The organism is Bacillus sp. RC252 (assembly GCF_044909215.1).
In the GTDB taxonomy this organism is placed as follows: Bacteria; Bacillota; Bacilli; order Bacillales; family Bacillaceae_G; genus Bacillus_A; species Bacillus_A mycoides.
In genome coordinates, this window is record NZ_JBIYDV010000007.1 from 115344 (window position 1) to 230686 (window position 115343).

A 115343-nucleotide genomic window follows, 5' to 3' on the forward strand; every position below is an offset into this window, starting at 1 on the left:
GCATTAAAGCTGTAGCACTTTCTCATTTCGCGCGCTACGGCTACGAAGGAACTTCATTAGCAAATATTGCTCAAGAAGTTGGGATTAAAAAACCATCGATTTACGCACACTTTAAAGGAAAAGAAGAGCTATATTTTACATGCTTAGAATCCGCTCTTCAAAAAGATTTACAAAGCTTCACTGACGATATCGAAAATTTTTCAAAATCGTCTACTGAAGAATTGCTAGTAAATCTGTTAAAAGGCTATGCAAAACGATTTGGTGAAAGTGAAGAATCAATGTTTTGGTTACGAACTTCTTATTTTCCGCCGGATGCATTTCGCGAACAAATTATTGATAAAGCGAATGTACACATTGAAAATGTCGGAAAACTTTTATTCCCTGTGTTTAAAAGAGCAAGCGAACAAGATGAACTGCATAACATTGAAGTAAAAGACGCTTTGGAGGCTTTTTTATGCTTACTTGACGGCCTTATGGTTGAACTACTATACGCAGGTTTAAATCGTTTTGAGACACGTTTAGAAGCTTCTTGGAAAGTATTTTGGCGCGGACTTTCAAACTGACGGATTGCTCCTTTGCAATGCGTCGTTTTTAAGCCCTTTACCTAACGACTGGTAGGAAGGAGAAATGACATATGGCATGGATTTATGTAATCATAGCTGGTATTATTGAAATCTTTTGGGTTATTGGACTTAAAAAAGCGGAGGCACCACTTGAGTGGGCTGGTGTTGCTCTATTAATTACAATTAGTTTCGTCTTATTATTTAGAGCATATAAAGATTTACCTGTCGGCACTGTATACGCAGTCTTTACAGGAATTGGAGCTGGTGGAATCGTTCTTACAGAGATTTTCATCTTCGGAGAACCTTTCTCTATCGTAAAAGTATTATTAATCGGTTTAATCTTCTTCGGAGTAATTGGTTTAAAACGAGTAACAGAAGAAAAAGAAGCGAAGGAGGCCGCATAAAATGGCTTGGGTATTTTTAATTCTAGCTGGTATTTGTGAAATTGTTGGTGTACTCTTTATGAAAGTAGCCACTGAAAAGAAAGGCTGGGCACCAAAAGTAATTTTAATCGCTAACTTTGGCGTAAGCTTCTTCTTCTTATCTCTTGCAATGAACACATTACCGATGGGAACTGCTTACGCAATTTGGACTGGAATCGGAACTGCCGGAAGTGCACTTCTCGGTATTCTTATTTTCCGTGAATCAGCGGATTGGCGCCGCCTTGCCTTCTTAAGCTGCATTCTGTGCGGCGCTGTTGGCTTAAAATTATTAGGCTAACGTGAGGTGAATGTCATGTGGAAAGAAAAAGGAAAACAAATGTTAGCATGGATTACACTCGGGATCGTCATTCTATTACAAATAAGTTTTCATATAATAGACTGGTTGTTTCATAGAGTAATATCCATTCTTACATTCCTTCCTAACATGGCACTTGAAATTGCATCTATCGTTTGGTCAATTATTGCCTCCATTGCAATCATCATTATATGGAGTATTACCAAACTATGGAATAAGTTATTTAAAAAGGACAGTTCTTCTGACAAGAAGTAACTGTCCTTTTTTATATTCATTCATATTTTCTATAGAAATTTGATACGATAAGACAAAGCAGACCAACTATGACAACACTCATACCAATCCCTTTATGCAAACTAGGGAATAGCGGTGGTATATCCGAATAAAAATTTGCTAATATGAGACCAATTGAGCATAAAAGTACCCCTATTCTATACAACCATTTTCTTTTTTTCATCATTCTCCCTCCTAAAATTTTCATACCCTCCTTTCTTTTGGACATACTACCTAAAAAAGGAGTGGATCCTATGCAAAATTCTATACATAAGCAGATCCTATTTTTATTTTTTCTCTTTCTCATTCTCATCATCGTTTTCAGCTTTATATTACATACTCCGAAAGATTTGCCGAATAGCGTTTCTGTTTATAAACTGCTGCTTTCATATTGTCATTATTGAAGAAGGTGCCTTTCATGAGGCACCTTTTAAAATTCTCTTTTTTCATATACTTTTACTGAAACGAAGACAGATGCTATGAACATGCATATTGAACCCCCGAATAATAAGCTATTATATAATTGAATTTGTTCCAGGTTGATTTGAAAGAACGTCTCTAAAATAACAATCGGTGCTATAAATATGAATATCGTAATAAAAACAGTTTTTTTATACCCTAGCCAAAATGATATCGGTAAAACAAAGCTTAAATATACTAAAATAAAGCTAATACTAGCAACCACTGTCGTTTCAATAAATTCAAATACATTAGCTCCATTCTTCATTCCCATCGTGAAACAACCAATCGTTACGCTTATGAAAAGAATAATAATTGCTACTATATACTTTGCAAATACAATTTCTTTTTTCAATATTGGTAAACTATTTAATATAACTTCACTCTCATTTTTACTATCCTCATTAAATGTTTTAACGGTTGCCATAACTGTAAAAATGACTGACATAATTATGAATAAATTTTTCGTATCGGTTAAAGCCATATAAAAGAAAATAGGATACAGTATGTACCAAATTAAAAATTTCCATTGGACGATGAAATCTTTTAAAATTAGTTGTTTCAAAGCTATTCTTCCCCCTCACAAATCACGCTCATTATACAAATTAATTGAGAGTAACATAGACATGATATATAAAAGAAGCAGCCCTGCTATAAAACAAATATTTATGAATATACTAGTGTTCCAAGCATTTTCTACACCTAACCATACGTTACTTACAATCAGTCCACTTAAATACCCAAATGCAATTCCGATAAAAGGAGCAATTTGTTTGGCACTGCTATACCCTACTGAAAATTCAATCGGAAGTACGATTATGCTATAAACAAAGCCACCTGTTATTCCTCCAAGAATCGCTCCCCATAGCATAAATACAGTTGTATTTTCGTTTTGCAACTGTATTAAACTAACAGTAAATGGGAAAACTCCACCTAAAGCAACTAAAATACTTACAAATATGTATTTTGCTATGACAATTTCTTTACGCTGAAACGGTAAACTATTTATTATCATTTCACTTTTATTTTTATCCTCATAACTCATTGACAGCATCATGCCAAGAATAGGTATAAACATGCTAAATGTCATCAGAAAACTATCACTACGAAAATCAACAATGACAAGGAAAAGCAAACATATTAGGTAAACAAACCCTAACTTTCTTTGCAACATCATATCTTTTAAGACTAGTTGCTTGATCATTTATTACAACTCCCTAGACTCATCCCATAACATCACTTATTAGTTTTTATATTAGACAAGTTATAAGTATTAAAGCTCCTTCTTTTTAAAACTTACAATCGATAAAAACATTGAGGCGAAATAACTTAAACACGCTCCTAGACTTAAAATACTAATAACTAATAGCACATCTGAAGATCGGAAAAACATTAGCATAAGCCTTTCCTCAGCAAATATATTGCACATAAATCCTAACAAACCTATTATAGGAAAAAGCATAATCGCTCCAAGAATAGTAACCGTTTGTTTATCCACACTATATTTTATGGGAAGAATCATAACAGCATAAAGAACAGAAAAGAAAATAGCTATAAATAGTGCATACCACGGAATGTTTGTATTTTCTCTTAATACAGATACAGGTAGCACAAAGAAAACAAATGTAACGATTAGACTAACTCCAATAAAAAATACTGTCGATATGTATTTCGCAATGACAATATCTTTCCTAGTAAAAGGTAGACTTACTAATATTTTTTCCGTACTATTTTTCTCTTCATTTGATAAAGAGATTGAAATCATCAAAAGACAGATAGCAAAACAAACAAACGCCAACTGAAATGGTTCTATAGACTGTTGTAACACCCCATAAATAGGCAGGATTAAATAGATGGGAAATATTTTTCTTTGCAAGAAAAACTCCTTCAAAATCAACTGTTGCATATGAATTCTCCTCTCTATAAATCACGTGCTCCGTAAATTTTAATTGTAAGAAACATAGAGGCGATATATATACTAGCTAGTGTAATTAATCCAACTATAAATATGCCAAGATGTAATGGATTCATAATCCACTCAATGAATGAAGGTGCTGTTTCATTCAGCCCATCACTAATAAATATCCAAAGTATTCCCCCCACTCCTATTGATGCTGCTGATACTATACTTCTTACTACCTTCGATTTTGTACCATAATAACTAGGGAAAAAGGTGACAACCAAAAATACGGCGTAAACAACCCCATTTACTACTCCATACCATGGAACTTCAATGTATAGATTAGGATGATATGCACCGATATCACCAATAACAGCGATACCTCTTATAAGAAAAGCAGCCAACATAGTGGAGAACATACCACCTACAATAAATATTGCACTGGAAATATATCTAGCAATTATGATATCCTTTTTACTTAACGGTAAACTATTAATAATAATGTCACTTGTATTTCGTTCATCTATTACGACTAATATCGTAACTGAGGAAAGAGTTATAAATAAACAACTCATAGGAAACAGCATTCCATCACCATGTTCAAATAAAAAGAATATAAAAGGTATAGTAAGATACACTAACCATATCCCCCGAAAAAAGAACAAATCTTTATATACGAGCTGACGCATTGGCACCTCTCCCTTTCGCAGTGTAAACGATGATATCATCCAAGGTCGGTTTTTCTAATATTACTTCTTGCCCAAACCAATCGATAATTGCTTGTTTATCCTCTGCTAAACCTTCAAAGCCAAATTTATTTTTTCGTAATCCAACAAATAGTTCTTTTCCTTCTCGATCTAATAAATCATTGTTTCCCTTTACGATTACGTAATTCTCCATTAATTCATCTTTCTCACCAGTAAATATAATTTCTCCATCGTTGATGAACGTAATATAATCCGCGATGCGCTCTAAGTCTGTTGTAATGTGTGTGGAAAATAATACAGATACTTCATCTTCCATTACAATCTCTTGCAGCATATCAAGTAATTCACTTCGAACAACTGGGTCTAATCCTGCTGTCGGTTCATCCATAATGATAAACTCCGCGTGATGTGAAAGTGCAATGGCAATCGCAAATTTCATTTTCATCCCTTTGGATAACTCTTTAATCTTTTTATACGTTGGAACTTGTAATCTCTGCATATACGATTGATACTGCTTTTCGTCCCACTTTTTATATAACGGTGCAATAATACGCTTCATTTGTTCACACGTTAAATCTTCGTAATAATGATTTTCATCATATACAAAACCGATATTTTGTTTTATTTCCTTTTCGGCTTTCTTATTGTCCTTGCCAAAAACTTTTATATCGCCGCTATCTTTTCTAATTAAATTCATAATCATTTTGATTGTCGTACTTTTCCCGGCTCCATTTGGTCCAACAAATCCCATAATATATCCTCGTGGTAATGTAAAACTTACATTTTTCACTGAGAAATCTTGATAACTTTTACAAACGTTTTTTAGCTCTAACATCCCTTATTCCCCCTCATATAAACACGCAATCATCTGCTGTAAATCTTCAAGTGAAAGCTGCAACGCTTTACTTTCATTCACAATCTCTTCCGCTTTACTTTCCAATAAACGAAGCCTTTGTTCTTTTAGTAGTTCATTATTTTTACGTGAAACATAAGTCCCTTTCCCAGCAACAGTTTCTATATATCCTTCTTTTTCAAGCTCCTCGTACGCACGCTTCGTTGTAATTACACTAATCTGTAATTCCTTCGCTAAGCTACGAATAGACGGTAATTGGTCTCCACCCTTTAAACCACCATTTAAAATAAGCTGGCTTAATTGTTTTCTTATTTGCACATAAATAGGGTCTTGGGAAGAATTCGAAATAATAATATTCATGTTTTCCTCCAGTGTGTGTATATACTGTATATACCTTGTATACACAGTATATACACAACATCCTATTTTTGGCAAGAAAAAAAGACCAACATTTTCCTGTTGGTCTTTCGTATATGTATCACTTTTCAAAGCGATCTAACATTTCGTCTCTCATTCCGAAACTAACAACCGCAATTCCTACATACATAAAAAGAAGGAATGCTGGATGAACTGTATTGTACCAGCTGCTATCAACAATTAAATAAATCGTTAACGCCACAACAAGAACAAACGCTAAAATAAACATATAAAAGTGTCGTGTATTACCCATGATAAACTCCTCTCTTCTCTCTTCACCATTCAACAGTATATTGTATCGAATAATTCGATATGACTCAAGGTTAACTTTCTGTTATGTAATCAAGTTCTACCTTTACAATGTCCTCACACGCTATTGAAATGATTGTTCCTTGTTTATCAATCGCTGTCACTTCTCTATTATCCATTACACGGTGCGCTACTCTTTCTAACACTTTCCCTTGGTCTCGGTAACAAAATTCTTTTACATCTTTAATTGTTTCTCCATTTTCTAAATGGTATACCATTCTATAACATCGATATCCCACACTTCCACCCCCCTCTTGCTCGTTTTTTCACATATACATAAAAATGAGTAATTTCTACCTCATCACATCTTCTTAATTTCAATAAAATTCTAACAAAAATAAATACTTTTATCAAACCGACTTTTTCAACAAAAACACCTATAAAACCGCATCTTTACAGCAATATGAAACAAAAAATATAAATTTTCAACATTTTTTCATTCTAGCCACACCAATTTTGCAAAAAAAAGAACCCGCATGTAGCGAGTTCTTTTTTTTCCAATCACACTTGTACAGGTGCTAGCTTTTCATAACGTAACACTGGTTTACGAGCAGCCAATGTTTCATCCAAACGTTTTATTACCGTTGTATGTGGTGCTTCTTGTACAACTTCTGGATTTTCTTCTACCTCTTTAGCAATTTGAATCATCTTATCAATGAAACCATCTAATGTTTCTTTTGATTCTGTTTCTGTTGGCTCAATCATAATACATTCTTCCACATTTAATGGGAAGTAAATTGTTGGTGGATGGTAACCGAAATCAAGCAGACGTTTTGCAATATCTAATGTACGTACACCAAGTTTCTTTTGACGACGACCAGATAATACAAATTCATGCTTGCAATGTCTATCGAACGGAAGATCATAGAATGGTGCTAATCTTCTCATCATATAGTTCGCATTTAATACAGCATACTCAGTTACTGCACGCAAGCCATCTGGGCCCATAGAACGAATATATGTGTATGCACGAACGTTAATTCCGAAGTTACCATAGAATGGTTTTACGCGCCCAATTGCTTCTGGACGATCATAGTTAAAGTGATAGCCATTTTCCGTTTTCTCTAAAATTGGTTTTGGTAAGTACGGAATTAAATCAGCTTTCACACCTACTGGACCAGAACCTGGGCCACCGCCGCCATGCGGACCTGTGAATGTTTTATGAAGGTTTAAATGCACAACGTCAAATCCCATATCTCCTGGGCGTGCTTGGCTTAATACCGCATTTAAGTTTGCACCATCATAGTATAATTTACCGCCTGCGTTATGGACGATTTCTGCCATTTCTAAAATATTTTCTTCGAATAGGCCTAATGTATTTGGATTTGTTAACATAAGTGCTGCTGTTTCTTCGTTTACAACACGTTTTAAATCATCTAAGTCAACAAGACCATGTTCATTTGATTTCACCGTAATTGTTTCAAAACCAGCTACTGTTGCAGACGCCGGGTTTGTTCCGTGAGCAGAGTCAGGAACAATTACTTTCGTACGGTTAAAGTCACCGTTCGCTTCATGATATGCACGAATCAACATTAATCCTGTCCATTCTCCGTGTGCACCAGCTGCTGGTTGTAACGTAACAGTATCCATACCTGTAATTTCAATTAAATGTTCTTGTAAGTCATACATTAATTCCATTGCACCTTGCACTGTTTTTTCATCTTGAAGTGGATGAATATTTGCAAAGCCTGCGAAACGAGCTACGTTTTCATTAATTTTCGGATTATATTTCATCGTACAAGACCCAAGTGGATAGAATCCAGAATCCACACCGTGGTTACGGTTTGAAAGCGCTGTGTAATGGCGCATAATATCAAGTTCAGATACTTCTGGAAGCTCTGCATCTTCTACTCGAATATAATCACTCTCAAACACATCTTCTAATTTTACTTCTTCTACATCTAATTTGGGTAAGCTATATCCTACGCGTCCTTCTTTAGTCACTTCAAAAATAAGTGCTTGGTCTTGGTTCTTCATTGGATAGCCCCCATTTCGTTTACAAGTGTGTCAATTTCCTCTTTTGTACGAAGCTCTGTTACCGCTACAAGCATATGGTTTTCATGCTCTTTATAATCACGGCCTAGGTCGTAACCACCGATAATATTCTTTTGTATTAATACATCATTTATTTCTTTAACTGGACGTTTACAATCTACAACAAATTCATTAAAGAATGGTCCAGCGAACGTTACTGTGAAACCTTTCGCTTCAAATTGACGTTTTGCATATTGTGCTTTAGAAATGTTTTGACGTGCCATTTCTTTTACACCTTGTTTGCCAAGTGCCGTCATTGCAACAGAAGCTGCTAATGCATTTAACGCTTGGTTTGAACAAATGTTAGACGTCGCTTTATCACGACGAATATGCTGTTCACGTGCTTGTAACGTTAATACAAATCCACGTTTACCATCTGAATCTACAGTTTGTCCGACAAGACGTCCTGGAATTTTACGCATAAATGCTTTCGTTGTTGCAAAGTAACCACAGTGCGGTCCACCAAACTGCGTTGGGATACCGAATGGTTGTGCATCACCGATTACAACATCAGCACCGAATTTTCCTGGCGGTGTTAATGCGCCTAATGATAATGGATTTGAAGAAACGATAAATAATGATTTTTGTTGATGAATGATTTTTTCGATATCAGCTAACTTTTCCACTTGTCCGAAGAAGTTTGGATATTGAACGATTACACAAGCAACTGTATCATCTACTTCACTTTGTAGTACTTCTAAATCTGTTACACCGTTTTTATGATCAATTTCAACAACTTCAAGATTTTGACCTTTTGCATATGTTTCAAGTACCGCTCTTGATTCTGGATGAACTGCCGCTGAAACAAGAATTTTCTTTTTGCGAGTATGACCAGCTGCTAGCATTGCCGCTTCAGCTAAAGCTGTACCTCCGTCATACATAGAAGAGTTTGCTACATCCATTCCTGTTAATTCACAAATCATTGTTTGGAATTCAAAAATTGCTTGTAATTCCCCTTGTGAAATTTCTGGTTGGTATGGTGTGTAAGCTGTATAAAACTCTGAACGAGAAATAACATGATCAACAATTACTGGAGCGTAATGATCGTATACACCTGCTCCTAAGAAAGAAGCATATTCTTTTAAATTAGCATTTTTACTAGCCATTTGAGATAACTCTTTTAACAGCTCTGGCTCTGATTTTGCTTCTTTAATTTTTAAATCCCCTTTAAAACGAACACTCTCTGGAATATCAGAGAATAATTCGTCGATCGTTTGAACGCCGATCGTTTGTAACATTTCTTTTTTGTCTTCTTCTGTCATTGGAAGATAACGATGCAACATGAAATCTACCCCTCTCCCCGTTACTTTGAACGTTTATAAAATGGTGTTGGAACAACTACTGCTTTGACGCGTTTATTACGAATTTCAATTTCTACTTCTGTATCAACTGCTGCGTATTTTACATCAATTAGTGCTAAACCAATGCTTTTCTTTAACGTTGGAGATTGTGTACCACTCGTTACTTCCCCGATTTTTTCTTCTCCTATAAATACAGGGTAATGCGTACGAGGAATACCGCGTTCGATTACTTCGATGCCGACTAATTTACGAGATGCACCGTTTTCTTTTTGCTCTTTTAACGTTTCTTTTCCAAAGAAATCTGCTTCTTTATTTGGTTTTACCGCAAAGCCAATTCCCGCTTCAATCGGTGTAATATCTTTTGATAACTCTTGTCCGTATAACGGAAGTGTTGCTTCGAAGCGAAGTGTATCACGAGCACCTAAGCCACATGGTTTTAAGCCCTCTTCTGCTCCCACTTCAAGAAGTTTCTCCCAAAGTTTTGCTGCATCTTCACTCTTACAGTAAATTTCGAATCCATCTTCACCTGTGTAACCTGTACGAGATACAAGTGCAGGAATTCCATCTACAAGAATATTATTTTTAAATTTAAAGAACTTAATTTCTTTCAAATCTTCTGACACAACTTTTTGTAAAATGCCTTCTGCTTTTGGTCCTTGAATTGCAAGCTGCGCAACTTCACTAGAAACATTGACTACTTTCGCATCGCCAATTACATGGCTAGCTAACCATTCGTAATCTTTCTCGATATTTGATGCATTGATTACTAATAAATAGTCTTCTTCACCACGTTTGTAGATTAATAAGTCATCTACTGTGCCACCATTTTCATAGCACATAGCTGTATATTGTGCGCCCCCTACCTTTAAGGTAGATACGTCATTTGTAACAACACGTTGTAAAAATGCTAAACTATCTACACCTTTTACCTCTACTTCTCCCATATGAGATACATCGAACAAACCTGCTCCTGTACGTACAGCTTCATGTTCCACTTTAATGCTTGAAAATTGAACTGGTAATTCCCAACCACCGAAGTCGACTGTTTTCCCACCATACTTCGCGTATACATCAAATAACGGTGTACGTTGTAATGTAATCATGCTCTTTCCCCCTTATGCTCTGACAAATCAATAAAAGTTGCTTCCCATATCTAAACATTTTCATTCTGAAAAGATAAGGTTATACGGAATCTCAGTATATTTTTTTATGAAAGCGTAAATAAAAAGTTACTTTCTTGGATAAAATACGAAAGATTCCACACATTTCACACCATTATCCTAACATTATTCGCTATATTTCATCAATATTCTAGCATAAAAAATAATTTAGAATTTTTCATTCTTAATCTTATTAAATACAAATTTTGAAATTTAGCCCTTTATCATTGCCTATTCTTTAACTTTTAGTAATTGTGATAGCGCCTTATTACAAGGCTTATAATAAAGATTTTTTTAATAATCACTTTAGTTTATAAAAGGTAGGAGAGTCTTAATGAATGTCGATATTTCCGTAGATCGAACGTGGCAAAATAATTTTTTAAAAAGAATTGATGAAGATGGCCCTTGGACAAATTGGGATTTATATCATTTAGCTTATAAAACAGAGAAATCGTTACTCGTCCCTACTTTTGATGGATTGCAAGCACCGAAACATTTATCACATTTCACGCCGCTTCCACATCAATTAGAGGTTGCTCAAAATGTCATTGAACAAATGAATGGTAAAGCGATTCTAGCAGACGAAGTCGGACTTGGAAAAACGATTGAAGCTGGACTTATTTTAAAAGAATATATGGTTCGAGGACTTGTAAAAAAGGTACTCATTCTCGTTCCAGCTTCTCTCGTATCTCAATGGGCGTATGAACTAAACACAAAATTTTTTATTCCTGCGGTCGCTCAAAAGAAAAGTTATTCTTGGGAACAAGCTGATGTCATCGTTTCATCAATCGATACTGCGAAACGTTCACCGCATCGCGATATCGTTTTAAACCTAGAGTATGACCTTATTATTATCGATGAAGCACATAAACTAAAAAATAATAAAACAAAAAACTATGAATTTGCACAGCGATTAAAAAAGAAGTTTTGTTTATTACTAACTGCAACTCCTGTTCAAAATAAAATCGATGAAATCTTCAACCTCGTTTCTTTATTAAAACCAGGTCATTTAGGCAATCAATCTAATTTTGAAGAATATTACGCTTCTAAAAATCGTTCCACTGAATCCGATGAAGATTTAAAAGCTCTTATCAATAAAGTAATGGTTCGAAATAGACGCAATAACACTGGCATTGATTGGCCGAAGAGGCATGTACGAACAATCTTCGTTGAATTCAATGAAGAAGAACAAGCTTTGTATAATGAAATTGAAAATTGGCGTGGACAAGATGCCGTCACATCTGCTTTCTCATCCTTAACTTTAAAACGGGAAGCATGTAGTAGTCGTGAAGCTGTTTACTATTCATTAAAAAAACATGTAGAAAAAAGACAGAAAGAAAATGAGCACTACATAAAGGACCCACATATTGATGTGCTGATGGACAAAATTAATCATATTCCGTTCAACTCCAAAGCAAATAAAGCACTAGAGCTTATAAAAGAAGTTGACGATAAAGTCATTATCTTCACTGAATATAGAGCTTCACAAATGTATTTACAATGGTTCTTACAACAACATGGCATTTCCTCTGTTCCATTTCGCGGTGGATTTAAGCGCGGGAAGAAAGATTGGATGAAGGAGCTTTTCCAAAATCATGCCCAAGTATTAATTGCGACCGAAGCTGGTGGTGAAGGAATTAACTTACAATTTTGTAGCCATATGATTAATTACGACTTACCGTGGAATCCAATGCGACTCGAGCAAAGGATTGGACGTATTCACCGTCTTGGACAAAAAAATGATGTTCATATTTATAACTTAGCAACAAAGCATACTGTTGAAGAGCACATTTTAAAACTACTATATGAAAAAATTAATTTATTTGAACGTGTAATCGGTGAACTCGATGAAATTTTAACGAGAATCAACATGAAAAATATTGATGCGCATATTCAAGAAATTTTCGCTCAGTCAAAAAGCGAAGGTGAAATTCGAATCAAGATGGAAAATTTAACATCTATTATCGATTTTGCGAAGCGCAATGAAGCAGAGGTGCAAGACTATGCAGCAAAATGAAATTCATAATTACTTATATAACTTTTTTGAGGCGAATAACTGCGAAATTTTAGAACGTTCCCCTCACCTATTAGACGTGCAGTTAACAATTGAAATGGATAAATTATTAATGAACCGCCCTTTCTATTGGCACTATCTTGAAAAAACAGGAGGCGTTCCGAACCCGATGCGCCTTACTCTTATTACAAATCCGGAAAACGAAGAAAACGACGGTGAACTTATTCATTACGGTTCACCACGTTTGCATCAAATATTTGAAACAACAAAAGAACTAGGTTCATACATACGTTTATATGAGGAAGTGAAACATAGCGGGGCAACTCATACGCCCCTTCATCCTTGGCTTGGTGTAAATATAAAAGTATCTTATCAATGCGACCGAAAAAAAGACATACTTCATTCCATCGGTATTCATCTTATTTCCGGGACAATGATTGCAAACTTTCATGACACTTTAGCAGAGATCAAACTCACACCGAAAATACCTGACTTTTGTTTTACCCTCTCACCTATCATTAAGCCACAAAGTGGCTTACAACGTATAGAGGATGCTTTAAAAAGTATAATCGCTGAAGATGACCACACGTGGGCAAAAGAAGCGAGAGTGCGTTGGAATCACGATTTAGACCTTTTAAATCGATTTTACGAAGATAGCGATGAACTTCCAGAAAGCTATGAAATTGAAAAGCAAGCATTACAAGAACAATACGAACCACGCATTACAATACAAATTATAAACGGTGGTCTCTTTTATGTTACCGCAAATCATTTTCTATCTTAAAGAAAGCTCCTTCAGATTGAAGGAGCTTCTTTTAAAATATGTTCCCAGCCTATTCTCTATCTTCATTGCGCTCTTGCTGTTTTTTCTCTGTCATACGTTTCTGATATGCACGATCCTTTGCACTTACATGGTTTGCATCAGTTGGAAGATTCTCTTTTGAACGACCAATTCCATTACTCATCTTTTTCGCCTCCTTTTTGCATGTTTCAAAATGCATCTTTATTTTCAGCTAGAGGCACAATCCTTATACAAAAAAATAAGAGCAGCCAGTAGCTGCTCTTACTCATTCACGTATTTTTGAAACATATCATGGATGCCTTGATTTACGAGGTTCGAGATCTGTTCGTCAGATTTATTCGGATAACGATCACGTAATCTGATAGATGCCTTCACCATTAAATTTTCTAATACAGAACGGCCACCTTCTCCATAAATAATTTCAGCATACTTAACAAGTCTTCCATCCTCTAATGTTGCTGGATTATGATTGAAGAAAAATTTACTCATTGTCTCCACCTCTCTCTTTGATAACGTTTACATTTATATAGATTATTTATGTTATTTATTTCACAATATTGTATGCATGTATATTTAATTAGTTTCATTATAAAGCAACATATCAATAGTAAATATGTGATTTTCCGTCCATTTTGTGAACAAACCAGAAATGAAAGCGTTTCCTTTATTATATACTAAAAAAACTTACTACGCTAGGGGCAATTTTTTAATCTACTAATCATCTACTTTTCTTTTTTTCATTAACCTTATACAATTTTCAGAAATTATATTATAAAATATATGTATGACTTAAGGAGGCCATGTATGAATCAAAATAAAAAAGCTATATTAGATCTTGTCTTTTATCTCGTATTCCCATTCCTCATTTGGAAATTTGCAAAACCTTATATCGATCCTTATTACGCAATGTTAATTTCCTCTGTTCCGGGGATTATTTATACACTGTATACCTTTAAAAAAGAAAAACAGCTTAACGTTACAGGGTTCTTTATTTTAATTACACTTATTTCTAATACAGCGGTAGACTTAATATCTGGGTCGGCTGAACGAATGCTATGGAATGATGCATATTATCATATCGTACTTGGCTGCATCGTTATATGTACAATCTTTATAAAAAAACCACTCATGTTATATTTCGCAGCTGATATCGCAGCACTGCAAGGTCATGATCGTGATAAAAGCCGTGAGCTTTATCGTGATAGTCGTATATATCCAGCACTGCAATATTTAACACTATTTTTCGGCCTTCAATTTATATTAAAAAGCTTCTTGAAAATCTATTTCATCTCTGTTTTCGGTGTAGATGGATATGGTGAAATGAGAGCTATTATGACCGCTGTTGGCTGGGGGATTTCTATTTGTATCGGAATTGGATTTGTATGGGTAAACAATAAAATACATGCGGTTACTGAGGAAAAAGAGTCTGTGTAATAAACAAAAATCCCCTAGCATCTTGTTATACTAGGGGATTTTTGTTTTGCTAAACATATTACGAAAAAGTTAGCTTGATTTTTTTCTTTTATTTTTTACATTTCGATAAAACAAAGCAGCGCTCAGTGGCATAACACCAAACCATTTATTTAAGAATGGCTCTTTCTCCGCACGACGTTGTTGTTTCTGTTGTTTTCGATCCTCTTTTGGAGCATCCATATATGACACAAATTGCTGTGTCACAAAGCGTACATAATCATTAGTAGACATATTATCATCACCTCTACTTGATTAGTATGTCCACTTTTTTATTCATTAATCTTTTGCTTTAATTCATTCATAATTTGCTTTACCGACTTATTTGTCGTATCGATATGAATATCAGCCTCTTCATAATACGCTCGGCGCGATTCAAATTTCGTTATAAATGCATCTATATCTTTCTTCTGAAATAGTGGACGTGTCGTATCTTCACGAAGCCTTTCTGCAATTACATGTGGATCGCAATATAAATACACAACAGTTCCATTTTCCTTCATCCACTTTCGATTTTCCTCTCGTTCAATAATCCCTCCACCAGTTGTCATAATTACATTCTGAACCGGTAGTGAACGTAACATTTCACTTTCATATTCACGAAAAGCCATTTCGCCTTCTTCTGCAAAAATATACCGAATCGCCTTCTCTTTCTGCTCTTCGATTTTTTGATCTGTATCTACAACTTCCATATGGAGTTCTTTACTTAACGCTTTTCCAATTGTTGTTTTCCCGACTCCCATATAGCCGGTTATGTATATAGATTTCATTTTCGTTCCTCTCAATCATCCGTTATTATTTGTTATTATAACGAAAGATGTTACTTTATTTAATAAAAAACGTTTTGTTCTTCTTATGCTATGAAGAACAAAACGTAACATACTCACTATTTTCTCGTAATCAAACAAGCTGGCTCACTTTTACTTATAAGTACCTCTTCTCACCCACTGCGTTGCAATCCATTTCTCGCCCTTCGTAACAGGTGCCCCTCCATGTAACGTAAGCTCATTTAGTGATTGATCTTGATAAAAGTACTCAAAGTATACTGCCATTCCCTTTCTAGGGTGTACAGAAAGATTTAATTTCGGAAAGAATGTTTCTCCGCCTTCTTCTACATCATTTAAGTACATCACAAGAGTACTTATACGATTATTAGCAGCTGATCTACTATGTTCCGCAAAATAATCATAGTGCGCTTTATATTCTTGATCTACTTCATAATTTAAAATGTGCAATCCTTCTCCATGCGCTACAGGAACATTCGTGATAGATGAAATTCGTTTTTCAATCTTCGAAGTTAGTTCATTCTCTTCCAAAAATGCACCACTACTTGTTCGAATATCATTTACATCACGTGATGAACCAACTTTAGAACGTTCCATCTTACTTTTAGACAATTCAATTAATTCATCGCACTCTTCATCACTTAATACATTTGCTAATACGACAATAAGAGGTTCTTCGAATTTTGAAATAATTTGTATTTCCCTATCCTCTGTCATAATCGTATTTCCTTTATGATCAAAAATAGTTTGTTCCTTATTTTCACCTATTTGATTGTTATTTGTCATTTCCTTATCTCCCTAGAAAAAAATGATTGGATAGCATGAATATATCATATTCTTTCTACCTTTCTCTTTTTTGAGAAAATTTAAACTTTTGACCATCGTTTTATCCCTTCCCTCACAGAAATTAACTAACTCCACAATAGGAATTAGTGGTTCTCTCCCACGTATTTTACACACTATCCTTCTACCCAATCAAATATTTTATTATCCTTTTTCCTATAGTGAAAGCTCACTGTATAGAAAACTCTCTGTTTTGTAACACATTGCAACGAAATGATAATAACATCATTTTCAAAGACGTACTTTCCACTCACTTCTCCTCTTTCATACTGAAATAAAAAAACATCCTCTTTTTCTTTTTGCTGTAACTCTCTTTTTATATCTGAAATAGCGCGATCAACAAGTTCCTCCATGAAAAAACTTTGTTCTATTTCAGAATAAAATTTTTTATCCGAAAGTAACATATTCGTTTCGTACATCAAAAAAGAAATGAATAAAATAAGAAAAATAATTGTTCCTGGCATTGCAAATCCATCTTGTTTTCTCATGTTTCTATCTCAATTTCACTATAGCGCACAGCCACGCCTTCATATATTTCACCACTTATATCTTTCACATATATATATAACAAATGAGGTGTTAATTTATACGAAATCGCTTCAATCCTTTGTAATATAAATTCCCTTCCGTGCATATTTACTTTTCTTATTAAATTACTATTCGACTTTTCATACGTCACCTGATCACCATTACGAAGTTGGAGGCGTAAAATATTCCCACCGTTTTCTAGCTCTATCTTCCTCCCACTTGATACTTCACGAAACTCTAATTGCATTTGTCCTAAAAATACATCCCACTCCCAGTCATTTAATCCTTTTGAATGTGTATTTTCTATCCCCATAATATGAAGACGCGGTAAAAGTAAAAAGAACATTGATAAAAGCAACAAACATGCAATCATTTCTATTAATGTAAATCCCGCTTCTTTTTTATTTTTCCTTTGCATAAAGGCATTGCTCCATCGCTTTTCCTCTCATATCTTTCCACATCGTACAAACTTCATCTCCTCTCCAATATGTGTAATATACAATTCCTTTTATGACTTGCTCTTTTACTCGCTTTTCCTCATTCTCATACTTAAATAAGGCCGCTTCTTTTTTTAATAATATTAATGCTTTATAGCTCATTTTTATATTTTTTCTTTCTTGCATAATTAATAATGTTTGCGGGAGCAATAACGATGCCGCCATCATTATTAAACTTAACGCTACAACCATTTCAACCATTACTGATCCTTTTTGACACTTCACGATACGTAAATCTCCCTCTTCCAAGCTGAAATACAATCTCATATTTATACCCTCGATAGGAAAGTAAAATGGTACCACCCCTATTAATATTCCCGCTCGGATTATATGTCATTGGATTTGGAAAGGTATGCAAATCCATTTGGACATCTTTATCATATTCTCTCTTAACAATTAAAAGGTCTGTCTCCGATTCCGAAATATAATACATCTGTTTCCCTTTAAACCAGCGTAACGTATAATGCTGTTGACGCTTAATCGCCAACTGCTGCATATACAAAATATCATTTGAAAACTGTTTCAAAAACTGCTCAACTTTTTGTTTTTCATGTAATGAAGTAACGTTAAAATGCGTAACAACACTCAGTACAGAAATAGCAAATAAGACAAGTAGCATTTCTAAAAGAGTAAAACCTTTTTGCTTCACGATTTCCCAGCTGATACCGTACCATCATCGGAAATATGGATTGGTTCACCTTTCGGGCAAGTTTTTGAAGTAATATACTTTCCTGTTTCAAGTTCCTCTATTGATGGAATCTTATTATGTTGCAAGTGATATGCTTGTATTTGTGCTTCTATAGATTTCACATAGGCTGCACATCCTTTTCCTTGGACGGATGAGCGCTGTGTAACTACATTTGGAATAATTAATAGTAATAATACAGTTATGACAACCATAACTAATAACATTTCTAAAAGAGTAAAACCCTCCTCATTCTGCATGTAAATGCCCCCTATATAGAATTCATCATTTGAAACATCGGCATAATCATCGCTAAGTACATCAAAATGACTATAACCCCAAGACATGTAAATAAAATGGGTTGAATCACAAATAACATACGTTTAATTTTTTGTTCTACCTTTTCAATAATGAGCTCACTGTAATCACCAAGCTCATTTGCTAAATTACCGTTTGCTTGTCCATGCGTAATGATATAAGAAAGTTCTTTCTCGTAATAACCGCTTTTATCAATAATAGATTGTAACGGTTCTCCTGCAATTAATTGCCGCTCAATTCGGTCTGCTTCATACTGAAAGAACGGATGATACTTTTGCTTCATCATTATTGTTAATGCTTCGTGTACCGACAATCCACCGTGTAATAAACCACTTAATTGAGTGGAAAAATAATGCGAATGATTTAAAATAAGAAATGTTTTCATAAGGGGAATACGGATCATAATCTTTACCTTTTGAGTAGGCGGAAGTTTTCGGAAATAAAATATATATAAACTAAATCCCGTTATAACGATAAGAACAATCATATAAATGAAGTAGGGTAATAATTTAATTGCAACTAAAATTTGCTCCGTAAGTGGTGGTGCTGTAGAACGTAAAGAACTATACATCATTTCAAACTGAGGCAATAAAATGAGGTTAAAAACAGAAAGCATAATCATTAAAAAAAATGATAAAAACATAGGATATCGCATTACTTTCATCATATCTTTCCTATATTTATCTTTCTTGTAAAGAAGTACGCTCCCTTGTTGCAAAGCAAAAGAAATGTCACCATGTCGCTCTGCATAAAACAAATAACTTAACATCTCAGAGTGAAACATTAATTGGTGAAAAGAAGCGTGCAAACTTTGTCCATTTTTCAATCCCTCGATCATACGCTGTAACTGTAATTTCTTCCCTAATGGTAGTTGCAACTGCAAAAATTCTAACGCCTGCAAAAGTGAGTAACCTTTCTCTAATAAATCACTTAATCTTTTACATAATAATGCTTGATCACTTAAACTCCATTTTCTCTTAAACATATACATCTTCTTCTAAAAAGCCTAAAGCATACCCTTTTCGAACCGATGATTCCAACGTTTTATAGTGATACGTAACATGTTCTCCACTTGCTTCTTTAATCGCTTGTTTTAATTCATATCCATATAACAGTTCATAAATGCTTGCCTGTCTCACTTTCCTCATTGATTTACATAAAGTTGCACACTTCCCTCTGCAAAATGGACATTTTAATTCGACGAGCCGCTGAGCAGCTACTGCTAATAATGATTGTTCAATTTCTTGCCTTGTAATACCATAATCCATAAATCGTAGTATCGCTCCTTTCGCATCATTTGTATGCAAGGTTGTCATTACTAAATGTCCCGTCAAACTGGCCCTTACAGCTACTTTTGCTGTTTCTTCATCACGAATTTCGCCAACTAAAATAATATCTGGATCATGACGCAAAATAGCCTTTAATCCTGTTTTATATGTGATACCAGCTTTTTCATTTATTTGAATTTGTAATAAACCGTCTTTTCTTTGCTCAACTGGATCTTCTAGTGTAATGATGCGACGTGTTTGCCATTTTCTAGCTACTTCTAATAACGCATACATTGTTGTTGTTTTTCCAGAACCAGTTTGTTTAGTTTTTGGGGACAATTCTCTAAAGATAATATCCAAAGCCCTATTTCATGCCAAATATGCACTAACTTTTATTAAACTTGGCTATAGATTATAAAAAAACAGCCGTACAAGTACCCGGCTGTTAGAAATTTTAAAAATCAGTTTATATTTAAGCCCAAAGTGTTTTAGTAATAACGGCTTTACACACATAATTATTAAGAACTGCAAGTACTAGTAGAATAATATAGGGATTCCACACAGTGCTAACCTCTTGTGATAAAAGACTTAAACCTGATAGTAAAGTTGAACAATAAATAAGTATGTAATGAACAAAAGCAAGATGATTCTCAAATTTCTTTTTCTTATTATCTTCTTTTATACAGTAGTAAATTGCTAAAAATATTCCACTAAGAATCATATTCATACCAAGAATTGTTAACAATCCAAAGATTGATGTTTGCAAATTTTTATTAACAATCACTGTGAGAAATATACTCATACATATAGAGTATAAAAATGCTGTACCAAATAAAGAAAACAGATATATCATAGCTTTTCTCATTATTTTATCTACTCTCTTTGTAAATATATCAACCACAAATAAAACATTTAGAACTAAAAGTATAGCAAGTGGGTACTCATGAGGTATTTCTATAAATAAAAAACGAATCGGTCCCCTTTTTTCTTCTGTGAGGTAGTTTGCATAGGCAAGAGTCCCCAAAGAACAGCATAGTATAATTATAATCTTTTTAATAAAATTGAATACTTTCATTTTACCCTCCAATAACGTTATCAATGGTAATAGTTTACTAAAAATGCATTTTCTCCGCTACACTTTGGATAAAAAAAGGACTCTAAGCAGAGTTGCCTAAAGTCCTTAAAATTTTTGCTGTATTTACTATCGCTTCTTTAGATGGTTCGTTTAAAACCTGTACGATTATCTTAACTGGTTTCTTTTTCTTAACTGTCACTTTCTCCATTTTCATAAGTACCTCACTGAATTTGTCTTGTCAGTTAGGTACTTGCAAATACGGAATGAAATAGGACATTGATTTTAAAAATAAATTTTAAAAACTCACTTTAATCACCTGTTACACCCCGAAACAAATATCTAAAGAGTTAGGTATACCTCATTGGATGGTTATGGAATACTTTAAAGCGGAGGGACTAATTTAACTGTCTTTCCATTTTTCTTATTATTTATCTTCCTTCCCAGCGATTCCCTCAACGATCTCTTTTGCACTTCTTCTATTTTTGTATATTTCAATGATTTCACTTGCTTCTTTACGTACATCAGCAAAGCCTTGTTCGAATGTAGCTTGCAATCCCTTAAAACTACCTTCCAAACTATCCATTTTCCCCTCTAAGCTATCCATTTTACCGTCCAACCCATCTAACCTACCATCTAATTTATCTAACCTATTATCCATTGATACTACTTTCTCATATATCTGTTGAATCAATTTCTTCTCATTTTCTGTCACGGCAGCTAGACCCCCTAAAATGTTTCTGATTCCATTGCGAAAATTTATTTTTAGGAATCGGTCATTCAATTATAGCAAAAACCTTAACCACCCCCATTCCATATAACGCTGTACAAGGTAAGTAGTAAGGGGCTTTTCCCATGAAGGGAAAGTTATCGAGTCAGGATTGCGAATCTCGGTGACTTATTAGCCCCAAAAAACATTTCAAAATTTCAGCGTATATTTAGCGGAGACCAGACGCCCCCTATATACACCCCCTGCCCCCTATGGTGGGGGTATCTATATATAAAAATATAGTAGGCGTCGCCAATCCTCTACACGGTTCGTTCCTCCTATTTATCCCACTGATCTTACTGTTGTCATTCGTGTTTGTTTGTTCTTCATTCGTTTTTCGTTCTTTCCTTGCTGTTGTTCTCGCCTCATGGTGTGTGCCCTTCCCTCGTGCCTCACTGTTGTCCTCGCTATCCTGTCATTACCTTGCTGTATGCCACACCATGCACCTCAGCCCTACTGTATGTGGTAGCAGTATAGCCTTCCTATCGGCACAGCACCACCTAGTAGTGTCATTAGACCTCCCTATATAGCCATGTCCTAGTAGAGACGCCCTTTTGATAGAGATTTATGATGGAGGGCTATCCCTTGTCTTTGCGTTGCTGAGTAGTCCACTCCGAAAGTGTTGATTTTCGATTGAGGTAAATAATATGTACGATTAAAAATCCATTTTAGGATTTATATTTAACACACAGGTATATATCTTCTCACTGATTCCAAATAAAATATCCAACACCTTCAAATACAAGATGTTGGATATTTGTGTTAAATATTAAAGGAAATCGAACCCACCTTCAAAGACTCAAATACTTCGGCCTCTATGCGTGTAGTTTTCCTATTCGCAATTCATACGGCACTATGCCACCACAGGTGTCCTGTATTCTAACATGGAAAACGCTTACAGCGACTCATTATAGTTAAAGTGTATTACATTTAATACTGACATATAAATAGCAAGACATTTTTTTGACATCTACAATAAGTCCCTTGTCTAAAGTTAAGAGAAGTCTATATTAAGCTGGGCTAAAAGTTTTCCCATAATTGAATGGGTTTTGTCGCAATTTCTTTAGGTTCCCCCAGTCAAGTACTTCACTAGAAATCTTCTTTGATTCTTGTTTAACTTTTACCTTTTTTGTGTTTTTTCCGTAAACAGCATCTACTATAGCTGAGTGTATCATGAACTCTAAAAAGATCGCTATACCTGAAGACATTTTAAAAGTAGCTAAAGTAAGAAGTAATTTTGCTTCTTTTTTTTGTCCTTCTCTATAAAACTGATAGGCCATTTTCAAATGAATGACACTAACGCTAATGGGAATAATCAAAAAGAAAATTACATTACGAAAAGTAAATCTCACCTTTAGATTCTTCTCCCGAATTTCTCTATATGCCGAATATGATGTAGTAAGGTATGCTAATAACATTATAAATAGCAATAAACCTACATAATCCATCTTCATTCCTCCATTTGGGTTATTTCTTTGGCTTCTTCTTGCTTCTCTTTTCACTTTCTAATGCAAGCCTTTTGAGTCCTTCCTTCTTATTAGCTTCATTTCTCTTCATACGTGCTTCAGCGGATTCAGCCTTAGATTCTTCAATATATTCGCTAGTATGTTGTTTCATGCCCTGCGTAAATGGACTTCTTCGATTATAATTATTATAATCAATAAAAGCCAAAATTACTACTATTGCCCCTGCCCCCATACAAACAAACTTTAACCAAGTATCCGTGTTGCTAGCCCAATAACTTACTTCACCATTGACAATCCCAATTATTAGAACTCCTACGATTGCTATGCTTGGTATTAACATACCCAATTTACGTAAACGTATCTCCCATTTATCTTCATGTTGACGCGGATAATAATCCAAAATAAAAGGAGTAAATAACAATAATGTAGTAATAAAAAATTGAACATAATCTATATCTTTCTTTATAGCATAGTAATATCCAAATAATAGTAAAACAGTCACTCCTGCACGTATAAAAAAGTACATTGACATATCCCGTACTGTTCCAACCTTAACATCCACCACTGGTTCTGAAATTGTTGTCATCCTTCTAATCCACCCCAAAGCTTTATTCATCCTAAACATAAACCCACAATAAATAATAATAATAATAATAATAATAACACAAAAACAAGAAATAATTAACATTTTTAAACAAATCAAAACCAGGGGCATAACTTAATAGTATTGACACCGAAAATTCATTGCTGTATTATCAAGGTATCAAACAGTGTCATAACTTAGTGTCACAAACGAACCATAGAACGGGGAATAATACATAATGAAATACGGATACGCAAGAGTAAGTACGGTGTCACAAGAATTAGAGGTACAATTAACAGCATTAGAAAATGAGGGCTGTGACAAGATTTATTCTGAGAAGTTTACAGGAACTAAATCAGACAGACCCCAATTAAAAGAAGTTCTTTCAATCCTAAAAGAAGGTGATACATTAGTCGTCACTAAACTAGATAGACTAGCAAGAAACACTGTTGAGGGAATCGAGATCGTAAAAGGATTATTTTCTAAAGGTGTAAGAGTGCACGTTTTAAATGTGGGACTATTAGAAGATACGACAATGGGTAGATTCTTCTTAACTACATTACTAGCAGTGGCAGAAATGGAGAGAAACTTAATTGTAGAACGTACTCAGGAAGGCAAAGCCATTGCTAAACAGCGTGACGACTTTAGAGAAGGACGTCCAAATAAATACAGTAAAAAACAGATAGAACATGCTTTAAAACTATTAGAATCCGAGTCTTACAAAGAAGTAGAAAATAAGACGGGCATTAGTAAAAGTACCTTAATACGTGCAAAACGAAAGGCTAACAGCTAATGCTGGTGGTCTTCTTTTATTTTGGCTGTTCAATTGTGCAGGAAAAACATTTCTGAGTCGGCTGTATAAAGAGGGCATGGAAGCGGAAAAACGTGAGGAATTGCACAAAAATGAACAAGCTAAATATGTCATAAACGTTGCTATCATGCGGATTCCCAGCAAAGACTCGTTGTGCACGGTTCAAATAATGAACGTTAATACCTTCTTTACTTTACTTCATTTTTTAACAGTTTTCTTTTCTTCTTTTAATAGTATTCTTTTAGAGAGTATATTTAAGTTTGATTATATAAGTTTGTTTAAAGTAAGTATGTATAACGTTCATAATCCGAACTATCTCAAGTACAATTATTGAACTACTGAGGTTCATTATTTGAACTACTTAATCCCTATTCTTGTGACTTTGAGGTACTTAATTTGTACTACTTTCTTTTCAACAATTCTACTTTCCTAAGCATTTCAATTTCCTCAGGTGAAAAGTCATTATATTCAGTATCAGTAGATTCATTATTCACTCGTTGTTCCACAGTAGGGATAACTTGCCTTGCTTGAATTTGCTGTTCTTGTTGTTCTCTCATTTGCTTGCCTTGTAGGTGCTGTTGAAAACGTTCCTTATCATAATCTGATATTTTCACTAGCTTACTTTCAAACTCTTTAAATTGTTTAACCTTATCAGGAACACATTTATATAATTCTGCCTTGCTTAATGGCTTGTAGACCACGTAAGTATTATTTCCCCAGCTTGCCTTACCTTTCTGAATTAGCCCAACTTCCCCTAGCCTTTTAAGGCTGTTGTGAACAGTCGCTTTCCCTTTTATACGAGTTTCAATCATTAGCCGTTCAATAGTTGGGAAAGCATAACCATAGTCAGGATTATATAATTGAAGTAACTTCACATAAACGACTAGATCAGTATGAGTAATCAATCCTAACTGAATATAATCGAATAATTCCATTGGTACTTGTTCAAAGTTACCATTTAGATTTCCTTTACAAGTATTTTCCGTTCCTTTGATTGTTGTTACGCCGTTTGTCATTTTAAATCATTCCTTTTCTACAAGTTTCAGTGGTTCAATTTCTGAACCTTACAATTACCTACTTGCAAAATGAGAATGATTTAGGACATGGAAAAGTAAAAAAGAATAACCATTACTGATTATTCCTCGTTGTAAATTATAGTTAATGTTGGTGATTCTGCATCCTTCTTAAAAGACCATAATATCCCACTAATTAAGCCATGTAACAGACGGTTCACCTGTTCATCAGAGTACCCTTCACCGTCCAACAACTCCCACTTATCTACCAGCTTTTCAATTGACTTTATCTGTTCCTGCAAAGTTTCTATCTTAGCAGATTTATCTTCTCTTTCTAATGCCGTCATTTGTTCTTCAATCAATTTGATTTCTTCTTGCCTTTTAGCTTTTCTTTCCCTGTAAGTAATAATATCTATCTCATCTTCTTCAAACAGGATATTGATTTTATTTAAAGCCCTCGTGGACTTATTCAATTGACTTAATAGCTTCTCTTTTCTATATTGAGTATCGTCCTCATGTTTATCTTCTTCAAGTATTTCTAGTGCTTTTAGAATATTTTCTTTATATCCTAATACTTCTCCTTTAATCATGGCTAATACAGGATTATAATAGAAGCTTCTGTTACCGCACTTACAATGTTTAATATAAATCTTATTAAGACGTTTATGATTATTACATCCTTGTATTTTCCCGCAGTTCGCACAGTATATAAGATTACTTGTAGGATATATTCTGTTTTTACTTCTCGGTGCTTTAAATGAATACTCATTAACGATTTTATTGGCTGAACCCCATGTAGCTTCGTCAACTATGGCTGGATGTACATTATGAACCATTACCCATTCTTCCTTAGGTCTAAGCTTATACTGACCAATAGTTTTGTTACTTGCTATGGTTCCTTTATAAGCTTCATTATTTACTATCCGTACAATGCTATTGTATTTAAAATCGTAACCCTGTCTTGTTTTTATTCCCATCTTATTTAATTGTCTAATAAGTGAGGGTATGGTTGTACCTTTAATAATTTCAGAAAAGATAAACTGAATATCATTAGCACGTTCATTAGGAACAAGCTTTTTAGTTTTTGTATCTTTAGTATAACCTAACGGTGCTATCCCATTAGTCCAATGTCCTTGTTTTTGGGCGTATTCTTTCCCTCTTCTCATACGTTTTAATATTTGCTTATATTCTCCACTAGCAATAAGGTTAGTTATCCCTAATAATAAACTGTCATCATCTCTAGTAAGATCATACATCCGATACGGTGTGACTATATAAGTTTCTGTTTCCAAAAGTATTCTCTTTATTAGACTAGCGTCAAACTCGTTTCTCGAGAGTCTATCAACGTCCATTATAACTACAGCATCATAATAATTCTGTTCCACTCGGTCTAAAAGTTTAACCATTTGTTCTCGATTTATAATAGTGCTACTTGAAGCCACTTCTTCAAATAACTCATATGACCATTTATTTTTATTACATAAGCTAATCAATGTTTGACGGTGGTTAGCTAGTACTTGTTCAATTCCTTGATTTTCTTCATCACGACTTAATCGCAAATATACTGCGACATGTTTTATATTCTCGTTGCTATATAGCATATAATCACCTTCCTAAAGGCAATTATATAATGTTGTCCCTAAGCACTCAACCAGTCGGCCCAGTAAATAAGAGTAACCCATGCGAATGCTTTAAAAAAGAGAGTAATTTTTCCGCTGAACTTGGAAATAACGAAAGGTGAGACAACGGCTGTACAGATGCTTGTAAATGGAGGCGAATAACGAGACTTTCTTGATATACTGTTGGAAGTGTTGAAAGGCGTAAATACACTTCTTGTCCATCAATTTGTAAGTACAACGAACCATTTTGAGGTTTTCTCCTCTCTCCTATATCCATTGATGCTAAAAATTTAAAGTGCGAAACAAGCTTTTCTCCAAACCCCTTTTCAATACACCGTTTCGTAATTAAATCTTTTCCAATACGTAATTGAATCGCCACATCCTTCTGCCTGGGCACAATATGTAAGTCCGATGCTTGCACCCCACAAGCTTCTTTCATAATCATATTTGCAAAAAGCTCGACACTATTCATCAAGTTTCCCTCCTCACTATGTATATATCATGAAAAAATGCACAAGAAAAATTAGAGATTTTGTATTTTCACTAGGAGAAAAAGGGAAAATATGTTTGTGAAAATATGAACAATTTCTGAACTATTGTCTGAAATTACCTATATGGAAGTTTATCTGTATTATAATGTTAATATCTTGGATAAAGTGATAAAGGTGGAGATCCTAATGGAACAAGCTTTAAAAATTACAGGTGTGTTATCTGACCCTACTCGTTATTACATTTATAAATATATTTCGCAAAAGCATAATTACGTAACTGTACAAGAAATTGCAGATGAGTTTAATATTCATCCAAACGTAGCGCGTTTACATTTATCTAAATTAGAAGATGTTAATATGCTCAAATCAGAAACAAAAAAAACTGGGAAAGGCGGAAGACCAAGCAGACTATACGTCTTGTCTCAAGATGTCATCCAGTTACAATTCCCATTTCGCGATTATCAATTATTAGCGCAGATAGCATTTAATTCACTGCTAAGCTTAGGTAGTGCTGGTGAAAAAGCGCTATATGAAACAGGGAAACAATTCGGCAAAGAATTAATGCAACAACATATGCATCGCTTAAATGTAAGTGCAGAAGCATTGACGATAGAACAAAAAATGCTAATCGCAAAAGAAGCATTCTCAACAGCTGGCTTATCTCCTGCTTTTGAATTAAGTACAGATGGCACAAAAATTTTCTATGATGTACACAATTGTCCATTTAAAGAAGTTGCTGCGCATCATCCGACTGAAATTTGTAATATGCACGGAGATATGATGAAGGGGATTTTTGAAATCCTATTCCCGAACGTGGAATTAACACGAAACGATAGTCTACTAGATGGATGCAAATCTTGTAACTATAAAGTGAAACTTTAATCAGTGGGGGGTGTTCTTCCCCCACTGATTATTAGCTTTCACCAATCGGGCTTTTACGGGCAGTTATCTCCCACCTAACTTCTTTGCTCAAGCCGAATTTTGAGGTGGGAGTTTTACTGCCCGTTAATGCGGGATAAAGTTCAAATTTAGTTTTTCAACTAAGAAGAAGTCAATATTATAATTGGCTTCTTTTTTATATGAATGAATATTTACAATAGTTAGAAAAATAAACTATAATGAAAAGAGGTTTTACTTTTTTTAGAAAAGGAGGGAGATGGCATGGAGCGCATGTTTCGCGTTCTCGGCTTTTGGACTGGAATTTTCTCGGTTATGTTTTACGTAGGGGATATGCATTCGACCGCACTACTATTTTTAGGACAAACAGGATTCTTCGTACTTTTAAGTTATTTAAAATTAACAGAGCGTATGTATATATACGTATTCGGGGCATATTTAACCGTTTTCTTCATCGGATTTACATGGTACACAACATTTTTACTTGTCCCTGGAGCTGGGCATTAAGAGATGGCAAATTGCCATCTTTTTTTTAATCCCGCAATTCCCTAGTTGACTTATAGGTTTTATTACCTTATATTCTATATAACACATTGGAATTAGGGGGAATTAATATGAATACACTGCTTGTCGGAATTAACATCACAGTCATGCTCATTTTAGTTGGCGTATTGTATTATATGCAACGTAAGCATGTATCTTTTAATAAACGTGTATTTACTGCTTTAGGAGTCGGAATTATCTTTGGTCTTATATTACAATTTATTTATGAACCTACTTCTAAAGTAATTATCGAATCAAATACCTGGTTTAGTTTAATTGGTAACGGTTATGTGAAATTACTTCAAATGATCGTTATGCCACTTATTTTAGTATCTATTATTTCAGCATTTACAAAATTACAATTAACGAAAAACCTTGGTAAAATCAGTGGTCTTATTATCGGAATTTTAATTCTTACTACAGGAATTGCCGCAGCTGTCGGTATAGCTGCAAGCGCAGGATTTGATGTATCAGCAACAGGATTACAACAAGGTGATGCAGAATCTGCTCGTCTGAAATTAGTAGAAGAAAGATTTACTTCTATTGAAAAGACAACAATTCCAGACAAATTGTTAGAACTGTTGCCTACGAATCCTTTTCTTGATTTAACAGGTGCTCGTCCAACATCAACAATTTCTGTTGTAATATTCGCAGCCTTTATCGGGATTGCCTTTATAGGTGTAAAACGAAAATATCCAGAACAAGCAGAGCTATTTAAGAAAATGCTTGATGCTGTATATGCAATCGTAATGCGTATGGTAACATTAATTTTACGTCTTACTCCATACGGCGTATTAGCTCTTATGGCAAAGACAGTTGCTGGTAGCGATATTAACGCTATTTTAAAACTTGGTAACTTCGTGTTAGCATCTTACGTAGCTCTTATCGTAATGTTTATCATTCACTTATTATTAATCGCATTATCTGGTTTAAATCCAATTCAATATTTGAAAAAAGTGTTCCCTGTATTAACATTTGCATTCACATCTCGCTCTAGTGCTGGTGCAATGCCATTAAATATTGAAGCTCAAAAAGAAAAGCTTGGTATTTCTGAAGGAATCGCTAACTTCGCTGCATCCTTTGGAGTATCTATCGGTCAAAACGGTTGCGCAGGTATTTATCCAGCAATGCTTGCTATGATGGTCGCTCCAACTGTAGGAATTGATCCATTACAACCACAATTCATTTTAACTTTAATCGCTGTCGTTGCTATTAGCTCATTCGGTGTTGCCGGTGTTGGTGGCGGTGCAACATTCGCAGCGTTAATCGTACTATCTACAATGAACTTACCAATCGGTATTGTCGCTCTTGTTATCTCAGTTGAACCATTAATCGATATGGGTCGTACAGCTCTTAACGTAAGTGGTTCTATGACAGCTGGTCTTATTTCTAGTAAATGGCTTGGTGAATTAGATCAGGATACGTACAATCAAGATGATGTAAAAACTGGTGAGATTGCTTCATAATAAAAAAGGACGCTAACAATTTATACTGTTAGCGTCTTTTTTATTATGTTCCATCTCTATACATCTTCTCTTGAAAGTTATCACTCCAAGTATTCTTCTAGTTGCTCTTTTAACTCTTCCTCAATCTCATAACAAGATTCATCAACAAGTTCCCCTACTTTCTTACTCCCCCAAACTCTCGACTGAGTTGGCATCCCTAAAAAAGTATTTTCGCATCTCCAAATTGGAATAACGTAAAATTCAATCATCTCTCCTTCTTCATCTAATATCGCTATAGAAACTGATGAATAATATCCTATTTCAAAGGGATTTTCTTTTTCTCTTTCAACTCCAATGTAAACTCTTGTTCTTTATACTTCATTTCCGTATCCCCACACATAGAAAAAGAGAATATAATAACATATTCTCTTTTCTCAAATATATTTCATTATCTCACAGCCCGTCCCTTTCACAAATAACCATTTTGCTCGCACCATGTATGAAATTGTCCTACATCTACTCCAACTAACACGATATCCTTTAGCTCTACAGCAATACTTTGTTCCCCAATTACAATAGCAAAATGGGATTCTAATTGTTTTTCATTTTTCTTTACAGTTCCAATTCGGTTCCGATGCGGCCCATCTTTTATATATGCTTTTTGTCCTACAATATCAAAGTTCAAGATTCTCACCTCTTTTACTGCGCTCAAATTGGAAATACAATCTCCACCTCGGAAAATTTCCTTTCATTGCACTATTTCTCTATATATATGACGAAACAATAAAAGAGTCCTTCCTTCTTTACAATTATTTTTTCTTTGTTTCATTTTTATGATTGAAACGTAAAGTTTATAATAAAATACACTTGGAAGCGCTTTCTACGTAATTTTTTATGTTATAATATAAAAGTAGAACTTCGTAAAGAGGGTTAAAAAATGAATACAAACATGATTAACAAAGTAATTGAAGCATTAAAAGTATATGGCTTTCAGGATGTATCATTCTGTGAAGAAACGAAGCAATTTTTATTTCATAACGAAACCGATATTATGAGCGGCTATGCAGAAATAACATATAGTAGTCAATTCGAAAAATTTAACGTACAAATTCATCCAATTGAAACGCATCACCAAGCAGAGTTACAAGAGGTTGAAAGACATATACAAGCTTGCATACGAAAAGTAGAGTATTTAAATGCACTTCTTACTGGACAAACAAAGCTAGATGATAAAATTATTATTATGTAAAAAAAAAGAACGTGAAGCTATCACGTTCTTTTTCATTATACGTTCATTTTCCCCTTCAGCTGTAATCCTGTAACAGATTCTAATACATCCATCGCTTCTTCAAACGTCATATCAAAAATTGTCTTCTCTTCTATATAGGGAAACTGTCTAAAGCGCTTTTCTAACATTTTCACTGCATCCGATGTGAAGTTTGCGCTATCAATGCCAAATTCTGTTTCAAGAAGCACAATCCAATCTAACACATGAAAACCTAATCCATCTACGAATGAAATAAGTTTTTCTTCTGGCTGTGGAGATAAGAATACATTTCGCTCCAGCTCACTGAAAAGTTCTTCTCCTAAAATTCCTGCTAACTCATCATCATGTTCGCGTTCAATAATCTCTTCATAACCGTAATCATCAACAAGCTCTTCTACTTCTTCACTATCCGCAAAAAGCAATTGACTAAGAATTGCATCTTTCTTAAATTCACTGTTTTGTACAACCTCTAAAATACTTGTTTCCCATCCATTTTCTAATTTCATATTTATAACTCCTTTATATGCTTTACTTATAATAACTGTGCCCAAAATAGCCTAATGGTAACCTTCACTCTTTTTTTGCAAAAAATATTTCTCGCTGCATTCCCACGTCTAACATTCCACCTTATTCAATATATATGAGACAAGTCCCTCAATTTCTCCTTTGAAAATATCAACTTCTCGTAAATGGTAGAATGTAGTTTGCAACTCATTGCCCCTGTGATATATATAAATTTTCTTTTCTAAAGCAATTGCCATCCCTAATTCTGTATGACTTCCATTCCCACCCTCTAGTATGAGTAAGAAAACATCAGCTTCTCGTATCGCTTCTTGTTCTTCTTCACCAATCTTTTGCAATTGTTCTCTATTGGTTGCTCTTTCATTTTTCGTCCAATCATATGTATGCTGCCATCCCACTTCTTTCAACTGGCTTGATACGAAACGAACAAGATGTTTATTTTGAAATCCTGAAGCAATATAAAATTTCATTTATATTCACTCCTTAAATATGTATGGGGAAACTCCTTTTTTAGCGTTAATGGGATTTTTTCAAAAAAATCCCCATCCTTAGAACTTATTTGCGTTTCAATGATGGGGTGCCTCATGATCTTCTTTTATTTTTTGTTTTTTATAACTTTCATCAGCTAACATTTCTAGTTCAGCTGTTATTTCTGATTTTTCAAGCTCTCGTTCTTGTGAAAATTTCCGTGAAATATAAACAATAACACTACCAACGTACAACACAAAGCATATAATAAGTGCAGTATTTTCATAGAGACTTAGCTCCAACACAGTCACTCCTAATCCATTCGTATTTTCACGCTTAATCAATTGGAATTTCCCTATTAACCATTTGTTACCCCGCATTAACGGGCAGTAAGACCCCCACCTCAAAATTCAGCGAAAACAAAGAAGTTAGGTATGGGATTAACTGCCCGTAAAAGCCCGATTGGTGAGGGCTAATAATCAGTGGGGATGACCCCCCCACTGATTAAAGTTTCACTTTATTGTAACATAAAAATATCAATTCTTGGAATCTTTCATCCTACTAAAAAAGACATGATTGTTTAATCATGCCTCTGAAATATGTTGAATGATAGTTTTAATCGCTTCTTTCCCATTATATTTTTTTAATGCTGTTTTATACGTCTCATTATTATGAGATAGCTCTTCTATATGCTTTATAAGTGAGTTCACCGTTACATCCTCTTCATATAATACCGATGCATACCCTTGTCTTTTAAAGGATTCAGCATTTAAAATTTGATCTCCACGGCTTGCAAATTTCGATAACGGAATTAACACCATCGGCTTTTGCATTGTTAAAAATTCAAAAATCGCGTTGGATCCCGCACGTGAAATAACAAAATCTGTTGCTGCTAATATATCCGGCAACTCTTCATGTACATATTCAAATTGTCTATATCCTTCTTTATTTTGTAAGGATTCATCAAGATTTCCTTTTCCGCAAAGATGCACAATTTGATAATTTTTCAGAAGATCTGGAAGTGCCGATCGAACCGTTTCATTAATTTTCTTTGCGCCTAAACTTCCTCCCATAACAGTAATAACTGATTTCTTCCGGGAAAACCCTAGAAACTTTAAACCTTTTTCAAGATTCCCTCTTAGTACGTCTTCACGTACAGGCGATCCTGTATATATTACTTTTTCTTTCGGTAAATGTTTCGCTGCTTCTTCAAATGTAACAAATATTTTCGAGGCAAAACGGAGCGCAATTTTATTTGCTAGTCCAGGTGTCATATCAGATTCATGTAATAAAACTGGCACCCTATTTAGCCACCCTCCTATTACGACTGGTACGGATACGAAACCACCTTTTGAAAAAATAACATCCGGTTTTAGTTTACGAATTGTTACGTACGCATCCATAACACCCTTCATCACGAGAAAAGGATCTTTTATATTTTTCAAATCAAAATAACGACGTAGCTTCCCGCTTGCAATACTATGGTATGGGATTCCTTCTTTTTCTATAATCGTTTTCTCAATACCTTGATAAGAACCAATATAAGAGATATCCCAGTTCTGCTTTTGTAAATGTGGAATAATTGCTAAATTAGGTGTTACATGCCCGGCCGAACCGCCACCTGTAAAGACTATTTTTTTCATACGTCTCCCCCTTCTACACTATAGTACACTAAAATACCTTGCCTCAGGGTGAGAAAATACCATAGCCGTTACAGACGCTTCTGGCTCCATCATAAATCCTTCTGTTAATGAAATACCTATTTCTTCTGGATGAATTAAGCGAAATAATTTTTCTTGATCAGCAAGTTCTGGGCATGCTGGATAACCAAATGATACGCGTATTCCTCTATATTTCGTACGGAATCTCTCTTCCATCGTCAGTTCAGGTGAATCTGGAATTCCCCAACGATCACGAATGAGCATATGTGTTTTTTCAGCAAGTCCTTCTGCTAATTCAAGTGCTAACGACTGAATCGCATGACTGCGTAAATAATCTCCCTTCGCCTTCCATTCCTCTGCAATATCTCGAACCCCTTCTCCAACGGTAACAGATAAGAAAGCGACATAATCCATCTCATCTCCAATCGGGCGTATATAATCTCCTAAAGTACGGTATGGTGCTTTTCCTTGTCTCGGAAATTCAAATCGCTCTATAATACGTGTGTGATCTTCCGGATCGTATATAATTATATTTTGTCCATCACTTTGCGCCGGGAAAAATTGATACACCGCTTTTGGGCGTAACCAAGATTGTCCTTCTTGTAATAATTCATCAATTAAATAATTTAGCTCATGTGCTCTTTTATCCCCTTCTTGCAAGAGTTTTTTTACGTTTCCTTTTAACCCAAGATGGTGTCCAATTAACATTTGTCTATTTAAAAACGGTGCAAGATGAAGGGCAGGAATATCCCGTAATACAACTCGTTTCGTCGAATCTGGCACTATAACAGGTGCTTTTGGCAACGGCTCAATAACTGCGGGAATTTCTATTTTTTTCTCCTCTTGTTTCACAATATGAAGATGGCGTTCCTTTTTATCTCGCTTCATCTTTTCACGTTCTTCTTCCTTTTGTAATTTGTTAATAATATCAAGACCTGTCATTGCATCACTTGCATAACATACGAGCCCTTTATAAGATGGAGAAATACGATTATCTGTAAATTTCCTCGTTAGTGCTGCACCACCTACAACAATTGGAATATCAATATTCGCTGCTTTTAAATCTTCAGCAGTCGTTACCATTTGTTGCGCTGATTTTACTAACAAACCAGAAAGGCCAATAATATCAGGTTTCTTTTCTTGTACTTCTTGAACAATTCGATCCGAACGAACATTAATTCCTAAATTAATAATTTCATATCCGTTATTTGATAAAATAATTTCAACAAGGTTTTTCCCAATATCATGTACGTCTCCTTTAACAGTCGCTAATAATACTTTCCCTTTTTTTGCACTCTCACTAGATTCCATATGTGGCTCTAAATAACTTACGGCAGCTTTCATACTTTCAGCACTTTGCAATACTTCAGCAACGATAAGCTCATTACCATTAAATAATCGTCCCACCTCATCCATTCCTGTCATAAGCGGCCCGTTAATAATATCCAGAGGTTTTCGTCCTTCTGTAAGCGCGAGACTTAGATCTTCTTGTAGTCCTTGCTTCGTACCTTCCACAATATAATTTGCCAGTCGTTCATCAAGCGTTAGCGTTTCTTGTGTAGCGACTTCTTTCTTTTTGGCAACACGGTAAAAGTTTGTGAATTTTTCTAACGTCTCTTTCGTCGTTTCAAATAATAATGCATCCGCAAGACGTTTTTCTTCCTCTGGAATTAACGCATAGCGTTCTAATTTTTCCGTATTAACAATCGCATAATCTAATCCTGCTTTCGTTGCATGATATAGAAAGACAGAGTTTAATACTTCACGTCCAGCTGGTGGTAAACCAAAAGATATATTACTCACACCTAGAATCGTTAAACATTCTGGTAACGCTTCTTTAATAAGACGAATTCCTTCTATAGTCGCTGCCGCTGAACCTATATATTCTTCATCACCTGTTCCTACAGGAAACACAAGCGCATCAAAAATAATATCAGATGGGCGTATACCATACTTTTTCGTTAGTAATTCATAGCTTCTTTTAGCAATCTCTATCTTTCTTTCTGCACTAACTGCCATACCATCTTCATCAATTGTCCCTACAACTATCGCAGCACCGTATTTCCGAAGAAGGGGTGTCACTTTTTCAAAACGTTCTTCTCCATCCTCTAAATTAATAGAATTGATAACACCTTTTCCTTGAATATAAGTAAGAGCTTTCGCCATAACATTTTCATCTGTTGAATCAATCATAATCGGTACTTTTAACACTTTCGTAACTTCTGCCAAGAATCTTTCCATATCTTCTATTTCATCACGATCAGGGTCTGCCATACAAATATCAATAATATGAGCATTTTTCTTCACTTGCGCTCTTGCCACTTCAGCAGCCTCTTCAAATTTCCCTTCTGCTACTAATCTTTTAAACTTACGCGATCCAATTACATTCGTCCTTTCTCCAACAAATAAAGGCCTCATAGAATCATCATATTGCAACGCTTCTAGTCCACTAATTCCATGTCCAACCCTTTCATGATGCTCACGAGGATTAATCGAGGCAAGCGCCGATTTCATTACACGTATATGTTCTGGTGTTGTGCCACAACAACCACCAATAATATTAATCCATCCTTCTTCAGCAAAACGTTTTACTTTTTCAGCAAGTGACGCTGGAGATTCGTGATAATGCCCATCTTCATCAGGAAGACCAGCGTTTGGATAACACGAAATATAACACTCCGATAAATCAGATAGGGAACGTATATGTTCCCTCATAAATTCTGGACCAGTAGCACAGTTTAATCCAACCGATAATGGCTTCATATGCTCTACCGATAAATAAAAGGCTTCGATCGTTTGACCCGCTAAAGTCGTTCCCATCGGTTCAATTGTTCCAGAAATCATAATAGGTACTATTTTGTTTAGTTCTTCAAACGCCGATTGAATTCCAATGTACGCAGCTTTCACATTACGCATATCTTGACTCGTTTCAACGAGTAATACATCAACTTCTCCTCTTAATAGTCCTCTCGCTTGCCTTGTATAGGCTTCAATTAACTCTTCAAAAGTCACACCACCTGTAACACTAATCGCTTTCGTCGTTGGTCCCATCGCTCCCGCAACATACACTTCTTTCCCACTTTCTTTAACCGCTTGCTTCGCCAAAAGCGCTGCCCTTTCGTTTAACTCTTCATCTAAATGAGACAATGCATAATCACTTAATACAATATTTGTTGCACCAAACGTATTCGTTTCAATAATATCTGCTCCAGCTTCAATGTAGACTTTATGAATATTTAAAATAACATCCGGTCTTATTTTTACTAAATATTCATTACAACCTTCGTATTCTTCTCCTCCAAAATCTTCCGCTGTTAAGTCTTCTTGCTGGATCATCGTTCCCATTGCACCATCTAATATTAAAATTTCATGTTGTAATCTCTCTTCTATTCGTTTCATCAATTAATACCTTCTTTCACTTCTTGCTTTTCTCTCACATATTTCACGAGATGTTCTGTAATTTCATATTTTAAAAACGGTGTAATAAGATAAATACCGTTAAAGTATTTCATCGCCGCATCGATCAACTCTTGTGAAATACGAATCCCTTCCTCTATGGCTGCCTCTTTCGTTTCATGTCCATCCATTCTTTGTCTTATCTCTTCAGGGAGAGTAATACCCGGCACTTCAAAATGAAGAAAATCTGCGTTCCGCTTACTTACTAACGGCATAATTCCAATAAAGATAGGTTGTTCCAAATGCTTTGTCGCTTCATATACTTCTTCTATTAAAGCAACATCATATATCGGCTGCGTTAAGAAATATTCAGCACCAGCATCAATTTTTCGTTCCATTCGCTTGACCGCTGCTTTTAAATGCCTTACATGAGGATTGAATGCACCTCCAACAGAAAATCTTGTTGCCGGACCAATTGATTTCCCTAAAATAGAGCGACCGTCGTTCATCTCTTTAATCATTTTAATGAGCTCTATCGATGACAAATCATATACAGAAGTTGCACCTGGGAAATCACCAACACGCGCTGGATCACCAGTTAAAGCTAGCACTTCCTCCATACCTAATGCTGATAATCCAAGTAAGTGAGACTGTAGTCCAATGACGTTATGGTCTCTACACGTTAAATGCGTCAATACTGGAATATCATGCTTCGTTAATAATGCACCCATAGCCATATTCGAAACACGAGGAGATGCTAATGAATTATCTGCTAGAGTAATAGCATCCGCTCCAGCCCTTTTCAGTGCTCTTGCCCCTTCAAAAAAACGCTGCGTGTCTAACGTTTTCGGTGGATCTAATTCCACTACAACTGTCGTTTGTTTCTTTGCCTTTTCTGCTAGAGTAACATGAGCTCTCGAACGCTTCTCATGTGTATGGACCACTTTAGGCCTTTGAATCGTCTCCTTTGCTATTACAGGTGCAACATTTGCAATAGCACGTTTCATTCCTTCAATATGTTCCGGGGTAGTACCACAACAACCACCTAATAAACGAATACCTTGTTCAATAAATTTCGGTGTCATTTCTTCAAAATACGCTGGACTTCCCTCATATACGTAACGCCCTTCCACATAATTCGGGAGACCTGCATTCGGATATGCTGATAAATAGCCATTTTGAGGAATCGATATCATTTTGAAAGCTTCCGTCATGTGAAGCGGGCCTAGTTGACAGTTCAACCCAACAACATTGGCACCGTAATCCAAAAGCTGTTTTAATATTTCATTGACATCATTCCCATTTTGAGTCGTACCTGCCTCATGTAACGCTAACTGAGCAACAATCGGAATATTCGTTTGTTTACGCAATACTTTAACGGCATGCAATAATTCAAATTCATCATAAAAAGTTTCTAATAGTAATCCATCAACCTGTTCTTCTAGTAAAGCACCTGCCTGCTCAAGTAACATAAATTCTCGCTCTATATCAGTCGTTGTAACAGCACCAATATGTTTCATACCTCCAATTGTCCCTAAAATTGCATTCCGATCTGTTACTGATGCTTTCGCAATATTCACTGCCGCTTTATTAATTTGGACAACTTGATTTTCTAGACCATACATGCGGAGTTTCGCTTCATTCGCACCATACGTATTCGTTTGAATAACATCCGCTCCAGCAGCTACATATTGTTTATGGATCGATATAATTAAGTCCGGATCAGACAAATTCAATTCTTCAAAACTACTTTGTAAACCATGCGAATGTAATAACGTTCCAACCGCACCATCACCTATTACAATTCCTTTTGATAATAAATCTAGTAATTTCACGAATCTCCCTCATTTCTATCAATATAAAAAACCCCCTCTTCGCTTTGAAGAGGGGGACATAATTGTTCCTCCTCTTATCATGCAAAACACACGTTTTGCAGGTTTTAGCACCGTTTCAAACATTTAGTTTGAAGGTTGCCGGGTTTCACAGGGCCTTTCCCTCCACCGCTCTCAATAAGAGTTTGTCTTTATTATTTTATTTATGTAGCTAAAAGGAAATACGTTCCCCTTTTAACAATGTTTGTTAATTTTTTTATAAATTTAGCACGCACTAAAATAAAAGTCAATGACACTTGCGGAAAAATAAAAATTATTTAAAATAGAGTTGCAATTCAATTATCTTTTGTTGTAAAGTTAAAACCATAATAAAATTTCATACGAACATTCTTATCTAGAGAGGTAGAGGGACTGGCCCTTTGACGCCTCAGCAACCATTAACATTCATTCGTTAATAAGGTGCTAATTCCAGCAAATTGTGAAAGATTTGACAGATGAGAAGAAGACTCTATTCAATCCGAAAGCCTTCTTCTTAGAAGGCTTTTTTTATTTTCACTTAGTCGTTCACTTTAAAAAGGGGGAATTTTCACATGTCAACAATCGAAACAAAACTAGCACAAATCGGGAACCGTAGCGAAGCTACAACAGGAACTGTTAATCCACCTGTTTATTTCTCAACTGCTTATCGTCACGAAGGAATTGGTAAATCTACTGGTTTTGACTATTCAAGAACTGGAAATCCGACTCGCGGTCTTTTAGAACAGGCAATTGCAGACTTAGAAAGCGGTGAGCAAGGTTATGCCTGTAGTTCAGGAATGGCGGCTGTTCTCCTTGTCCTTTCACTATTCCGTTCCGGAGATGAGCTTATCGTATCTGAAGACTTATACGGGGGAACATATCGTCTATTTTCCGAACATGAAGACAAGTGGAATATTCGATGTAGATACGTAGATACACAATCTATTAAACAAATTGAGCAAGCAATCACATCTCAAACGAAGGCTATTTTCATAGAAACACCGACTAATCCATTAATGCAAGTAACTGATATCGTAAGTGTAGCAAGTGTAGCGAAAAGGCACGGACTACTTCTTATTGTAGATAACACGTTCTATACACCTTATATACAGCAACCATTAACAGAAGGTGCAAACATCGTCCTTCATAGCGCAACTAAATATTTAGGCGGTCATAACGATGTACTAAGCGGACTTGTCGTTGCGAAAGGGAAATCTCTTTGCCAGGAGCTTGCTCATTACCATAATGCCTCTGGTGCTGTCTTAAGCCCGTTTGATTCATGGCTATTAATTCGAGGGATGAAGACTTTAGCACTTCGCATGAAGCAGCATGAAGAAAACGCTCATGCAATTGTTGCTTATTTAAATGATGAAGATGGTGTGACAGATGTATTTTATCCAGGAAGAGGTGGTATGATTTCATTTCGCCTTCAAGATGAAACTTGGATTAATCCTTTCTTACAATCTTTATCCTTAATTACATTTGCTGAAAGTCTTGGCGGCGTCGAAAGTTTAATGACTTATCCAGCAACGCAAACTCATGCCGACATTCCAGAAGATGTTCGAACAGCACGTGGTGTGTGTAATCGTCTTCTCCGTTTTTCAGTCGGCATCGAAAATAGCAACGACTTAATTCAAGACTTAAAGCAAGCAATTAAACTTGTAAAAGAAGGTGTAAGAATATGAGTTATTCCATAGATACGCTTTTACTGCATAATCAATACAAGCATGACTCACACACAGGAGCTGTTAACGTTCCCATCTATAACACATCAACATTCCATCAGTTTGATGTAGATGCTTTCGGAAAGTATGACTATAGTAGATCTGGAAATCCAACACGTGAAGCTCTTGAAGATATCATTGCTTTATTAGAAGGCGGGACAAAAGGATTTGCCTTTGCATCAGGCATTGCAGCCATTTCTACTGCATTTCTCCTTCTTTCACAAGGTGACCATGTTCTTATTTCAGAAGATGTATATGGAGGCACTTATCGAATTGTTACTGAAGTTCTCTCCCGTTATGGTGTTTCACATACATTTGTGGATATGACCAATGTGGAAGAAGTAAAAGAAAACATTAAACCAAATACGAAGCTCTTTTATGTAGAAACACCTTCTAACCCACTTTTAAAAGTGACAGATATTCGTGCTGTTTCTAATCTTGCAAAATCTATTGGTGCTCTTACTTTTGTTGATAATACATTTTTGACACCACTATTTCAAAAACCGCTTGATCTTGGCGCAGATGTCGTTCTTCATAGTGCTACAAAATTCATTGCCGGTCATAGTGATGTTACTGCCGGATTAGCAGTTGTAAAAGATGCCGAACTCGCTCAAAAACTTGGATTTTTACAAAATGCATTCGGCGCTATTTTAGGTCCTCAAGATTGTTCTCTCGTACTTCGCGGCCTAAAAACATTGCATGTACGTCTTGAGCATTCAGCTGCAAACGCCAATAAAATTGCACACTATTTACAAGAGCACACTAAAGTTCAAAATGTCTATTATCCTGGCTTACAAACACATCTTGGATTTGACATTCAACAATCTCAAGCTACATCAGCCGGAGCTGTCCTATCTTTCACTTTACAATCAGAAGACGCACTCCGCCAATTTTTATCAAAAGTAAAATTACCTGTCTTCGCAGTTAGTTTAGGAGCTGTCGAATCGATTCTTTCCTACCCAGCTAAAATGTCACATGCAGCACTGTCGCAAGAAGCTCGTGATGAAAGAGGTATTTCTAATTCATTACTTCGGTTATCCGTTGGCCTTGAAAATGTTGACGATTTAATATCCGATTTTGAAAATGCCCTTTCTTATGTAGAAGAACCTGTAAATGCATAGGACGAACAGAAGATATGAAATTAAGTTTTCATATCTTCTGTTTTATGCCGTTAAGTATATTTTTTACTTTTCGTATAGTTCATAAAAAAACGAAAGAGCACCATCTATTTCCAAGTAATGAATTAATTGATATATTAAAAAGTAAAAAAGGGGCAAAAATAATGGATACTTGTGCAGATGTTTTAATCGTTATCGATTTACAAAATGGGGTATGTTATAGCGGAGAGCATTTATTTGATTTACAAAACTTGCTTACAAAAGTAAATAAAAGAATTTCTTCCTATAGAAAATCAAATAAACCAATCATTTTTGTTCAACATTGTGATGATGATTTAGTACCCGAAAAAGAACTTTGGGCTATTCATACCGATCTAGATGTTCAAGAACAAGATTTTTTTGTAAGAAAAACACATGCAAATTCATTTTATAAAACGAACTTAAAAGAGATTTTAGACCAATTATCTGTACATCATATTGAATTTTGTGGTGCCCAAACAGAGTACTGTATGGATGCTACGATTAAATTTGCCCATGGACTGGGATACGAAAACTTCATGGTACAGAAAACAACCTCTACGTTAAATAATCCATTTATGTCCGCAAAAGAGACAATTAATTTTTATGAGAATATATGGAATCACAGATTTTTAAAATTGATACAAGATGAACTCTAGAATAAATGACTAATGACTTAATTATTCTAAGATTTATCAGTTACATCCAAACATTTCATTATCATCATAATGAAGCTGATCATAATCAGCTTCTTTTCTTTTAACCTGTTATATATTCTATATATAACATTATAATTCCTTTGTCATATTATTTTAAAAATTTTGTATATTCATTTGAAAGAATAAGAAAATCATGATAAAATTGTGTTACGAATATATCTATATCTTTCAATTTTTGAAACGCATCAAAATTTTCACTCAAAAATGTCATTTTACAAAACTGTGCAAATTTATCTATTTTATTTACATCAGGGTCTCTTTTCTTACAATTTCTTTACTTTAGGACTTTTTTTCTGCAACAACTGTTTTCTTTTCTTTGATTTTTTGGTATGTATAGTATGGTATAACAGCTCACACGGAGGTGGAAAAGAACATGTTAGAAACCTTTCAAAAAGAAATAGAACTATATGAAAGCAATGCAGAATTATTGAAAGTGCTTGCTCATCCTGTTCGCTTATGTATTGTAAAGGGATTAATTGAACGTGGCCCAAGCAACGTTTCTACAATGTACACAGGCTTAAACATGCCACAATCTACAATTTCACAGCATTTAGCAAAGTTAAAAAGTGCTAAAATCGTTTCTAGTGAAAGAAAAGGATTGGAAATTTACTACAAAGTAGAAAACGAAACAATTATTCAACTCGTTCGTGTATTATTAGGTTAGGGACCTATAGACAGAGAAAAAGAGTGTATTCTATATTTTTCATCTCATATCTTTAATATAAATATATATCATGAGAGAAAATATATAATGCTACATAATTAAAAGTCGTATTAAAAAACAAGACACAGAAAATACTGTGTCTTGTTTTTTTCATATCGTTAAATATTGATTCAAAAGTAAATTCTTCATATCTTTTGTGTGTATAACAACATCGAAAGCATTACCTAATCCTCCGTTCAAAATCATAGAGCGAATAGCTCTATTTAGTTTTTGAGTTTCAGAAAAAGGGTTGGTATCTTGATGGCTAGCAAGCTGATCTAATATTCCTGCTGCTAACAAAAACTCTGATTGCTTCCTATGCCATATCGTATTAATTCCGTGCAGCTCAAAATTCATCTTCAACTCATCCCAATGAACATGCGTAGTAAGGTCCATTTCTCCTGGATATGCAAGAGGATTACGAATTAGCTTGTGCTTATAATATCCTCTTAAACTTCCTTCACGATGTGCAGGATGCATCCATTCTTCTTTTGTATATCCATAATCAACTGTAATACATATACCTTTCTGAAACCATTTCGCAATCTCTTCTATATACTCTTCCATTGCAATAGGCACTTCAAAGCGCTGTCCCTCAGCAATATGAATGTTATATTTCAATAAGTAACGACCGACTCTTTTCTCTATCGGTCTAAATACTTCTGTAAGGTTTCCCTCATCTGTATACGTGATACGTACTTCATACAAAATTCCATTTCTTTTCTCAACTATCTCAACAGGAAACGCATCAAATAATTCATTCGAAAAAATAATTCCTTCGAAAGACTCTCCCATTTCAATATAAGATGTATAATACGACACATTATCAAATAAGCAAAGCCTCTCCTGTTGTAGCCTTCTATGAAAAGGGCTCACTTCAATAATTGAATAGTTTAAATTGATAAAGGTTTCCGGAGATAATTGTTTCCATTCTTGTAAAACATCATAGGCAAACTTTCCTGTTCCCCCACCAATCTCACAAATATTTGGAGAAACTTCTCCCTTTTCAACAAGCCGAATAAAAAACTTAGCAAAAGTCTTCGCAAATACAGAAGATACATTGCTACTCGTAAAAAAATCTCCCTGTCTTCCGATTTTTTCACGTTCTCTCATATAATACCCATGTTCCTCTGCATATAATACGAGGTTCATATACGTACTATATGAAATCGAATGATCCTTTTCTTTTCCCATCCATTCTCTTAAATTGAGCTCCATCCCCATAATGACTCCTTATTGTAAAAATGGATTATTTTCTTTTTCAAAACCAATGCTTGTTTCTGGACCGTGTCCACATAGCACCGCTGTTTCATCTGGTAATACAAATAATTTCTCTTCAATACTTCCAATTAATTCAGCAAAACTTCCACCAGGTAAATCCGTTCTTCCAATACTCATTTGGAACAATACATCTCCAGAAAATACAGCATTCGCTTCTTTACTGTAATAAGAAATACTTCCTGGAGAATGTCCTGGTGTCTCAAAAATTTCAAAACTAAAAGAACCGATCGTTAATGTACCCTCTTCGTCAATAATATGGTCTGCTGGTTTTGCTGTAATACTGCGGTTCATCATAAAAATTTGCGAGCCATTCACAGTTGCATCTCCTAACCAATCCGCTTCTTCTTTATGTACGTATACAGGAATATGAAAAGCGTCTCTCACGGCATCAACAGCACCAATATGATCAAAGTGAGCATGTGTTAATAAAACCGCAAGTGGCTTTAACTGCGCTTCCTGTAAATATGTAACAAGTTTCTCTCCTTCATGACCAGGATCAAAAATAATACACTCATTTTGATCATTCGTTAAAATATAAGCATTTGTTTGTAATGGGCCTAAAGGCATTTGTATCCATTTCATATGAAAATCTCCTCCAGTTATTTAATTTACTTTTAATGATACAACATTTCTTTCTCTTAGGAAAAGAAGGCGTGTTATCTCGACAATCATTTTTAAAACATGTACAATATAAAAGAGTAAATATTCTAAAAACTCATCATAAGGAATGAGTAGACAGAGGAGGATATTGTATGGGCCTTGTTATTATTTTTACGCTAGTCACTCTGTTAGCTGTATTTGCTACGCTTAGAACACTTCGCGAAAAAAACTTATTCGCGGGCGGCTTCGCTATTGCAACCGTACTTGTTTTCGGATGGTTTACAATCATGACTGTTCTATATAATGGGTACCCACCAGCTTAATCCATTTACATTTTTATTCTCCAACAAGATCTTGCATAAAAAGAGGAAGGGGGCCCCTTCCTCTTTTCATTATTCACAACTTATATTATCTTCCCCTCGTATTTGTGCTTTTTTACAAGCCACGCTCCTCCAATTACACCTGCATCATTACCAAGTATTGCAATTGCTAACTTTGTGCTCTTTACAGCACGAGAGAAAGCATATTGCTCGAAATAACGTTGAATTGGCTCTAATAGTGCGTCTCCAGCTTTAGATACGCCACCACCAATTACGATTTTCTCTGGGTTCAACGTACTAGCAAGGTTCGCTACAGCTAATCCTAAATAAGAAGCTACTTTTTCCACTACTTCACCTGCTAGTTCGTCACCTTGTCCAAGCGCTTCAAACACATCTTTTGATGTAATAAGCCCTTCTTCTGCTAACATGGAACGTAAAACACTTTCTTTATCTGTCTCTTGTATTTGTTGCATAGCAACACGTACAATACCTGTTGCAGAGGCTACCGTTTCTAAACAACCCGACTTCCCGCAATTACATGGAAAAGCGTTCTCTGTAACAACTGTAATATGTCCAATCTCACCAGCAGCACCGCTTATACCATGTACAATCTCACCATTGGCGATAACACCACCACCAACACCAGTGCCAAGTGTCATACAAATTAAATCTTTTGCTCCTTCACCAGCACCTTTCCACATTTCACCAAGCGCCGCTAAGTTTGCATCATTATCAATAACAACAGGTAATCCCGTTTCTACTTCTAGTAAATCTTTTAACGGATAGTTTTTCCATCCTAAATTAACCGCTTCATAAATCATTCCAGTTGCCACATGTACAGGACCAGGAGCTCCCATACCAATACCAATTAGCTTACTTTTTAATTCACCTAATTCTTCTAACTTTTTATCAATAGCTTTCGCTACATCAAGTGTAATATGTTTTCCTTGTTCATTTGTATTCGTAGGGATTTCCCACTTATGTAAAATTTCACCGTACACATTAATAAATGCTAATTTAATCGTTGTACCACCAAGGTCAACACCAACTAACCATTTCTCTTCCATGTTACGTACCTACCTTTATCTAATTCTTATTTAGCTCTTTTTGAATTTCTTGCTTCAATAAAAATAAAGCTGTTTGATAGTCTTGTGGATCGATTAGCTGTGATTGATTTAATTCACGCAATTCATCTTGCATTAATTGTAAATCTGCAATTCGATCACCCGTATAAATAATCGTACCAAATTTCTTTAGCAATTGCTGAATATCATAAATGGATATCATTTCATCACCCTTTATGCTCACTTACTATAAAAAAATTATAATAAGAAAACGTTCACATATTTTATTATAATCAAGAAGAAAAAGTCTCGTCAATTTTTATTTGTCTATACAAGCCCATTTATAACCATTGTTCCTTTTTCTGTAATAATTTTTTCTACATTTTCATCAAATGGCTCTACTGGAATATGTTCTACCATTTGAAAACTATAAGCTAATGATAACGCTTTCCCTTTATAATGTACGAGATAACGATCATAATAGCCACCGCCATATCCAATCCGTTCTCCTCGCTCTGTATAAGCTACGCCTGGCACGATTTGAAGATCAATTTCATCTGCATTCACTTCTTCCGTAAGCGCTGGAATTGGTTCACGTAAATTCATATACACTGTTTCTAATTGATCAAAATTACTAATTTTCCGGAAAGACATCGTTCGTGTTCCTTTATTACACTTCGGAACAACAACTTTCTTTCCTTCTTCCCAAGCTTTTTCGATAATAGGATATGTATTCACTTCATTTTCCATTGAGAGGGTGATTCCAATTGTTTTAGCTTCAATCCACTCTTTTTGCGCATACAACGAAGCTGCAATTTTCTCTGATAAAGTTGTATACCGTTCTTCTGATAAAGAATTCATGTGTTCTATTATTTGTTTACGTAAACGTAGTTTCTCTTCTCTCACACATTTTCCCCCTCACAGTGACACTTTGCTCTACGATGATAGTGTATCACTTTTAACAGAGGAACCGAATAAAAAAAGAAACAGTAGGAAAATATTCCTACTGCTTACTTTGTTTCACGGTGTAACGTAGACTTCTTGTCACGCTTGCAATACTTTTTAAGCTCGATACGCTCAGCGTTGTTACGTTTGTTTTTCTTTGAGATATAGTTACGATCTCCGCATTCTGTACATGCTAGAGTAATATTCACACGCATTCTTATTTCCCTCCAGTACTAATAACTTAAATCAGACTATACTATAATACCACTTTTAAAATAAAAATTCTACACCTTTTGATATTGTCTAATTTTTTCTATAAGATTTTTCATGTTTTCCCTTGCTATTACTGGGTTTCTAGCATGCGAATACACTAAAAATTTCGGTTGTTTTGTGTCAGAAACGATATAAGACCACTCTTTTTCGGTATATTTGAACTGTACTCCTTCAAATATACCTTCTTCCTTTCTTTCCATATCAGCCAATAATTTCCTCATTACTTTCCCTTTTTCATTCCATGAACATACAACTTCATCACAAAGTAGATAGAGCGGAGGTGATTGCTCTACTATGCTGAGAAATGTTTTTCCCTGCAATGCTATTAGCTCGAATAATTTTCCAATTCGATATAAAATATCTCGCTTCCATCTCGCTTGAAACGACTTTTTTTCATCCTGCGTATAAAATAGAAGGTAACATTCTCCTAATTTCAAAGACATCGGGTAAATATTTCCTGCCGATTCAAGTAATAAATCTGGAATATCTACCTCTTCAAAATCTGTTCCCTGGTAAATATTACTATGATTATCATATAACTCGAAATAATTTCCTTGCTCTGAAAACATAAGTGCCATATTTGCTTTACTTGATTTCATCAAGGCTTTCACATGATGCTTTTGTTCGCCCGCATAAATCCATGTAACTGTGCATCCGAGCCTTTGCAAAAAAATCATAAGTAAATGTTGTAACATATCATTTCTCTTATTAATAAGAAGATGAAACTTCTGTTTTTGTATCGTTTCAATATCAATATGCTCTAACACAGCTTCTACATAATTATTTACAGAAACGTGAACTAGCTTATTTCGTCCCATTTCTTTCTCACAAGCGTAATAAAACGACTCAGACATATATACTTGTTCTATCGCTTTTTGCTGCTTATACGTTAAAAATGAGCCCTCCTTACCATACAATTGTATAACAATCCCTCTTTCGCTTTCCACTTGAACGAAAACTCCACCTGCACATTGCAAATTATGAATGGCATACTGAAAAAGCGACTCATTCATTTCTTTACATTCCATCGTATGAATCCCGCTGCCATGAATGGCATGGAGGAATAAATTTTTAAAGGAAGTTGTTTCTATATTTTCCTGACTTCCAATCAATATACTCTCTCCTTTAGCAAAAAGAGATCCATAAGCCATTGCAACTTTCACAATAAATTGAGGAGTAATTTCAACATTACCCCTTCCTACAATCCGGCTTTTTTGTAACCACCCTGCACTCTTTTCACTCTCTTTAACACCGGCAGAACCTACTATCGAATGACTATCTATCTCCTTATATGGCCATATTTTTCCTTTTTGCTTAATTACTGTACTTTTCCCTATATGACAATGGTCCGCTACAATACTTTTTTGAAAAAGTGTAACATCATCTTCGACCATTGTATAATCTCCTATTGTTGTTTCTAACAACTCACAATTTTTTCCTATATGAGAATTTGCAAAAATGATGCTTTTTTGAAGATGAGAATAACTTGAAACGATACTATTTTTCCCGATAATAGAGTACGGTTCAATTACAGCCCCTGCACCAATCATTGCTCCTTCTCCAATAAAAGAAGGGCCATGAATTTTCGTCCCTTTTCCTATCGTTACACCTTCTCCCATCCACACCATCGGTAATACTTCTGTATATGGAATAGGCACCTTCAATTTTTTCGTCAACAAATCGAATTGAGCTTGCCGATATTGATCAAATGTACCAATATCTAGCCAATAGTCTTCTGATAAATATGCAAATAAAGCATTTTTATTTGCCAATAAAGGAAACACATCATGACTGAAATCCGAAAATTCCATGGATGGTATGTAAGAAAAGATTTCTGGCTCCATTATATAAATACCTGTATTCACAATATTAGAAACTACCTCATTCCAGCTCGGCTTTTCTATATATCGTATAATTTCTTGTTCTTTATTCATTACAACTAAGCCAAATGAGAGTGGGTTTTCTACTTCTTTCACAAACATCGTTACCATTCTCTTCTTCTGTTCATGAAATGCAATTCCTTCTGATAATTGAAAGTCAGTTAGTGCATCCCCACTAATAACAACAAATGTTTCATCTAAAAAACTTTCCGCTTGCTTAATACTCCCTGCTGTTCCAAGCGGAGGAGAATCTTCAAAATAATACAAGTTAACTCCCCACTTACTACCATCACCAAAGTATTGCTTAATGGCAGTACTCATATATTGAACTGTAATTGCAATTTCACGAATACCATGCTGACGTAATAATTCAATATTATATTCAAGAACTGGTTTTTCTAACAATGGTAACATCGGTTTTGGAGTATTACATGTTAATGGTCTAAGGCGTCTCCCTTTTCCTCCAGCTAAAATAACCCCCTTCATATACTTCAGCCTCCACTTATATAATGTTCAAGAACTCCGTATATCATTTACCCCACATTAACTGCAGTAAAAGTCCGGTTTGGTATGATCTAACAATTAGCGAGAGACAGCCCCACTAATTAAAGCCTCACTTTATAAATAAATGTACCTTTTAACTCCCACCAAAAAGAAAGCGCTTACCATTAACTTGGTAAAATAATTAATAAGACGTAACTAACATATATGTACTTATTTTTCCATTAATTATGATACATCTTATCATCATAGACTAAAGGAAACAACGAGCTTTTTTTGTCATGTTTTGACTAAAAAAAGCAGGTGATTTCTCATCACCTACTTTTCCCCCTACTCATTCAATAAATAATGCTTTCCTTTTACTACATAAAATACATTCTCGGCAATATTTGTAACATGGTCTGCTACACGCTCAATATATCTAGCAACAAAGGATAGTTGTGTAATTTGTGTAATCGCTTCTGGTTGTCCAGGGATAGATGAAATAAATTCACGAATCGCCTTCCCATAAATTTCATCAACTGAATCATCCATTTCAGCAATTTGTTTAGCAAAAGTTAAATTTTCTTGCTCATATGCTTCTAATGCTAAATTTAACATCTTATGAGCAATCTCAAACATTTCCTCAAGATTATGTAAACTAACAACCACTTCTTTTTCACCAAGACGAATTGTTGATTTCGCAATATTAACAGCATGGTCTGCAATACGTTCTAAATCTGTCGCTGTTTTAATTGAAATGAAAATTCTTCTTAAATCACTTGCTACAGGCTGCTGCTTTGTAATAAGCATAAGCGCAAGGTCATTTATTTCCTCTTCTAAATTATCCATGCGATAATCCCCATCAATGACTTCTAACGCTTTCTCTACATCCCTGTTGTGAAGACCTTCCATAGCAATCAATAAAGCTCCACTTGCTAACTCACCAAGCTCGATCACCTTTTGCTGTAACGTTTTTAAATCACATTGAAACTGTTCTCTTACCATCATTTCTTCCCCCTCAATATTATGTGCCATTTTATATAAAGTGAAACTTTAATCAGTGTGGGGGTTTTTCATCCCCCACTGATTATTAGCCTTCATCAATCGGGCGTTTACGGGCAGCCCGACTCCCACCTAACTTCTTTGCTCCATCCGAGTTTTGAGTTGGGAGTTTTACTGCCCGGCAAATAGCGGGATAAATCCCCTACCCAGCCTCTTGTATGTTTATTAAGCCTTAAGAAAAGAGAAATATTACTCCCCTATTTAAAATGAGGTGAAAATGAGAAATGCCCTCTGTTAAGAGGGCATTTACTCTTAGCCTTGCTAGCGATATCAACCAAATCGTCCTGTAATGTAGTCTTCTGTACGCTTATCTGCAGGTGTTGTAAATAATTTGTTTGTATCTGTATATTCCACAACTTCTCCACTTAAGAAGAAAGCAGTTTTATCTGAAATTCGTGCTGCTTGTTGCATGTTGTGCGTTACGATAACAATACTAAAATCTTTCTTTAACTCCTGAATTAATTCTTCTACTTTTGATGTTGAAATTGGATCTAGCGCCGATGTTGGCTCATCCATTAAAATTACGTCTGGCTCAATCGCTAAGCAGCGTGCAATGCATAGACGTTGTTGCTGACCACCAGATAAACCGTATGCATTATCATGCAAACGATCTTTTAACTCATCCCAAATAGCTGCGCCGCGCAAGCTATTTTCAACAATTTCATCAAGTGTTTTTTTGTCACGAACACCATGGATTTTCGGACCATATGCTACATTTTCATAAATAGATTTTGGGAATGGATTTGGCTTTTGGAACACCATACCCACATGCGTACGTAATTCTTCAACCGGATATGATTTATCAAATATGTTTCGTTCTCTATATTCGATAACGCCCGTAGTTCGAACGATAGGCACTAACTCTACCATACGATTTAGCGTTTTTAAGTATGTTGATTTCCCACAACCACTTGGACCGATAATCGCTGTTACTTCATTCTCATGAATACTTAAGTTGATATCTTTTAAAGCATGGTCTTCTCCGTACCATAAATTTAAATTTTTCGTATCAAATACTATTTTTTTTGGTGCTGTCTCAATCTTTTTCTCATTTTTCACCTGTACATTTACTACTGTTGCTACCATTTGAATTCCCCTTTCATCCACTTCCAACTTATTTTCGATTTCGTAACCATAAGACAAATATATTTATAAAGAGCAACAATCCTAGCAAAACAATCATCCCAGCTGCTGCTACATACTGAAATTCTTCTTGTGGTCTACTCATCCAATTAAAAATTTGAATTGGTAAAACCGTAAATCTATCAAACATACTGAACGGAACATAATTTGCAAAGGCAAGGGCCCCAATAACTAATAATGGTGCTGCCTCACCAATTGCTCTCGATACCGCTAACGTACATCCCGTTACAATCCCTGGCAAAGCGACTGGCAATACAATTTGATACATCGTTTGCCATTTCGTAGCACCTAATCCGTAAGAAGCCTCTAGTAATGAGCTCGGCACAGTTCTAATCGCTTCTTGACTAGCTACAACAACAGTTGGTAAGACGAGTAAACTCATCGTCAGTGCCGCTGCCATTATGCTCTCTCCCAAATGGAGAGCGTATACGAAAATAGTTAACCCGAGTAAACCAAACACAACGGAAGGTACCCCTGCTAATGTTTGATTATTTAATTCAATTAACTTTTTAAAAACGGACTCCTTCGCATAATGCTCTAAATAAAGAGCTGTTCCGACTCCAAATATAAAAGAGACTGGTATAACAATGCTCATAAATAGTATTGTTCCTGACAAAGCAGCGACAATCCCAGCTTCTCTCGGATTACGTGAGGCGAAGTTTGTAAAGAAATCTATTGAAAGATAACTTATACCTTTTTCAAAAATTTGAAAAAGCAATATAAAAAGTATTACTACTGAAAACAAAATTGCTATATAAAACAAACACTTGTAAATCCGATCCTTTAAAAAACGCGATGCCATATTTTCTTGTATGTTCTTATGGTTTAACATTCGCATATTATGTCAACCTCCTAAAACGGCGCATAATATATTGCGAAATGAAATTCATAATAAAAGTAAACATAAATAACGTTGCACCTACAGCATACATGCTGTAATAAGTAATCGTTCCGTGCGGAGCATCACCTAAACTCACTTGTACAATATAGGCTGTTAATGTTTGAATAGAATGAGTCGGATCTATCGATACATTAGGTGTTGATCCAGCTGCAATAACAACAATCATCGTTTCACCAATTGCCCTGGAAGCTGCTAATATAATCGCTGCCATTATGCCCGTAAAAGCCGATGGAAACACCACTTGTTTTACCATCTCAAAACGAGTTGCTCCTAGCGCTAATGAGGCTTCTTTAATTCCTTTCGCTACAGCTCTCATCGCATCTTCAGAGAGAGATGCAATCGTCGGTATCATCATAAACCCTATAACAATACCTGGACTAATAGCATTAAAAAACTGCAAATCTGGTATAACCCGTTGTAAAAGTGGTGTGACAACTGTTAACGCGAAAAAACCATATACAATTGTCGGGATGCCTGCTAGTAGCTCTAACAACGGTTTTAATATTTTCCGAGCACCATTCGAAGCGTATTCGCTTAAAAACACGGCACAACCTAAACCAATAGGAATTGCTACGAACATGGCAATTGCTGTTACAAGGATTGTTCCACATATAAGTGGTAATATACCGAATTTTGGATCTTCAAAAAAAGGTAACCATTCCTTCTCTGTCAAAAAAGAATACAATGATATCTTTTGAAAAAACATGATTGTTTCATTTGCCAACGTAATAATAATTCCAAGTGTCGTTACAATGGACACGCTAGCAATGGCTTTTAGTATTAACGGAACAATTCGATTGATTCGCTGCGTTTTTTTTCTTCTATTTGTATTTCTCTCAATCAAATGTTGTACAGAAAATGTAATTTGACTTTTGTCATTATGAGCCAAAGATGAAAACCCCTTTCCACCCTGACATTACCTTTTTATTTCTGTTAACATTCGCAGCTGTTCATTATATTTTTCTTTTGGTAATTTTACATATCCGACCTCTTCAGCAAGGCTTCCAACATGCTTAATCATAAACTCAACATAATTTGCTACATTAATTTTATTTCTGATAGATGCATGATTCACATACGTAAATAGCGGCCTAGATAATGGCTTATACGTACCCGACTGAATGGTCTCTTTCGTTGGAAATACACCATCCACCTGTATTGCTTTTACCTTATCTCGATTGGCCATATAATAAGCATATCCTACAAAAGCAATGGCATTTTTATCATTCATTACCCCTTGCATAATAACTTGATCGTCTTCAGACAAAGAAACCGTTTTTACAAGGCGATTATTTTGTAGGACAACATTTTGGAAATAATCATAAGTACCAGAGTCTACGCCTGGCGCATAAAATTCAACTTGTTCACGAGGCCATGATGAATGAATTTGTGACCATCGTTTCAATCTTCCATTTTCACTCCATAATAGACGTAACTCGTCTATCGTCATATTGTTTACCCACGTATTTTGACGATTCACAACAATCGTTAGACCGTCATAAGCAACCTCAAATGGTGTAAATTGAATGAATTTTTTCTGCATTGCTTTTTCTTCTACCGGTTTCATCAATCTCGAAGCATTGTTTATATCTACTTCTCCTTTACTGAAACGATTAAATCCTCCCCCTGTCCCAGAAATACTAATAGAAATTTTCACGTTTGGATGGGCCTTTGTATATTCCTCTGCTACTGCCTCTATAATGGGGAAAACCGTTGAGGATCCATCAACTCTCACTTCTCCCATTTCATTTGTAGCGAATGCAGTAGACATATTAAAACAAAGGAAACATGTTGATAATGTCAAAACTTTAATCGATGTGCTCATCCATTTCACGTGTTCTTCCTCCTAGAAGTAACCGGAAATAACAGGATTACAGATATAAGAATACTGCTAAACTATTAATTCGGTTTTAATTATTTGTAAAAGTTTTGTAAAGTCCCACAAAAACAACTGTATACACAAACTTTATTTTCACTTTTGTACTTTAGATGCAGGAAATTTTCTAATCATCCATAAAGCGAAACTTTAATTAGTGGGGGTTTTGTTCATCCCCCCACTGATTATTAGCCCTCAAATGCGGGATAAAACTGCTATCTCCTATCACACACAACAAACTTAGAGCGTATGCACTAATCTTGTTGTGTTCATCGTTTTTGAAACTACATGTTTTTTCAATATTTTATGCTTGTCCACATTTACTAAACCATATGCGTAAGGCATAAAAAAAAGCACACTATCTTTTCAGATAGTGTGCTTTTTTTACAACTTTTTTATTCATCATCTTGATTTTTATTTTTTTTCGCTTTTTCATCTTGCGGAGCTTCACCAGTTAATGCTTGGTTTTTCAAATCAAAGTAAGCATCCATAATTTCACGACTAATATATCCATTAATACCAGTCTTATCATCATGTACCCACGGAACAACAACAGAAAATGCTACTTCTGGATCTTCAAGTGGCGCATAACCTACTAATGTTAAGTTATATGTTTCAACACGCTCACCCTTTGCATTTCTACCAATCTCTTTATCTCCGCCATATACAGTTTGAGCTGTACCTGTTTTCCCAGCGGCTTTATACGGTGCACCTGCAAAGTATTTTGTAGCTGTACCACCTGTATCGTTAAACACTTGTCTAAATCCTTCTTGAACACGTTTAATTTGCGATTCAGGCATATCAATGCGATTTAATACTTTCGGTTCCATGGATTGAACAACTTTTCCAACTTCCTCTGGCTTCGCCGATGGCTGACGTATTTCCTTTACAACTTGCGGTTGCATACGATATCCACCATTCGCAATCGTCGAAATATATTGTGCTAATTGAAGTGGTGTATACGTATCATACTGCCCGATTGATAAATCTAATAAGAAACCTGGTTGATTTCCTTTACCTATTTGACCAGCAGTTTCATTTGGCAAATCAATTCCTGTTTTCACACCAAGTCCAAACTGACCAAAATAGTAACGCATAGTATCGAACGCACTTTTCGGAATATCTAACGTACCGCCTCGTACATATGGAACCCCAGCGATATTCATCGCTGTTTTAAACATATAAACGTTTGAAGACTGTTTTAACGCTGTAAGGTCATTAATATACCCCATCTGTTTCCAAGATGACTTCGTAGGTGTCCCTTTTAATTTAATTGGTTCATCTAACTGTACAGATCCAGGCTGAATCGCACCAGTTTGATACCCCGTAAGTACTGTCGCACCTTTTACAGTTGAACCCATCGGATAAGAACTTGTCATCGTTCCTAATGCAAAATCTTCTACTTTCGTTTCGCCGTCTTTATCCACTAATTGTTTCCCCGCCATAGATAAAACTTCACCATTTTTCGGGTTCATCATTACAACGAATGCACGGTCTAAAAGAGGCTCGCTCCCTTTAAATCTCATTAAGTTTTTTGTAAGAATTTCTTCTACGCGCTTTTGTAATTTCATATCGATCGTTAAATTTAGATCGTTACCTCGTTGTCCTTGTGACACATTAATAGTTTCTAAAATATTACCCTCTTTATCTGTAACATTTCTTACTTCAGCTTTTGTGCCGTGTAAACTATCTTCGTATTGTTGCTCAAGGTAACTTTTTCCTACGCGATCATTACGATTATAATCACGAACAAGATAGTAATCTAGCCTTTCTCTCGGTAACCCTTCATCAGAAGAAGTTACACCACCAAGTACACTTCGGAACATATCGTCATACTTATATTTTCGCTCCCAGTCAACATTTGTATCTACGCCTGGTAATTTCGCTAAATTTTCACTAATAATCGCGTATTCTTCTTCTGTTGCACCTTTTTTAACGATTTGCGGCGTCATTGCATATCCGCTTTCCATCTTGCTTTTGATCGCCAATATTTCTAAATCTTTTGCTGACAATTGATTAATCTCTTCTTCTGTTACACGATTTCGTTGACGTTCATCTAGTTCTTTATCTTCAATTTTATTCGCTTTAAAATCTTCACGATCTTTTTTTGTGATTTTTGCTTCTGCTTCTTCTTTATGTAAAGCAAGCCAATAATCTTTCTTATCGCGATCTGTTAACTTATCTGTTGGGACTTCAATTAAATCTGCTAACTTTTTCGCCGTTTCTAAGCGATCTGCTGCAGTTGATCCCTTCATTTTTGTAAATGTAATTGTACGAATAGGCTCATTATCTACGACCGCTTCTCCATTACGATCAAATATTTTCCCGCGTGGTACAGGATTGCTTATCGTTGAATTTTCTTTTTTCTCAACTTCATTTTTATATTCCTCACCACGAACAATTTGTACGTATCCAAGCCTTACAATAACCGCGGAGAACATTAAAAACACGCAAAAAAACAACACGTTTAACCGAAAGGGAACGTGGGTTTTTTTCTTTGTCTGGTTCTTTTTCTGCTTCTTGCTCATACAAACCCCCTCTACCAACAGCTATGTAATGTGAAAGGGACACCTTCATACAGGTGCCCTCACTGCTGTCTTACATCTTTTTCTATTCTAGCATAAAACACGCGATAAGTTAACCTTCTGGTTCAGTTTGATTCTGTGTGCTCCCTTGCGCTACAACACTGGTTTTGTTCACATTCCCCTCATCATATTTGACATTTTTAACTGCAAAATAAATAAGGAAATGTCCAGCTCCTAAAATACATAGTAAGAAAGGTAAACTTTTTTCAGGCGGAAAAAATATGACAGCACATAAAAAACTTAAAATGGAACAAATTCTTCCAGCATTTAACCATAATTCCCTGACCACTATATATTCTACACGCCATTCTCTCGCCTGTTTTGCTCTACCAATTACATCGTATGTCATGGAGCCGTACGGAACGAGTAAAATAGGATATGCAACCGCAATACATGCTGCATAAATAAGTAATTTCGTATATGTAACATTAAAAATAACTAAAAATACAACCGCGTATAAAATAATACCGCCAAGTAAAATTGCTTTTTTTCGCCATTCTTTCTTTAACATACGAGCAACTAAATAATAGCATACAAATGATACTGCAGAATTCACTAAACTATATTTCCCTAGTGCTAACTCGCTACCAGATGCTAAATAGACATATACCGAAATAACGAAAATAAACGTTCCCTCTCTCAAACCTTGGAAGAAATGAGCGCGCGTAATTCTTCCCCAGTTTTCATCAACTTGCCGCTCTTTCAATACTTGCACAATTTCATAGCGTCCTTCACATTCCCTCTTCGATAAAAAAAAGCTTAGAACGACTGCAACCGCAAATAGCATTAACGAGAGGAAGAAAACGACAGTATAACCACTCCATTTTTCCATACGTGAAATTGTATATCCTGCTGCTATCGGTCCAATCATTCCAGAGAACGATGTAAGAAGTCCTAGAAAACCGTTAAAAAAATCTCTTGTTTCTGGTTCTGTAATCTCAAATGTTAACAAGTTAAAAGCGAGCCAATAAAAACCATAACCAACTCCTAAAAGGGCTCCCATTAATAAAATATAGTGAGATGCACTTTTTCCCGCTACTAAAACGACGATAAAAAAAACAGCTAACGTGCCTACACCGATTCTCAATAAAATCGAGCGATCAATACGTTTCGCTAATTTCCCGCCCACAAGAAATGTTAGAGGCTGCAATACAACGCTGGCCAAATTATACAAGCCCAGATTCACATAATTTTGTGTTTGCTTCCATAAATAAATGTTTACAAACGTATTCGATAAAGAAATTGCGAGCGTGTATAAACCTCCTATAACGAGCAATAATACTAAATCCCGATTCACTTCAACATCACCGATTACATGTTTCCACTTCATACACAACTCTCCTTTACTTCATGTTCTAGTCTTCCAAAAACAAGCTCAATTATGTAAAAGGAGAACATAGAAAAAAGCTAGGAGAAAACCCCCTAGCTTTTTTCTAGCTGTATTAACTTTAATTATTTTGCTTCTTGGTAAAGTTTTTCAGCAACGTTCCAATCTACAACGTTCCAGAATGCACCGATGTAGTCAGGACGACGGTTTTGGTAATTTAAGTAGTAAGCATGCTCCCAAACATCTAAACCGATAACTGGAGTTTTACCTTCAGTTAGAGGAGAATCTTGGTTTGGAGTGCTTGTTACTTCTAACTCACCATTGTTTACTACTAACCAAGCCCAACCAGAACCGAAGCGAGTTGCGCCAGCTTTTGCGAATTCTGCTTTGAATGCATCGAAGCTACCGAATTTCGCTTCAATCGCAGTTGCAAGTTCGCCTACTGGTTGTCCCCCGCCGTTTGGAGATAGGATTGTCCAGAAGAATGTATGGTTAGCATGTCCGCCACCATTGTTACGTACTGCTGCACGGATTGCTTCAGGTACTTCGTTTAAGTTTGCAACTAATTCTTCAACGCTTTTGTCAGCTAATTCTGCATGACCTTCTAAAGCAGCGTTTAAGTTTGTAATATACGTGTTGTGATGTTTTGTATGATGGATGTTCATTGTTTCTTTATCAAAGTGAGGTTCTAAAGCATCATACGCATAAGGTAAATTTGGTAATTCGTGTTTTGCCATTGTTATATTCCTCCCGGTTTATGTATTGTCACTACATATGTGACCTACAACTTCATTCTACCCTAATTGCCATAGGGTGCAAACAAATAAATCGCTTTGTCTTGCTATCATTAAAGTAGCAAAATTCCCACTTCTTTTCAATTAAAATGCTCATATATTCCGAAAAAAAGCTTCCTTCTACAAGGAAGCTTCCTGCTGACATAATAAACATATGAAATGGATATGGACCCTGTAGGACTCGAACCTACGACCGGACGGTTATGAGCCGTCTGCTCTAACCAACTGAGCTAAGGGTCCACGATTATGTATGTACCATTAAAAACAACTAAATTCCAATCGGATATATCGTTTGAAAAATGTAAGATAAATTTACCATATACGAAAGAAAAGTGTCAATTGTATTTTTCTCTACTAAAAGAAGTAAATTAATAAGAAGGAATTTAGTCCTCTCTACTATATGTAAATATAATATATCTTGAGCTTCTCTAGATTCGTACGTTACAATGATTTTATACATACATAAAGGAAGTGAATCTATGTCCATTTTTACACAGCTAGCAAAAAGCGTATATTCGCCTAAAGATATGGCGCTTTTCCGTTTTCAAAAAATCGGTAAAACCATTTTGTATATTATGCTTCTTTGCCTAATCACTACTATTCCAAGAACTTTCTTGTACGGTAGCGTTATTCAAGATGGTGTTAACATGGTAAATAAAGTAATCGAAAAAGATTTACCTGATTTTAAAATTGAAAATGGCGAGCTAACAGCTGATATTGATCAACCTATCGAAAAAGAAGATGGAAATGCCCTTTTCGTATTTGATCCAAATTCAACAGACTTAGAAAAATATCAAAATAAAACAGGTTTATTTGTTTTAAAAGATAAAGTAGTCTCCATGGGGAATGGTCAAACACAAACATACTCCTATAATGACTTATTAGGCGCATCTCTTGAGAAAAAAGATTTACAAGATTTCATTTCGTTATTTGACAGTATTTATCCAATCTTATTATTCGTTATTGGGTTCTTACTGTACTTGTTCCAATTATTTATTACCTTTGTAGGAGTTACATTGCTTGCCTTCATCGGTTCTGCGATGAGCGGTCAACGCAAATTATCTTATAAACAAGTTTGGACATTAACTGCTTACAGCTACACAATTCCAACAATCTTCTTTATGATTATGGATTTATGCAAAATAAACGTACCTGGCGCAACATTCATTTACATTGCAGTTGTTTTAATCGTTCTATACTTAACAATTAAAGAAGTTCCAAAGCCGAAAGAAAAACAAGAACTATAAAAAAATGCCTAAATAGGCATTTTTTTTTTGGACAAGCATATATTCCTAGCAAAGGAGTGAAGGATATGAAGAGATTAGGTGTACTCTTATTCGTGCTTGTCCTCGGTTATATATTTTATTACGACATAAAAATCGGTACTTTACCGATGTTAAGTTCATACAAAAAAACATCTGCTGCCCAAACGATAAAAAAAGAAAATACAGATACAAAACAAAATAAAGAGAAAGAAACAGAAAAAGAAAAAGAAACGGATACAGCTTATAAAGCAATCGAAGTAAAAACTGGCGATACAGTTCTTTCTATTACAGAAGCGATTAATAAGAAAAAAATTCCTTCTATTGAAAAAGTAATTAATGATTTTAAGCAATTAAATAAAAATACATCTGCTACAAAAATCCAAGTTGGAAAGTCTTATAAATTCCCCTTATATCAATAAGCAATCACTTAATCCTTGTCAATTACATAAAGGCGCTGATACAATAGTAAAAGTGAAACCGAGTACTTTGGTTTCTATAGCCCTTTCTCACACATACTATCATTGATGTAAGGGACTAAAATAAGAAACTTCTTTTATAAGGAGAGCGATCAATTCGTGAATGAAATGACTCAACGCACAAAAACACGTCCAGTTAAAGTCGGTAATTTAACAATTGGCGGTAACAATGAATTAATTATACAAAGTATGACGACAACAAAAACGCATGATGTTGAGGCTACAGTTGCTGAAATTAAACGTTTAGAAGAAGCTGGCTGTCAAGTTGTTCGTGTTGCTGTTCCAGACGAACGCGCAGCAAATGCTATTGCTGATATTAAAAAACAAATCAACATTCCACTTGTTGCTGATATTCATTTTGATTACCGCCTTGCTTTAAAAGCAATCGAAGGCGGCATTGATAAAGTACGTATCAATCCAGGTAACATTGGACGTCGCCATAAAGTAGAAGCTGTTGTAAATGCAGCGAAAGAGCGTGGCATTCCAATCCGTATCGGTGTAAATGCCGGCTCATTAGAACGTCATATTTTAGAAAAGTATGGATATCCAACTGCTGATGGTATGGTCGAGAGCGCACTGCACCATATTAAAATTTTAGAGGACTTAGATTTCCACGATATTATCGTATCAATGAAAGCCTCTGATGTTAACTTAGCAATTGAAGCATACGAAAAAGCTGCTCGCGCTTTTGATTATCCATTACATTTAGGTATTACAGAATCAGGAACATTGTTTGCTGGGACTGTAAAAAGCGCCGCCGGTCTTGGAGCAATTTTAAGTAAAGGCATCGGAAATACACTTCGTATCTCTTTAAGCGCTGATCCAGTTGAAGAAGTAAAAGTTGCACGTGAACTATTAAAATCATTCGGTCTTGCATCTAATGCCGCAACACTTATTTCTTGTCCAACTTGTGGTCGTATTGAAATCGACCTAATTAGCATTGCTAATGAAGTCGAAGAATACATCTCCACACTTAAAGTTCCAATTAAGGTTGCAGTACTCGGCTGTGCCGTAAACGGTCCTGGTGAAGCTCGTGAAGCTGACATCGGTATTGCCGGTGCACGCGGAGAAGGTTTATTATTCCGTAAAGGGCAAGTCGTTCGTAAAGTACCAGAAGAAACAATGGTAGAAGAACTGAAAAAAGAAATTGATGTAATCGCTGCTGAAATGGCTGCCGAACGAGAAAAAGAAAAACAAGAACAATAAAAAGAAGGTTGCCACAATTTTTGTGAGCAACCTTTTTTTACATTCAAATTAAAAACTCGTCAGTTATATAACTGACGAGCCCTCTCATTTTGCACATTTTGGGCAACGACCATATATTTCAAACTTATGCCCCGTTACCTCATAACCTTTAAAATCTTTATTCATAAAATCCATCGGGCAGGAATTAATCTCTTTTGTACCACCACAATCTAAACAAATGAAATGATGATGATGTTCCATAATGGAGCATGTAAAACGGAAATGCTTTTCACCATTTAATTCCGTTTGCTCTAAAACACCGACTTCAGCAAAAACCGTTAAGTTACGATAAATCGTATCAAAACTAAGTCCTGGATAATCACCCTTCATATGCTCTAAAACATCTTTCGCAGTTAAATAACGATTATGAGCTGCGAATAATCTCAGCATTTCTTCCCTTTTCCCTGTATGTTTGTATCCCTTTTCCTTCATTAGGCGTAAAGCTTCTGTTAGATTCATACCTATCCCTACTTTATGCAGTTTTTTTCTTTTTCCATAAAATTGCACCAATTAAAATAAGAACCGCTATCATAACAATTGTACCACCTGGAGCTAAATCAAGTTGATACGAAGCAAACATTCCACCAATTACTGCAATTTCACCAAATAAAATGGAAAAGAAAATTGTTTGTTTAAATCCTTTTGCAATACGAATACTTGCTGCAACTGGTAACGTCATTAAAGATGATACGAGAAGAACACCTACAACACGCATTGATACCGCAATTACAAGAGCAACTAATATAATGAAGATAAAGTGAATCCACTTTGCACTTAAACCGGTTGATACAGCGTATTCCTCATCAAATGATAGTAAAAACAACTCTTTGTATAATAAAACAATCGTCGCAATAACAACAATTGCTACTATACCAATAATAATTAAATCCGCACTTGTTACAGCACTTACACTACCAAATAAATAACTAAATAAATCCGTATTGAATCCATTAGCAAGTGAGATGAAGATAACTCCAATCCCCATCCCTGCTGAAAGTATAATCGGGATTGCTAACTCTTGATAATGTTTATATACAGTACGTAATTTTTCAATTAGCAATGCTCCACCGATTGAAAAAAACATCCCCATATATAAAGGGTTTAAAAACCCACCGGTAAAGATTGTCTTTTCAAGTAATAAACTCGCTGCAATTCCTGATAACGTCACATGACTTAATGCATCCGCAATAAGCGACATGCGGCGAATTACAACGAACACGCCGATAAGTGGTGCGACAAGCCCTATTAAAATACCAGCGTATAAGGAATTACGTAAAAAATCATATTGTAAAAAATCCTGTATCATTATATCCTCCCGTGATGCCCATGTTCATGTTCTAAGCGATGAACATGATGTCCATATAAAATCGACATTTCTGCATCTTCTAACTCTCGGAATTTCTCTACATTCCCATGGAAATGTAAATGCTGATTCAAACATGCAACATGCGTCACCTTCTCTGTTACAGCACCCATATCGTGCGTAACAAGAATTAACGTAATTCCCAATCTTTTGTTTAAATCCTCTAGTATCTCATAAAAACTTGCCACATTCTTCACATCAATCCCAACAGTAGGCTCGTCCAAAATAAGCAATTCCGGATCACTTACAAGTGCACGAGCAATAAATACACGCTGTTGTTGTCCACCAGAAAGTTCTCCAATGTTGCGACCTCGAAACTCGCTCATACCTACATCAGCAATCGCTTTTTCTACTTTCGCATTATCGTCTTTCGTAAAAAAGCGAAAAAGCCCTTTTTTCGAAACGAGCCCCATTGAAACAACCTCGAAAACAGTTGCCGGGAAACCTGAGTTAAAGCTACTTGCCTTTTGGGATACATAACCAACTTTATTCCACTCTTTAAATTTCTTACTATCAATACCAAACAATCTAATACTTCCTTGCTTTGGTTTTAAAACACCCAATAAGCATTTAAGTAAAGTCGATTTCCCTGAACCATTCGGTCCAACTAAACCTAAAAAAGCTCCCTTCGGAACTTGCAAATTAATATCTTCTAACACGTTGCGATCTTCATACCGAAACGTTAATCCTTCTATTTCCAATATATTATTCATAGCATCTCACCTATTTTAATTCAGAATGATTCCGATTTATCTCTATTTGAATTATAGTACAGCTTATTATAGTTGTAAACCAATCTGCCTAAAATATATTCTTTATTTCAAGAAACCTTATTATTATAACAAAAAGCAGAGAATAATTCTCTGCTTTCAAAAGATATTACAATTAACTTTTTAGTGAATTGCTGATTTAAACTTACCACCATTTGTCTCTTGTGTATTCATAATCGTAACAAATGCGTTTTCATCAATTTCATGCACAATTGATTTTAACTTCGTCACTTCCAGACGTGTTACAACTGCATAAATAACTTCTTTTTCTTTATCTGTATAGCCACCTTTAGCAACAAGTTTTGTTGTTCCACGACCAAGGCGGTGTAAAATCGCATTTGATACTTCCTCATATTGATCCGATACTATTAAAACTGCTTTCGTTTCGTCTAATCCTTGAATTACCGTATCAATTGTTTTGAATGCGATATAGTACGTCATAACAGAATACATCGCTTGTTCAACACCAAAAACAAATGCTGCCCATGCAAAAATGAATAAGTTCACAAACATTACGAATTCACCAACAGAAAACGGTAATTTCTTCGTTAATAGAATTCCCATAATCTCGGTCCCGTCTAACGATCCACCATGACGAATAACAAGTCCTACACCAATCCCTAAAATAAGACCGCCGAAAACTGTTGCTAAAATCGGCTCTGTTGTAAATGGCGGGATAGCATGCAACGTTGATTCAATAAATGCTAAAGCTACAATTCCAAATGCTGAAGATAACATGAATGTTTTTCCAATTTGCTTATACCCGGAGTACATAAAAGGAATGTTGAGGATAACAACTAAAGTAGAAAAGCTTAACCACCAAATATTAGGAGTAAGATAATCTAATATAAGAGAAATACCAATAATTCCACCATCAATAATTTTATTTGGCATTAAAAACAGTTCAATCGCTACCGCCGCACACGCTGCCCCAAAGACAATCATAACTAAACGATATACAAGATGAATAACACTTTCTTTTCGATGTTGCTTTTTTTCCATAAGTCCTCCTTATACTCTTTATCTATAGTTTTGTTCTTATATTATAACATAAGCTTCTTTTCCCCATTGAAAAAATGCACCTTGATACGAATATGTACAAGCTATGCTTACATATATTTCGATAGAAGAACGTGTGAAGGAGGACAACACGATGAACCTCATTAAACAAATTGTGAACAAAAAATTAAATCATATTTCTACAAAAGAACTATTGAAATATAGTAAAGAATACGAAGTTCCAATCACAACTGCACAAGCTGATAAAATCGTTTTACTTATGAAAGGGAAAAACATTAACATTTACGATAATACCGAGCGACTAGATTTGTTAAAACAAATCGCTAAAGTAACTACTCCTGCCACTGCCCAACAAGTAAATATTTTATTTCAGCAGCTATTAAAATAAGGAGGGGAAAATCCCCTCCTTATTGCTCTTTAATTTTTTCAAGAATTCCTTCATCAAAAGTACCATTTTTCAGCATTTCGATTTCTAATTTATATGGTGGCTTCTTATCTTTTTTATCTTCACCTACATACGGCGTTTCAAGAATTTTTGGTACGTGCGTAAGTTGTGGGTGATGCACAATTTGATGCAATGCCTTATAGCCAATATGACCAAAACCAATATTTTCATGACGGTCTTTTCCAGCTCCGCGTACATTTTTGCTATCGTTAATATGAAGTACTTGTAAACGATTTATCCCAACAATTTTATCAAATTCGTTTAACACACCGTCAAAATCATTTACAAGGTCATAACCTGCATCATGCGTATGACACGTATCAAAACATACAGATAGTTTTTCATTATATTTCACACCATCAATAATTTTCGCAATTTCTTCAAAGCTACGACCGCATTCCGTTCCCTTTCCTGCCATCGTTTCTAACGCAATGTTAACCGTCTGCTCTGGCGTTAATACTTCATTAAGCCCTTTAATAATTTGTTGAATACCAGCATCTGCTCCTGCACCAACGTGCGCACCTGGGTGAAGAACGATTTGTTTCGCTACACCTAATGCCGATGTTCTTTCAATTTCCATGCGAAGGAAGTCTACACCTAATTGGAATGTTTCTGGCTTCGTCGTATTCCCAAGATTAATAATGTATGGCGCATGTACGATAATTTCTTCAATACCGTTTAGTTCCATATGTTTTCTTCCTGCTTCTATGTTCAATTCTTCAATTGGTTTTCTTCGTGTATTTTGCGGTGCACCTGTATAAATCATAAACGTCGTTGCACCGTATGAAACAGCCTCTTCACTTGCTGCTAATAACATTTTCTTACCACTCATAGAAACATGAGATCCAATCTTTAACATACAATCACCTCTTCAATATACAATAGATATAATGATAGCATAATTTATAGAAATATGTAGCGAATTGTTTGTTCACACAAAAGGCACTACATAAATTAAACGGACTATTCAAACAATCTGAACTCTATACTTAAATTAACCCAATAAAGCGAAACTTTAGTCAACGTTTTTTCTACCCCTCACTAATTATTAGTCTACATTAATCGACTTTCTCTCAAGCAGTGAGATAAAAAAAAATAAGGGAAATCCCTTATCTTTTTTTATTGCTATATTTTTTCTTCACTTTGTCACGTTCTGTTGCAAGTTTTCGTTTATAGTTTGGTTTTACTTTTTTCGGCTTCTTAACAACTTTTGTTGCCATAACATCTAGTCCATCACTTGGTTTTTTACGGCTCTTACGACGACGACGGTCACCTAAATCCGCCCATTCATCTCCGCGTAAATCTACATGTTTAAACTCGATATGACGTTGTTTTTCCAAACTATCTAACGCTTCTTCATTTGCTGGATCATAAATCGTCACTGCAATACCTGAATGACCCGCACGTGCAGTTCTTCCAACACGGTGAACGAAGAAATCTAAATCTGGTGGAAGTTCATAGTTAATAACATGGCTAATTCCTTCAATATCAATACCGCGTGCCGCCAAATCTGTTGCGACAATGTATTGGAACTCTAAATCACGAACTTGTTTCATCATTTTTCTACGATCACGTGGTGATAAATCACCGTGTATACGCCCTACTTTTAATCCACGTTCTGCTAATCCATCGGCTACTTCGTCAGCCTTCTTCTTTGTGTTTGTAAAGACAATTGCTAAATATGGTTTAAATTGAAGTAGCATATTTTTCACTAATTCAGTTTTATTACGGTGTCTTGAAGGCACAAGGTAATGATCAATATTTCCTGCTGCAACTTGCTTCGGATTAATATGAATATGTTCTGGATTCTCCATATATTTCTTCAAAAATGGTTTTAATTTTTGAGGAATTGTTGCAGAGAAAACTAACATTTGCAGATTTTTAGGCATACGTGCCGCAATTTTATCTACATCTTGAATGAATCCCATATCAAGCATTAAGTCCGCTTCATCGACAATAATAGTATCCGCTTTATAGACAAATAGCGCCTTTTCTTCTACTAAATCTTTAATACGTCCTGGCGTTCCAACTACAATATGAGGTTGTTTTTTCAACTTTTCAATTGATCGTTGTTTATCAGTTCCACCAATTAAACAACGTGCTGTAATCATTTGATCTTCTGCACAGAACTTTGTTAGTTTCACAATTTCTTCGTAAATTTGTTGTGCTAACTCACGAGTAGGCGCTGTAATAACAAGTTGTACCTCTTCACGACTTGCATCAATTCTGTTTAATGTAGGAAGTAAGTATGCATGTGTTTTCCCAGAACCAGTTTGGGATTGTCCAATTATACTCACACCTTTTTTCACGACCGGGAAAATTTTCTTTTGAATTCCTGTTGGCTCTGTAAAGCGTAGTTCACGAACTGCATCTATTAAAAATGGTTTAAAATCATACTGTGTAAAAGTTTGTAGTGTCATAAGTTACACCTTCTTTCTAAAATTTCTACTGCGCACAAATCAGTCAAGTCTACATTATATCGAAATCTACAAGTAAAATCCATCTTTAGTTTAGGTTTTTATCTCAAAAACTAACCTTCTTTCCTTCCATTGCATATTGTATGTGTATATACCTAACTGAAGAAAGGAGGATTTCCCACATGTTTCCGAAATCCCCTATAAGACAAATGTATCCGAATCGAGGACAACAATCTTACACACCATATCCGATTCCACAACTACCACCGATGGCTCAAAAAAAGAAAGGTTTCCTTGCTAAACTCTTTAAAAAACACGATCCAACCCAACCTTTCATGCAAATGGTCCCTCCTTATCGACAAATGGAAGGGCCACCGATGATGCACCAACAACCGCCGCCCCAATATCAACAGCAACAGCCATACCAACAACAATATATACAACAATATCAGCCATACATGCAGCAATATCCAGAGCAGATGATACCACCTCAAATGTATGAATCAAATGATACACGTGGTGCTGCGTCAGCTACAACTGCAGCGGCATCTAGCAGCGGCATCGGTAGTTTTTTTTCAAATTTAATTTCGAACCCAACTAATATGATAAATAATATCGAAAAAGTATCTCAAGTCGTGCAATCTGTCGGTCCTGTTGTCGAACAGTACGGTCCCATTATGCGTAGTCTACCAAGCATTGTTAAAATCCTCACCTCTGGAAAAAGTACGGAAGAAAATCAAACTGAAGATGCAACAGAACAGGTTGAGGTAGCAACTCCACCTCCAAAAAGGAAACGAAAAAAAATAGTGCTTGAACCGGTAATAGAAAAAGTGATTCCGAAAGAACCCGTTCAACAATCAGCAACAAAACCAAAACTATATGTGTAACAATCCTTTGTTTTCTATCCACTCCTCCTTTATAATGTAATGGACTATGCACAAAAGTATCCCTTGTTTAGAAGGAGAGGATTACTCACATGAAGATTGTTAAAATTTCCCCTCGTGGTTATTGCTACGGTGTTGTTGACGCAATGGTTATTGCACGTAACGCCGCATTAGATAAATCATTACCGAGACCCATTTATATTTTAGGTATGATTGTTCACAATAAGCATGTCACAGATGCTTTCGAAGAGGATGGCATCATTACATTAGACGGTCCAAGTCGATTAGAAATTTTAGATAAAATCGATTCTGGTACTGTTATTTTCACTGCACACGGTGTTTCTCCAGAAGTTAAACAACGTGCAAAAGAAAAAGGTTTAACGACAATTGATGCAACTTGTCCAGATGTTACAAAAACACATGACCTTATCGAAGCAAAGAAAGCTGAAGGATACCATGTCATTTATATCGGCAAAAAAAATCATCCAGAACCAGAAGGCGCAGTTGGTATCGCACCTGATATCGTTCATCTTATCGAAAAAGCTGATGATTTAAAAACACTAGAAATTCCAACGGATAAAATTTTAGTTACGAATCAAACAACAATGAGTCAATGGGATGTTCAACATTTAATGGAGGACATTCAGAAAAAATTCCCAACAGCAGAATTCCACAAGGAAATTTGTTTAGCAACTCAAGTTCGCCAAGAAGCTGTCGCTAAACAAGCTGATGTTGCAGATTTAACAATTGTTGTCGGTGATCCGAAAAGTAACAACTCAAACCGTTTAGCACAAGTATCACAAGAAATCGCTGGTACGACAGCATACCGCGTTGCAGACGTAAGTGAAATCCAATTAGAATGGCTACAAGGTGTAGAAAACGTAGCTGTTACAGCAGGTGCTTCTACTCCAACGCCAATTACAAAAGAAGTTATTGCTTTCTTAGATCAATATGACCCAATGAATCCAGCTACATGGGACAGAATTCGAAAAGTACCACTTCAAAAGATACTACCTCGTGTAAAAGTGAAAAAAGAACAATAATAAAAACCGTTGCCTACATGAGCAACGGTTTTTATTTTTCTTATACAAATGTGAATGGATCTGTATGTAACTGCGAAGCGTGAATGTGTACATTGAATTTCTTCACATCTACTTTTTCTTGCAATTGTTTTTGTACACCTTGCTTCATTACTTTTTCAACGTTATGTCCTGGATCGACTATATTTAAACCAATCATCATCGCATCGTGAGCAACATGATAATACATATCACCTGTTACATATACATCTGCTCCTTTAAATTTCGCTTGGTTTATATATTTATTACCGTCACCACCAAGTACAGCTACTTTACGCACCTTATCATCTAACTTTCCAACAACTCTTGCACCCTTTACATGTAATGATTGTTTCACATGTAAAGCAAACTGCTCAAGCGTCATTTCTTCTTGTAAATACCCTATTTTACCAAGACCTAATGTTTCACCTTTATTATCAAGCGGATATACATCATATGCCACTTCTTCATATGGATGGGCTGCCAACATCGCTTTAATAACTTTTCTTTGTAATGAAGCTGGAATAATCGTTTCGACACGTATCTCTTCCACACGTTCTAACTGCCCAGTTTCTCCGATATAAGGATTTGTACCTTCTTGAGGGATAAACGTACCTACCCCTTCGCTACCGAACGTACAGTGGCTATAATTACCGATATGACCTGCATCCGCATCTCCAAGAGCTTTGCGCACTTCTTCTGCATGGGTTACTGGAACAAATACAACAATTTTTTTCATTTCTTCTGCATATGTAGGAGCTAATACTTCTGTATTTTGTAACCCTAACGCATCAGCAAGTAAGTCATTTACCCCGCCCTTAGCAATATCTACATTTGTATGCGCCGCATAAACCGCAATATCATTTTTAATACACGTTTCAATAATTCTTCCGTACGCCTTATCTGTATGAATCGCTTTTAATGGATTAAAGATTAAAGGGTGATGAGCTATAATGATATTTGCTCCTAATTGGATTGCCTCGTCCACAACTTCCTCAGTTACATCTAATGCGATTAATACGTGCTGCACAGGTTTATTAAGCGCTCCAATCTGTAAGCCAATCTTATCCCCTTCCATCGCTAAATGCTTCGGATACATACCTTCAAATAAAGAAATAATTTCATGGCCATTTGGAATTTTACTCATGATAAAACCTCTCCTATCATTTTCATTTTCGCTTCTACTTCTGCACGCTTCGCTTTCTTCTCTTCAGACTCTGCTGCACGCTCTAACTGTTTTAAAATATTTTGGAAGTTTTTCAATTCCCCTTCCCACTTTTCAACAAAAGCTTCACTTTTTTCTTTTATTAGAAATGGACCCATAAACAATTCAGTTTGTTTATTTTCAGAGTAAGGTACTGCTGTATCTCCTCGTTCTCCGACTAAAATCTCGTAAATCTTTCCGTCTTCTATTACAATTTTCTCACGGATAAGCTCCCATCCATTTTCAATAAACCATTCACGGATATGGTGTGCTGCAATATTCGGCTGTAGGATTAAACGTGTTACACCTTCTAATTTTTCTTTACCACTTTCTAAAATGTCACGAATTAACGCTCCACCCATACCAGCAATCGTAATAACATCTACTTCTCCTGGCACTATAACAGCTAATCCATTCCCTTTACGAACGTCTACTTTATCTTGTAAGCCACTTTCAGCTACAGTTGCTTGTGCAGAGCGAAACGGTCCATCTACAACCTCTCCTGCAACTGCTTTCGTAGCAATATTATTTATAATTGTATAACACGGTAAATACGCATGATCCGATCCAATATCAGCTACTGTAGAGCCTACCGGAATCTCCCTCACAACTTCTTCTAATCGTTTCGAAAGCTTTACTTCATTCATGTATTTCCATTACTCCTTCTCTTCTCAGTCTGTCTCCATGATAATGAATTTATAGTAGTTGTTGCAAGTCCATAACAACACTTCAATTCTCTATTACTAATCGTATTTTAGAAAGTATAGAAAAACAAGCCTTTTGCACAAAAGCAAAAGGCTTGTAATACGAAACTTTATTTTTTCTTCGATAACCAATCAGCTACTTTCGTTGCTTGATCAGCTGGAATTAAATTAGCTGGCATATTTCCTTTTCCTTTTGAAAGAACTTCTTTAATTTCATCTTTCGAAAGTTTCCCACCAATTTTTTGTAAATTAGGTCCCACTGCCCCTTGTAACTGATCACCGTGACAGCTCGTACAGCTTTGCTTTACAATATCCTCTGGCTTTGATGCTGTTTGTGCTGGTTTCCCACCATTTTTTGCATCAGCTAACTCTTTAGATTTATTTAGCCCCTGAAATGAAAATACAAACATAACGATAATACCTAATGCTGCAATAAGAGCGAACGGAATCAACGGATTACGTTTCATATCTCTTCTCCCCCCTCTATACCGCTAAATAGTTAGATGATTCAGTTATTTATATTGTACTTGAAAACGCCCTATCAGAAAAGAGCAAACTACTACTTGTTAAAAATATTCCGTAAATTCATTTTATTGATTTTCACTATTATATCGCATATTATTTCGATAATTACTAACGTTTCTCATCATATTTTTTACTTTTCTACATATTATTTTGTATATAATAAACAAAATAAATCGAAAAATCGAAAAATGAGCATTTGCAAATCAAAAGACAATTCTGTAAAATAAATTACAAGAAATTGTAATCGTTGCCGATAGCTAAATTTTAACAAAAATTAACAAAACAAAAAAGTTTACTTCACAAAAGTGAAGTAAACTTAAAGGTAGCCTATTCTAAGAAATCCTTAAGACGCTTACTACGGCTTGGATGTCTTAATTTGCGAAGTGCTTTCGCTTCAATTTGACGAATACGTTCTCTCGTTACGCCGAATACTTTCCCAACTTCTTCAAGCGTACGAGTTCGTCCATCATCTAAACCAAAACGAAGACGCAGAACATTTTCTTCACGATCTGTTAGTGTATCTAACACATCTTCTAATTGTTCTTTTAGCAATTCATACGCTGCATGGTCCGCAGGCGATGTTGCTTCTTGGTCTTCGATAAAGTCACCTAAATGGGAGTCGTCTTCTTCACCAATTGGTGTTTCAAGAGAAACTGGCTCCTGTGCAATCTTTAAGATTTCGCGTACTTTTTCTGGAGCAAGATCCATTTCTTCACCAATCTCTTCAGGAGATGGTTCGCGTCCTAAATCTTGTAATAATTGACGTTGTACACGGATTAACTTATTAATTGTTTCAACCATATGAACTGGAATACGAATTGTTCGCGCTTGGTCTGCAATCGCACGTGTAATAGCTTGGCGAATCCACCAAGTTGCATACGTACTAAATTTAAAACCTTTACGGTAGTCGAACTTTTCAACTGCCTTAATTAGACCCATATTTCCTTCTTGGATTAAGTCTAAGAAAAGCATACCACGGCCCACGTAGCGCTTTGCAATACTTACTACAAGACGTAAGTTTGCTTCCGCAAGACGGCGTTTTGCTTCTTCATCGCCTTCTTCAATACGTGTCGCAAGTCGAATTTCTTCTTCAGCAGATAGTAAGTCTACACGACCAATTTCCTTTAAGTACATACGAACAGGGTCATTGATTTTCACACCTGGCGGCACACTTAAATCATTAAGGTCAAATTCTTCTTCCGTTTTTGTAATTTGACGATTATTAGGACCTTCGTCGTTGTCATTGTCACCAACTAAGTCAATCCCTTGTTCACCTAAATATTCATAGTATTCATCCATTTGATCGGATTCAATTTCAAATCCATTCATGCGTTCTGCAATCTCTTCATATGTAAGAACGCCACGTTTTTTTCCGAGCTCAGTGAGTTGTTCTTTCACTTGCTCAAGGGTCATTTCAGTTTCAATTTGTTTAGAACGAGCTGGTTTATCAGCCATCTGTTCCCCTCCTTACGCGAGATACAAACATTCATTATACTAAAACTTTATCGAAAAAGCTATTTTCTTGCTTTTTGACTTTGTAAATATGCCACATAATATTTAGCAGCCTCTACAGGATCTGTTTTTTCCATTTGTTTTACTTTAAAGATAATTTCCATCTTTTCAAGTTTTTCTTTATGGCGTCTTAGCGCCTCCAAATGACCTTGTAACGCTTCTTCTGTGTACTCTGGATTAATAAATTCATCCGTCGAAATATCAGTAATAATATTTTTCAACTTTTCATCAGAGAGCCAACTTAAAAATGTTCCGACTGAAGGTTCATTTCCCTTTTCATAATATGCGTATAGTTCATATAAAATCCCTTTATGTTCTTCTGTATAAAAATCTTCTATATGAGGTTCCATACGCACTGTCACTTCTGCACTTTGCAACATATGGTAAATAATTTCTCTTTCTGCCCTTTCAAAACCTGTTAATTTCGGTTTCGTTTGAACAATTTGAGATGGCTTAGAAACCTGCTTTATTTGTTTTTGCTGTACCTTTTGTTCTTTGCGATATTGGTGCAATTGATTCAAAAGTGTTTCCATTGAATACGAAAATTCTTGCGATAATGATTTTAAATATGATTCCGCCTGCATCGCATCCTGTAGCAATGATAACTCTTTTAAAACACTTTTTACATATTCTTCTTTGCCAGACTCATCTTGCAAATTTTTCCCTAAACGCAAATAATTTATTTTGAAACCAACAAAACTTATACTTGATTTCACAAGATTTTCAAAAGCGGTTGTCCCATATTGTTGCACATATTCATCAGGGTCAAGCTTATCTGGCAAGGATGTAACTTTTACTTGGCAACCAACTTGCAATAGTAATTGCCCTGCTTTCATCGTCGCTTCTCGCCCTGCTTTATCACCATCATAGCAAAGAACAACAGTTTCAACGTTACGTCGCAGAAGTTTCGCTTGTTCTTCAGTTAAAGCTGTTCCCATTGTCGCAACAGCTTCTTCCACACCACTTTTCACCGCGGCTAGTACATCGGCATAACCTTCAAAAAGGACAACCTGCCCACGTTTTCTAATAAACGGCCTTGCTTGGTGGAAATTATACAACAGCTTACTTTTGTAAAAAATCGGTGTTTCAGGACTATTCAAATATTTCGGAGTGTCATCTCCTAATGCCCTTCCACTAAACGCTATCACCTTACCTTGTAAAGTATAAATCGGAAACATAACTCTTCCGCGGAAGCGGTCATAATGACTGCCATCCTTCTCACTTCTTACAAGAAGGCCAGCCTGTTCCATACTAGATAGCGACAAACCTCTTTTTTGTAAAATTTTCGTCGCTGCATCCCAAGCTTGTGATGCATAACCAATTTCAAATTTCTCAATCATCTCTTTTGTAATACCACGTTTTAATAAATATGAAAGTGCTTCATTTCCTTCTTCTGTATTTACTAATAAATGATGATAATACTTTTTCAAAAGTTCATGAGCCTGTTGCATGATGACAGTGTCATCAGATATGTCTTCTTGTTGTTGTTGTTGTCCTTGCCCTGATGTATATTCTGCAACTGCAATTCCATTTCTTTCGCCAAGCTTTTGAACAGCCTCTGTGAAAGCAAGTCCTTCCATTTTCATAAGAAAAGAAAATACATTTCCACCTTCTCCACATCCGAAACAATGAAAAATTTGCTTATCAGATGAAACAGAGAATGAAGGAGAATTCTCACCATGAAATGGACAAAGGCCGAAATAGTTACGCCCCTGCTTTCTAAGTTGAACATACTCACCAATCACTTCTACAATATCGGATGATGTCCGAATCTGTTCAACAACTTCTTCAGGAATTCTGTTCCCCATAACTCCATCTCCGTGTCGTATTTTGTATTCGATATAAATTAAAAGATTCCTTTATAATTCGACAATATTTTTCTAAATTTGTTAGAAAGTACTGTCGATCACATTGTGTAAACGATTTTGGACCTTTCGTATAAGTCCCCAGTCTGCGTAAATTCGCAGATACATACTACTATATAAAATTGTATACATTTGCTCATCTGTTACAAATGTATCTCCTGGAGACAATACATATACTCCTTTTTCACAAGAAGACTAGCAAGAAGCACTATAGCCTGTATGATCATGAGATCTGTAGCTTTTGCATGTTAATAAATATAACAGTCAACTTCATCTTGCTCAGAATCTACATAGACCCAATTACCTTGCTGTTTTCTTGAACGATGAGCATAGGATACGACAAACAAAATTTCGACATAAAATTTTGTTCCAACTTGCACAATTGCATTCTTCACGGGATACGCATCTGCATCAAATAATATCTTATCTGATGTTTTGCATATTTCTGTATTCTACATCCCTTCTGTGAATCCTTCCATAATGTGCGTTTTCTTGTCTAGATTTTGTCGATTTAACGTAAATACATGTCTTTTTCGAAAATCCTATCCCTAGTTTATTCTGAAAAATTAAAGTCTAAACGTAAAATATAGGTTTTTATCACAATTTTTTATTATAATATATTTTCTTCAACTACGCTACATATCCCTTTAATTTTCATCTTACACTTAAAGATAACGAAATCGTTCCTTTAGCATAATTAAAAAACAGAAGAATATAAGTATAACCATTCCGCTATATTCTATTACTAAGCCGAAAGTTCATGCTCTACTTCGCATCTTCCTCTAACGCCTTCTCACGAGCGAAAAAAGCACATTCACCTTTGGTAAATGTGCTAAAACATTTTTTGGTTTTGCACTGCATTCACAATAATATTTGCTGTTTCTTCAATTGCCTTATTTGATACATCAATCACTTGACAATTTATTTTACTAATTACTTCCTCAAAATGATCAATTTCTTCTTGAATACGATTAATATTTGCATATGTTGCTCCATCACTTAATCCAAGTGATTTCAATCGTTCTTTTCGAATATGATTTAACTTATCTGGTATAATTTTCAAACCGAAACATTTCTCTTTTGCCACTTGATATAATTCCTCAGGCGGATCCACTTCCGGTACAAGTGGTACATTAGCAACTTTCAAACGTTTGTTATGCGCTAAATATTGTGAAAGTGGTGTTTTTGATGTACGTGAAATTCCAATCAACACGATATCAGCTTTTAAAATACCACGTGCATCTCTACCATCATCATACTTAACTGCAAATTCAATCGCTTCAATTTTTTTAAAGTACTCTTCATCTAATCTTCGAACGACACCTGGCTCATACCTTGGTACTTGCCCTGTAATTTCTTCAATTTGATCGATAAGAGGTCCGATAATATCGTATGCCTCTACTCCTTCTTTTGCCGCTTCTGTCAATAAATATTGACGCATATCAGGCTTTACTAACGTAAAACAAATAAGCGCTTGATTGCTCTTGGCAATCGAGATTACTTCTTTTAATGTCCCTGTATCTTCTACATACGGTACACGCCTAATATCAGGAGCGAATGGGAACTGTCCCATTGCCGCTCTAACAACCAAATCAGCCGTTTCTCCTACAGAGTCAGATACGACATATACGATTTTATTATCCATTACATTACCTCACTTTAAACAAATTACACTTATTCGTTATTTACTAAATTTACAAACGCACGTGTAATATTTGTTTTTGTAATTCGTCCAATCACTTCTAAACCTTGTTTCGTATCCTTCACAACCGGCATCGCATCAATCTGTCTTTCTATTAATTCCATCGCAATATCATATAAAGAATCCTCCCTGCGACACATCGCAATGTTTGGCATCCTTGTCATGATAATATTAACCGGAAGAGAGGTTAAATCCTGCTTTCCTAAGCTAGCTCGTAATAAATCTTTACGAGATACAACGCCAACTAATAAAGTAGCTTGATCTACAACAAATAATGTACCAACGTCCTCTAGAAACATAGTACAGATTGCATCGTATACTGATACATTTTTATCAATTACAGCCGGTCTAGATTGATAATCTTGCACTTTAATTTTCTTAACAGCTTCAGATAATAGCTGTCCCCCGGTTTTACCCGTATAAAAATAACCTACACGTGGACGCGCTTCTAAATAACCAGCCATCGTTAAAATTGCTAAGTCTGGTCTTAGCGTTGCACGTGTTAAACCCAATTGCCCAGCAATTGACTCCCCTGTAATAGGACCGTGATCTTTTACAATCTGAATGATATGCTCTTGCCGTTTATTCAGCTCTATGATAATCACCACCTTATAATGCACAACGAAAAAAGTTATACTATCTCTTAAATATTATATACTAAATATGCTATTCGAAAAAGAAAGTATGTAAAAAGGACCGTATACGGCCCTTTTTATATTTGAAACTTATCAAGTTGCTCCAAGAAACGCCTTGTTTTCAAATAAATCCCACAATATTCGTCATAATATGTATTCAATACTGTGCGCATTTGTTTTTTTGTACTATCCTTCACCGATACATTACCGAGCCGGTGTAAATCAAAGTGAAAAAAGAGACGTAATAATTTATGAACAGCCTCTCCCACCGGAATACGATACGGATCTTGCTCCGCATGACGCGAGCACAGAAAACCGCCTTCCCGGACAGAGAAGGCGACAAAATCTGTTTCTTGATGACAAATAGCACATGTATCAAAGTACGGGCGCATCCCTAATACCGGAAGCATTTTCGTTTGATAAATTAATGATAATACTTCTGGATCAACACCCTCACACATATAATGCAACGTTTGATATAACATTTCAAATAAATACGGATTATGCTTCTTATCTTCTGTTGCTTTATCGGTTAATTCAATAATAAATGATGCATAAGCAGTTAAAAATATATCCTCACGAATTTCTTTCATAGATGAAATAATCTCGCCTTGTTGCAAAGTTCCAAGTCCAGATCCCATTTGAATAAGAAAATGACCATGTGTCATAAGTTGCGAAATAGCTGCTAACCGACTCTTCGGCTTTTTCGCCCCTCTTGCCATTGCACTTACCTTACCAAATTCCCGTGAGTATATTGTAACAATCTTATTTGTTTCTCCGTAATCTGTCGTACGGATAACAATGCCCTCAACTTTTTGAAACATGTTCGTCACCATCCAAGGTTTGAACAAAACGGGTCAAGAAATTGGAGAGTCTAGATGCGCTAACTCCTCTTCATGTTGATCCATCTCATCGTTTACGTCTTTTTCCATTTCTTTCAAAAGCAAATACGTTTCAATGCTTCCTGTTTTGGAGAAAAACTTCCAGGTAAAATCTAGCATAAGAATCCACCTTTCTCAATAAGCGTAGCCTATAAACCAATTTCTTTTGTTGTTATTAAGTTGACCCATTTTGTTCATTTTCATGTGAGAAAAATTTTTCCTAATTTATCAAGGTTCATAAAAACCAATAATCAGCGGATGAACAAAACATCCACTGATCACAACTTTACTTCATATTAATACTCGTCTTCACGGAAACCAAGGTCACGAAGCTGTGACATCTTATTACGCCAATCTTTTTGCACTTTCACCCACACTTCTAAAAATACTTTAGAACCAAGAAGTGCTTCAATGTCAAAACGAGCTCTCTTACCGACTTCTTTTAACATCTTCCCTTGCTTACCTATAATAATTCCTTTTTGTGATGCACGTTCAACAACAATCGTTGCGTTTATATAAACCGCTCCGCCCTCACGCTTTTGAATTGCATCAATAACAACCGCTACAGAATGCGGTACTTCTTCACGTGTTAAATGTAATACTTTTTCACGAATAAGCTCTGAAATAATAAATCGCTCTGGATGATCCGTTACTTGATTATCCGGGTAATATTGCGGTCCTTCTGGTAAATACTTTTTAATTGCTCCGATTAACGCTTCAACGTTATTACCGTCCAATGCAGAAATTGGCACAATCTCCGCGAACTCATATAATTTACGATATTGATCAATCAACTCCAGCAATTGCTCTGGATGAAGTTGGTCAATTTTATTAATTACCAAAAATACCGGTTGTTTCGTTTCTTGTAATTTCTCAATAATAAATTCCTCACCACGACCATATCCTTCAGTTGCATTGACCATAAACAAAACAATATCAACTTCTTTTAATGTCGTTTGAGCCATCTTCACCATGAAATCGCCTAGTTTATGTTTAGGTTTATGTATTCCTGGTGTATCAATGAAAACTACTTGTGAATCATTTTCTGTATATACACCTTGAATTTTATTACGAGTTGTTTGTGGCTTATCGCTCATAATGGCAATTTTTTGGCCAATAATACGATTTAAAAATGTAGATTTCCCAACATTCGGTCTGCCAATAATAGAGACAAAACCTGATTTATAACCTTTTCTATTCATGTAAATCCTCCGCTAAAAATGCTCCTGGTAACAATTCTCCGACTGTTGTCTCTTGAACATCACCATGTAAGTTTGATAGGTATACTTTCGTATCCTGTTTACATAATTCTATCATAACTTGTCGACATGCTCCACAAGGAGGTACTGGACGCTTTGTATCCGCTACGACTGCAATAGCTACAAACTCGTTATCCCCTTCAGAAATTGCCTTAAATAACGCTGTTCTTTCTGCACAGTTACATAAACCATATGATGCATTTTCAACATTACATCCACGATATATTTTTCCATCCTGAGTTAGTAAAGCTGCACCTACTTGAAATTTAGAATATGGTACGTACGCTCGTTTACGCGCTTCGGTTGCTTCTTGAATTAATTGTTCGCTATTCATATTCCCGCATCCTTTCCGTTCATAGATGTGAATAGATAAACTCTTTCATTAAAGGCCTTCACGGCGCTCCCAAAGCTTAATAAAAGCTTCGGAATGCAACTATACCATATACGGTAAAAAGATAATAGCACCAATTACAGCAGCTATAATTGCAAATAATAAAACTGCCCCTGCTGCAACATCCTTTGCAATTTTTGCAACCGGATGAATATCGACGGTTGCTAAGTCTACTGTTTTTTCAATAGCCGTATTCACCATCTCTAAACTCATTACAATCCCTATCACAATAAGTACGACAATCCATTCCATTGTTGTAATATGGAAATAAAAGCCGCAGCATATAACGATGACTGCGGCTAAATAATGAATTTTCATATTTCGTTCATGACGAAGACAAAAGTATATACCAGCTATAGCATATCCAAAACTATCTAAAAGTTTTCCTGTTTTCATCGTCCTAATCCAAAGGCCTCTAAAATTTCTTTTTGTCTTCCAAACATTTCTTTCTCATCTTCTTCTGTCATATGATCATAACCAAGCAAATGCAAAAAGCCATGTAGTGCTAAAAACCCAAGTTCTCGATCAAAAGAATGTCCATATTCTTCAGCTTGTTCTTTTGCTCTTGGAATAGAAATAATAAGATCTCCTAACATACGCGGCATCTCTGCACCGACAATTTCCATTTCGCCTTCTCCCATTTCTTCCATAGCAAAAGAAATAACGTCCGTAGGCTGATCCTTATCTCGGTAATCACGGTTTATTTCACGAATACGTTCATTATCTACAAATGTAACCGATAATTCTGCGCCTTCTTCTATGTTCTCCATTTGGGCTGCTTTCTCTACTAAACCTCGAATCAAACTTATATATTCGTCTTTCACTTCTTCTGTTTCATCAATAAAATCAATTAATAAACTCATTCTTTCTCCTTTTCTTCCGGCGGTTCCGGATATGTAATACGGGAATGGAAAATACCATTTAACGTTTCACATAACGTTTTTCCAACGATTTGTAGTTCCTTAAATGTCAAATCACATTCACTAAATTGACCATCTTGCAGGCGATCTTTAATAATACTTTGCACTAAATTATTAATCTGATCTGGTGTTGGATGGTTCATCGAACGTACCGCCGCTTCCACACTATCAGCAATACCAACGATCGCCGACTCTTTAGAAGTTGCTTTTGATCCTGGATAGCGGAACATTTCCTCCGTATATTTCTCTTTATCTTCTTTAATCGCATTATAATAAAAATATTTAAGTAACGTTGTACCATGATGCTGTCCAGCAATATCGATAATTTCTTGAGGTATATGGTGTTCTTCTAACATTCTCACCCCATCGGTTACATGAGCAATTATAATATCTTTGCTCGTTACAGGGTCTAATCTATCATGCGGGTTTTCAATACCCATTTGGTTTTCAATAAAAAACTGTGGTTGTACCGTTTTCCCTACATCATGATAATAAGCCCCTACACGCGCTAATACTCCATTTGCTCCAACTGCTTCACAAGCAGCTTCTGAGAGATTAGCTACCATTACACTATGGTGATATGTACCTGGTGCTTCTAATAAAATTTTACGCAAAAGCGGGTGATTCGGACTTGAAAGTTCCATCAATTTCATACTCGATACAATCCCAAGACCACTTTCTAAATACGGTAAAATCCCCATAGCTAGAACAGAAGAGATAATACCCGAAACAGCAGCCATTAATAATTGCACCCCAATTTCAAGAGGCGAAAAATTCCCGTTACGTAATAATAGCAAAGCCGCTAATACGACTACATTTAATACAGAAACGAGTATACCAGCTTGTAAAATCATCGTACGACGATTTTTTTCTCTCAAGAAAATACTAACTGATAATGAACTTAATAAAACATAAATCCCCACACTATAATTCAGTGTACTCGTTACACCTTCATTAAACATAATACTTCCGCATACAGAAAAGATCATACTCGTTAAAAATACAAATCGATCACCAATCATTAATTTTACAAGTATTGTTCCCATTGCAACTGGAACAACATACGCGATTCCTGCATACTCAAGCTTTTGAAACAAACTAATGATTTTCATTAAAACAATCGTGATAGACAAAATTGTAATATACGCTAAGACATACGGCCTATCTTCTCTTTTCCGCTGTAAAAACACTTCAAACTGCTTATGCATAAAGTACAATAGCACACCAATGAGTACCGCTAACCCAACATAGGGTTGAAAACTGTTCCCTTTTTCTAACAGGCCAACTAATTTCAACTGATTGTACATATCACTTGAAATCGTTTCACCTTCTCTAACAAGGACTTGCCCTTGAAGAATATAAACAGGTGGAACTAAATCTTCTTCCGCTTTTCTCTTCTCTTTTGTTAAGGTCGGATCATAAAAATAGTTTGCAGAAATCGCATATTTCCCTAACGCCTTAATAGATTCCTTTAAACCATTATCAACATTAACACTATTCATCTCACTTACATATCGTTCCTTCGCATCCTTCAATTCATCCATTTTAACATGCTCAGTCATGATACTATTAATAGCTGTAACTGTTGCATCTTTCGCTAATACTAATTGGTTCGAATCCGCATTAATTAAGTTTAGTAAGTTTGAATCAGATAATTCTTTCGTTAAATCAGTAGGCAATTTTTTTTTCAACTTGTCCACTTTTTCAGCATCAGTAATCTTTTTTTGCTCATCCGGTCCAACCGCTTTAATCTCTTGTATCACTTCATCTACTTTAGCAAAGACGTCATTCACAATATCCACTTTATTTTGTTTATACTCACTTTTATATGTATATTGATCTTCAACTTTTGTAGCGGCTTCTTTTTTCTTTTTGTCCGTTGTAACTTTATCTTCAATTTTAATAGGAGAATGGATTGTTTTTTTCGCAATAGAATATGTTGTAACATCTAATTGCTCTGGTTTTACATTATTCATAAGTGCAAAAAACAGCACTGCCCCTAATAAAACGTAAGAAATCCAACTTAGTTTTTTCGAATGTTGTAAATTACGAAACCACTTAGAAATTTCTTGAGATCTTGACATGATTTCAATACCTTCTCCTCTCCAGAAATAAAGTGAAACTATTTATAGCTTTCATTTCTTCTAGGTAACGATACTTTTTGGACAACATTTTTATCCACTCTCACCTATAGTTTATTTCCCTCGTCTTTAATGATAGTAAAAAATATGTCATTCGCCAACCTTATCATACAAAAAGAAATGATCCTGACAAATAGGATCATTCCATTTTATCATATGCCTCAATAATACGTTGCACTAACGGGTGTCTCACAACGTCCGTTTGTTCCAATGTAATGAACGAAAGACCTGATACACCAGATAAAATATTAGCAGCAATAGAAAGACCTGACTTTACCCCTTTTGGCAAGTCTACCTGTGAGGGATCCCCCGTAATAACCATTTTAGAACTAAAACCTAATCGTGTTAAAAACATTTTTATTTGAACACCAGTTGTATTTTGCGCCTCATCTAATATAACAAATGAATCATCAAGAGTACGCCCTCTCATATAAGCAAGAGGTGCAATTTCAATTACACCACGTTCCATCATACGTTGTGTATATTCTTGTCCAAGAATATCATGTAACGCATCATATAGTGGACGTAAATACGGATCTACTTTTTCTTTCAAATCACCTGGTAAAAACCCTAAGCTCTCTCCAGCTTCTACAGCAGGTCTTGTTAAAATAATTTTCTTTACATACCCTTGCTTTAAAGCTCTCACAGCCATTACTACGGCTAAGTATGTTTTTCCTGTCCCAGCAGGTCCTATCCCAAACACAATATCATTCTTTTTCATTGCATGAATATATCGTCTTTGCCCCATCGTTTTCACACGAATGGATTTACCTTTTGCCGTTTTAAAAATTTCCTCTTCATATAATTCTTCGAATTGAGCAATTTTCCCTTGTTGCCCAAGCTGAATCGCATACGCAACATCTCTTTCCGAAATTGATACACCTTTACGGATAACAACAAGTAACTGTTGTAAGATTTTTTCTACGAGCACCACAGTTTCATCTGCCCCAGATACACGAACAGATTCTCCTCTAGTCACAATCGATACACTAAGTTCTCGTTCAATTACTTTTAAATGAGCATCATTTACCCCAAAAAGAGCGATTGCTTCGTTGGGGTTTTCCAATTGTTGGTTCATTTCTACTAATTGTTCTGCCATTACTCAGTCTCCTTGAATATCGGATTCAGATATTGGTTGTGGCTCTGCAATATTTTCAATCACTGTATAATGTAATGTGACCTTTAGGTGATCCGCCTCAACCTCTTTACTCAAAATGTTATCACTTACAATCATAGCATGTTCATCCAATTTTTTCTTCAGTTCTTTTTCTGCCATCTCTTTCGCTACTTTCATTGCTTGTTTTTCGGTATATTCTCGGTTCGCTTCTTCCTCTTCTCGTACAATATCTTTCTCGTATGCAATTGGTAATGTAAATCCAAATAATTTCACATCATGTTTTACACTTTCAGTACGAGAGCGCTTATACTTATCCTGTAGAAATCCCCATATTTTTATTTTAGTACTCCCAAATTCAAGGAAATATTCATTGTATGAATTACCAGTATACACTTGAAATTGTGTCTTTAACGGAACATCCACCTCAGATTTATACCACGTTTCTCCATATACAATCCCTTTAGCCGAAACAACTGTCGGATTCTCCTCATTACCATACATCCCGGATACGAGAAGTTGCCCCTTTTCTACATGGTCATTTTTCATGACAACCGGCTTCCCAACTTCCACAAATGTTTTTGTAATAATCCCTTCTTTTTTTGCTACTAAGTTTTGTGGCTGTTGTTCACTTTCTTTTTTCGGCTCATTTTTTTCAACAATCTTAAAATGATATGTTGTCCCTCTTATTTCTAATCCCGCCCAAGTAATCGCATTAATATTGTCTGTCAAATGACGTTGAACATCTTCTACACTCGGCATTTGAAATTGTAATTTACCTTTTTTTATACCCATTTTGTCCAATTCTTTCATCAATATATATTCTGTTTCAGGTTTTGCTCCTGTAATTTCAATTTTCCACACCATATTTGACAATGCGATCATTCCGAAAAAAAATATTAAAAACCCAATTAAAAATCCACTATTTTTAATTACACGCTTATTCCAAAAAGGAAAACCGTAACGTCCAATAAAATATAATTTACATTCATTTTTTCTATAAATTGGTTTTATCTTTTTCACATCTCGTAATAACATACAAAAAACTAACGTTTCATCAGCTATCTTCTTTACATCCCAAACGAGTAATTTCTTCCGCACACACTCGTTAACAAAGCGTTCCGCTCCTCTACCTTCAATTCGCACCTTTACATACCCAAGCCATTTTATAAACCATTTATTTTTCATCGACTATCTCCACTACCTTTCTAAAAGTAGATACACTACTTTTCAATTCGATTATCAAACTAGCTCGTACTAAAATTTTAATTAGCAGATTCCTTGATCCTCACTAATTATTAACCTTCACGAGCCAGTTTTTTACGTGGAACTCAATTCCCACCTATCCTCTTTGTACGAACCGAATATTGAGGCCAGAACGTTACCGCCTGTTAATACAAGGTAACGAAGAAAAACTTCACAAACGGAAGTTTCTCCTCACTCCTCTTTCTTTTCATTTTCTAAAAACGTCACTTGTTCAATAATCCCTTCAAGCAACAGTTCTTCTGGAAGGATTGTTTTAATAACAAAGGATTGACCTTTAATTAATAATTGACCATGTTTCAATAGCAATCTTACCTCTTTATCTGAAAACACTAATAATCCTCGATGATTTTCTATATAGATATGTACTTGCCCAACAAGCGTGATCCGAGGTAGATCCATTAACACATCCACTGGCAGGTCTATTTGCTTCGTTAACCAATTCTTCATTTGTTCTATTTTTTTCATCTCAAAAGACCCCCTCTCATCCCATATGTATGAAAAAAGAGCTTGTAATATCACGTCCAAACTGAAAAAAGCATAAAAAAACGTCTCATACGAAATGAGACGCTTTTTTATGCTAATAGCTGGATAACCAGCTTATTCACAAGTGATCCGTCTGTTTTACCTTTTACTTTCGGCATAACAGCAGTCATCACTTTACCCATATCTGCTTTAGATGTAGCACCAACTTCAGAAATAACTTGCTTAATTATATCCGCTAGTTCTTCTTCTGTTAATTGCTCCGGCAAATATGCGCTTAAAATCTGAATTTCACTTTGCAGTTTATCAACAAGGTCTTCACGACCAGCTTTTTTAAATTCAAGGAGGGAGTCCTTATACTGTTTTACTTCACGAGCTAAAACTGTTAATTCCTCTTCTTCAGTAAGAGTATGTTGCAGTTTAATACCTTCATTTTGTAAAGCAGCCTTAACCATACGAATAACGGTTAATTTTTCTTTTTGTTTATTCTTCATCGCTTGTTTCATATCATCGTTTAAACGACCGAGAAGACTCATAACTTACACCCTCTCTTAGAACTTACGCTTTCTTGCCGCTTCAGATTTCTTCTTACGTTTTACACTTGGCTTTTCATAAAACTCGCGCTTTCTTGCTTCAGCAAGTGTACCAGTTTTAGAAACCGATCTTTTAAAACGGCGAAGTGCATCCTCCAAAGACTCGTTTTTACGAACGACTGTTTTTGACATTCTCTTTCCCTCCCTCCGAAACATCACACTTACATACTAATTTCAGCATGCAAAAAGAAACCCTTCTTCAGCATGTCTTTTACGATTATAATACATTTTATCACTTCAGGTCAACTATTTGGCAGAATAAAAGAAGAATAGATGCCCTTACCTGTTCAAAAGCTATGTAGATAGCTATTATCCTTTTCCCCTGAAGACAACTATATTTTTTATCATTACACCTTTTTTAATACAAGAAAGCATTAAATAACTACTCATTCAACGTACCTGCCTTTTCAGTACTTAACTTCTCCACAAAAAAAAGAAAGCATGCAAATCGTTTCCGTTTGCATGCTTTTTTATCCCGCTATTTGCCAGGACAGTAAGACCCCCACCTCAAAATTCAGCGAAAGCAAAGAACTTAGGCGGGGGTCAGGCTGATAATCAGCGGGGATGAACAACCCCCCCCCCACTGATTAAAGTTTCACTTTATGCGCTTGCTGATTCTTTTTTTACATCATCTTCAAGAACACGAACAAACTGCGCTTCGTTATATGGATAACCAGCTTTTGTAATTTTCACTTTTACTAGCTTACCAATCAATTCTTCAGATCCTTCAAACACAATTTTTAAGTAGTTATCTGTATAACCTACATATAAACCTTTACGGTCACCATCTTTAAATGTCTCTTCCGGAATGATTTCAAGTACTTCACCTTCAAATCTAGAAGCATACTCTTTCGCTAATTGATTTGATAGCTCAATTAGACGGTGAACACGATCGTTCTTCACGTCTTCAGGAACTTGATCTTCCATACGTGCTGCTGGAGTACCTGTACGTTTCGAATAAGGGAAAACGTGTAATTCAGAGAAACGATTCTCTTTAATGAAATTGTACGTTTCCATGAATTCCTCTTCTGTTTCGCCTGGGAATCCAACAATTACGTCTGATGTAATCGCAAGACCTGGTAACGCTTCTTTCAAACGATCTAAACGCTCTTGGAAAAATTCCATCGTATACTTACGGCGCATACGTTTCAATACAGTATTAGATCCTGACTGTAATGGAATATGCAAGTGACGTACAACTACTTCTGATTTATCTAACACTTCAATTACTTCATCAGAAATTTGACTCGCCTCAATAGAAGAAATACGAAGGCGTTTCAATCCGCCTACTTCCGCTTCCATATCGCGCAGTAATCCAGCTAAGTTATACTCTTTTATATCTTCACCGTACCCACCTGTATGAATACCTGTTAATACGATTTCTTTATAGCCCGCATCTACTAATTGCTGCGCTTGTTTAATAACTTCTTTTCCATCACGAGAACGCATTAAACCACGCGCCCAAGGAATGATGCAAAATGTACAGAAGTTATTACAACCTTCTTGTATTTTTAAAGATGCACGTGTACGGTCCGTGAAATATGGTACATCGAGCTCTTCATATACACGTGTTTTCATAATATTGCGGACAGCATTAATTGGTTGACGCTCTTTACGGAATTCTTCGATGTATCCTAACATCTTCTCACGATCTTGCGTACCAACAACAATATCTACACCTGGAATCGCCATAATTTCCGCTGGAGATGTTTGTGCATAACATCCAGTTACACAAATTACCGCATCTGGATTTTGACGTACAGCACGTCTAATTACTTGACGGCTTTTTTTATCTCCAGTATTCGTTACTGTACATGTGTTAATAACGTATACATCAGATTTTTTTTCATATTCAGTTCTTTCATAACCACCTTGTTTAAACAATTGCCAAATCGCTTCTGTTTCATAGTGGTTTACTTTACAACCTAACGTGTGGAACGCAACAGTTGCCATTGATTATCACCCCATCAATTCAAAATGATAAGAAGCGGCACTTAACGCATAAAGCGGAGCCGTTTCTGTTCTTAAAATTCTTGGTCCTAAACTACATGGTACAAATTTATGTTCACGAAGTGCGGTTATCTCTTCCTCCGCTAAGCCGCCTTCTGGTCCAAATACAATCAGCAGCTTTTGGCCTGGTTTAACCGTCGCTAAAGCTTTCGCAAAATTAGATTTCTCACCTTGTTTCGCTTCTTCTTCATACGCAACAAGACAAACATCATACTCGCTACTCATCGACAGCAGTTGTTTAAATGATGAGGGAACGTGTACTTCTGGAATTTCACTTCTATGCGATTGTTCCGCAGCTTCTTTTACAATTTTTTTCAAACGCTCAACTTTTTTATCTGCTTTTTTCGCATCCCACTTTACAATAGATCGAGATGCTTGAAATGGTAAAAATGCAGCTGCCCCAAGCTCAGTTCCTTTTTGAAAAATTAACTCTAGCTTGTCTCCTTTCGGCAGTCCACTTGCAATCGTCACGAACACAGGAAGTTCGCTTGACGCCTCTACCCATTCTACAATAGTGGTATCCACAAATTCACTGGTAATTTCAGCAATTGAACACTCTGCTGTTTTACCATTTACACAGCAATAAATGTGGTCACCAGCTGACATACGCATCACTCTTGCGATGTGATGGACATCATCACCCATTATGCGAATACTTGTCTCATTTACATATTTCTCTTCTACAAAATAACGTTGCATATAATCACCTTAGTAGAGTTTCGTTCCTTTCGTAAGTCAATACTTACGAAAAGAACGAAACGTTATCATTTTCATATAACAAACGGCAAGTCCCTCACCTTATACGGTGAGAGACTCCCCTGTTCTTTATAGACTAAAATCTATATTACGCATTTCGTGCAATAATTGCTACCCAATCTTCCATTCGAAGTACTTCTTCAATTGAAAATCCAGCTGTTTCTAACGCTTCTGAAATTACTTTTTCTTTCGCCCCAATAATACCAGATGTAATAAATAATCCACCTGGCTTCACAACTCTCGCTGCATCTTCAGGGAATAGAAGAATAATTTCCGCTAGTAAATTTGCTACGATTAAATCAACTGGGCCTTCAATACCTTCTAATAGACTATTCTGTCCAACATTGACAATGTCATCTGTTTTATTTAAGCGCACATTCATTTCTGCACTTTCAACTGCAACTGGGTCTAAATCATACGCTTGAACAGAAGCCGCACCTAATTTTGCCGCAGCAATACTAAGTACCCCCGAACCTGTCCCCACATCAATCACAGTATCACCTGGCTGAACCGTTTTTTCTAACGCACGAATACACATCGTCGTTGTTGGATGTGTCCCTGTACCAAACGCCATACCTGGATCTAATTCAATAATTTTTTCATTTGGAGAAGACGGTGTATACTCTTCCCACGTCGGCACAATTGTGAATGTATCAGAAATTTGAACTGGATGATAATACTTCTTCCAAGCAGTAGCCCAATCTTCCTCATCGACTTCATTAATTGTAATAGTTCCTTTACCAATTTCGATGTCGAAAGATGGTAGTGCATCAATAGATGATTTTACACCTGCAACCGTTTCGTGTAAAGAATCCGTTTGTGGGAAATATGCTTTTACCAAAACACCCTCACTTGGATATTCATCTGGGTTAAGTGCATAAATCTCACCGTATTGTTGCTCGCGCTCTTTCGTCAACTCCGCTGGGTCCTCAATCGCAACCCCGCTAGCGCCTGCTTCATGCAAAATATGAGAGACAGCTTCTACTGCTTCTTCTGTTGTATGAATACTAATTTCTGACCATTTCACAATTTACCAACTCCATTTTTTATTTCCATTATTCCCCTTTGAAAGCACGTTTAAGCTTTCTGAATAAGCTATCATCCTGCTCTTCTTGCCCTGCAAATTCACGCAATAAATCTTTTTGATGTGAAGTTAATTTCGTCGGCACAACAACACGAACGACTACATATTGATCTCCTTGACCATATCCACGTACGTTCGGAGCACCTTTTCCTTTTAAGCGGAATTCTGTTCCTGTTTGTGTTCCTGCTGAAATTTTCAGCTTCACTTTGCCATGAACGGTAGGAACTTCTACTTCCGCACCAAGTGCCATTTGCGCAAATGTTAATGGCATTTCGCAAATAATGTGATCCCCTTCGCGCTCAAAGAATTCATGATTTCTCACATGAACAACAACATATAAGTCACCTGCCGGTCCGCCATTTACGCCTGCTTCACCTTTTCCAGATACACGAATTTGTTGACCATTATCGATACCCGCTGGAATTTTAACATTGATTTTTTTACGTTTACGAACTTTACCAGAACCATGGCATGTCGTACATTTCTCTTTAATCATTTGACCTGTTCCTGAACAATGCCCACAAGCTTGACGGTTTACAATACGCCCAAATGGTGTATTTTGTTCTACACTTACTTGCCCTGATCCTGAACAATGTTTACATGTTTCTTTTGAAGTCCCTGGTTTTTCTCCACTACCCTTACAAGTATCACATGGATCCTCCACTGGAATCTCAACATTTAATTCTTTACCAAAAATAGCTTCTTCAAACTCTAAAGTAACTTGATATTGTAAATCAGCACCTTGACGCGGAGCATTCGGATCACGACGTCTGCCGCCACCGCCACCAAAGAATGAACTGAAGATATCTTCAAATCCGAAGCCACCGCCGAAGTCGCCTCCACCGAAACCTTGATTCGGACCCGCGTGACCAAACTGATCATACTGCGCGCGGTTTTGATCGTCACTTAATACTTCGTATGCTTCTTGTACTTCTTTAAACTTTTCAATTGCATTTTCTTCTTTACTTACGTCTGGATGGTACTTTTTAGCCAAACGACGATACGCTTTTTTTATTTCATCTTTAGAAGCACCCTTGCTAAGTCCAAGGACCTCATAATAGTCTCGTTTATTCATAAATTTGCAACCCCCGAATCTTTCACATAAACGTAATTTTAACACCGAAAGAAAGTGCTTTGCAACAAAGTTTCCTCACTTACAGTATGCAAAATAAAAAACTTAAGCTCCTCACACATTTCTTCTTATTCGTGAAAAAAGCCAAAGCCAAGGCACGCTTGACTTTGACTTTTTGTCATCTTACTTATTTTATTTCACTGTATTACTTGTCTTCTTTTACTTCTTCAAACTCAGCGTCTACTACATTATCTTTTTTCGCGCCAGCGTCTTGTGCTCCTTGCGCACCTTCTGCTTGCCCTGCAGCTGCTTGAGCTTGCTCGTATAATTTAACAGTTAATTGTTGCACGATTTCTTGAAGAGCATCTTTTTTCACACGGATTTCTTCAAGTTCATTTTTCTCGATTGCCGCTTGTAATGCTTCTTTCGCTTCCGTTGCTTTCGCTACTTCAGCTGCATCTACTTTACCTTCTAAGTCTTTTACAACTTTGTCTGTTTGGAATACAAGTTGGTCAGCTTCGTTACGAAGTTCAACTTCTTCCTTACGTTTTTGGTCAGCGTCAGCATTTGATTCCGCTTCTTGTACCATACGATCTACTTCTTCATCAGAAAGACCTGAAGAAGATTGGATTGTAATAGTTTGCTCTTTACTTGTTCCCAAGTCTTTTGCACGTACGTTAACGATACCGTTCGCATCAATATCGAATGTTACTTCGATTTGTGGAATTCCACGTGGTGCTGGCGGAAGGTCTGTTAATTGGAAACGACCTAATGTTTTGTTGTCAGCTGACATTGGACGTTCACCTTGTAGTACGTGAATGTCTACCGCTGGTTGGTTATCAGCAGCTGTTGAGAATACTTGTGACTTACTTGTTGGAATTGTAGTGTTACGCTCGATTAATTTCGTGAACACACCACCCATAGTTTCGATACCTAAAGAAAGTGGAGTTACGTCTAATAATAGAACGCCCTCTACATCACCAGTAAGTACGCCACCTTGAACTGCAGCACCTAATGCTACAACTTCATCTGGGTTTACACCTTTGTATGGCTCTTTACCAGTTTCACGTTTAATTGCTTCTTGTACAGCTGGGATACGAGTAGAACCACCAACAAGGATAACTTTATCTAATTCGCTTGGAGAAAAACCAGCGTCTTTTAATGCACGACGAGTTGGCTCTAATGTTCTTTCAACAAGACCAGCTGAAATTTCTTCGAATTTAGCTCTTGTTAACGTTAATTCTAAGTGTAATGGACCAGCAGCTCCAGCACTAATGAATGGTAATGAAATTTGTGTTTGTGTTACACCAGAAAGATCTTTCTTCGCTTTTTCAGCTGCATCTTTCAGACGTTGAAGTGCCATTTTATCTTGGCTTAAATCAATGTTATTTTCTTTTTTGAATTCAGCTACTAAATGATCGATGATAACTTGGTCAAAGTCATCTCCACCAAGACGGTTGTCACCAGCAGTTGAAATAACTTCAAATGTTCCATCTGCTAACTCAAGGATAGATACGTCAAATGTACCGCCACCTAAGTCATATACTAGAATTTTTTGTTCTTCATCTTGTTTTTCTAAACCGTAAGCAAGTGCTGCTGCTGTTGGTTCGTTAATGATACGCTCTACTTCTAAACCAGCAATACGACCAGCATCTTTTGTCGCTTGGCGTTCTGCATCGTTGAAGTATGCTGGTACTGTAATAACAGCTTTCGTCACTGTTTCACCTAAGTACGCTTCAGCAGAAGCTTTTAAGTTTTGTAAAATGATTGCAGAAATTTCTTGAGGTGTATAATCTTTACCTTCAACTTCTACTTTATAGTCTGTACCCATATGACGTTTAACAGACATGATTGTATTTGGGTTTGTAATTGCTTGACGTTTCGCAACTTCCCCAACTTGACGCTCTTCATTTTTGAAAGCTACAACAGAAGGTGTTGTACGGTTTCCTTCTGGATTTGGGATAACCTTTGGTTCTCCACCTTCCATAACAGCTACACAAGAGTTTGTTGTACCTAAGTCAATACCGATAATTTTACTCATGGCGATTCCTCCTACTTTTATGTAAATTATTGATTTACTTTTACCATTGATGGGCGAATCACACGGTCTTTTAGTTTATAACCTTTTTGGAATTCCTCCACAACCGCGTTTGATTCAAATTCACTGTCTTCCACTTGCATAATAGCTTGGTGCTCATTAGGATCAAACTGTTTACCAACAGATTCAATCGCTTCAACACCTTCTTTAGTCAGCGCTTCTAGCAATTGACGATGCACCATTTCCATACCTTGTAACAAGGATTTCGTTTGCTCATCAGTTGTTTCCACTTGCATCGCTCTTTCAAAATTATCAAGAGCTGGCAAAATATCTGAAACTAAACTTTGCGCTCTATATTTTTCAGCAGCCTGTTTATCCATTTGGACACGGCGCTTATGATTTTCAAAATCAGCTTGTAGACGTAATGTGCGACCTTCCGTTTCCGTTAGTTTCGCTTGTAACTCATCTACTTTTTCTTGTAAAAGAGCAGCCTCACTTTTTTCTTCTACAGCTTCTTCACTGTTTTCTGGCGTGACAGCTTCTTCAACTTGCGCTTCTTTCACTTCTTCTACCACTTGTTCGTTACGCTCTTCCACAATTTTCACCTCCTTAAAAGGTATTAGGTATCACGCTTAGCACGATTACCTAAGCATTATATATTACACACAGCAATGAGAATCTCATCACTTGAGCGAATGTATTACTCTCATTTACTTTTTAAGTCCATCAGTAAATTGCCTTGTAAATAACTGCAACAAACTAATTACACGAGAGTATTGCATTCTCGTCGGACCTAAAATCGCAATTGTTCCTAGTTGCTCTTCTCCAATCGAATATGTTGCAGAAATTAAACTACAATCTTCCATTGCTATTGAAGAATTTTCCCTACCAATTTTCACTTGAATACCAACTTGTTTATGACGCAAAATATCATAAAACTCAGCTTCGTTATCAATCATCGTCAGCAAGGATCTTACTTTTTGAATGTCATGGAACTCTGGTTGCGAAAGCATATTTGCTTTCCCTCCAAAGTATATCTTTTCCGATAAAGGAACTTGAAATGTACCATCTAACATTTTTATTGCACTATCGTAATTATGAACATACCCACGCAAGACTGTAACAATCTCTTTAAAGATTTTATTATGAAGTTCCGCCATAGATATACCAGATAGCTTTTCATTTAAAATATTAACCATTTTTTCTAAATCTGATAAATCAACAGATTCCGGAACGGTAATCGTTTTACTTTGCACATGCCCTGTATCTGTTACAATAATAGCGACTGCTGTTTGACGATCAAGCGGTACAATTTGTACATTTTTAAGTTTATTTGCGCTCAATTTCGGACCAAGAACAATGGCCGTATAATTCGTAAGCTCTGATAAAATTTGAGCTGATTGTTGTGCAATTTTTTCTGCTTCAAAAATTCTTTCAGCAAATAAATCTTTAATTTGTACAATTTCATCGGTCGGTAAGTTTTGCGGCGCTAAAAGATGGTCTACATAAAAACGATACCCTTTTTCAGAAGGAACACGCCCAGAAGAACTATGCGTTTTTTCAATAAATCCTAGTTCTTCTAAATCAGCCATTTCATTTCGAATAGTAGCTGAACTAAACGTAATTTCATCTTTCTTAGCCAACGTCCTCGAACCAACTGGTTGCGCTGATCCAATAAAGTCATCAACAATTGTTTGTAAAATTAAGAGCTGACGTTCCGTAAGCATCTCATCATCACCTCTGTTAGCACTCTTTGTCTTCGAGTGCTAAATCTATTAATAACTTACCAAAATTGACATTCAATTGTCAACGGAAACGTCACGAAATAACGAAACTTTTTCACGCTTATGGCACATTTAATTAATCAATCAAAAATGACTGGAATACTTCATTCCCTAATAGTTTCCCTTTCCTCGTTAAACAAACATGTCCATTTCTGTTTTCAAGTAATCCTTGTTCTTGATTATTTTGTAACTGCTTTGCAAAAACATGGTCCATCTCCACATTAAATTTCTTTTGGAATTCTAGCTTAGAAACACCTTTTGTTTTTCTAAGCCCTAAGAACAACTCTTCTTCCATTTTTTCTTTCTCCGTCACTGCGTGAACGTCTAAATACGGAAATCCAGTTTCATCAATTTTAGTGAAATATTGCTTAAGCGGACCTACATTTTGAATTCGTTCTCCGTTCACATAACTATGCGCTCCAGCTCCAAATCCATAATATTCTTCATTATTCCAGTATGTGAGATTATGTCTACTTTCATTATCACCTTTTGAGAAATTGCTAATTTCATACTGGTTATAGCCATGTTTTTCCATTTCATCCATTACCATTTCGTACATTTTCGCTTCATGATCTTCACCTGGTAGTCTTAATTTCCCTTTATTCATTAAGTTATAAAAGACTGTTTTCGGTTCCACAATTAATGAATATGCCGAGAAATGTTGTACACCAAGCGTAAAGGCAATGTCTAATGTTTCTTTTACATCTTCTATCGTCTGTCCTGGCAGAGCATAAATTAAATCTACATTAATATTTATAAAACCGACTTCCTGCGCTTCCCGAATTGATACGAATGCATCTTCTTTCGTATGCCTGCGTCCAATCTTCTCAAGTAGCTCATCACGAAACGTTTGCACACCAAAACTAATTCGGTTTACTCCACCTTCTAGCAATACGTTCAACTTCTCTTTCGGTAAATCACCTGGATTCGCTTCAAATGTTAATTCACAATTCGGCGCAAATGGACGCAAACGACGGTTAATGATGTCGAGTAGTTTTTTTGTTTGCTCCATATTTAAAGCTGTCGGAGTTCCTCCGCCAACAAAAATCGTTTTCATACTTTCAAACGGTACTTTTTGAACCGTATTTATTATTTCTTTCTCTAAATATTGTAAGTATTGATCAACCGGTTGGCGTTCAATAAATACTTTATTAAAATCACAATAGTGACAAATATGCTGACAAAATGGAATATGAATATATGCAGCTTGTACCAAATATAACTCCTACCTTTCTAAAAAGAAAACCTCCGCACTCCGGAGGATTCTTTACTTCTCTACTGTATTACGGATTTGTTCCATTCGCATTTTTCCCCAATCATACATCATTTCAACGATCGGTAAAAGCGACATACCTAATTCCGTCATATAGTACTCAACACGCGGAGGAATTTCCGGGTATACTGTTCGATCAACAATCCCGTCCTCCATTAACTCTTTCAATTGATTTGACAACACTTTATGAGAAATGCTCGGGAACAGACGTTGCAATTCACTAAAACGATGCGGACCTTCCACACCTAAGTGCCACAATATCACAACTTTCCACTTCCCACTAATAATAGAAAGCGTCAGTTCCTTTTCGCAATTAAAATTACCTTTTTGTATTTTCTCTCGAATATCTTTTCGAATATTTTCGGACATTAATAGTCTCCTAACTCTATATCAATCACTAAAAAGCTCTCTCACTATTGTAAATGAGAGATGCTAAGATGTCTAAAAAGTAGCATATAAAAAAGAAGCCGAACGAACAGCTTCTACTTTTATCACGATTGGTGCGGGCTAATAATTAGCGAAGAATAGAAAAATCCCCACTAATTATAGTTCACTCTATTAGTTATCATCCATTTTCAGTACAGCCATGAATGCTTCTTGCGGCACTTCTACAGAACCAACAGACTTCATACGTTTTTTACCTTCTTTTTGCTTATCAAGAAGTTTACGCTTACGAGAAATGTCACCACCGTAACATTTTGCAAGTACGTTTTTACGCATCGCCTTAATTGTAGAACGAGATACAACTTTATTTCCGATAGTCGCCTGAATTGGCACTTCAAACTGTTGTCTTGGAATTAATTTCTTTAATTTCTCTACAATTACTTTACCACGGTCATACGCTGAATCACGATGTACAATAAATGATAAAGCATCCACTTGTTCATTATTTAAAAGAATATCCATTTTCACAAGTTTAGATGGTTTATAACCAATTAACTCGTAGTCAAATGATGCATATCCTTTCGTATTTGATTTCAATTGATCGAAGAAATCATATACGATTTCTGATAATGGGATTTCATATGTCAATGTAACACGTGTTTCATCTAAATATTGCATATCAATAAACGTTCCACGTTTCCCTTGGCAAATTTCCATTACAGCTCCAACATAGTCATTCGGAACCATAATTGCAGCCTTCACAAACGGCTCTTCTACACGATCGATAGCCTGTGGATCTGGCATATTAGATGGATTATCAACAATAAGATCTTCACCGTTTGTTAAATACACTTTATAAATAACGCTTGGCGCTGTTGTAATTAAGTCAATCTTGAATTCACGTTCAATACGTTCTTGAATAATCTCCATGTGAAGCAGCCCTAAGAAACCACAACGGAAACCAAAACCTAAAGCTTGAGATGTTTCAGGCTCAAATTCAAGAGCAGAATCATTCAATTCTAGTTTTTCTAACGCATCACGTAAGTCGTTATAACGTGCAGAATCGATTGGATATAAACCACAGAATACCATTGGATTTAATTTACGATACCCTTTTAACGGCTCTACAGCCTGACGTTTCGCATGTGTAATCGTATCACCAACACGTGTATCGCCTACGTTTTTAATAGATGCTGCTAAGAAACCTACATCACCTACTGTTAACTCGTCACGTTGCGTTGTTTTTGGTGTAAACACACCTACTTCTGTTACTTCAAATTCTTTTCCAGTTGCCATCATACGTACTTTATCGCCAACTTTTACCGTTCCATTTACAACACGGATATATGCAATTACACCACGGTACGGATCATATAAAGAATCGAAAATCATACATTGTAACGGCTCTTCTGAATCACCTGTTGGAGCTGGTACCTTTTCAACGATTTGTTCTAAAATATCTTCAATACCAATGCCAGCTTTCGCTGAAGCAAGTACAGCTTCCGATGCATCTAAACCAATTACATCTTCTACCTCTTGACGTACGCGTTCTGGGTCTGCACTTGGTAAGTCGATTTTATTAATAACTGGTAAGATTTCTAAATTATTATCAAGCGCTAAATATACGTTCGCTAATGTTTGCGCCTCAATTCCTTGCGCTGCATCCACAACAAGAATTGCACCTTCACAAGCCGCTAAACTACGAGATACTTCGTACGTAAAGTCGACGTGTCCTGGAGTATCGATTAAGTGAAGAATATACTCTTCACCGTCTTTCGCTTTATACGTTAGTTGTACTGCATTTAATTTAATTGTAATACCACGCTCACGCTCCAACTCCATAGAGTCAAGCAATTGCGCCTTCATTTCGCGCTGTGCCAACGCGTTTGTTTTCTCCAAAATACGGTCTGCCAACGTTGATTTCCCGTGGTCAATGTGAGCAATGATGGAGAAGTTACGAATTTTGGACTGTCTTTTTGCTCTTTCTTCTTTATTCATCTATGTTCTCAACTCCTAATAGTCTCGCCAATATACACTAGCACTGATTATATCAATAGAGCAGCAAAGATTCAATGAAAACTCGTGCTGCTTACAATACAAATCACTCTATCTATATCTTATGCGAACAAACCATAAGAGACAAACCTTTTTCAAATTAAAAGACAGCTCTCTTACAAACATAAGACAACCATCCTTCCCGCTACCCTTAACTAAAAATTCCTTTTATTGCCCCAACAACTATATCCGTTCCAAACTTTGTCATATCACGAGCAACACTTGCTATCGCCATACCGATACCTTCTACAACATTAAAACTTCTTAAGCTTTCTAACTGTTTTTGTTTTTCAGTAGCCGAAAACGTCTCTCCCGAAATTCCGGGTTCAGCCCCAGCGCCTTCTGTTCCTGTCATATGAGCAATTTGTTCATATGACAGCTGACGATATCCTTTCATACTTTTTAGGCCATGATTAGCAAGTCCCACTCCAGCTATCATCATAAGCAAACATAAGACTGTACCGCATATACATAACAGCGTAAATTGACTCAAGTTATTTCTGCCTCTTTCCATCAATGTGTATATGCCCCTGTATTATCCTGATCAATCTGATGATGCAGTGCTGCATTTAAACCGCTGGCTATTACATTTGCCATATCCTCAATAAACGCATCTACTTCTTTTGGAGTTACCATTAAATTATGACCAAGAGGAGATAACACTTCATAAATTAACTTTCTCTTTTCTTCTTCTTCTAACGTACCAATAGCTCCTAAAAACATATTTCGACTCTTTTCATCCGGCATATCTTCTTCTGTTAATTTTTTCTTTTCTCCAAATGTAAAACCTGCTGGCAATAAAGAGCGTGACGGTTTGTTTCCTTCTTTCAGTTCCCGGCCAAAATGTTTCAAAATAAAATCAATTGTATCACTCGTAATCGAAACAGCATCTACCACAGTCGGCACACCAATTGCGATAACAGGAATACCTAATGTTTCTTTACTTAGTTCCTTACGCTTATTCCCAACACCAGATCCTGGATGAATTCCTGTATCAGAAATTTGTATCGTACTATTTACTCGTTCAATAGAACGCGCAGCTAATGCATCAATTGCGATGACAAAGTCTGGTTTTGTCTTCTCAATAATTCCGTAAATGACATCGCTCGTTTCAATCCCTGTAATTCCCATTACCCCTGGACGAATGGCACTAACAGGTCTAAACCCTTCTTCCACACTTTCAGGCTGCAATTTAAACAAATGTCTCGTCACCAGTACGTTCTCTACAACTATCGGTCCGAGTGCATCCGGCGTTACATTCCAATTCCCAAGACCTACGATTAAACAACTCGCTTCTTTTGAAACTCCAACCTCTTCTAAGAAATAAGAAAATTCTTTTGCAAAAATACGCTCTACCTTTTGCTGAAGTTCCGTATCTTGTTGTCGTATACCTTGCACCTCAAGAGTTAAATAACTTCCAGGTTTTTTCCCCATCGACTCAGATGCAATTTCATCAATAGTTACTTTTGTAATTGTAACTCCCTCTTCTTCCCTCTCTTTTACAATAACTCCCTGTATCCCTTTTTGTTCTTCTTGGCGCTCTTGTAGCATTTGGTGCGCCTCTACAGCAAGGTCAGTTCTAACACTATATTTACTTAAATCTAATGGTTCTTTCATCGTATCTCCTCCGTAATTCATAGTAAATATCGTTAGATTTCCCCAAGTTATATTAGGTCATTCTTTCCTTTACGTGAAATTTCATTGATATACTATTGCAATTCTCTTCACCGTTTGATAAAATATCACTTGTTCTATGTAAGAATCGAGTCATTCGATTGCACCAGGGAGGTGAAAAGTATGGCAAACATCAAATCTGCTATCAAACGCGCTAAACTTAGCGAAGAGCGTCGTTCACATAACGCTTCTATCAAGTCTGACATGCGTACTGCTGTTAAAACTGTAGAAACTTTAGTTACTAATAACGATCTTGAAAATGCTAAAGAAGCTTTCAAAACTGCTTCTAAAAAACTTGACAAAGCAGCTCGTAAAGGTCTTATCCACCAAAACGCTGCATCTCGTCAAAAATCTCGCTTAGCGAAACAAGTAAACGCGTAAGGCGTTTAAAAAACGATCCATTCGGATCGTTTTTTATATACACAAAAAAGTTCACGTACTAAGTACGTGAACTTTTTTGTGTCACTACATATGATTTAACCGCATTAAGAAAAACTCAAGCACAAGTTTTTTATCCATCTTTCCAGTCTTCATACTATAATCAGCTTCCGCCAATTCTATAATAACTTTTTTTAATTCTTCAAAAGAGAAAAACTTCGTTTGATTCATCGCCAACTTTACCCGGTATGGATGTACACCAATATGGGACGCGATTTGATTTTGTCCGTAACCACGCTGTTGCAACTCTTTCACTTGATGTAGCAAGCGGAACTGACTTACTAATAAAGCGAGCAGTTTAATCGGTTCTTCCTGCTGTGTAAATAATCCGTCTAAAATTTGCATCGCACCAGCGATATCTTTTTTCACAACTTTTTCTGTTAAAGCAAACACGTTTTGCTCAACAGATTTCGGCACAAGTTCCGTGACAAGTTTTGGCGTAATTTCTCCGCCCATACCGACGTATAACGTTAACTTGTCCATTTCCTTCGCCAACATTGTTACATTACTTCCCACAAGCTCTAACAATAAACTAACAGCTGCATTATCAATATGCACATGCACCTCATCCGCACGAGAAACAATCCACTTCTGAACATCCTGCACTTGCATCGCATTTGCTTCTATTACATCCGCTGTTTTCTTTAATAGTTTTGTAATTTTTTTTCTTTCGTCTAATTTTTCATAAGGCGCAACAAAAACAAGAATAGAAAAAGGAGATGGCTCCCCAATATATTCTTCTAAAATTTTTATATTTTGTTCTAATTTTTCTTTTTGTGCCGTTAAAAATAGTGGTGATTTTATTAATATAACTTTACGCTCGCCAAAAAAAGGAAGCGTATGCGCATCCTCAACTACATCTTCTAAATACGCTTCTTCCAAATCGTATGTCACAACATTAAACTCTCGATCTTCCTCTTCAAGCGCTTCCGTTGTAATAAGCTTTATCGTTTCATTTATAAAATAGGCTTCCGTTCCATACAGTACATACAACGGAGCGAACTGTTTCTTTTTAATCTTCTTATGTATATCACTCATATTTTTTCCTACTCCCTAACTTGGCAATATATATTTATACTAATGCCCTAGCTTTTGTTTTACAAGTACAAAGGGACGGTCTTTATAACCCGCCCCTTTATTTATATAAAACGCCACGCAATAAGCCCCGGATTTCTTATTGGTGTGCGGTAATCACCTTCCCTTTATTATTTACAATAATAATCTTAGTATAAGTGCCAACTGTTAACATGATTGGAAATGAAAAATTCACGCTACTTAACTAACTAGAAAAAGTATACAAATACTCTATTTCACTTCATATAGAAATTGTAGATTTTTTTCTGACAATATTTTATACTAAAATGGAATGTTGGGGAGGGATTCTAAATGAATGATTTTGAACAAAACGTTCAAAGTAAACGCAATGACGCTATTGATTCAGGGGTAGGATTTATCGTCTCATTTGGTTTTTTCGCAACACTTTTCATTATTGCAACTGTTATTAAATTCATCGGTTCTTAAAGGCTGCTGCTTAACGGCAGTCTTCTTTTTTTCATCTTCTATGTGTTTCATCATATGTGATTTTACTTTGAAAGGTTCCTTTTTCTCCATTAAAAACATAGGAAATAGCACCTTGCTTATCCGTACGCCATATATCAATACCCATCTTCTTAAAACGCTCTATAACTTCCTTATGCGGGTGCCCATACCTATTACGCTCCCCCACAGAAATAATCGCTACAGCAGGCTGTACAAGGCTTAAAAATGGATCTGTAGACGATGTTTTACTCCCATGGTGGGCAACTTTTAAAATATTAGCTCGCAAATCAGGATATGTTGATACTATAAACTTTTCTCCTTCTTCTTCTAGATCACCCGTAAATAGCCATGTTAGTCCCCCTAGTCTGGCCCATAGTACAATCGAAGAGTCATTTTCTCCCTTTTCTTTCCCCTTTGGAGCTAATACGAAAAATTCCGCTTCATTTACCCTCCAACCTTCCCCTTCTCCTACTACACTTATCTTCATGCTCTTTTCTAACGCCTTTTTCTTCACCACTTTTTCCAATACAGCATCTTGTTCCTTTCTCCCAAATACAACCTCTTTTACAATAATAGATGACAGCAAATCCAGCGCAGCACCTATATGATCCGCATCTCCGTGCGTTACAATTAATTTATCAATCGTTTTTATACCTTCTTTTTGTAAAAAAGGAACAAGAATATCATGCCCAACAGAAAATTCATGCTTTTTTTGTTGCCACGCTTCCTTCTTGACAGGAAGGGCTCCTCCTGTATCAATAAGATAAACCTCTTTATCGTACGGAAGACGAATTAATATCGCATCTCCCTGTCCAACATCAAGAAATGTAACACTCCCACTTTCGCGAAAATATGGATATACATAATGACAAGTACTAATAAAAAGAAACACACCCACAACTATGCACAAAATTTTTTTCTTTATTACCCTTTCCCAAATCACAAATATACTAACGATACTAAAACAATATATAGCCACAAGAAATAAAGGAGTTTGACCAAAAGTAAGTCGGATGAAAGGGAAACTTTCACAGTAACTTAGAAAATCATTAGAAATGGTTAAACATAGTGAAAGTACATATGCGATTCCTTTTGCGAAAAATGGAATAACCGGCATACATATAAGAATAATGATGCTACACGGCAATACAATAATGGATAGAAAAGGAACATATATAAGATTGAGGAAAATGCTATAAGGAGAAAAATAACCAAAATGATATAACAAGATGGGGGTACTAGCGAGCTGTGAAATTATAGAAATGTAAATAGAATTTCGAAATATCCCATTACTACGCTCTAATAATATCGGCGCAGATAGTAGTAAAGAAAAACTACCTACAAATGAGAATTGAAATCCAATGTTGAAAATAAGATACGGATCGTATATAAGCATACATATAGCTGTTATACTTAAGGCGTCTAGACTAGATAAGCGAACAGAGCACATGAAAGCTACCAATAATAAAACTCCTGTTATAGAAGCCCTCACAACAGATGGCGACGCCCCAGCTATGATCATATACAGAGGAATGCAAACTATAAGGCATACTGTTGCTATCTCTTTCGTCACACCACTTCTTAGCAAAACAAAATACATTATAACCATTAATAATACGATATGCGATCCTGAAATTGCTAACAAATGTATAAGACCAAATTGTTGATATTGCTCTTCTACTTCAAACGTCATTTGTTGTCGATCTCCAAATAATAATGCGTTCATAAATGCACCTGATTGTTCCGGGAACATTTCTGTAACTTTCGAGATTGTTTGTTGCCTGAGAAGGAAAATCCATTGCACGAGTGACAACGATGTTTTTTGACATTCAGAAATGTATGTCACATCAAATATAAAATGTATTTTTTGCTGATATAAATAATTACGATAATCAAAAACATGAAAATTCCGGGCAGTTTGTGGTTCTTTCACCTCCCCTTTAAATGTACACGATATACCTGCATGTAATTGTTGCAACTGCTTCTTTTCCGAAGCAGATTGTATTTTATAATTTAACTGCACTAAGTTTTTATTCTGATCTTCAATTTGAAAAGAGAGACGATCCCCATTAATTAGAGGTGTATTTTGCACGACCCCTCGTGTAACTTCATAGGACTCCCCTAGCGGCTTATTTAGACTCTGAACATACGTGGTGTACATAGCGCCACTAAAACACGCTATTATACAAAATATGAAGGTTTTACGCGAAGTACGATATAAACAAAATAAAACATAACAAACGAAACAACAAGCAGCCAACAAATGCGATGCGGAAAAGGTAATTGCAATCCCAATTATAAACGAGATTGCAACATAGCCCCATTGCCCATTCAACTCATACTCACTCCTTATAGCATCATTTTCGCTTTAGTGAATACACGCTGTAATTCTTCCATTGATAAATTATCTTTTTCTAAAGCTGCGAATAATTCCTTTAGCTGTAAATGACGCTCTTGTTCTTCTAGCGATGTAATATCGTATTCTAGTGGAACGTGCTTTACTGTTACACTCGCTTGTTCAAATAACTCTACGGCATACGGATGATTTTTATAGTCCTGTGCATAATAAACCGCTGTAACACCACTTTGAATAATCGCCTTACAGCACTGCAAACAAGGAAAATGTGTGACATAAATTTCCGCTTCCTCTGTTTTTGCACCAAACTTCGCACATTGCAATAAAGCATTCATTTCAGCATGAATTGTACGAACGCAATGATTATCAATGACATAGCAACCATCGTCTATACAATGCACACCACCTTTAATTGAACCGTTATATCCACCAGCAATAATTCGTTTATCACGAACAATTGTCGCTCCTACCGCAAGCCTTGTACATGTACTACGTAAAGATAGTAGATGGCTTTGCGTCATAAAATATTGATCCCATGAAATTCGTTCCATATTTTTCACCTTCTTTTTTGTCTACTTGTAGTGTAGCGAAAAAAGAAAAACTTCGTCAATCTTTTATGGAATAATAATTTGATCTTTTATTTTCTCTAAAGACTTCGCACCAATCCCATCAATTTCTAATAAATCTTCTATTTTCTGAAACGGACCATGTTCTTCTCGGTATTTCAAAATACTTTCCGCTTTCCGAGAACCAATGCCTGTTATTTTTTCAAGTTGCTCTTTAGAAGCTGTATTTATTTGCACTTTACCCTCGCTTTTTGAAAAAGTAGCCCCTTCTTGCACTGGCTCATTCTTGTTAGGAACATAAAGAAGCATTTGGTCTTGGACCATTTGCGCCAAATTCACTTTCTTCACATCTGCATCTGGCAACAAACCACCAGCTTTTTCAACTGCCTCCTTCACCCGGTCCCCTTCCTTCATTTCATACACACCCTCTTTAAAAACCGCCCCTTTCACATCAATTATAATTATTTTTTTCTGCTCCTTTGTATCCAATACTTTCGGTTTACTTTTTTTCTCCACATCTTTCACTTGAACTTCCGTTGTAATGAGCGATCGCTCTGTTTGCTGATTCGTTTTCCAGAAAAAAAGAAAAATCAAAGTGCCAATAATAATCACTAATCCCAACCATTTTTTCGGAAAATCCCACATCATTTTACACCTCTAATCATAAATTTATAACATCATTCATATTGTTTAGGAGAAAGCTGTTACGAAGGAGGGATGAAACATTGAACATAGGAATTATAGGGACAGGGAACATGGGGAATATACTAATCGATGCATTTTTAGAAACCCGTGCTGTCAAACCCTCGTGCCTTACTATTATTAATCGGACGCCTGCCAAAGCATATCATATAAAAGAAAAATACCCTTCTGTTCATATAGCCAAAACAATCCAAGAGGTAATCGAAAAATCCCAGCTTATTTTCATTTGCGTAAAACCGATAGATATATACCCTATTCTACAAAAATACGCTGACCATTTTTCAGACGAAGATTGCTTAGTTTCTATCACAAGCCCCATATCTCCATCACAATTAGAAACACTTATACCTTGCCACGTCGCTCGTATCATTCCAAGCATCACAAACCGCGCCTTATCCGGCGCATCACTATTTACATTTGGAAATAACTGCTCTCTAGAATGGCAACAAAAACTACTTCGTCTATTCAAAAACATTTCTACTCCCCTTGTTATAGAAGAAGATATAACGCGCGTTTCATCTGATATAGCAAGCTGCGGCCCTGCTTTTTTTAGTTATTTATTACAATGTTTCATTAACGCTGCTGTAGATAAAACAAATATTACACATGAAGAAGCCACTACTTTAGTAAGTGAAATGGTCATTGGAATGGGGAAATTACTTGAAAAAGAAATTTTCACATTACCTACTTTACAAGAAAAGGTATGCGTTAAAGGCGGTGTTACAGGAGAAGGTATTCGTATTTTAGAAGAGCACGTTGGGGATATGTTTCATAAATTAATCGAACGGACACATGAGAAATTTGATGAAGATTTAAAATGCGTTGAGCAGCAATTCAATAAACACACATAATAAATACGCCATCGTAATCCCAAACCCTTTTTATTAATACTTATCTTTTTCATACTACATTTTCACTAAAACTAGCATTTTTACACTTTACACATATCATCTTTTTATTTTTCTAGAACTAAAACTACATCTTTTCTATAAAACAAAAGCAACCTTATCGGTTGCTTTTCTTTTATCCATTCTTCTTCGCCATAAAAAAGATGCGCTCTGTTTGTTCTGTCACTTCAATTCGTTCAAAGTCACCTGTGACGCGAAGCACTGTAAACCCAGCTTCTTCAAGCCATTTTGTTAACACTTCAACTGAATACGCACGTTGCACGTGACATTCGTCAAAACGATGATACACATCTTCTTCTGAATCTTGTACAAAGAATGTCAAATCATGTTCCACACTATCTGATTCTTCTCCAGGGAAGCAGTTCCAAATAAGTGATATTTCTTCGCCGTTCACTGTATATGTTTCATTTTGAAATACGTGATGTATTTTATATAAAGAGTGTACATCGAATAAAAACAAGCCATCCTGACGTAAATGGTGGAAAACTCTTCTAAATGTTTCTTGCACTCCATCTTCTTGCAATACATAATTTAATGAGTCACAAAAGATTGTCACACAATCAAATTCACCAGGGACATCGAGTTCTCTCATGTCTTGTTGGTAAAAAGGAATAAAATAGCCTTCTCCCCCCAATTTTTGCTGCGCGACAGTTAACATTTCTTCCGAAAGATCTACACCAATTAAGTCATAACCTTTTCGCACAAGCGGAAGTGTTACGTTACCAGTTCCACATGCTACGTCAAGGATTCTTGCCTCTTTCATAGATGCCTGTTGTAAACTTTCCTCTGTGAATTCCACCCATTTATCATAAGGGACATCATTCATCAGTTCGTCATACAGCAAAGCAAATTGTTCGTATTTCATTGATCTAGCTCATCTGCAATATCTTCACGCGGCACATCGCCCCATAGACGCTCTAAATTATAGTGATTACGCTCATCTTTATGGAATACATGAGCAACCACATCACCAAGGTCTACTAAAACCCAACGCGCTTCATCAAAGCCTTCCATACGTTGTACGTTAATTTCGAACTCATGTGCCTTCGCTTTAATTTCACGTGCAATTGCTTGTACTTGTTTGTCTGAATTTCCGTGACAAATAATAAAATAGTCTGCAATCGGTGAAATACCTTGCATATTTAGTACAACCATATCTTCTGCTCTCTTATCATCAGCTGCTTTTGCCGCTAATACTAATAACTCTTTATCTTTCATTTATTAATTTCCTCCTTGATAACTTCATTGTATGTTTGGAATGTTAATGGATAAATCGTTTGATCTTTTTCCATTAAAAATTGAATCGTTCGCTTTAAAGCAAACAGTAAAGCTTGATTTATATCTTTATATGCGAGTTTCCTCGCTTCTTCCACACCAGGAAACTTACGTCCTGGTTCAATGTAATCTGCTACATAAATAACTTTATCTAACATTGTCATTTTTTCATGACCACTTGTATGATATGTAATAGCTTGTAGAATTTCAGGATCAGTAATGCCTACTTCTTTTTCTACTAAGTATGCCCCAACAGGTGCATGCCATAACTCTTTGTTATAGTGCAGTAGATCCTTTGGCAAAGCTTCTCCCTTGATAATCTCTTCCATTTCTGGAATCGCTCTACATTTTGCATAATCGTGAAATATAGCAGCCGTCTCTGCCTTTTTCTCATCTACACCATATAACCTAGCAAGTTCAATCGCTGTTTCCATTACACCAACCGTGTGTATATAACGTTTTTCATGCATTTGTTGTTTGACAATACTAAGTGCTTCCTCACGATTCATACAACCCATTCCTCTCGATATATACCTGTACTTTTTCGGGGAGTAAATATTTGCACGTTTTCTTCGTCATATATCTCTCACGTAACAGAGAAGAAGAAACTGCAAACTCCGGAATTTCCACTTTTACGATATCATAAGGCGTATGTAATGTATAACCTGGTCTTGCAACTCCAACGAAAGTCACAAGCTTAAGTAACTTTTCAATGTTATACCACTTCGGCAAATACTCAACCATGTCTCCGCCAATAATAAAGTGAAACTGCACATCCGGATACTTCTCCGTTAATTGTACCATAGTATCGTACGTATAAGATGGGCCTTCTCTGTCTAGCTCTTCTAAACAAATTGAAAAGTATGCTTCTTCCTCAATCGCTATTTGCAGCATATTTAATCGACTTTTCACACTCGTAATGTTACGTACTTGCTTGTGCGGTGGAACTTGATTCGGCAAAAACCATACCTCTTCCAACCCTAAAGCATGATACACTTCATTTGCAATTAACAAATGCCCATTATGAGGTGGATCAAACGTGCCACCAATAATGCCAATTTTTCTCAAAAGAAACGCTCCTTCCTTTTACATACAGCAACTCTCCCCATACAAATTCGAAGAGAGCCCACTGTTAATAAAAGTTCAATTGGTTTCGCTTTCTACATATCAAGCGTCCATTACGAAATAACTCACGTATATCTTTTATCGAGGAAGCTTAATCTGCTTATTTTCTCTTGATTCTTTGTATAAAACAATTGTGCTTCCGATTACTTGAACGATTTCAGCTCGTGCACCTTGTGCAAGCTCTTCTGCAACTTCACTACGATCAAATTCACAGTTTTGTAATACGCTCACTTTAAATAGTTCACGAACTTCTAATGCTTCTCCAATTTGTTTCACCATATTTTCATTCACGCCACCTTTTCCAACTTGAAAAATCGGTGTTAAATGATGTGCCTTTGCACGTAAAAATCTTTTTTGTTTTCCTGTTAACATATAATTAGCCTCCAAGCTCTCTCATTACTAATTGTTTCATTCTATCAATATTCGGCACACACCCTGTCCACATTTCAAACGCAAGTGCACCTTGATAAACGAACATATCGATTCCATTTTGAATTATTGCACCTTGTTCTTTCGCATCGCCTAAAATTTTCGTCTCAAATGGATTATAAATAATATCAGAAACAATCGTTCCTTGTTTCAATGAACGAATTTCCAGCGGCGTATACTCAACATGTGGATGCATACCTATCGTTGTTGTTTGGATGATAATATCATATTCCCCTTGATTTTCTGCTGCACATTCTAACGATAGAGCATGCGAATTAACATTTGCCATGCACCCAGAGATAAGGTTTTTCGCCTTATCTCTCGTACGATTAGCAATATCAATTTCTTTCACACCTACATCGGCAAGCGAGAAGTAAATAGCTCGGCTAGCACCACCTGCACCGATTAATAAAATACGTTTCTCTTGAAGTGGATCTTCACTAATTGACTGCAGGGCACGAACAAAACCAATTCCATCTGTATTATACCCAATCAATTTTCCATCTCGATGAACTACTGTATTTACCGCACCGATTTGCCTTGCTAACGGGGCAATCTCATCCAAGTACTCCATAATTGCAACTTTGTGCGGAGTCGTTACATTAAATCCTGAAATACCTAATGCTTTCAAACCTTTTACTGCTTCCCCTAGCGCTTCTTCTTCTACAAGAAACGCATGGTAATGGGCATCCATATTCAAGTGTTCAAATGCATCGTTATGCATAACGGGTGATAATGAATGTCCAATTGGATTTCCGATTACACCATATAATTGTTTCATAAATCCCTCTCCATATTAAATTAAAGATTTACGTAATGAAACACTTACTCCTTTTGGTACATGAGCAACAATTTTCGCTCCTGATTCATTTACAGTAACCCAGCCCAATCCAGAGAATACAACATCCGTTTTCGGCTCACGAATATTAAATTCATATTTCACAAACTTAGGCATATTTTCTAATTCTTCTGGTGTCGGTGGATTCAATAATTCTCCAGCGTGTTTTTCGTACAATTCATCAGCCTTTTCAAGCTTTGTACGATGGATTGTTAAACGGTTTGAGAAATGACAAGTGAATGCACGACGGCCCCCACTTACATAATCAAATCGTGCTAATCCACCAAAGAATAATGTTTGTTCTTCATTTAATTGGAATACCATTGGCTTAACTTCTGTAGTCGGTGTAATAAGCTTTAAGCTTTGTTTCCCAACATAATGCGCCATTTGATGATGATTAATAATACCTGGTGTATCGTATAAAGATGACGTTTCGTCTAATGGGATATCAATTAAATCAAGCGTTGTTCCTGGGAAATGTGATGTTGTAATTACATTCTCAGTCTCATCACTAAACTCTTTAATCATACGATTAATAAATGTTGATTTACCAACATTCGTACATCCAACAACATAAACATCTTTACCCTCGCGGTAATGCTCAATTGCATCAGCAAGTTCAGCGATTCCTTGTCCTTTAGCTGCACTAATTAAAAAGACATCTTCTGGTTTTAAACCAAGTTGCTTTGCACTATAGCGCATCCAATGTTTTACTTTATCATGCTTAACTGACTTTGGAATTAAGTCAGCCTTATTCCCTACAAGTAATACTTTATTGTTCCCTACAAAACGATGTAAGCCCGGTAACCAGCTACCATTGAAATCGAAAATATCTACGATTTTAACCACTAGTGCGTCTGATTGTCCAATTCCGTTCAAAATACGAAGGAAATCATCATCTGTTAAAGATACATCTTGAATTTCGTTATAATGTTTCAAACGAAAACAACGTTGGCAAATTACTTGTTCTTTTTCTAAAGATGATACAGGAGCGTATCCTACTTCATTTTTATTTTCTGTTTGAATTTCTACACCGCAACCAATACATTTAATTGTTTCAGTCAAACTTTATTCCTCCCAGTTAATTAAGCCTTTTTTCTTCATGTTTCTCATAATTCTTCGTTCAATTTTCCGATTAAATCGTGTCACCAATCCGTCCGTTTGCGCTACCGGTACAACTAAAATTGTATGAAGTCCCACACGATTCCCGCCGAGCACATCCGTTAGTAACTGATCTCCAATTACTACAACTTCATCTGGCTGCAGGTGCATCTCATGTATCGCACGCTTAAATGCGCGAACAAACGGTTTGCGCGCACTATGAATAAACGGAATACCTAATGGGTCAGCGAAGTCTTTAACGCGTTGCTCGTTGTTATTTGAAACGACCGTTACTTGAATATCATTTTCTTTCATTTTCAAAAACCACTCTTCAAGCTGTGGCGTTGCGTTTGGACGATCCCATTCAATTAAAGTGTTATCTAAATCAGTAATAACTCCTTTAATTCCACGTTTTTTCAAATCTTCTGGTTGAATATGATATATATTTTTCACATATTCATTTGGTAAAAATAACTTCAATTTCTTTCACCTCTTTGAGGATTTTTCATAAAATTTTTCGACAACATTTTTCGATAGATAACCTGTGGATAAACTTGTACACACTTTCCACATTAATTTTTCAGTCAATTTGGAATTTACTAACAATCTATCCACATTTTATCCACTGAGTTATGTGGATAACCTCTTGTTTGTGACTGTCATATTTTTTTGGTACATTAAATGCAACAACGAATCAATCCTTATATTATTAGGAGGTGACTCACCTTGAAAACAAAACATATGGAACAGTTATCTACTGATTTACTCACTGAGTCTTATTATAAAGCAAAAGAACTAAAATTAAATCCCGACTTCATTTTACTTATAAAACAAGAAATTATTAGACGCTCGTTAGAGGACAAGCTCGTCAAATCTTCTTGAGTACATATAGATTGCTGATTGACCTGTAAAAAGAGCCATCCTGCGATGGCTCTCGAATAAACAAGTACTCCCATCTAGGGGATTTCTCCATTAAGCATCTTTGTCCACATTTCTTAATTAGAGCTTCATAAGTATATTATAAAATCTTTTCTTTACTTATGAGATACTCGGGTTGCAATTTTTTCACCAAGACGCAACTCTTGCCCACTTGTCAATTCCTGCACTGCTTCAATCATATCTTTTTCAAATAATAAAACAACTGTTGAGCCAAATGTAAAGTATGCCATCTCTTCACCTTTTTGAACA

At 35.9% G+C, this 115343-nt stretch carries 133 protein-coding genes, 1 tRNA gene, 3 pseudogenes and 2 riboswitches (2 of these 139 cut by a window edge); of the genes and pseudogenes, 28 read left to right on the forward strand and 109 right to left on the reverse strand.

From position 1 onward, the window contains the following. The 4 genes from ABH960_RS12045 to ABH960_RS12060 form a co-directional block, all read left to right on the forward strand. Positions 1 to 563 carry the 3' portion of a TetR/AcrR family transcriptional regulator gene (locus ABH960_RS12045; protein WP_002034003.1) on the forward strand. 19 nt of this gene lie to the left of the window's left edge, so the window shows 563 of its 582 coding nt (coding positions 20–582); its start codon lies off the left edge, out of view; the stop codon is at positions 561 to 563. 71 nt (positions 564 to 634) lie between these two features. Continuing rightward, positions 635 to 967: a DMT family transporter gene (locus ABH960_RS12050; protein ID WP_000312339.1), complete on the forward strand. Its 333-nt coding sequence runs from the start codon at positions 635 to 637 to the stop codon at positions 965 to 967. A 1-nt stretch (position 968) separates the two neighbouring features. Beyond that, the gene (locus ABH960_RS12055) at positions 969 to 1283 is read left to right on the forward strand and encodes a DMT family transporter (RefSeq protein ID WP_002015033.1); all 315 of its coding nucleotides are present in this window, start codon (positions 969 to 971) and stop codon (positions 1281 to 1283) included. 15 nt (positions 1284 to 1298) lie between these two features. Further along, entirely contained in the window at positions 1299 to 1556 is a 258-nt protein-coding gene (locus tag ABH960_RS12060) for a DUF3975 family protein (protein ID WP_404445350.1), read from the forward strand. A gap of 16 nt (positions 1557 to 1572) precedes the next feature. Here ABH960_RS12060 and ABH960_RS12065 read toward each other — a convergent pair whose 3' ends face one another. The 12 genes from ABH960_RS12065 to gcvT all read right to left on the reverse strand — a co-directional run bounded on the left by ABH960_RS12065 (position 1573) and on the right by gcvT (position 10657). Further along, a complete protein-coding gene (locus ABH960_RS12065) occupies positions 1573 to 1758 on the reverse strand; it encodes a hypothetical protein (protein ID WP_404445353.1) in 186 nt (61 codons plus the stop codon). A gap of 246 nt (positions 1759 to 2004) precedes the next feature. Then, positions 2005 to 2598 (reverse strand): ABC-2 transporter permease, encoded by a 594-nt coding sequence (locus tag ABH960_RS12070; RefSeq protein ID WP_078180999.1) that lies wholly within the window; start codon positions 2596 to 2598, stop codon positions 2005 to 2007. Between the two features lie 15 nt (positions 2599 to 2613). After that, the gene (locus ABH960_RS12075) at positions 2614 to 3237 is read right to left on the reverse strand and encodes an ABC-2 transporter permease (RefSeq protein WP_404445356.1); all 624 of its coding nucleotides are present in this window, start codon (positions 3235 to 3237) and stop codon (positions 2614 to 2616) included. Between the two features lie 69 nt (positions 3238 to 3306). Beyond that, positions 3307 to 3939, reverse strand: coding sequence for an ABC-2 transporter permease (locus tag ABH960_RS12080; protein WP_404445359.1), 633 nt, complete (start codon positions 3937 to 3939; stop codon positions 3307 to 3309). A gap of 14 nt (positions 3940 to 3953) precedes the next feature. Continuing rightward, a complete protein-coding gene (locus ABH960_RS12085) occupies positions 3954 to 4622 on the reverse strand; it encodes an ABC-2 transporter permease (protein WP_404445362.1) in 669 nt (222 codons plus the stop codon). Next, a complete protein-coding gene (locus ABH960_RS12090) occupies positions 4603 to 5475 on the reverse strand; it encodes an ABC transporter ATP-binding protein (RefSeq protein ID WP_404445365.1) in 873 nt (290 codons plus the stop codon). Before ABH960_RS12090 ends, ABH960_RS12085 begins: the two co-directional genes overlap by 20 nt. A gap of 3 nt (positions 5476 to 5478) precedes the next feature. Continuing rightward, a complete protein-coding gene (locus tag ABH960_RS12095) occupies positions 5479 to 5853 on the reverse strand; it encodes a GntR family transcriptional regulator (protein WP_001021351.1) in 375 nt (124 codons plus the stop codon). Positions 5854 to 5971: 118 nt separating this feature from the next. Continuing rightward, on the reverse strand, positions 5972 to 6163 hold the full coding sequence (locus tag ABH960_RS12100; protein WP_002088608.1) for a hypothetical protein: 192 nt from the start codon (positions 6161 to 6163) through the stop codon (positions 5972 to 5974). A 70-nt stretch (positions 6164 to 6233) separates the two neighbouring features. Then, complete coding sequence (locus ABH960_RS12105) at positions 6234 to 6437, reverse strand: DUF3929 family protein (protein ID WP_000262495.1); 204 nt, start codon at positions 6435 to 6437, stop codon at positions 6234 to 6236. A 283-nt stretch (positions 6438 to 6720) separates the two neighbouring features. Continuing rightward, positions 6721 to 8196 carry an aminomethyl-transferring glycine dehydrogenase subunit 2 gene (gcvPB, locus tag ABH960_RS12110; RefSeq protein ID WP_002122485.1) on the reverse strand — a complete coding sequence of 492 codons (1476 nt, stop codon included), beginning with the start codon at positions 8194 to 8196 and terminating at the stop codon, positions 6721 to 6723. Then, positions 8193 to 9536, reverse strand: coding sequence for an aminomethyl-transferring glycine dehydrogenase subunit 1 (gene gcvPA, locus ABH960_RS12115; RefSeq protein ID WP_404445370.1), 1344 nt, complete (start codon positions 9534 to 9536; stop codon positions 8193 to 8195). The genes gcvPB and gcvPA overlap by 4 nt, the downstream gene beginning before the upstream one ends. 20 nt (positions 9537 to 9556) lie before the next feature. After that, positions 9557 to 10657, reverse strand: coding sequence for a glycine cleavage system aminomethyltransferase GcvT (gene gcvT / locus ABH960_RS12120; RefSeq protein WP_404445373.1), 1101 nt, complete (start codon positions 10655 to 10657; stop codon positions 9557 to 9559). 391 nt (positions 10658 to 11048) lie between these two features. Here gcvT and ABH960_RS12125 point away from each other — a divergent pair, with 391 nt between their 5' ends. Together ABH960_RS12125 and ABH960_RS12130 are read left to right on the forward strand one after the other, a co-directional pair. Then, positions 11049 to 12731 carry a DEAD/DEAH box helicase gene (locus ABH960_RS12125; RefSeq protein WP_002015016.1) on the forward strand — a complete coding sequence of 561 codons (1683 nt, stop codon included), beginning with the start codon at positions 11049 to 11051 and terminating at the stop codon, positions 12729 to 12731. Continuing rightward, complete coding sequence (locus ABH960_RS12130; RefSeq protein ID WP_002088611.1) at positions 12718 to 13512, forward strand: YqhG family protein; 795 nt, start codon at positions 12718 to 12720, stop codon at positions 13510 to 13512. The genes ABH960_RS12125 and ABH960_RS12130 overlap by 14 nt, the downstream gene beginning before the upstream one ends. Before the next feature lie 49 nt (positions 13513 to 13561). Here ABH960_RS12130 and ABH960_RS12135 read toward each other — a convergent pair whose 3' ends face one another. Further along, positions 13562 to 13693 (reverse strand): hypothetical protein, encoded by a 132-nt coding sequence (locus tag ABH960_RS12135; RefSeq protein WP_002088613.1) that lies wholly within the window; start codon positions 13691 to 13693, stop codon positions 13562 to 13564. Positions 13694 to 13791: 98 nt separating this feature from the next. Next, positions 13792 to 14019: a hypothetical protein gene (locus ABH960_RS12140; RefSeq protein WP_000032698.1), complete on the reverse strand. Its 228-nt coding sequence runs from the start codon at positions 14017 to 14019 to the stop codon at positions 13792 to 13794. 72 nt (positions 14020 to 14091) lie between these two features. Between ABH960_RS12140 and ABH960_RS12145 the strand changes: the two genes are divergently transcribed. Further along, the gene (locus ABH960_RS12145; protein ID WP_404445378.1) at positions 14092 to 14208 is read left to right on the forward strand and encodes a GTP pyrophosphokinase; all 117 of its coding nucleotides are present in this window, start codon (positions 14092 to 14094) and stop codon (positions 14206 to 14208) included. 126 nt (positions 14209 to 14334) lie between these two features. Continuing rightward, positions 14335 to 14964 (forward strand): VC0807 family protein, encoded by a 630-nt coding sequence (locus tag ABH960_RS12150; protein WP_404445381.1) that lies wholly within the window; start codon positions 14335 to 14337, stop codon positions 14962 to 14964. A 69-nt stretch (positions 14965 to 15033) separates the two neighbouring features. Here ABH960_RS12150 and ABH960_RS12155 read toward each other — a convergent pair whose 3' ends face one another. The 15 genes and pseudogenes from ABH960_RS12155 to ABH960_RS12225 form a co-directional block, all read right to left on the reverse strand. Continuing rightward, on the reverse strand, positions 15034 to 15234 hold the full coding sequence (locus ABH960_RS12155; protein ID WP_002015009.1) for a YqzE family protein: 201 nt from the start codon (positions 15232 to 15234) through the stop codon (positions 15034 to 15036). Positions 15235 to 15272: 38 nt separating this feature from the next. Then, complete coding sequence (locus tag ABH960_RS12160) at positions 15273 to 15770, reverse strand: shikimate kinase (RefSeq protein ID WP_002138327.1); 498 nt, start codon at positions 15768 to 15770, stop codon at positions 15273 to 15275. 150 nt (positions 15771 to 15920) lie between these two features. After that, positions 15921 to 16571, reverse strand: a complete 651-nt coding sequence (locus tag ABH960_RS12165) for a 2OG-Fe(II) oxygenase (RefSeq protein ID WP_002131210.1) — start codon at positions 16569 to 16571, stop codon at positions 15921 to 15923. 173 nt (positions 16572 to 16744) lie between these two features. Continuing rightward, complete coding sequence (gene comGG / locus ABH960_RS12170; protein ID WP_242307657.1) at positions 16745 to 17116, reverse strand: competence type IV pilus minor pilin ComGG; 372 nt, start codon at positions 17114 to 17116, stop codon at positions 16745 to 16747. After that, positions 17113 to 17574, reverse strand: a complete 462-nt coding sequence (gene comGF / locus ABH960_RS12175) for a competence type IV pilus minor pilin ComGF (protein ID WP_404445386.1) — start codon at positions 17572 to 17574, stop codon at positions 17113 to 17115. Before comGF ends, comGG begins: the two co-directional genes overlap by 4 nt. Continuing rightward, the gene (locus ABH960_RS12180; protein ID WP_002088621.1) at positions 17558 to 17854 is read right to left on the reverse strand and encodes a hypothetical protein; all 297 of its coding nucleotides are present in this window, start codon (positions 17852 to 17854) and stop codon (positions 17558 to 17560) included. The genes comGF and ABH960_RS12180 overlap by 17 nt, the downstream gene beginning before the upstream one ends. Beyond that, the gene (gene comGD, locus ABH960_RS12185) at positions 17847 to 18302 is read right to left on the reverse strand and encodes a competence type IV pilus minor pilin ComGD (protein ID WP_002129089.1); all 456 of its coding nucleotides are present in this window, start codon (positions 18300 to 18302) and stop codon (positions 17847 to 17849) included. The genes ABH960_RS12180 and comGD overlap by 8 nt, the downstream gene beginning before the upstream one ends. After that, positions 18299 to 18598 carry a competence type IV pilus major pilin ComGC gene (comGC, locus tag ABH960_RS12190; protein WP_002088623.1) on the reverse strand — a complete coding sequence of 100 codons (300 nt, stop codon included), beginning with the start codon at positions 18596 to 18598 and terminating at the stop codon, positions 18299 to 18301. Before comGC ends, comGD begins: the two co-directional genes overlap by 4 nt. An 11-nt stretch (positions 18599 to 18609) precedes the next feature. Further along, complete coding sequence (gene comGB, locus ABH960_RS12195; RefSeq protein WP_016096112.1) at positions 18610 to 19647, reverse strand: competence type IV pilus assembly protein ComGB; 1038 nt, start codon at positions 19645 to 19647, stop codon at positions 18610 to 18612. Beyond that, positions 19634 to 20251, reverse strand: a pseudogene (locus ABH960_RS12200) (ATPase, T2SS/T4P/T4SS family); the annotation flags it as partial. The pseudogene ABH960_RS12200 and the gene comGB, both read right to left, overlap by 14 nt. A gap of 145 nt (positions 20252 to 20396) precedes the next feature. Then, on the reverse strand, positions 20397 to 20999 hold the full coding sequence (locus ABH960_RS12205; protein ID WP_404445391.1) for a hypothetical protein: 603 nt from the start codon (positions 20997 to 20999) through the stop codon (positions 20397 to 20399). A gap of 82 nt (positions 21000 to 21081) precedes the next feature. Continuing rightward, entirely contained in the window at positions 21082 to 21207 is a 126-nt protein-coding gene (locus tag ABH960_RS12210; RefSeq protein ID WP_404445393.1) for a hypothetical protein, read from the reverse strand. Between the two features lie 216 nt (positions 21208 to 21423). Continuing rightward, entirely contained in the window at positions 21424 to 21711 is a 288-nt protein-coding gene (locus ABH960_RS12215; RefSeq protein ID WP_404445396.1) for a chromosome segregation protein SMC, read from the reverse strand. 1064 nt (positions 21712 to 22775) lie between these two features. After that, complete coding sequence (locus ABH960_RS12220) at positions 22776 to 23267, reverse strand: hypothetical protein (protein ID WP_404445399.1); 492 nt, start codon at positions 23265 to 23267, stop codon at positions 22776 to 22778. Continuing rightward, positions 23233 to 23817: a hypothetical protein gene (locus tag ABH960_RS12225; RefSeq protein ID WP_404445402.1), complete on the reverse strand. Its 585-nt coding sequence runs from the start codon at positions 23815 to 23817 to the stop codon at positions 23233 to 23235. The genes ABH960_RS12220 and ABH960_RS12225 overlap by 35 nt, the downstream gene beginning before the upstream one ends. Positions 23818 to 24052: 235 nt before the next feature. Between ABH960_RS12225 and ABH960_RS12230 the strand changes: the two genes are divergently transcribed. Next, positions 24053 to 24607 (forward strand): recombinase family protein, encoded by a 555-nt coding sequence (locus ABH960_RS12230; RefSeq protein ID WP_404445405.1) that lies wholly within the window; start codon positions 24053 to 24055, stop codon positions 24605 to 24607. A gap of 419 nt (positions 24608 to 25026) precedes the next feature. On the opposite strand, the gene ABH960_RS12235 is transcribed toward ABH960_RS12230, so the two are convergent. The 3 genes and pseudogenes from ABH960_RS12235 to ABH960_RS12245 form a co-directional block, all read right to left on the reverse strand. Beyond that, a complete protein-coding gene (locus ABH960_RS12235; RefSeq protein ID WP_404445408.1) occupies positions 25027 to 25641 on the reverse strand; it encodes a helix-turn-helix domain-containing protein in 615 nt (204 codons plus the stop codon). A gap of 119 nt (positions 25642 to 25760) precedes the next feature. Beyond that, positions 25761 to 27239, reverse strand: coding sequence for a recombinase family protein (locus ABH960_RS12240; RefSeq protein ID WP_404445410.1), 1479 nt, complete (start codon positions 27237 to 27239; stop codon positions 25761 to 25763). 49 nt (positions 27240 to 27288) lie between these two features. Further along, a pseudogene (locus ABH960_RS12245) lies at positions 27289 to 27729 on the reverse strand (ATPase, T2SS/T4P/T4SS family); the annotation flags it as partial. Between the two features lie 205 nt (positions 27730 to 27934). On the opposite strand from ABH960_RS12245, the gene ABH960_RS12250 reads away from it, so the two are divergent. The 3 genes from ABH960_RS12250 to ABH960_RS12260 all read left to right on the forward strand — a co-directional run bounded on the left by ABH960_RS12250 (position 27935) and on the right by ABH960_RS12260 (position 30654). Next, positions 27935 to 28630, forward strand: coding sequence for a helix-turn-helix transcriptional regulator (locus tag ABH960_RS12250; protein WP_002014995.1), 696 nt, complete (start codon positions 27935 to 27937; stop codon positions 28628 to 28630). Positions 28631 to 28909: 279 nt separating this feature from the next. Then, positions 28910 to 29152 carry a DUF2626 domain-containing protein gene (locus ABH960_RS12255; RefSeq protein WP_002015110.1) on the forward strand — a complete coding sequence of 81 codons (243 nt, stop codon included), beginning with the start codon at positions 28910 to 28912 and terminating at the stop codon, positions 29150 to 29152. Between the two features lie 107 nt (positions 29153 to 29259). Beyond that, positions 29260 to 30654: an L-cystine transporter gene (locus ABH960_RS12260; protein WP_002138338.1), complete on the forward strand. Its 1395-nt coding sequence runs from the start codon at positions 29260 to 29262 to the stop codon at positions 30652 to 30654. An 80-nt stretch (positions 30655 to 30734) separates the two neighbouring features. Here the strand turns inward: ABH960_RS12260 and ABH960_RS12265 are convergent. Continuing rightward, positions 30735 to 30989 (reverse strand): annotated as a pseudogene (locus ABH960_RS12265) (hypothetical protein); the annotation flags it as partial. Positions 30990 to 31102: 113 nt separating this feature from the next. Then, positions 31103 to 31318, reverse strand: coding sequence for a DUF3912 family protein (locus tag ABH960_RS12270; RefSeq protein ID WP_219303540.1), 216 nt, complete (start codon positions 31316 to 31318; stop codon positions 31103 to 31105). A gap of 252 nt (positions 31319 to 31570) precedes the next feature. Here ABH960_RS12270 and ABH960_RS12275 point away from each other — a divergent pair, with 252 nt between their 5' ends. Further along, positions 31571 to 31882, forward strand: coding sequence for a hypothetical protein (locus ABH960_RS12275; RefSeq protein ID WP_002129099.1), 312 nt, complete (start codon positions 31571 to 31573; stop codon positions 31880 to 31882). 35 nt (positions 31883 to 31917) lie between these two features. Here ABH960_RS12275 and ABH960_RS12280 read toward each other — a convergent pair whose 3' ends face one another. From ABH960_RS12280 to ABH960_RS12305, 6 genes are all read right to left on the reverse strand, one after another. Further along, positions 31918 to 32406 (reverse strand): hypothetical protein, encoded by a 489-nt coding sequence (locus ABH960_RS12280; RefSeq protein WP_404445416.1) that lies wholly within the window; start codon positions 32404 to 32406, stop codon positions 31918 to 31920. A 108-nt stretch (positions 32407 to 32514) separates the two neighbouring features. Beyond that, entirely contained in the window at positions 32515 to 32892 is a 378-nt protein-coding gene (locus ABH960_RS12285) for a nucleoside 2-deoxyribosyltransferase (protein WP_404445419.1), read from the reverse strand. A gap of 96 nt (positions 32893 to 32988) precedes the next feature. Beyond that, complete coding sequence (locus ABH960_RS12290; protein ID WP_085960924.1) at positions 32989 to 33231, reverse strand: DUF3966 domain-containing protein; 243 nt, start codon at positions 33229 to 33231, stop codon at positions 32989 to 32991. A gap of 243 nt (positions 33232 to 33474) precedes the next feature. After that, the gene (locus ABH960_RS12295; RefSeq protein ID WP_404445422.1) at positions 33475 to 34533 is read right to left on the reverse strand and encodes an undecaprenyldiphospho-muramoylpentapeptide beta-N-acetylglucosaminyltransferase; all 1059 of its coding nucleotides are present in this window, start codon (positions 34531 to 34533) and stop codon (positions 33475 to 33477) included. 18 nt (positions 34534 to 34551) lie between these two features. Beyond that, entirely contained in the window at positions 34552 to 37950 is a 3399-nt protein-coding gene (gene metH, locus ABH960_RS12300) for a methionine synthase (protein WP_404445425.1), read from the reverse strand. Beyond that, positions 37950 to 39782, reverse strand: coding sequence for a bifunctional homocysteine S-methyltransferase/methylenetetrahydrofolate reductase (locus tag ABH960_RS12305; RefSeq protein WP_002190677.1), 1833 nt, complete (start codon positions 39780 to 39782; stop codon positions 37950 to 37952). The genes metH and ABH960_RS12305 overlap by 1 nt, the downstream gene beginning before the upstream one ends. Before the next feature lie 71 nt (positions 39783 to 39853). After that, a riboswitch (SAM riboswitch) is annotated at positions 39854 to 39963 on the reverse strand. Between the two features lie 203 nt (positions 39964 to 40166). Further along, positions 40167 to 40280, forward strand: a riboswitch (SAM riboswitch). Between the two features lie 89 nt (positions 40281 to 40369). Between ABH960_RS12305 and ABH960_RS12310 the strand changes: the two genes are divergently transcribed. From ABH960_RS12310 to ABH960_RS12325, 4 genes are all read left to right on the forward strand, one after another. Then, positions 40370 to 41482 (forward strand): methionine biosynthesis PLP-dependent protein, encoded by a 1113-nt coding sequence (locus tag ABH960_RS12310; protein ID WP_404445428.1) that lies wholly within the window; start codon positions 40370 to 40372, stop codon positions 41480 to 41482. After that, positions 41479 to 42642, forward strand: coding sequence for a cystathionine beta-lyase (gene metC, locus ABH960_RS12315; protein WP_404445431.1), 1164 nt, complete (start codon positions 41479 to 41481; stop codon positions 42640 to 42642). The genes ABH960_RS12310 and metC overlap by 4 nt, the downstream gene beginning before the upstream one ends. A gap of 161 nt (positions 42643 to 42803) precedes the next feature. Continuing rightward, positions 42804 to 43316: a cysteine hydrolase family protein gene (locus ABH960_RS12320; protein ID WP_061674819.1), complete on the forward strand. Its 513-nt coding sequence runs from the start codon at positions 42804 to 42806 to the stop codon at positions 43314 to 43316. Positions 43317 to 43749: 433 nt separating this feature from the next. Beyond that, positions 43750 to 44040, forward strand: coding sequence for an ArsR/SmtB family transcription factor (locus tag ABH960_RS12325; RefSeq protein WP_000894375.1), 291 nt, complete (start codon positions 43750 to 43752; stop codon positions 44038 to 44040). Positions 44041 to 44190: 150 nt separating this feature from the next. Here ABH960_RS12325 and ABH960_RS12330 read toward each other — a convergent pair whose 3' ends face one another. Both ABH960_RS12330 and ABH960_RS12335 read right to left on the reverse strand, forming a co-directional pair. Next, the gene (locus ABH960_RS12330; protein ID WP_219303545.1) at positions 44191 to 45303 is read right to left on the reverse strand and encodes a class I SAM-dependent methyltransferase; all 1113 of its coding nucleotides are present in this window, start codon (positions 45301 to 45303) and stop codon (positions 44191 to 44193) included. Positions 45304 to 45312: 9 nt separating this feature from the next. After that, on the reverse strand, positions 45313 to 45942 hold the full coding sequence (locus tag ABH960_RS12335; protein WP_002015137.1) for an MBL fold metallo-hydrolase: 630 nt from the start codon (positions 45940 to 45942) through the stop codon (positions 45313 to 45315). A 170-nt stretch (positions 45943 to 46112) separates the two neighbouring features. Between ABH960_RS12335 and ABH960_RS12340 the strand changes: the two genes are divergently transcribed. Beyond that, positions 46113 to 46283: a DUF2759 domain-containing protein gene (locus ABH960_RS12340; RefSeq protein ID WP_002034036.1), complete on the forward strand. Its 171-nt coding sequence runs from the start codon at positions 46113 to 46115 to the stop codon at positions 46281 to 46283. A gap of 80 nt (positions 46284 to 46363) precedes the next feature. Here ABH960_RS12340 and glcK read toward each other — a convergent pair whose 3' ends face one another. From glcK to ABH960_RS12415, 15 genes are all read right to left on the reverse strand, one after another. After that, positions 46364 to 47347, reverse strand: a complete 984-nt coding sequence (gene glcK / locus ABH960_RS12345) for a glucokinase (protein ID WP_404445437.1) — start codon at positions 47345 to 47347, stop codon at positions 46364 to 46366. Between the two features lie 19 nt (positions 47348 to 47366). Continuing rightward, a complete protein-coding gene (locus ABH960_RS12350) occupies positions 47367 to 47567 on the reverse strand; it encodes a YqgQ family protein (RefSeq protein WP_000623706.1) in 201 nt (66 codons plus the stop codon). 104 nt (positions 47568 to 47671) lie between these two features. Then, positions 47672 to 48250 carry a 5-formyltetrahydrofolate cyclo-ligase gene (locus ABH960_RS12355; RefSeq protein ID WP_404445441.1) on the reverse strand — a complete coding sequence of 193 codons (579 nt, stop codon included), beginning with the start codon at positions 48248 to 48250 and terminating at the stop codon, positions 47672 to 47674. A gap of 104 nt (positions 48251 to 48354) precedes the next feature. Continuing rightward, positions 48355 to 48504, reverse strand: a complete 150-nt coding sequence (gene rpmG / locus ABH960_RS12360; RefSeq protein ID WP_001265616.1) for a 50S ribosomal protein L33 — start codon at positions 48502 to 48504, stop codon at positions 48355 to 48357. Positions 48505 to 48573: 69 nt separating this feature from the next. Next, on the reverse strand, positions 48574 to 50928 hold the full coding sequence (locus tag ABH960_RS12365; RefSeq protein WP_404445446.1) for a sugar phosphate nucleotidyltransferase: 2355 nt from the start codon (positions 50926 to 50928) through the stop codon (positions 48574 to 48576). A 345-nt stretch (positions 50929 to 51273) separates the two neighbouring features. Next, positions 51274 to 51930 (reverse strand): phosphate signaling complex protein PhoU, encoded by a 657-nt coding sequence (gene phoU / locus ABH960_RS12370; RefSeq protein WP_002015145.1) that lies wholly within the window; start codon positions 51928 to 51930, stop codon positions 51274 to 51276. 327 nt (positions 51931 to 52257) lie between these two features. After that, a complete protein-coding gene (gene pstB / locus ABH960_RS12375; protein WP_002088644.1) occupies positions 52258 to 53073 on the reverse strand; it encodes a phosphate ABC transporter ATP-binding protein in 816 nt (271 codons plus the stop codon). Between the two features lie 28 nt (positions 53074 to 53101). Further along, positions 53102 to 53968: a phosphate ABC transporter permease PstA gene (gene pstA / locus ABH960_RS12380; RefSeq protein ID WP_002088645.1), complete on the reverse strand. Its 867-nt coding sequence runs from the start codon at positions 53966 to 53968 to the stop codon at positions 53102 to 53104. A gap of 1 nt (position 53969) precedes the next feature. Then, positions 53970 to 54920 carry a phosphate ABC transporter permease subunit PstC gene (gene pstC / locus ABH960_RS12385; protein WP_404445450.1) on the reverse strand — a complete coding sequence of 317 codons (951 nt, stop codon included), beginning with the start codon at positions 54918 to 54920 and terminating at the stop codon, positions 53970 to 53972. Between the two features lie 27 nt (positions 54921 to 54947). Continuing rightward, entirely contained in the window at positions 54948 to 55865 is a 918-nt protein-coding gene (locus ABH960_RS12390) for a PstS family phosphate ABC transporter substrate-binding protein (RefSeq protein WP_404445453.1), read from the reverse strand. Positions 55866 to 56302: 437 nt separating this feature from the next. Continuing rightward, positions 56303 to 58435 carry a peptidoglycan D,D-transpeptidase FtsI family protein gene (locus tag ABH960_RS12395; RefSeq protein ID WP_404445456.1) on the reverse strand — a complete coding sequence of 711 codons (2133 nt, stop codon included), beginning with the start codon at positions 58433 to 58435 and terminating at the stop codon, positions 56303 to 56305. Between the two features lie 109 nt (positions 58436 to 58544). Beyond that, positions 58545 to 59822 carry an MFS transporter gene (locus ABH960_RS12400; protein WP_002015154.1) on the reverse strand — a complete coding sequence of 426 codons (1278 nt, stop codon included), beginning with the start codon at positions 59820 to 59822 and terminating at the stop codon, positions 58545 to 58547. 122 nt (positions 59823 to 59944) lie between these two features. Beyond that, entirely contained in the window at positions 59945 to 60556 is a 612-nt protein-coding gene (sodA, locus tag ABH960_RS12405; protein ID WP_404445459.1) for a superoxide dismutase [Mn], read from the reverse strand. 223 nt (positions 60557 to 60779) lie between these two features. Further along, positions 60780 to 60853: transfer RNA gene (locus tag ABH960_RS12410), tRNA-Ile, on the reverse strand. A 28-nt stretch (positions 60854 to 60881) separates the two neighbouring features. Further along, positions 60882 to 61073: a hypothetical protein gene (locus ABH960_RS12415; RefSeq protein ID WP_002034057.1), complete on the reverse strand. Its 192-nt coding sequence runs from the start codon at positions 61071 to 61073 to the stop codon at positions 60882 to 60884. A gap of 19 nt (positions 61074 to 61092) precedes the next feature. Here ABH960_RS12415 and yqgB point away from each other — a divergent pair, with 19 nt between their 5' ends. The 3 genes from yqgB to ispG all read left to right on the forward strand — a co-directional run bounded on the left by yqgB (position 61093) and on the right by ispG (position 63560). Next, the gene (gene yqgB, locus ABH960_RS12420; RefSeq protein WP_002184951.1) at positions 61093 to 61860 is read left to right on the forward strand and encodes a protein YqgB; all 768 of its coding nucleotides are present in this window, start codon (positions 61093 to 61095) and stop codon (positions 61858 to 61860) included. Between the two features lie 65 nt (positions 61861 to 61925). Further along, complete coding sequence (locus ABH960_RS12425; RefSeq protein WP_404445462.1) at positions 61926 to 62297, forward strand: hypothetical protein; 372 nt, start codon at positions 61926 to 61928, stop codon at positions 62295 to 62297. Positions 62298 to 62462: 165 nt separating this feature from the next. Continuing rightward, on the forward strand, positions 62463 to 63560 hold the full coding sequence (gene ispG / locus ABH960_RS12430) for a flavodoxin-dependent (E)-4-hydroxy-3-methylbut-2-enyl-diphosphate synthase (RefSeq protein ID WP_012261716.1): 1098 nt from the start codon (positions 62463 to 62465) through the stop codon (positions 63558 to 63560). A gap of 84 nt (positions 63561 to 63644) precedes the next feature. Here ispG and ABH960_RS12435 read toward each other — a convergent pair whose 3' ends face one another. From ABH960_RS12435 to ABH960_RS12450, 4 genes are all read right to left on the reverse strand, one after another. Continuing rightward, positions 63645 to 64058: a Fur family transcriptional regulator gene (locus ABH960_RS12435; RefSeq protein ID WP_002015164.1), complete on the reverse strand. Its 414-nt coding sequence runs from the start codon at positions 64056 to 64058 to the stop codon at positions 63645 to 63647. 13 nt (positions 64059 to 64071) lie between these two features. After that, positions 64072 to 64905 (reverse strand): metal ABC transporter permease, encoded by an 834-nt coding sequence (locus ABH960_RS12440; protein ID WP_002015165.1) that lies wholly within the window; start codon positions 64903 to 64905, stop codon positions 64072 to 64074. Next, entirely contained in the window at positions 64905 to 65675 is a 771-nt protein-coding gene (locus tag ABH960_RS12445) for a metal ABC transporter ATP-binding protein (RefSeq protein WP_002015167.1), read from the reverse strand. The genes ABH960_RS12440 and ABH960_RS12445 overlap by 1 nt, the downstream gene beginning before the upstream one ends. 180 nt (positions 65676 to 65855) lie before the next feature. After that, positions 65856 to 66734: a YitT family protein gene (locus ABH960_RS12450; protein ID WP_002015168.1), complete on the reverse strand. Its 879-nt coding sequence runs from the start codon at positions 66732 to 66734 to the stop codon at positions 65856 to 65858. 151 nt (positions 66735 to 66885) lie between these two features. Between ABH960_RS12450 and ABH960_RS12455 the strand changes: the two genes are divergently transcribed. Further along, positions 66886 to 67140, forward strand: coding sequence for a DUF2624 domain-containing protein (locus tag ABH960_RS12455; protein ID WP_002088657.1), 255 nt, complete (start codon positions 66886 to 66888; stop codon positions 67138 to 67140). A 19-nt stretch (positions 67141 to 67159) separates the two neighbouring features. Here ABH960_RS12455 and ABH960_RS12460 read toward each other — a convergent pair whose 3' ends face one another. Continuing rightward, positions 67160 to 68056 carry a deoxyribonuclease IV gene (locus ABH960_RS12460; protein WP_002129124.1) on the reverse strand — a complete coding sequence of 299 codons (897 nt, stop codon included), beginning with the start codon at positions 68054 to 68056 and terminating at the stop codon, positions 67160 to 67162. A gap of 250 nt (positions 68057 to 68306) precedes the next feature. Beyond that, positions 68307 to 69617 carry a DEAD/DEAH box helicase gene (locus ABH960_RS12465; protein ID WP_002015172.1) on the reverse strand — a complete coding sequence of 437 codons (1311 nt, stop codon included), beginning with the start codon at positions 69615 to 69617 and terminating at the stop codon, positions 68307 to 68309. A 179-nt stretch (positions 69618 to 69796) separates the two neighbouring features. Between ABH960_RS12465 and vrrA the strand changes: the two genes are divergently transcribed. Beyond that, positions 69797 to 70501 (forward strand): VrrA/YqfQ family protein, encoded by a 705-nt coding sequence (vrrA, locus tag ABH960_RS12470; protein WP_404445469.1) that lies wholly within the window; start codon positions 69797 to 69799, stop codon positions 70499 to 70501. A gap of 89 nt (positions 70502 to 70590) precedes the next feature. After that, positions 70591 to 71541, forward strand: a complete 951-nt coding sequence (locus ABH960_RS12475) for a 4-hydroxy-3-methylbut-2-enyl diphosphate reductase (protein WP_002015175.1) — start codon at positions 70591 to 70593, stop codon at positions 71539 to 71541. Between the two features lie 40 nt (positions 71542 to 71581). On the opposite strand, the gene ABH960_RS12480 is transcribed toward ABH960_RS12475, so the two are convergent. The 33 genes from ABH960_RS12480 to gpr form a co-directional block, all read right to left on the reverse strand. Continuing rightward, positions 71582 to 72703, reverse strand: coding sequence for a Nif3-like dinuclear metal center hexameric protein (locus ABH960_RS12480; RefSeq protein ID WP_002129128.1), 1122 nt, complete (start codon positions 72701 to 72703; stop codon positions 71582 to 71584). Continuing rightward, positions 72700 to 73407 carry a tRNA (adenine(22)-N(1))-methyltransferase gene (locus ABH960_RS12485; RefSeq protein WP_002015177.1) on the reverse strand — a complete coding sequence of 236 codons (708 nt, stop codon included), beginning with the start codon at positions 73405 to 73407 and terminating at the stop codon, positions 72700 to 72702. The genes ABH960_RS12480 and ABH960_RS12485 overlap by 4 nt, the downstream gene beginning before the upstream one ends. 167 nt (positions 73408 to 73574) lie before the next feature. Then, a complete protein-coding gene (gene cccA, locus ABH960_RS12490; protein WP_002015178.1) occupies positions 73575 to 73931 on the reverse strand; it encodes a cytochrome c550 in 357 nt (118 codons plus the stop codon). 385 nt (positions 73932 to 74316) lie between these two features. Further along, positions 74317 to 75444, reverse strand: a complete 1128-nt coding sequence (gene rpoD / locus ABH960_RS12495) for an RNA polymerase sigma factor RpoD (RefSeq protein ID WP_000764062.1) — start codon at positions 75442 to 75444, stop codon at positions 74317 to 74319. A gap of 59 nt (positions 75445 to 75503) precedes the next feature. Continuing rightward, positions 75504 to 77309 (reverse strand): DNA primase, encoded by a 1806-nt coding sequence (gene dnaG / locus ABH960_RS12500; RefSeq protein WP_404445475.1) that lies wholly within the window; start codon positions 77307 to 77309, stop codon positions 75504 to 75506. A gap of 81 nt (positions 77310 to 77390) precedes the next feature. Continuing rightward, entirely contained in the window at positions 77391 to 77534 is a 144-nt protein-coding gene (locus ABH960_RS12505) for a hypothetical protein (protein WP_162836445.1), read from the reverse strand. Positions 77535 to 77614: 80 nt separating this feature from the next. Then, positions 77615 to 77746, reverse strand: a complete 132-nt coding sequence (locus ABH960_RS12510) for a PIN domain-containing protein (RefSeq protein ID WP_265176825.1) — start codon at positions 77744 to 77746, stop codon at positions 77615 to 77617. Positions 77747 to 78198: 452 nt separating this feature from the next. Beyond that, entirely contained in the window at positions 78199 to 79011 is an 813-nt protein-coding gene (locus ABH960_RS12515; protein WP_002015180.1) for a pyruvate, water dikinase regulatory protein, read from the reverse strand. A gap of 29 nt (positions 79012 to 79040) precedes the next feature. Next, the gene (gene ccpN, locus ABH960_RS12520) at positions 79041 to 79673 is read right to left on the reverse strand and encodes a transcriptional regulator CcpN (protein WP_002015181.1); all 633 of its coding nucleotides are present in this window, start codon (positions 79671 to 79673) and stop codon (positions 79041 to 79043) included. 107 nt (positions 79674 to 79780) lie between these two features. Further along, positions 79781 to 80527 (reverse strand): DNA repair protein RecO, encoded by a 747-nt coding sequence (gene recO / locus ABH960_RS12525; RefSeq protein ID WP_002129136.1) that lies wholly within the window; start codon positions 80525 to 80527, stop codon positions 79781 to 79783. 33 nt (positions 80528 to 80560) lie between these two features. Further along, positions 80561 to 80704, reverse strand: a complete 144-nt coding sequence (locus ABH960_RS12530; RefSeq protein ID WP_000883924.1) for a YqzL family protein — start codon at positions 80702 to 80704, stop codon at positions 80561 to 80563. 176 nt (positions 80705 to 80880) lie between these two features. Next, a complete protein-coding gene (era, locus tag ABH960_RS12535; protein ID WP_002088672.1) occupies positions 80881 to 81786 on the reverse strand; it encodes a GTPase Era in 906 nt (301 codons plus the stop codon). Continuing rightward, positions 81779 to 82177 carry a cytidine deaminase gene (locus tag ABH960_RS12540; RefSeq protein WP_113935594.1) on the reverse strand — a complete coding sequence of 133 codons (399 nt, stop codon included), beginning with the start codon at positions 82175 to 82177 and terminating at the stop codon, positions 81779 to 81781. The genes era and ABH960_RS12540 overlap by 8 nt, the downstream gene beginning before the upstream one ends. A 99-nt stretch (positions 82178 to 82276) precedes the next feature. Beyond that, on the reverse strand, positions 82277 to 82630 hold the full coding sequence (locus ABH960_RS12545) for a diacylglycerol kinase family protein (protein WP_002143170.1): 354 nt from the start codon (positions 82628 to 82630) through the stop codon (positions 82277 to 82279). Further along, entirely contained in the window at positions 82627 to 83097 is a 471-nt protein-coding gene (ybeY, locus tag ABH960_RS12550) for an rRNA maturation RNase YbeY (RefSeq protein WP_002088675.1), read from the reverse strand. The genes ABH960_RS12545 and ybeY overlap by 4 nt, the downstream gene beginning before the upstream one ends. After that, entirely contained in the window at positions 83094 to 85238 is a 2145-nt protein-coding gene (locus ABH960_RS12555; protein WP_002015188.1) for an HD family phosphohydrolase, read from the reverse strand. The genes ybeY and ABH960_RS12555 overlap by 4 nt, the downstream gene beginning before the upstream one ends. A gap of 196 nt (positions 85239 to 85434) precedes the next feature. Next, a complete protein-coding gene (locus tag ABH960_RS12560; RefSeq protein WP_002015189.1) occupies positions 85435 to 86394 on the reverse strand; it encodes a PhoH family protein in 960 nt (319 codons plus the stop codon). A 3-nt stretch (positions 86395 to 86397) separates the two neighbouring features. Continuing rightward, the gene (gene yqfD, locus ABH960_RS12565; RefSeq protein ID WP_404445485.1) at positions 86398 to 87597 is read right to left on the reverse strand and encodes a sporulation protein YqfD; all 1200 of its coding nucleotides are present in this window, start codon (positions 87595 to 87597) and stop codon (positions 86398 to 86400) included. A 249-nt stretch (positions 87598 to 87846) separates the two neighbouring features. Further along, positions 87847 to 88140 (reverse strand): sporulation protein YqfC, encoded by a 294-nt coding sequence (yqfC, locus tag ABH960_RS12570; RefSeq protein WP_002067170.1) that lies wholly within the window; start codon positions 88138 to 88140, stop codon positions 87847 to 87849. 107 nt (positions 88141 to 88247) lie between these two features. Continuing rightward, positions 88248 to 88691 carry a GatB/YqeY domain-containing protein gene (locus tag ABH960_RS12575; RefSeq protein WP_000054578.1) on the reverse strand — a complete coding sequence of 148 codons (444 nt, stop codon included), beginning with the start codon at positions 88689 to 88691 and terminating at the stop codon, positions 88248 to 88250. Positions 88692 to 88706: 15 nt separating this feature from the next. Then, positions 88707 to 88880, reverse strand: a complete 174-nt coding sequence (gene rpsU, locus ABH960_RS12580) for a 30S ribosomal protein S21 (protein WP_000048061.1) — start codon at positions 88878 to 88880, stop codon at positions 88707 to 88709. 468 nt (positions 88881 to 89348) lie between these two features. Next, complete coding sequence (gene mtaB, locus ABH960_RS12585) at positions 89349 to 90701, reverse strand: tRNA (N(6)-L-threonylcarbamoyladenosine(37)-C(2))-methylthiotransferase MtaB (RefSeq protein ID WP_002138376.1); 1353 nt, start codon at positions 90699 to 90701, stop codon at positions 89349 to 89351. A 6-nt stretch (positions 90702 to 90707) separates the two neighbouring features. Then, complete coding sequence (locus ABH960_RS12590; protein WP_113935596.1) at positions 90708 to 91457, reverse strand: 16S rRNA (uracil(1498)-N(3))-methyltransferase; 750 nt, start codon at positions 91455 to 91457, stop codon at positions 90708 to 90710. Positions 91458 to 91602: 145 nt separating this feature from the next. After that, positions 91603 to 92541, reverse strand: coding sequence for a 50S ribosomal protein L11 methyltransferase (gene prmA / locus ABH960_RS12595; RefSeq protein WP_404445493.1), 939 nt, complete (start codon positions 92539 to 92541; stop codon positions 91603 to 91605). A 28-nt stretch (positions 92542 to 92569) separates the two neighbouring features. Next, on the reverse strand, positions 92570 to 93673 hold the full coding sequence (gene dnaJ / locus ABH960_RS12600) for a chaperone protein DnaJ (RefSeq protein ID WP_404445496.1): 1104 nt from the start codon (positions 93671 to 93673) through the stop codon (positions 92570 to 92572). A gap of 202 nt (positions 93674 to 93875) precedes the next feature. Then, positions 93876 to 95711, reverse strand: a complete 1836-nt coding sequence (gene dnaK / locus ABH960_RS12605) for a chaperone protein DnaK (protein WP_377889330.1) — start codon at positions 95709 to 95711, stop codon at positions 93876 to 93878. A 26-nt stretch (positions 95712 to 95737) separates the two neighbouring features. After that, positions 95738 to 96304 carry a nucleotide exchange factor GrpE gene (gene grpE, locus ABH960_RS12610; RefSeq protein ID WP_002138384.1) on the reverse strand — a complete coding sequence of 189 codons (567 nt, stop codon included), beginning with the start codon at positions 96302 to 96304 and terminating at the stop codon, positions 95738 to 95740. A gap of 114 nt (positions 96305 to 96418) precedes the next feature. Further along, positions 96419 to 97435, reverse strand: a complete 1017-nt coding sequence (gene hrcA, locus ABH960_RS12615; protein WP_404445500.1) for a heat-inducible transcriptional repressor HrcA — start codon at positions 97433 to 97435, stop codon at positions 96419 to 96421. Positions 97436 to 97568: 133 nt separating this feature from the next. Next, complete coding sequence (hemW, locus tag ABH960_RS12620; protein ID WP_404445503.1) at positions 97569 to 98708, reverse strand: radical SAM family heme chaperone HemW; 1140 nt, start codon at positions 98706 to 98708, stop codon at positions 97569 to 97571. 51 nt (positions 98709 to 98759) lie between these two features. After that, a complete protein-coding gene (locus tag ABH960_RS12625; RefSeq protein ID WP_002015203.1) occupies positions 98760 to 99134 on the reverse strand; it encodes a winged helix-turn-helix transcriptional regulator in 375 nt (124 codons plus the stop codon). Positions 99135 to 99323: 189 nt separating this feature from the next. Then, positions 99324 to 101147 (reverse strand): elongation factor 4, encoded by a 1824-nt coding sequence (lepA, locus tag ABH960_RS12630; protein ID WP_002145694.1) that lies wholly within the window; start codon positions 101145 to 101147, stop codon positions 99324 to 99326. Between the two features lie 208 nt (positions 101148 to 101355). Further along, the gene (locus ABH960_RS12635; RefSeq protein ID WP_404445508.1) at positions 101356 to 101718 is read right to left on the reverse strand and encodes a DUF3679 domain-containing protein; all 363 of its coding nucleotides are present in this window, start codon (positions 101716 to 101718) and stop codon (positions 101356 to 101358) included. Next, the gene (gpr, locus tag ABH960_RS12640) at positions 101718 to 102821 is read right to left on the reverse strand and encodes a GPR endopeptidase (protein ID WP_002088693.1); all 1104 of its coding nucleotides are present in this window, start codon (positions 102819 to 102821) and stop codon (positions 101718 to 101720) included. Before gpr ends, ABH960_RS12635 begins: the two co-directional genes overlap by 1 nt. A 180-nt stretch (positions 102822 to 103001) precedes the next feature. On the opposite strand from gpr, the gene rpsT reads away from it, so the two are divergent. After that, the gene (rpsT, locus tag ABH960_RS12645; RefSeq protein WP_113935599.1) at positions 103002 to 103259 is read left to right on the forward strand and encodes a 30S ribosomal protein S20; all 258 of its coding nucleotides are present in this window, start codon (positions 103002 to 103004) and stop codon (positions 103257 to 103259) included. Positions 103260 to 103343: 84 nt separating this feature from the next. On the opposite strand, the gene holA is transcribed toward rpsT, so the two are convergent. Then, on the reverse strand, positions 103344 to 104354 hold the full coding sequence (gene holA / locus ABH960_RS12650) for a DNA polymerase III subunit delta (protein ID WP_002034073.1): 1011 nt from the start codon (positions 104352 to 104354) through the stop codon (positions 103344 to 103346). A gap of 348 nt (positions 104355 to 104702) precedes the next feature. On the opposite strand from holA, the gene ABH960_RS12655 reads away from it, so the two are divergent. Further along, on the forward strand, positions 104703 to 104837 hold the full coding sequence (locus ABH960_RS12655) for a YqzM family protein (RefSeq protein ID WP_000997609.1): 135 nt from the start codon (positions 104703 to 104705) through the stop codon (positions 104835 to 104837). A gap of 31 nt (positions 104838 to 104868) precedes the next feature. On the opposite strand, the gene ABH960_RS12660 is transcribed toward ABH960_RS12655, so the two are convergent. The 3 genes from ABH960_RS12660 to ABH960_RS12670 all read right to left on the reverse strand — a co-directional run bounded on the left by ABH960_RS12660 (position 104869) and on the right by ABH960_RS12670 (position 108425). Next, entirely contained in the window at positions 104869 to 107190 is a 2322-nt protein-coding gene (locus tag ABH960_RS12660; protein ID WP_404445515.1) for a DNA internalization-related competence protein ComEC/Rec2, read from the reverse strand. Between the two features lie 14 nt (positions 107191 to 107204). Next, entirely contained in the window at positions 107205 to 107762 is a 558-nt protein-coding gene (locus ABH960_RS12665; protein WP_002088698.1) for a ComE operon protein 2, read from the reverse strand. Positions 107763 to 107825: 63 nt separating this feature from the next. Then, on the reverse strand, positions 107826 to 108425 hold the full coding sequence (locus tag ABH960_RS12670; RefSeq protein ID WP_219303557.1) for a helix-hairpin-helix domain-containing protein: 600 nt from the start codon (positions 108423 to 108425) through the stop codon (positions 107826 to 107828). A 77-nt stretch (positions 108426 to 108502) separates the two neighbouring features. Here ABH960_RS12670 and comER point away from each other — a divergent pair, with 77 nt between their 5' ends. Continuing rightward, the gene (gene comER / locus ABH960_RS12675; RefSeq protein WP_404445519.1) at positions 108503 to 109330 is read left to right on the forward strand and encodes a late competence protein ComER; all 828 of its coding nucleotides are present in this window, start codon (positions 108503 to 108505) and stop codon (positions 109328 to 109330) included. A gap of 172 nt (positions 109331 to 109502) precedes the next feature. Here comER and ABH960_RS12680 read toward each other — a convergent pair whose 3' ends face one another. The 8 genes from ABH960_RS12680 to ABH960_RS12715 all read right to left on the reverse strand — a co-directional run bounded on the left by ABH960_RS12680 (position 109503) and on the right by ABH960_RS12715 (position 114635). Next, positions 109503 to 110252: a class I SAM-dependent DNA methyltransferase gene (locus ABH960_RS12680; RefSeq protein WP_002088700.1), complete on the reverse strand. Its 750-nt coding sequence runs from the start codon at positions 110250 to 110252 to the stop codon at positions 109503 to 109505. After that, positions 110249 to 110605, reverse strand: coding sequence for a ribosome silencing factor (gene rsfS, locus ABH960_RS12685; protein ID WP_000653209.1), 357 nt, complete (start codon positions 110603 to 110605; stop codon positions 110249 to 110251). Before rsfS ends, ABH960_RS12680 begins: the two co-directional genes overlap by 4 nt. After that, entirely contained in the window at positions 110602 to 111171 is a 570-nt protein-coding gene (gene yqeK, locus ABH960_RS12690) for a bis(5'-nucleosyl)-tetraphosphatase (symmetrical) YqeK (protein WP_002129163.1), read from the reverse strand. Before yqeK ends, rsfS begins: the two co-directional genes overlap by 4 nt. Further along, positions 111161 to 111730, reverse strand: a complete 570-nt coding sequence (locus ABH960_RS12695; protein ID WP_404445524.1) for a nicotinate-nucleotide adenylyltransferase — start codon at positions 111728 to 111730, stop codon at positions 111161 to 111163. Before ABH960_RS12695 ends, yqeK begins: the two co-directional genes overlap by 11 nt. A 135-nt stretch (positions 111731 to 111865) precedes the next feature. After that, positions 111866 to 112159 carry a ribosome assembly RNA-binding protein YhbY gene (yhbY, locus tag ABH960_RS12700; RefSeq protein ID WP_002015220.1) on the reverse strand — a complete coding sequence of 98 codons (294 nt, stop codon included), beginning with the start codon at positions 112157 to 112159 and terminating at the stop codon, positions 111866 to 111868. Positions 112160 to 112163: 4 nt separating this feature from the next. After that, complete coding sequence (gene aroE, locus ABH960_RS12705; RefSeq protein ID WP_002015222.1) at positions 112164 to 112997, reverse strand: shikimate dehydrogenase; 834 nt, start codon at positions 112995 to 112997, stop codon at positions 112164 to 112166. A 15-nt stretch (positions 112998 to 113012) separates the two neighbouring features. Further along, positions 113013 to 114119: a ribosome biogenesis GTPase YqeH gene (yqeH, locus tag ABH960_RS12710; RefSeq protein WP_002015224.1), complete on the reverse strand. Its 1107-nt coding sequence runs from the start codon at positions 114117 to 114119 to the stop codon at positions 113013 to 113015. 3 nt (positions 114120 to 114122) lie between these two features. Continuing rightward, positions 114123 to 114635, reverse strand: a complete 513-nt coding sequence (locus tag ABH960_RS12715; protein WP_002015225.1) for a YqeG family HAD IIIA-type phosphatase — start codon at positions 114633 to 114635, stop codon at positions 114123 to 114125. A 246-nt stretch (positions 114636 to 114881) separates the two neighbouring features. Here ABH960_RS12715 and sda point away from each other — a divergent pair, with 246 nt between their 5' ends. Further along, positions 114882 to 115037 carry a sporulation histidine kinase inhibitor Sda gene (gene sda / locus ABH960_RS12720; protein WP_002015226.1) on the forward strand — a complete coding sequence of 52 codons (156 nt, stop codon included), beginning with the start codon at positions 114882 to 114884 and terminating at the stop codon, positions 115035 to 115037. Between the two features lie 152 nt (positions 115038 to 115189). Here sda and ABH960_RS12725 read toward each other — a convergent pair whose 3' ends face one another. Beyond that, positions 115190 to 115343 carry the end of a phosphatidylserine decarboxylase gene (locus ABH960_RS12725; protein ID WP_113935604.1) on the reverse strand. Its footprint extends 635 nt past the window's final position, so 154 of the gene's 789 nt are visible here — the last part of the coding sequence; its start codon lies beyond the right edge, outside the window — the gene reads right to left on this strand; the stop codon is at positions 115190 to 115192.

Bases quoted from the DNA above. Each gene is read 5' to 3' on its own strand.
- ABH960_RS12050 (WP_000312339.1), top strand. From the start codon at position 635: ATGGCATGGATTTATGTAATCATAGCTGGTATTATTGAAATCTTTTGG.
- ABH960_RS12055 (WP_002015033.1), top strand. From the start codon at position 969: ATGGCTTGGGTATTTTTAATTCTAGCTGGTATTTGTGAAATTGTTGGT.
- ABH960_RS12060 (WP_404445350.1), top strand. From the start codon at position 1,299: ATGTGGAAAGAAAAAGGAAAACAAATGTTAGCATGGATTACACTCGGG.
- ABH960_RS12065 (WP_404445353.1), bottom strand. From the start codon at position 1,758: ATGAAAAAAAGAAAATGGTTGTATAGAATAGGGGTACTTTTATGCTCA.
- ABH960_RS12075 (WP_404445356.1), bottom strand. From the start codon at position 3,237: ATGATCAAGCAACTAGTCTTAAAAGATATGATGTTGCAAAGAAAGTTA.
- ABH960_RS12080 (WP_404445359.1), bottom strand. From the start codon at position 3,939: ATGCAACAGTTGATTTTGAAGGAGTTTTTCTTGCAAAGAAAAATATTT.
- ABH960_RS12085 (WP_404445362.1), bottom strand. From the start codon at position 4,622: ATGCGTCAGCTCGTATATAAAGATTTGTTCTTTTTTCGGGGGATATGG.
- ABH960_RS12090 (WP_404445365.1), bottom strand. From the start codon at position 5,475: ATGTTAGAGCTAAAAAACGTTTGTAAAAGTTATCAAGATTTCTCAGTG.
- ABH960_RS12095 (WP_001021351.1), bottom strand. From the start codon at position 5,853: ATGAATATTATTATTTCGAATTCTTCCCAAGACCCTATTTATGTGCAA.
- ABH960_RS12100 (WP_002088608.1), bottom strand. From the start codon at position 6,163: ATGGGTAATACACGACACTTTTATATGTTTATTTTAGCGTTTGTTCTT.
- ABH960_RS12105 (WP_000262495.1), bottom strand. From the start codon at position 6,437: ATGGTATACCATTTAGAAAATGGAGAAACAATTAAAGATGTAAAAGAA.
- gcvPB (WP_002122485.1), bottom strand. From the start codon at position 8,196: ATGAAGAACCAAGACCAAGCACTTATTTTTGAAGTGACTAAAGAAGGA.
- gcvPA (WP_404445370.1), bottom strand. From the start codon at position 9,536: ATGTTGCATCGTTATCTTCCAATGACAGAAGAAGACAAAAAAGAAATG.
- gcvT (WP_404445373.1), bottom strand. From the start codon at position 10,657: ATGATTACATTACAACGTACACCGTTATTTGATGTATACGCGAAGTAT.
- ABH960_RS12125 (WP_002015016.1), top strand. From the start codon at position 11,049: ATGAATGTCGATATTTCCGTAGATCGAACGTGGCAAAATAATTTTTTA.
- ABH960_RS12130 (WP_002088611.1), top strand. From the start codon at position 12,718: ATGCAGCAAAATGAAATTCATAATTACTTATATAACTTTTTTGAGGCG.
- ABH960_RS12135 (WP_002088613.1), bottom strand. From the start codon at position 13,693: ATGAGTAATGGAATTGGTCGTTCAAAAGAGAATCTTCCAACTGATGCA.
- ABH960_RS12140 (WP_000032698.1), bottom strand. From the start codon at position 14,019: ATGAGTAAATTTTTCTTCAATCATAATCCAGCAACATTAGAGGATGGA.
- ABH960_RS12145 (WP_404445378.1), top strand. From the start codon at position 14,092: ATGCATGTATATTTAATTAGTTTCATTATAAAGCAACATATCAATAGT.
- ABH960_RS12150 (WP_404445381.1), top strand. From the start codon at position 14,335: ATGAATCAAAATAAAAAAGCTATATTAGATCTTGTCTTTTATCTCGTA.
- ABH960_RS12155 (WP_002015009.1), bottom strand. From the start codon at position 15,234: ATGTCTACTAATGATTATGTACGCTTTGTGACACAGCAATTTGTGTCA.
- ABH960_RS12160 (WP_002138327.1), bottom strand. From the start codon at position 15,770: ATGAAATCTATATACATAACCGGCTATATGGGAGTCGGGAAAACAACA.
- ABH960_RS12165 (WP_002131210.1), bottom strand. From the start codon at position 16,571: ATGACAAATAACAATCAAATAGGTGAAAATAAGGAACAAACTATTTTT.
- comGG (WP_242307657.1), bottom strand. From the start codon at position 17,116: ATGAGAAAACAAGATGGATTTGCAATGCCAGGAACAATTATTTTTCTT.
- comGF (WP_404445386.1), bottom strand. From the start codon at position 17,574: ATGCAAAGGAAAAATAAAAAAGAAGCGGGATTTACATTAATAGAAATG.
- ABH960_RS12180 (WP_002088621.1), bottom strand. From the start codon at position 17,854: ATGGTTGAAATGGTTGTAGCGTTAAGTTTAATAATGATGGCGGCATCG.
- comGC (WP_002088623.1), bottom strand. From the start codon at position 18,598: ATGCAGAATGAGGAGGGTTTTACTCTTTTAGAAATGTTATTAGTTATG.
- comGB (WP_016096112.1), bottom strand. From the start codon at position 19,647: ATGTATATGTTTAAGAGAAAATGGAGTTTAAGTGATCAAGCATTATTA.
- ABH960_RS12205 (WP_404445391.1), bottom strand. From the start codon at position 20,999: ATGAAAGTATTCAATTTTATTAAAAAGATTATAATTATACTATGCTGT.
- ABH960_RS12210 (WP_404445393.1), bottom strand. From the start codon at position 21,207: ATGGAGAAAGTGACAGTTAAGAAAAAGAAACCAGTTAAGATAATCGTA.
- ABH960_RS12225 (WP_404445402.1), bottom strand. From the start codon at position 23,817: ATGACAACAATTTCAGAACCAGTGGTGGATGTTAAGGTTGGAACAGTA.
- ABH960_RS12230 (WP_404445405.1), top strand. From the start codon at position 24,053: ATGAAATACGGATACGCAAGAGTAAGTACGGTGTCACAAGAATTAGAG.
- ABH960_RS12235 (WP_404445408.1), bottom strand. From the start codon at position 25,641: ATGACAAACGGCGTAACAACAATCAAAGGAACGGAAAATACTTGTAAA.
- ABH960_RS12240 (WP_404445410.1), bottom strand. From the start codon at position 27,239: ATGCTATATAGCAACGAGAATATAAAACATGTCGCAGTATATTTGCGA.
- ABH960_RS12250 (WP_002014995.1), top strand. From the start codon at position 27,935: ATGGAACAAGCTTTAAAAATTACAGGTGTGTTATCTGACCCTACTCGT.
- ABH960_RS12255 (WP_002015110.1), top strand. From the start codon at position 28,910: ATGGAGCGCATGTTTCGCGTTCTCGGCTTTTGGACTGGAATTTTCTCG.
- ABH960_RS12260 (WP_002138338.1), top strand. From the start codon at position 29,260: ATGAATACACTGCTTGTCGGAATTAACATCACAGTCATGCTCATTTTA.
- ABH960_RS12275 (WP_002129099.1), top strand. From the start codon at position 31,571: ATGAATACAAACATGATTAACAAAGTAATTGAAGCATTAAAAGTATAT.
- ABH960_RS12280 (WP_404445416.1), bottom strand. From the start codon at position 32,406: ATGAAATTAGAAAATGGATGGGAAACAAGTATTTTAGAGGTTGTACAA.
- ABH960_RS12285 (WP_404445419.1), bottom strand. From the start codon at position 32,892: ATGAAATTTTATATTGCTTCAGGATTTCAAAATAAACATCTTGTTCGT.
- ABH960_RS12295 (WP_404445422.1), bottom strand. From the start codon at position 34,533: ATGAAAAAAATAGTCTTTACAGGTGGCGGTTCGGCCGGGCATGTAACA.
- metH (WP_404445425.1), bottom strand. From the start codon at position 37,950: ATGAAACGAATAGAAGAGAGATTACAACATGAAATTTTAATATTAGAT.
- ABH960_RS12310 (WP_404445428.1), top strand. From the start codon at position 40,370: ATGTCAACAATCGAAACAAAACTAGCACAAATCGGGAACCGTAGCGAA.
- metC (WP_404445431.1), top strand. From the start codon at position 41,479: ATGAGTTATTCCATAGATACGCTTTTACTGCATAATCAATACAAGCAT.
- ABH960_RS12320 (WP_061674819.1), top strand. From the start codon at position 42,804: ATGGATACTTGTGCAGATGTTTTAATCGTTATCGATTTACAAAATGGG.
- ABH960_RS12325 (WP_000894375.1), top strand. From the start codon at position 43,750: ATGTTAGAAACCTTTCAAAAAGAAATAGAACTATATGAAAGCAATGCA.
- ABH960_RS12330 (WP_219303545.1), bottom strand. From the start codon at position 45,303: ATGGGGATGGAGCTCAATTTAAGAGAATGGATGGGAAAAGAAAAGGAT.
- ABH960_RS12335 (WP_002015137.1), bottom strand. From the start codon at position 45,942: ATGAAATGGATACAAATGCCTTTAGGCCCATTACAAACAAATGCTTAT.
- ABH960_RS12340 (WP_002034036.1), top strand. From the start codon at position 46,113: ATGGGCCTTGTTATTATTTTTACGCTAGTCACTCTGTTAGCTGTATTT.
- glcK (WP_404445437.1), bottom strand. From the start codon at position 47,347: ATGGAAGAGAAATGGTTAGTTGGTGTTGACCTTGGTGGTACAACGATT.
- ABH960_RS12350 (WP_000623706.1), bottom strand. From the start codon at position 47,567: ATGATATCCATTTATGATATTCAGCAATTGCTAAAGAAATTTGGTACG.
- rpmG (WP_001265616.1), bottom strand. From the start codon at position 48,504: ATGCGTGTGAATATTACTCTAGCATGTACAGAATGCGGAGATCGTAAC.
- ABH960_RS12365 (WP_404445446.1), bottom strand. From the start codon at position 50,928: ATGAAGGGGGTTATTTTAGCTGGAGGAAAAGGGAGACGCCTTAGACCA.
- phoU (WP_002015145.1), bottom strand. From the start codon at position 51,930: ATGGTAAGAGAACAGTTTCAATGTGATTTAAAAACGTTACAGCAAAAG.
- pstB (WP_002088644.1), bottom strand. From the start codon at position 53,073: ATGGTAGCAACAGTAGTAAATGTACAGGTGAAAAATGAGAAAAAGATT.
- pstA (WP_002088645.1), bottom strand. From the start codon at position 53,968: ATGCGAATGTTAAACCATAAGAACATACAAGAAAATATGGCATCGCGT.
- ABH960_RS12395 (WP_404445456.1), bottom strand. From the start codon at position 58,435: ATGAGCAAGAAGCAGAAAAAGAACCAGACAAAGAAAAAAACCCACGTT.
- ABH960_RS12400 (WP_002015154.1), bottom strand. From the start codon at position 59,822: ATGAAGTGGAAACATGTAATCGGTGATGTTGAAGTGAATCGGGATTTA.
- sodA (WP_404445459.1), bottom strand. From the start codon at position 60,556: ATGGCAAAACACGAATTACCAAATTTACCTTATGCGTATGATGCTTTA.
- ABH960_RS12415 (WP_002034057.1), bottom strand. From the start codon at position 61,073: ATGTATAAAATCATTGTAACGTACGAATCTAGAGAAGCTCAAGATATA.
- yqgB (WP_002184951.1), top strand. From the start codon at position 61,093: ATGTCCATTTTTACACAGCTAGCAAAAAGCGTATATTCGCCTAAAGAT.
- ABH960_RS12425 (WP_404445462.1), top strand. From the start codon at position 61,926: ATGAAGAGATTAGGTGTACTCTTATTCGTGCTTGTCCTCGGTTATATA.
- ispG (WP_012261716.1), top strand. From the start codon at position 62,463: ATGACTCAACGCACAAAAACACGTCCAGTTAAAGTCGGTAATTTAACA.
- ABH960_RS12435 (WP_002015164.1), bottom strand. From the start codon at position 64,058: ATGAATCTAACAGAAGCTTTACGCCTAATGAAGGAAAAGGGATACAAA.
- ABH960_RS12440 (WP_002015165.1), bottom strand. From the start codon at position 64,905: ATGATACAGGATTTTTTACAATATGATTTTTTACGTAATTCCTTATAC.
- ABH960_RS12445 (WP_002015167.1), bottom strand. From the start codon at position 65,675: ATGAATAATATATTGGAAATAGAAGGATTAACGTTTCGGTATGAAGAT.
- ABH960_RS12450 (WP_002015168.1), bottom strand. From the start codon at position 66,734: ATGGAAAAAAAGCAACATCGAAAAGAAAGTGTTATTCATCTTGTATAT.
- ABH960_RS12455 (WP_002088657.1), top strand. From the start codon at position 66,886: ATGAACCTCATTAAACAAATTGTGAACAAAAAATTAAATCATATTTCT.
- ABH960_RS12460 (WP_002129124.1), bottom strand. From the start codon at position 68,056: ATGTTAAAGATTGGATCTCATGTTTCTATGAGTGGTAAGAAAATGTTA.
- ABH960_RS12465 (WP_002015172.1), bottom strand. From the start codon at position 69,617: ATGACACTACAAACTTTTACACAGTATGATTTTAAACCATTTTTAATA.
- vrrA (WP_404445469.1), top strand. From the start codon at position 69,797: ATGTTTCCGAAATCCCCTATAAGACAAATGTATCCGAATCGAGGACAA.
- ABH960_RS12475 (WP_002015175.1), top strand. From the start codon at position 70,591: ATGAAGATTGTTAAAATTTCCCCTCGTGGTTATTGCTACGGTGTTGTT.
- ABH960_RS12480 (WP_002129128.1), bottom strand. From the start codon at position 72,703: ATGAGTAAAATTCCAAATGGCCATGAAATTATTTCTTTATTTGAAGGT.
- ABH960_RS12485 (WP_002015177.1), bottom strand. From the start codon at position 73,407: ATGAATGAAGTAAAGCTTTCGAAACGATTAGAAGAAGTTGTGAGGGAG.
- cccA (WP_002015178.1), bottom strand. From the start codon at position 73,931: ATGAAACGTAATCCGTTGATTCCGTTCGCTCTTATTGCAGCATTAGGT.
- rpoD (WP_000764062.1), bottom strand. From the start codon at position 75,444: ATGGCTGATAAACCAGCTCGTTCTAAACAAATTGAAACTGAAATGACC.
- dnaG (WP_404445475.1), bottom strand. From the start codon at position 77,309: ATGGGGAACAGAATTCCTGAAGAAGTTGTTGAACAGATTCGGACATCA.
- ABH960_RS12515 (WP_002015180.1), bottom strand. From the start codon at position 79,011: ATGGATAATAAAATCGTATATGTCGTATCTGACTCTGTAGGAGAAACG.
- recO (WP_002129136.1), bottom strand. From the start codon at position 80,527: ATGTTTCAAAAAGTTGAGGGCATTGTTATCCGTACGACAGATTACGGA.
- ABH960_RS12530 (WP_000883924.1), bottom strand. From the start codon at position 80,704: ATGCTAGATTTTACCTGGAAGTTTTTCTCCAAAACAGGAAGCATTGAA.
- era (WP_002088672.1), bottom strand. From the start codon at position 81,786: ATGAATAGAAAAGGTTATAAATCAGGTTTTGTCTCTATTATTGGCAGA.
- ABH960_RS12540 (WP_113935594.1), bottom strand. From the start codon at position 82,177: ATGAATAGCGAACAATTAATTCAAGAAGCAACCGAAGCGCGTAAACGA.
- ABH960_RS12545 (WP_002143170.1), bottom strand. From the start codon at position 82,630: ATGAAAACAGGAAAACTTTTAGATAGTTTTGGATATGCTATAGCTGGT.
- ybeY (WP_002088675.1), bottom strand. From the start codon at position 83,097: ATGAGTTTATTAATTGATTTTATTGATGAAACAGAAGAAGTGAAAGAC.
- ABH960_RS12555 (WP_002015188.1), bottom strand. From the start codon at position 85,238: ATGTCAAGATCTCAAGAAATTTCTAAGTGGTTTCGTAATTTACAACAT.
- ABH960_RS12560 (WP_002015189.1), bottom strand. From the start codon at position 86,394: ATGGCAGAACAATTAGTAGAAATGAACCAACAATTGGAAAACCCCAAC.
- yqfD (WP_404445485.1), bottom strand. From the start codon at position 87,597: ATGAAAAATAAATGGTTTATAAAATGGCTTGGGTATGTAAAGGTGCGA.
- yqfC (WP_002067170.1), bottom strand. From the start codon at position 88,140: ATGAAAAAAATAGAACAAATGAAGAATTGGTTAACGAAGCAAATAGAC.
- ABH960_RS12575 (WP_000054578.1), bottom strand. From the start codon at position 88,691: ATGAGTCTTCTCGGTCGTTTAAACGATGATATGAAACAAGCGATGAAG.
- rpsU (WP_000048061.1), bottom strand. From the start codon at position 88,880: ATGTCAAAAACAGTCGTTCGTAAAAACGAGTCTTTGGAGGATGCACTT.
- mtaB (WP_002138376.1), bottom strand. From the start codon at position 90,701: ATGGCAACTGTTGCGTTCCACACGTTAGGTTGTAAAGTAAACCACTAT.
- ABH960_RS12590 (WP_113935596.1), bottom strand. From the start codon at position 91,457: ATGCAACGTTATTTTGTAGAAGAGAAATATGTAAATGAGACAAGTATT.
- dnaJ (WP_404445496.1), bottom strand. From the start codon at position 93,673: ATGAATAAACGAGACTATTATGAGGTCCTTGGACTTAGCAAGGGTGCT.
- dnaK (WP_377889330.1), bottom strand. From the start codon at position 95,711: ATGAGTAAAATTATCGGTATTGACTTAGGTACAACAAACTCTTGTGTA.
- hrcA (WP_404445500.1), bottom strand. From the start codon at position 97,435: ATGCTTACGGAACGTCAGCTCTTAATTTTACAAACAATTGTTGATGAC.
- ABH960_RS12625 (WP_002015203.1), bottom strand. From the start codon at position 99,134: ATGTCCGAAAATATTCGAAAAGATATTCGAGAGAAAATACAAAAAGGT.
- lepA (WP_002145694.1), bottom strand. From the start codon at position 101,147: ATGAATAAAGAAGAAAGAGCAAAAAGACAGTCCAAAATTCGTAACTTC.
- ABH960_RS12635 (WP_404445508.1), bottom strand. From the start codon at position 101,718: ATGGAAAGAGGCAGAAATAACTTGAGTCAATTTACGCTGTTATGTATA.
- gpr (WP_002088693.1), bottom strand. From the start codon at position 102,821: ATGAAAGAACCATTAGATTTAAGTAAATATAGTGTTAGAACTGACCTT.
- rpsT (WP_113935599.1), top strand. From the start codon at position 103,002: ATGGCAAACATCAAATCTGCTATCAAACGCGCTAAACTTAGCGAAGAG.
- holA (WP_002034073.1), bottom strand. From the start codon at position 104,354: ATGAGTGATATACATAAGAAGATTAAAAAGAAACAGTTCGCTCCGTTG.
- ABH960_RS12655 (WP_000997609.1), top strand. From the start codon at position 104,703: ATGAATGATTTTGAACAAAACGTTCAAAGTAAACGCAATGACGCTATT.
- ABH960_RS12665 (WP_002088698.1), bottom strand. From the start codon at position 107,762: ATGGAACGAATTTCATGGGATCAATATTTTATGACGCAAAGCCATCTA.
- ABH960_RS12670 (WP_219303557.1), bottom strand. From the start codon at position 108,425: ATGATGTGGGATTTTCCGAAAAAATGGTTGGGATTAGTGATTATTATT.
- ABH960_RS12680 (WP_002088700.1), bottom strand. From the start codon at position 110,252: ATGAAATACGAACAATTTGCTTTGCTGTATGACGAACTGATGAATGAT.
- rsfS (WP_000653209.1), bottom strand. From the start codon at position 110,605: ATGAAAGATAAAGAGTTATTAGTATTAGCGGCAAAAGCAGCTGATGAT.
- yqeK (WP_002129163.1), bottom strand. From the start codon at position 111,171: ATGAATCGTGAGGAAGCACTTAGTATTGTCAAACAACAAATGCATGAA.
- yhbY (WP_002015220.1), bottom strand. From the start codon at position 112,159: ATGTTAACAGGAAAACAAAAAAGATTTTTACGTGCAAAGGCACATCAT.
- aroE (WP_002015222.1), bottom strand. From the start codon at position 112,997: ATGAAACAATTATATGGTGTAATCGGAAATCCAATTGGACATTCATTA.